The 111,704-nt window shown below is 59.4% G+C and carries 121 protein-coding genes (2 of these 121 running past the window's edge); 33 read left to right on the forward strand and 88 right to left on the reverse strand.

Translation table 11 applies throughout. The annotated features are described in order from the left end of the window. From ccmA to ACFWW2_RS04045, 6 genes are all read right to left on the reverse strand, one after another. Positions 1-484: the 5' portion of a heme ABC exporter ATP-binding protein CcmA gene (gene ccmA / locus ACFWW2_RS04020; protein ID WP_393926404.1), read on the reverse strand. The gene continues 137 nt to the left of window position 1, outside the view; only the first 484 of its 621 coding nucleotides appear in the window; it begins with the start codon at positions 482-484; the stop codon falls past the left edge of the window. Position 485: 1 nt separating this feature from the next. Continuing rightward, positions 486-839, reverse strand: coding sequence for an Mth938-like domain-containing protein (locus ACFWW2_RS04025; RefSeq protein ID WP_393926575.1), 354 nt, complete (start codon positions 837-839; stop codon positions 486-488). 13 nt (positions 840-852) lie between these two features. Then, positions 853-1,953 (reverse strand): protein translocase subunit SecF, encoded by a 1,101-nt coding sequence (secF, locus tag ACFWW2_RS04030; protein ID WP_393926576.1) that lies wholly within the window; start codon positions 1,951-1,953, stop codon positions 853-855. Between the two features lie 82 nt (positions 1,954-2,035). Continuing rightward, on the reverse strand, positions 2,036-3,697 hold the full coding sequence (gene secD, locus ACFWW2_RS04035) for a protein translocase subunit SecD (protein WP_393926406.1): 1,662 nt from the start codon (positions 3,695-3,697) through the stop codon (positions 2,036-2,038). Positions 3,698-3,701: 4 nt separating this feature from the next. Then, entirely contained in the window at positions 3,702-3,983 is a 282-nt protein-coding gene (gene yajC, locus ACFWW2_RS04040; protein WP_393926408.1) for a preprotein translocase subunit YajC, read from the reverse strand. 290 nt (positions 3,984-4,273) lie between these two features. After that, positions 4,274-4,993, reverse strand: a complete 720-nt coding sequence (locus ACFWW2_RS04045; protein ID WP_393926410.1) for an SDR family oxidoreductase — start codon at positions 4,991-4,993, stop codon at positions 4,274-4,276. Between the two features lie 255 nt (positions 4,994-5,248). Between ACFWW2_RS04045 and serS the strand changes: the two genes are divergently transcribed. Then, the gene (gene serS, locus ACFWW2_RS04050; RefSeq protein ID WP_393926412.1) at positions 5,249-6,541 is read left to right on the forward strand and encodes a serine--tRNA ligase; all 1,293 of its coding nucleotides are present in this window, start codon (positions 5,249-5,251) and stop codon (positions 6,539-6,541) included. On the opposite strand, the gene ACFWW2_RS04055 is transcribed toward serS, so the two are convergent. Beyond that, positions 6,538-7,821 carry a DUF2235 domain-containing protein gene (locus ACFWW2_RS04055; RefSeq protein ID WP_393926414.1) on the reverse strand — a complete coding sequence of 428 codons (1,284 nt, stop codon included), beginning with the start codon at positions 7,819-7,821 and terminating at the stop codon, positions 6,538-6,540. The two genes, serS and ACFWW2_RS04055, sit on opposite strands and share 4 nt — an antisense overlap. A 128-nt stretch (positions 7,822-7,949) precedes the next feature. Between ACFWW2_RS04055 and ACFWW2_RS04060 the strand changes: the two genes are divergently transcribed. Continuing rightward, a complete protein-coding gene (locus tag ACFWW2_RS04060) occupies positions 7,950-8,669 on the forward strand; it encodes a hypothetical protein (RefSeq protein ID WP_393926416.1) in 720 nt (239 codons plus the stop codon). Here ACFWW2_RS04060 and der read toward each other — a convergent pair. The 3 genes from der to ACFWW2_RS04075 are packed head-to-tail and all read right to left on the reverse strand — an operon-like array spanning position 8,644 to position 12,132. After that, the gene (gene der, locus ACFWW2_RS04065) at positions 8,644-10,101 is read right to left on the reverse strand and encodes a ribosome biogenesis GTPase Der (RefSeq protein WP_393926418.1); all 1,458 of its coding nucleotides are present in this window, start codon (positions 10,099-10,101) and stop codon (positions 8,644-8,646) included. The genes ACFWW2_RS04060 and der overlap by 26 nt on opposite strands. 51 nt (positions 10,102-10,152) lie before the next feature. Continuing rightward, positions 10,153-11,448: a PQQ-like beta-propeller repeat protein gene (locus ACFWW2_RS04070; protein ID WP_393926420.1), complete on the reverse strand. Its 1,296-nt coding sequence runs from the start codon at positions 11,446-11,448 to the stop codon at positions 10,153-10,155. Between the two features lie 15 nt (positions 11,449-11,463). Beyond that, positions 11,464-12,132, reverse strand: a complete 669-nt coding sequence (locus tag ACFWW2_RS04075) for a tetratricopeptide repeat protein (RefSeq protein WP_393926422.1) — start codon at positions 12,130-12,132, stop codon at positions 11,464-11,466. A 256-nt stretch (positions 12,133-12,388) separates the two neighbouring features. On the opposite strand from ACFWW2_RS04075, the gene ACFWW2_RS04080 reads away from it, so the two are divergent. Then, a complete protein-coding gene (locus ACFWW2_RS04080) occupies positions 12,389-13,636 on the forward strand; it encodes an efflux RND transporter periplasmic adaptor subunit (protein ID WP_393926424.1) in 1,248 nt (415 codons plus the stop codon). Then, positions 13,633-17,319 (forward strand): efflux RND transporter permease subunit, encoded by a 3,687-nt coding sequence (locus tag ACFWW2_RS04085; protein ID WP_393926426.1) that lies wholly within the window; start codon positions 13,633-13,635, stop codon positions 17,317-17,319. The genes ACFWW2_RS04080 and ACFWW2_RS04085 overlap by 4 nt, the downstream gene beginning before the upstream one ends. 1 nt (position 17,320) lies before the next feature. Here ACFWW2_RS04085 and ACFWW2_RS04090 read toward each other — a convergent pair whose 3' ends face one another. From ACFWW2_RS04090 to ACFWW2_RS04105, 4 genes are all read right to left on the reverse strand, one after another. Further along, entirely contained in the window at positions 17,321-18,517 is a 1,197-nt protein-coding gene (locus ACFWW2_RS04090; protein WP_393926577.1) for a multidrug effflux MFS transporter, read from the reverse strand. 73 nt (positions 18,518-18,590) lie between these two features. After that, entirely contained in the window at positions 18,591-19,190 is a 600-nt protein-coding gene (locus ACFWW2_RS04095) for an exopolysaccharide biosynthesis protein (RefSeq protein WP_393926427.1), read from the reverse strand. Between the two features lie 7 nt (positions 19,191-19,197). Further along, positions 19,198-21,018: an ABCB family ABC transporter ATP-binding protein/permease gene (locus tag ACFWW2_RS04100; RefSeq protein ID WP_393926429.1), complete on the reverse strand. Its 1,821-nt coding sequence runs from the start codon at positions 21,016-21,018 to the stop codon at positions 19,198-19,200. 67 nt (positions 21,019-21,085) lie between these two features. Continuing rightward, positions 21,086-22,267 carry a LysM peptidoglycan-binding domain-containing protein gene (locus ACFWW2_RS04105; protein WP_393926431.1) on the reverse strand — a complete coding sequence of 394 codons (1,182 nt, stop codon included), beginning with the start codon at positions 22,265-22,267 and terminating at the stop codon, positions 21,086-21,088. Positions 22,268-22,381: 114 nt separating this feature from the next. Between ACFWW2_RS04105 and ACFWW2_RS04110 the strand changes: the two genes are divergently transcribed. Further along, positions 22,382-22,927, forward strand: coding sequence for a TIGR00730 family Rossman fold protein (locus tag ACFWW2_RS04110; protein WP_393926432.1), 546 nt, complete (start codon positions 22,382-22,384; stop codon positions 22,925-22,927). Here the strand turns inward: ACFWW2_RS04110 and ACFWW2_RS04115 are convergent. The 4 genes from ACFWW2_RS04115 to ACFWW2_RS04130 all read right to left on the reverse strand — a co-directional run bounded on the left by ACFWW2_RS04115 (position 22,922) and on the right by ACFWW2_RS04130 (position 25,315). Then, positions 22,922-23,893, reverse strand: a complete 972-nt coding sequence (locus ACFWW2_RS04115) for a threonine/serine dehydratase (protein ID WP_393926434.1) — start codon at positions 23,891-23,893, stop codon at positions 22,922-22,924. The two genes, ACFWW2_RS04110 and ACFWW2_RS04115, sit on opposite strands and share 6 nt — an antisense overlap. Before the next feature lie 69 nt (positions 23,894-23,962). Continuing rightward, the gene (locus tag ACFWW2_RS04120; protein ID WP_393926436.1) at positions 23,963-24,412 is read right to left on the reverse strand and encodes a host attachment family protein; all 450 of its coding nucleotides are present in this window, start codon (positions 24,410-24,412) and stop codon (positions 23,963-23,965) included. Continuing rightward, entirely contained in the window at positions 24,405-24,623 is a 219-nt protein-coding gene (locus ACFWW2_RS04125) for a hypothetical protein (RefSeq protein WP_393926437.1), read from the reverse strand. Before ACFWW2_RS04125 ends, ACFWW2_RS04120 begins: the two co-directional genes overlap by 8 nt. 92 nt (positions 24,624-24,715) lie before the next feature. Continuing rightward, positions 24,716-25,315: a superoxide dismutase gene (locus tag ACFWW2_RS04130; protein ID WP_393926438.1), complete on the reverse strand. Its 600-nt coding sequence runs from the start codon at positions 25,313-25,315 to the stop codon at positions 24,716-24,718. 87 nt (positions 25,316-25,402) lie between these two features. Here ACFWW2_RS04130 and ACFWW2_RS04135 point away from each other — a divergent pair, with 87 nt between their 5' ends. Then, the gene (locus ACFWW2_RS04135) at positions 25,403-25,780 is read left to right on the forward strand and encodes a nuclear transport factor 2 family protein (RefSeq protein WP_393926440.1); all 378 of its coding nucleotides are present in this window, start codon (positions 25,403-25,405) and stop codon (positions 25,778-25,780) included. Between the two features lie 4 nt (positions 25,781-25,784). Here ACFWW2_RS04135 and ACFWW2_RS04140 read toward each other — a convergent pair whose 3' ends face one another. The 4 genes from ACFWW2_RS04140 to ACFWW2_RS04155 all read right to left on the reverse strand — a co-directional run bounded on the left by ACFWW2_RS04140 (position 25,785) and on the right by ACFWW2_RS04155 (position 29,993). Further along, positions 25,785-26,357, reverse strand: coding sequence for a sarcosine oxidase subunit gamma (locus ACFWW2_RS04140; protein WP_393926441.1), 573 nt, complete (start codon positions 26,355-26,357; stop codon positions 25,785-25,787). Beyond that, a complete protein-coding gene (locus ACFWW2_RS04145) occupies positions 26,350-29,361 on the reverse strand; it encodes a sarcosine oxidase subunit alpha family protein (RefSeq protein WP_393926443.1) in 3,012 nt (1,003 codons plus the stop codon). Before ACFWW2_RS04145 ends, ACFWW2_RS04140 begins: the two co-directional genes overlap by 8 nt. Next, complete coding sequence (locus ACFWW2_RS04150) at positions 29,358-29,687, reverse strand: sarcosine oxidase subunit delta (RefSeq protein ID WP_393926445.1); 330 nt, start codon at positions 29,685-29,687, stop codon at positions 29,358-29,360. The genes ACFWW2_RS04145 and ACFWW2_RS04150 overlap by 4 nt, the downstream gene beginning before the upstream one ends. A gap of 93 nt (positions 29,688-29,780) precedes the next feature. Further along, entirely contained in the window at positions 29,781-29,993 is a 213-nt protein-coding gene (locus tag ACFWW2_RS04155) for a hypothetical protein (protein ID WP_393926447.1), read from the reverse strand. A 167-nt stretch (positions 29,994-30,160) separates the two neighbouring features. Here ACFWW2_RS04155 and ACFWW2_RS04160 point away from each other — a divergent pair, with 167 nt between their 5' ends. Continuing rightward, positions 30,161-30,319 carry a hypothetical protein gene (locus tag ACFWW2_RS04160; protein ID WP_393926449.1) on the forward strand — a complete coding sequence of 53 codons (159 nt, stop codon included), beginning with the start codon at positions 30,161-30,163 and terminating at the stop codon, positions 30,317-30,319. 56 nt (positions 30,320-30,375) lie between these two features. Here ACFWW2_RS04160 and ACFWW2_RS04165 read toward each other — a convergent pair whose 3' ends face one another. Beyond that, the gene (locus ACFWW2_RS04165) at positions 30,376-31,620 is read right to left on the reverse strand and encodes a sarcosine oxidase subunit beta family protein (RefSeq protein ID WP_393926451.1); all 1,245 of its coding nucleotides are present in this window, start codon (positions 31,618-31,620) and stop codon (positions 30,376-30,378) included. A gap of 192 nt (positions 31,621-31,812) precedes the next feature. On the opposite strand from ACFWW2_RS04165, the gene ccmI reads away from it, so the two are divergent. The 4 genes from ccmI (at position 31,813) to ACFWW2_RS04185 (ending at position 34,620) form a co-directional block, all read left to right on the forward strand. Beyond that, a complete protein-coding gene (gene ccmI, locus ACFWW2_RS04170; RefSeq protein WP_393926453.1) occupies positions 31,813-33,063 on the forward strand; it encodes a c-type cytochrome biogenesis protein CcmI in 1,251 nt (416 codons plus the stop codon). Next, the gene (ruvX, locus tag ACFWW2_RS04175) at positions 33,060-33,536 is read left to right on the forward strand and encodes a Holliday junction resolvase RuvX (RefSeq protein WP_393926455.1); all 477 of its coding nucleotides are present in this window, start codon (positions 33,060-33,062) and stop codon (positions 33,534-33,536) included. Before ccmI ends, ruvX begins: the two co-directional genes overlap by 4 nt. Further along, positions 33,533-33,775 carry a DUF1289 domain-containing protein gene (locus ACFWW2_RS04180; protein WP_393926456.1) on the forward strand — a complete coding sequence of 81 codons (243 nt, stop codon included), beginning with the start codon at positions 33,533-33,535 and terminating at the stop codon, positions 33,773-33,775. Before ruvX ends, ACFWW2_RS04180 begins: the two co-directional genes overlap by 4 nt. 146 nt (positions 33,776-33,921) lie before the next feature. Continuing rightward, positions 33,922-34,620: a hypothetical protein gene (locus ACFWW2_RS04185; RefSeq protein ID WP_393926457.1), complete on the forward strand. Its 699-nt coding sequence runs from the start codon at positions 33,922-33,924 to the stop codon at positions 34,618-34,620. A 6-nt stretch (positions 34,621-34,626) separates the two neighbouring features. On the opposite strand, the gene ACFWW2_RS04190 is transcribed toward ACFWW2_RS04185, so the two are convergent. The 3 genes from ACFWW2_RS04190 to ACFWW2_RS04200 all read right to left on the reverse strand — a co-directional run bounded on the left by ACFWW2_RS04190 (position 34,627) and on the right by ACFWW2_RS04200 (position 37,667). Beyond that, positions 34,627-35,697: an ABC transporter ATP-binding protein gene (locus ACFWW2_RS04190; protein WP_393926459.1), complete on the reverse strand. Its 1,071-nt coding sequence runs from the start codon at positions 35,695-35,697 to the stop codon at positions 34,627-34,629. Positions 35,698-35,769: 72 nt separating this feature from the next. Then, the gene (locus ACFWW2_RS04195; protein ID WP_393926461.1) at positions 35,770-36,888 is read right to left on the reverse strand and encodes a DNA alkylation repair protein; all 1,119 of its coding nucleotides are present in this window, start codon (positions 36,886-36,888) and stop codon (positions 35,770-35,772) included. Further along, a complete protein-coding gene (locus ACFWW2_RS04200) occupies positions 36,888-37,667 on the reverse strand; it encodes an SDR family oxidoreductase (protein ID WP_393926578.1) in 780 nt (259 codons plus the stop codon). The genes ACFWW2_RS04195 and ACFWW2_RS04200 overlap by 1 nt, the downstream gene beginning before the upstream one ends. Positions 37,668-37,802: 135 nt before the next feature. Between ACFWW2_RS04200 and ACFWW2_RS04205 the strand changes: the two genes are divergently transcribed. Then, positions 37,803-38,762, forward strand: coding sequence for a Hint domain-containing protein (locus ACFWW2_RS04205; protein WP_393926463.1), 960 nt, complete (start codon positions 37,803-37,805; stop codon positions 38,760-38,762). On the opposite strand, the gene ACFWW2_RS04210 is transcribed toward ACFWW2_RS04205, so the two are convergent. Together ACFWW2_RS04210 and ACFWW2_RS04215 are read right to left on the reverse strand one after the other, a co-directional pair. Continuing rightward, positions 38,657-39,235 carry a hypothetical protein gene (locus ACFWW2_RS04210; protein WP_393926465.1) on the reverse strand — a complete coding sequence of 193 codons (579 nt, stop codon included), beginning with the start codon at positions 39,233-39,235 and terminating at the stop codon, positions 38,657-38,659. The two genes, ACFWW2_RS04205 and ACFWW2_RS04210, sit on opposite strands and share 106 nt — an antisense overlap. 27 nt (positions 39,236-39,262) lie before the next feature. Next, positions 39,263-39,883, reverse strand: coding sequence for a hypothetical protein (locus ACFWW2_RS04215; protein ID WP_393926466.1), 621 nt, complete (start codon positions 39,881-39,883; stop codon positions 39,263-39,265). A gap of 111 nt (positions 39,884-39,994) precedes the next feature. Between ACFWW2_RS04215 and ACFWW2_RS04220 the strand changes: the two genes are divergently transcribed. From ACFWW2_RS04220 to ACFWW2_RS04245, 6 genes are all read left to right on the forward strand, one after another. Then, positions 39,995-41,590 (forward strand): peptide chain release factor 3, encoded by a 1,596-nt coding sequence (locus ACFWW2_RS04220; protein ID WP_393926468.1) that lies wholly within the window; start codon positions 39,995-39,997, stop codon positions 41,588-41,590. Between the two features lie 34 nt (positions 41,591-41,624). Continuing rightward, positions 41,625-42,098 carry a hypothetical protein gene (locus ACFWW2_RS04225; RefSeq protein WP_393926470.1) on the forward strand — a complete coding sequence of 158 codons (474 nt, stop codon included), beginning with the start codon at positions 41,625-41,627 and terminating at the stop codon, positions 42,096-42,098. A 98-nt stretch (positions 42,099-42,196) separates the two neighbouring features. Next, positions 42,197-42,754: a hypothetical protein gene (locus ACFWW2_RS04230; protein ID WP_393926472.1), complete on the forward strand. Its 558-nt coding sequence runs from the start codon at positions 42,197-42,199 to the stop codon at positions 42,752-42,754. 50 nt (positions 42,755-42,804) lie between these two features. After that, positions 42,805-43,422: a hypothetical protein gene (locus ACFWW2_RS04235; RefSeq protein WP_393926473.1), complete on the forward strand. Its 618-nt coding sequence runs from the start codon at positions 42,805-42,807 to the stop codon at positions 43,420-43,422. Positions 43,423-43,472: 50 nt separating this feature from the next. Further along, positions 43,473-44,216, forward strand: coding sequence for a hypothetical protein (locus ACFWW2_RS04240; protein WP_393926475.1), 744 nt, complete (start codon positions 43,473-43,475; stop codon positions 44,214-44,216). A gap of 148 nt (positions 44,217-44,364) precedes the next feature. Further along, positions 44,365-45,801: a DEAD/DEAH box helicase gene (locus ACFWW2_RS04245; protein ID WP_393926477.1), complete on the forward strand. Its 1,437-nt coding sequence runs from the start codon at positions 44,365-44,367 to the stop codon at positions 45,799-45,801. A 223-nt stretch (positions 45,802-46,024) separates the two neighbouring features. On the opposite strand, the gene ACFWW2_RS04250 is transcribed toward ACFWW2_RS04245, so the two are convergent. The 37 genes from ACFWW2_RS04250 to ACFWW2_RS04430 form a co-directional block, all read right to left on the reverse strand. Beyond that, complete coding sequence (locus ACFWW2_RS04250) at positions 46,025-46,525, reverse strand: hypothetical protein (protein ID WP_393926479.1); 501 nt, start codon at positions 46,523-46,525, stop codon at positions 46,025-46,027. A 47-nt stretch (positions 46,526-46,572) separates the two neighbouring features. Then, on the reverse strand, positions 46,573-48,237 hold the full coding sequence (locus ACFWW2_RS04255; RefSeq protein WP_393926481.1) for a ribonuclease J: 1,665 nt from the start codon (positions 48,235-48,237) through the stop codon (positions 46,573-46,575). Beyond that, positions 48,234-49,007, reverse strand: a complete 774-nt coding sequence (locus ACFWW2_RS04260) for a type III pantothenate kinase (protein WP_393926483.1) — start codon at positions 49,005-49,007, stop codon at positions 48,234-48,236. Before ACFWW2_RS04260 ends, ACFWW2_RS04255 begins: the two co-directional genes overlap by 4 nt. 13 nt (positions 49,008-49,020) lie before the next feature. Then, the gene (locus ACFWW2_RS04265) at positions 49,021-49,782 is read right to left on the reverse strand and encodes a biotin--[acetyl-CoA-carboxylase] ligase (RefSeq protein WP_393926485.1); all 762 of its coding nucleotides are present in this window, start codon (positions 49,780-49,782) and stop codon (positions 49,021-49,023) included. Beyond that, positions 49,772-51,208, reverse strand: a complete 1,437-nt coding sequence (gene nuoN, locus ACFWW2_RS04270) for an NADH-quinone oxidoreductase subunit NuoN (RefSeq protein WP_393926486.1) — start codon at positions 51,206-51,208, stop codon at positions 49,772-49,774. Before nuoN ends, ACFWW2_RS04265 begins: the two co-directional genes overlap by 11 nt. A gap of 11 nt (positions 51,209-51,219) precedes the next feature. Then, positions 51,220-52,761, reverse strand: a complete 1,542-nt coding sequence (locus tag ACFWW2_RS04275; protein WP_393926488.1) for an NADH-quinone oxidoreductase subunit M — start codon at positions 52,759-52,761, stop codon at positions 51,220-51,222. After that, positions 52,761-54,875: an NADH-quinone oxidoreductase subunit L gene (nuoL, locus tag ACFWW2_RS04280; protein WP_393926490.1), complete on the reverse strand. Its 2,115-nt coding sequence runs from the start codon at positions 54,873-54,875 to the stop codon at positions 52,761-52,763. The genes ACFWW2_RS04275 and nuoL overlap by 1 nt, the downstream gene beginning before the upstream one ends. Before the next feature lie 25 nt (positions 54,876-54,900). Next, positions 54,901-55,443, reverse strand: coding sequence for a hypothetical protein (locus ACFWW2_RS04285; protein WP_393926492.1), 543 nt, complete (start codon positions 55,441-55,443; stop codon positions 54,901-54,903). Between the two features lie 3 nt (positions 55,444-55,446). After that, the gene (nuoK, locus tag ACFWW2_RS04290; protein ID WP_008235370.1) at positions 55,447-55,752 is read right to left on the reverse strand and encodes an NADH-quinone oxidoreductase subunit NuoK; all 306 of its coding nucleotides are present in this window, start codon (positions 55,750-55,752) and stop codon (positions 55,447-55,449) included. Beyond that, positions 55,749-56,183 carry a hypothetical protein gene (locus ACFWW2_RS04295; RefSeq protein ID WP_393926495.1) on the reverse strand — a complete coding sequence of 145 codons (435 nt, stop codon included), beginning with the start codon at positions 56,181-56,183 and terminating at the stop codon, positions 55,749-55,751. The genes nuoK and ACFWW2_RS04295 overlap by 4 nt, the downstream gene beginning before the upstream one ends. 84 nt (positions 56,184-56,267) lie before the next feature. Beyond that, the gene (locus tag ACFWW2_RS04300; RefSeq protein ID WP_393926496.1) at positions 56,268-56,873 is read right to left on the reverse strand and encodes an NADH-quinone oxidoreductase subunit J; all 606 of its coding nucleotides are present in this window, start codon (positions 56,871-56,873) and stop codon (positions 56,268-56,270) included. Continuing rightward, on the reverse strand, positions 56,870-57,268 hold the full coding sequence (locus tag ACFWW2_RS04305) for a carboxymuconolactone decarboxylase family protein (RefSeq protein WP_393926498.1): 399 nt from the start codon (positions 57,266-57,268) through the stop codon (positions 56,870-56,872). The genes ACFWW2_RS04300 and ACFWW2_RS04305 overlap by 4 nt, the downstream gene beginning before the upstream one ends. Next, positions 57,265-57,684 (reverse strand): DUF4259 domain-containing protein, encoded by a 420-nt coding sequence (locus ACFWW2_RS04310; protein ID WP_393926500.1) that lies wholly within the window; start codon positions 57,682-57,684, stop codon positions 57,265-57,267. The genes ACFWW2_RS04305 and ACFWW2_RS04310 overlap by 4 nt, the downstream gene beginning before the upstream one ends. A 12-nt stretch (positions 57,685-57,696) precedes the next feature. Continuing rightward, complete coding sequence (gene nuoI / locus ACFWW2_RS04315; protein ID WP_393926502.1) at positions 57,697-58,191, reverse strand: NADH-quinone oxidoreductase subunit NuoI; 495 nt, start codon at positions 58,189-58,191, stop codon at positions 57,697-57,699. Beyond that, positions 58,192-58,800 (reverse strand): hypothetical protein, encoded by a 609-nt coding sequence (locus ACFWW2_RS04320; protein WP_393926504.1) that lies wholly within the window; start codon positions 58,798-58,800, stop codon positions 58,192-58,194. 1 nt (position 58,801) lies between these two features. Beyond that, positions 58,802-59,842: an NADH-quinone oxidoreductase subunit NuoH gene (gene nuoH, locus ACFWW2_RS04325; protein ID WP_393926506.1), complete on the reverse strand. Its 1,041-nt coding sequence runs from the start codon at positions 59,840-59,842 to the stop codon at positions 58,802-58,804. A gap of 11 nt (positions 59,843-59,853) precedes the next feature. Beyond that, the gene (gene nuoG / locus ACFWW2_RS04330; protein ID WP_393926508.1) at positions 59,854-61,869 is read right to left on the reverse strand and encodes an NADH-quinone oxidoreductase subunit NuoG; all 2,016 of its coding nucleotides are present in this window, start codon (positions 61,867-61,869) and stop codon (positions 59,854-59,856) included. Positions 61,870-62,007: 138 nt separating this feature from the next. Continuing rightward, positions 62,008-62,415, reverse strand: a complete 408-nt coding sequence (locus tag ACFWW2_RS04335) for a DUF5333 domain-containing protein (RefSeq protein WP_393926509.1) — start codon at positions 62,413-62,415, stop codon at positions 62,008-62,010. An 88-nt stretch (positions 62,416-62,503) separates the two neighbouring features. Beyond that, on the reverse strand, positions 62,504-62,986 hold the full coding sequence (locus ACFWW2_RS04340; protein ID WP_393926510.1) for a DUF3291 domain-containing protein: 483 nt from the start codon (positions 62,984-62,986) through the stop codon (positions 62,504-62,506). Next, the gene (locus ACFWW2_RS04345; RefSeq protein ID WP_393926511.1) at positions 62,983-63,435 is read right to left on the reverse strand and encodes a DUF3291 domain-containing protein; all 453 of its coding nucleotides are present in this window, start codon (positions 63,433-63,435) and stop codon (positions 62,983-62,985) included. The genes ACFWW2_RS04340 and ACFWW2_RS04345 overlap by 4 nt, the downstream gene beginning before the upstream one ends. A gap of 41 nt (positions 63,436-63,476) precedes the next feature. After that, positions 63,477-63,710, reverse strand: a complete 234-nt coding sequence (locus ACFWW2_RS04350; RefSeq protein WP_393926512.1) for a hypothetical protein — start codon at positions 63,708-63,710, stop codon at positions 63,477-63,479. A 5-nt stretch (positions 63,711-63,715) separates the two neighbouring features. Beyond that, entirely contained in the window at positions 63,716-64,126 is a 411-nt protein-coding gene (locus ACFWW2_RS04355) for a hypothetical protein (RefSeq protein ID WP_393926513.1), read from the reverse strand. Positions 64,127-64,128: 2 nt separating this feature from the next. Further along, entirely contained in the window at positions 64,129-65,415 is a 1,287-nt protein-coding gene (gene nuoF / locus ACFWW2_RS04360; protein WP_393926514.1) for an NADH-quinone oxidoreductase subunit NuoF, read from the reverse strand. Then, positions 65,415-65,645: a DUF5337 domain-containing protein gene (locus ACFWW2_RS04365; protein WP_393926515.1), complete on the reverse strand. Its 231-nt coding sequence runs from the start codon at positions 65,643-65,645 to the stop codon at positions 65,415-65,417. Before ACFWW2_RS04365 ends, nuoF begins: the two co-directional genes overlap by 1 nt. Before the next feature lie 12 nt (positions 65,646-65,657). Beyond that, positions 65,658-66,425, reverse strand: a complete 768-nt coding sequence (locus tag ACFWW2_RS04370; protein ID WP_393926516.1) for an NADH:ubiquinone oxidoreductase — start codon at positions 66,423-66,425, stop codon at positions 65,658-65,660. A 186-nt stretch (positions 66,426-66,611) separates the two neighbouring features. Beyond that, positions 66,612-67,721, reverse strand: coding sequence for an NADH-quinone oxidoreductase subunit E (locus ACFWW2_RS04375; protein WP_393926517.1), 1,110 nt, complete (start codon positions 67,719-67,721; stop codon positions 66,612-66,614). A 402-nt stretch (positions 67,722-68,123) separates the two neighbouring features. Next, positions 68,124-68,447 (reverse strand): hypothetical protein, encoded by a 324-nt coding sequence (locus tag ACFWW2_RS04380; RefSeq protein ID WP_393926518.1) that lies wholly within the window; start codon positions 68,445-68,447, stop codon positions 68,124-68,126. 209 nt (positions 68,448-68,656) lie between these two features. Further along, entirely contained in the window at positions 68,657-68,812 is a 156-nt protein-coding gene (locus ACFWW2_RS04385) for a hypothetical protein (RefSeq protein WP_393926519.1), read from the reverse strand. Between the two features lie 9 nt (positions 68,813-68,821). After that, positions 68,822-69,187, reverse strand: coding sequence for a hypothetical protein (locus ACFWW2_RS04390; protein ID WP_393926520.1), 366 nt, complete (start codon positions 69,185-69,187; stop codon positions 68,822-68,824). After that, positions 69,187-70,425, reverse strand: a complete 1,239-nt coding sequence (locus tag ACFWW2_RS04395; RefSeq protein WP_393926521.1) for an NADH-quinone oxidoreductase subunit D — start codon at positions 70,423-70,425, stop codon at positions 69,187-69,189. Before ACFWW2_RS04395 ends, ACFWW2_RS04390 begins: the two co-directional genes overlap by 1 nt. After that, positions 70,422-71,321, reverse strand: a complete 900-nt coding sequence (locus tag ACFWW2_RS04400; RefSeq protein ID WP_393926522.1) for a sulfotransferase — start codon at positions 71,319-71,321, stop codon at positions 70,422-70,424. The genes ACFWW2_RS04395 and ACFWW2_RS04400 overlap by 4 nt, the downstream gene beginning before the upstream one ends. 110 nt (positions 71,322-71,431) lie before the next feature. After that, positions 71,432-71,866 carry a GFA family protein gene (locus tag ACFWW2_RS04405; RefSeq protein WP_393926523.1) on the reverse strand — a complete coding sequence of 145 codons (435 nt, stop codon included), beginning with the start codon at positions 71,864-71,866 and terminating at the stop codon, positions 71,432-71,434. Positions 71,867-71,880: 14 nt separating this feature from the next. Continuing rightward, positions 71,881-72,309, reverse strand: a complete 429-nt coding sequence (locus ACFWW2_RS04410; protein WP_393926524.1) for a GFA family protein — start codon at positions 72,307-72,309, stop codon at positions 71,881-71,883. Beyond that, positions 72,309-72,920: an NADH-quinone oxidoreductase subunit C gene (locus ACFWW2_RS04415; RefSeq protein WP_393926525.1), complete on the reverse strand. Its 612-nt coding sequence runs from the start codon at positions 72,918-72,920 to the stop codon at positions 72,309-72,311. Before ACFWW2_RS04415 ends, ACFWW2_RS04410 begins: the two co-directional genes overlap by 1 nt. Beyond that, entirely contained in the window at positions 72,917-73,447 is a 531-nt protein-coding gene (locus ACFWW2_RS04420; protein ID WP_393926579.1) for a NuoB/complex I 20 kDa subunit family protein, read from the reverse strand. The genes ACFWW2_RS04415 and ACFWW2_RS04420 overlap by 4 nt, the downstream gene beginning before the upstream one ends. A 93-nt stretch (positions 73,448-73,540) precedes the next feature. After that, entirely contained in the window at positions 73,541-73,828 is a 288-nt protein-coding gene (locus tag ACFWW2_RS04425; RefSeq protein WP_393926526.1) for a DUF6958 family protein, read from the reverse strand. Further along, on the reverse strand, positions 73,821-74,363 hold the full coding sequence (locus ACFWW2_RS04430) for a GFA family protein (protein WP_393926527.1): 543 nt from the start codon (positions 74,361-74,363) through the stop codon (positions 73,821-73,823). Before ACFWW2_RS04430 ends, ACFWW2_RS04425 begins: the two co-directional genes overlap by 8 nt. Before the next feature lie 72 nt (positions 74,364-74,435). Between ACFWW2_RS04430 and ACFWW2_RS04435 the strand changes: the two genes are divergently transcribed. After that, positions 74,436-75,068 carry a TetR/AcrR family transcriptional regulator gene (locus ACFWW2_RS04435; protein WP_393926528.1) on the forward strand — a complete coding sequence of 211 codons (633 nt, stop codon included), beginning with the start codon at positions 74,436-74,438 and terminating at the stop codon, positions 75,066-75,068. A gap of 4 nt (positions 75,069-75,072) precedes the next feature. On the opposite strand, the gene ACFWW2_RS04440 is transcribed toward ACFWW2_RS04435, so the two are convergent. The 10 genes from ACFWW2_RS04440 to ACFWW2_RS04485 form a co-directional block, all read right to left on the reverse strand. Then, positions 75,073-75,438, reverse strand: a complete 366-nt coding sequence (locus ACFWW2_RS04440; protein ID WP_393926529.1) for an NADH-quinone oxidoreductase subunit A — start codon at positions 75,436-75,438, stop codon at positions 75,073-75,075. A gap of 122 nt (positions 75,439-75,560) precedes the next feature. After that, the gene (locus ACFWW2_RS04445; RefSeq protein WP_393926530.1) at positions 75,561-76,502 is read right to left on the reverse strand and encodes a hypothetical protein; all 942 of its coding nucleotides are present in this window, start codon (positions 76,500-76,502) and stop codon (positions 75,561-75,563) included. Between the two features lie 72 nt (positions 76,503-76,574). Next, entirely contained in the window at positions 76,575-77,354 is a 780-nt protein-coding gene (locus ACFWW2_RS04450) for a crotonase/enoyl-CoA hydratase family protein (protein WP_393926531.1), read from the reverse strand. Next, the gene (locus ACFWW2_RS04455) at positions 77,351-78,211 is read right to left on the reverse strand and encodes a hydroxymethylglutaryl-CoA lyase (RefSeq protein WP_393926532.1); all 861 of its coding nucleotides are present in this window, start codon (positions 78,209-78,211) and stop codon (positions 77,351-77,353) included. Before ACFWW2_RS04455 ends, ACFWW2_RS04450 begins: the two co-directional genes overlap by 4 nt. A gap of 84 nt (positions 78,212-78,295) precedes the next feature. Continuing rightward, entirely contained in the window at positions 78,296-78,946 is a 651-nt protein-coding gene (locus ACFWW2_RS04460) for a glutathione S-transferase family protein (RefSeq protein ID WP_393926533.1), read from the reverse strand. Next, the gene (locus tag ACFWW2_RS04465; protein ID WP_393926534.1) at positions 78,943-80,853 is read right to left on the reverse strand and encodes a biotin carboxylase N-terminal domain-containing protein; all 1,911 of its coding nucleotides are present in this window, start codon (positions 80,851-80,853) and stop codon (positions 78,943-78,945) included. The genes ACFWW2_RS04460 and ACFWW2_RS04465 overlap by 4 nt, the downstream gene beginning before the upstream one ends. 167 nt (positions 80,854-81,020) lie before the next feature. Further along, a complete protein-coding gene (locus ACFWW2_RS04470; protein WP_393926535.1) occupies positions 81,021-82,592 on the reverse strand; it encodes a carboxyl transferase domain-containing protein in 1,572 nt (523 codons plus the stop codon). 5 nt (positions 82,593-82,597) lie between these two features. Next, a complete protein-coding gene (locus tag ACFWW2_RS04475) occupies positions 82,598-83,044 on the reverse strand; it encodes a lysozyme inhibitor LprI family protein (protein ID WP_393926536.1) in 447 nt (148 codons plus the stop codon). Further along, positions 83,041-83,751, reverse strand: coding sequence for a flavodoxin family protein (locus ACFWW2_RS04480; protein ID WP_393926537.1), 711 nt, complete (start codon positions 83,749-83,751; stop codon positions 83,041-83,043). Before ACFWW2_RS04480 ends, ACFWW2_RS04475 begins: the two co-directional genes overlap by 4 nt. Further along, on the reverse strand, positions 83,748-84,035 hold the full coding sequence (locus ACFWW2_RS04485) for a hypothetical protein (protein ID WP_393926538.1): 288 nt from the start codon (positions 84,033-84,035) through the stop codon (positions 83,748-83,750). Before ACFWW2_RS04485 ends, ACFWW2_RS04480 begins: the two co-directional genes overlap by 4 nt. Positions 84,036-84,232: 197 nt before the next feature. Here ACFWW2_RS04485 and ACFWW2_RS04490 point away from each other — a divergent pair, with 197 nt between their 5' ends. Further along, positions 84,233-84,646, forward strand: coding sequence for a hypothetical protein (locus tag ACFWW2_RS04490; RefSeq protein WP_393926539.1), 414 nt, complete (start codon positions 84,233-84,235; stop codon positions 84,644-84,646). Positions 84,647-84,765: 119 nt separating this feature from the next. Here the strand turns inward: ACFWW2_RS04490 and ACFWW2_RS04495 are convergent, their stop codons facing one another. Both ACFWW2_RS04495 and ACFWW2_RS04500 read right to left on the reverse strand, forming a co-directional pair. Further along, on the reverse strand, positions 84,766-85,200 hold the full coding sequence (locus ACFWW2_RS04495) for a hypothetical protein (protein ID WP_393926540.1): 435 nt from the start codon (positions 85,198-85,200) through the stop codon (positions 84,766-84,768). Between the two features lie 83 nt (positions 85,201-85,283). Further along, positions 85,284-86,447, reverse strand: coding sequence for an isovaleryl-CoA dehydrogenase (locus tag ACFWW2_RS04500; protein ID WP_393926541.1), 1,164 nt, complete (start codon positions 86,445-86,447; stop codon positions 85,284-85,286). Positions 86,448-86,573: 126 nt separating this feature from the next. Here ACFWW2_RS04500 and ACFWW2_RS04505 point away from each other — a divergent pair, with 126 nt between their 5' ends. Beyond that, entirely contained in the window at positions 86,574-87,029 is a 456-nt protein-coding gene (locus ACFWW2_RS04505) for a CreA family protein (RefSeq protein WP_393926542.1), read from the forward strand. Here the strand turns inward: ACFWW2_RS04505 and ACFWW2_RS04510 are convergent, their stop codons facing one another. Then, positions 87,030-88,235 carry a DegT/DnrJ/EryC1/StrS family aminotransferase gene (locus ACFWW2_RS04510; protein WP_393926543.1) on the reverse strand — a complete coding sequence of 402 codons (1,206 nt, stop codon included), beginning with the start codon at positions 88,233-88,235 and terminating at the stop codon, positions 87,030-87,032. Positions 88,236-88,325: 90 nt separating this feature from the next. After that, positions 88,326-88,988 carry an HAD-IA family hydrolase gene (locus ACFWW2_RS04515; protein ID WP_393926544.1) on the reverse strand — a complete coding sequence of 221 codons (663 nt, stop codon included), beginning with the start codon at positions 88,986-88,988 and terminating at the stop codon, positions 88,326-88,328. A gap of 119 nt (positions 88,989-89,107) precedes the next feature. Here ACFWW2_RS04515 and glmU point away from each other — a divergent pair, with 119 nt between their 5' ends. The 3 genes from glmU to ACFWW2_RS04530 are packed head-to-tail and all read left to right on the forward strand — an operon-like array spanning position 89,108 to position 92,965. Then, on the forward strand, positions 89,108-90,451 hold the full coding sequence (gene glmU, locus ACFWW2_RS04520; RefSeq protein WP_393926545.1) for a bifunctional UDP-N-acetylglucosamine diphosphorylase/glucosamine-1-phosphate N-acetyltransferase GlmU: 1,344 nt from the start codon (positions 89,108-89,110) through the stop codon (positions 90,449-90,451). A 1-nt stretch (position 90,452) separates the two neighbouring features. After that, positions 90,453-92,276: a glutamine--fructose-6-phosphate transaminase (isomerizing) gene (glmS, locus tag ACFWW2_RS04525; RefSeq protein ID WP_393926546.1), complete on the forward strand. Its 1,824-nt coding sequence runs from the start codon at positions 90,453-90,455 to the stop codon at positions 92,274-92,276. Beyond that, entirely contained in the window at positions 92,273-92,965 is a 693-nt protein-coding gene (locus tag ACFWW2_RS04530; protein WP_393926547.1) for a DNA alkylation repair protein, read from the forward strand. The genes glmS and ACFWW2_RS04530 overlap by 4 nt, the downstream gene beginning before the upstream one ends. Positions 92,966-92,971: 6 nt before the next feature. Here the strand turns inward: ACFWW2_RS04530 and ACFWW2_RS04535 are convergent, their stop codons facing one another. Beyond that, positions 92,972-93,454 (reverse strand): D-galactarate dehydratase, encoded by a 483-nt coding sequence (locus ACFWW2_RS04535; protein WP_393926548.1) that lies wholly within the window; start codon positions 93,452-93,454, stop codon positions 92,972-92,974. An 86-nt stretch (positions 93,455-93,540) separates the two neighbouring features. Between ACFWW2_RS04535 and moaA the strand changes: the two genes are divergently transcribed. Next, positions 93,541-94,545 carry a GTP 3',8-cyclase MoaA gene (gene moaA, locus ACFWW2_RS04540; protein ID WP_393926549.1) on the forward strand — a complete coding sequence of 335 codons (1,005 nt, stop codon included), beginning with the start codon at positions 93,541-93,543 and terminating at the stop codon, positions 94,543-94,545. 11 nt (positions 94,546-94,556) lie between these two features. Here the strand turns inward: moaA and ACFWW2_RS04545 are convergent, their stop codons facing one another. The 4 genes from ACFWW2_RS04545 to argE all read right to left on the reverse strand — a co-directional run bounded on the left by ACFWW2_RS04545 (position 94,557) and on the right by argE (position 99,516). Next, the gene (locus tag ACFWW2_RS04545) at positions 94,557-95,687 is read right to left on the reverse strand and encodes a hypothetical protein (protein WP_393926550.1); all 1,131 of its coding nucleotides are present in this window, start codon (positions 95,685-95,687) and stop codon (positions 94,557-94,559) included. Between the two features lie 107 nt (positions 95,688-95,794). Further along, positions 95,795-96,961, reverse strand: a complete 1,167-nt coding sequence (locus ACFWW2_RS04550) for a M20 aminoacylase family protein (protein ID WP_393926551.1) — start codon at positions 96,959-96,961, stop codon at positions 95,795-95,797. 57 nt (positions 96,962-97,018) lie between these two features. Continuing rightward, entirely contained in the window at positions 97,019-98,359 is a 1,341-nt protein-coding gene (locus ACFWW2_RS04555) for an NAD(P)/FAD-dependent oxidoreductase (RefSeq protein ID WP_393926552.1), read from the reverse strand. Then, on the reverse strand, positions 98,356-99,516 hold the full coding sequence (gene argE, locus ACFWW2_RS04560; protein ID WP_393926553.1) for an acetylornithine deacetylase: 1,161 nt from the start codon (positions 99,514-99,516) through the stop codon (positions 98,356-98,358). Before argE ends, ACFWW2_RS04555 begins: the two co-directional genes overlap by 4 nt. Positions 99,517-99,726: 210 nt before the next feature. Here argE and ACFWW2_RS04565 point away from each other — a divergent pair, with 210 nt between their 5' ends. The 6 genes from ACFWW2_RS04565 to ACFWW2_RS04590 all read left to right on the forward strand — a co-directional run bounded on the left by ACFWW2_RS04565 (position 99,727) and on the right by ACFWW2_RS04590 (position 107,010). After that, a complete protein-coding gene (locus ACFWW2_RS04565) occupies positions 99,727-100,731 on the forward strand; it encodes an ABC transporter ATP-binding protein (RefSeq protein ID WP_393926554.1) in 1,005 nt (334 codons plus the stop codon). Next, positions 100,724-101,731, forward strand: coding sequence for an ABC transporter ATP-binding protein (locus tag ACFWW2_RS04570; protein ID WP_393926555.1), 1,008 nt, complete (start codon positions 100,724-100,726; stop codon positions 101,729-101,731). Before ACFWW2_RS04565 ends, ACFWW2_RS04570 begins: the two co-directional genes overlap by 8 nt. 60 nt (positions 101,732-101,791) lie before the next feature. Next, positions 101,792-103,519, forward strand: coding sequence for a peptide ABC transporter substrate-binding protein (locus ACFWW2_RS04575; protein WP_393926556.1), 1,728 nt, complete (start codon positions 101,792-101,794; stop codon positions 103,517-103,519). A gap of 76 nt (positions 103,520-103,595) precedes the next feature. Beyond that, the gene (locus tag ACFWW2_RS04580; protein ID WP_393926557.1) at positions 103,596-104,603 is read left to right on the forward strand and encodes an ABC transporter permease; all 1,008 of its coding nucleotides are present in this window, start codon (positions 103,596-103,598) and stop codon (positions 104,601-104,603) included. Then, entirely contained in the window at positions 104,596-105,594 is a 999-nt protein-coding gene (locus tag ACFWW2_RS04585; RefSeq protein WP_393926558.1) for an ABC transporter permease, read from the forward strand. The genes ACFWW2_RS04580 and ACFWW2_RS04585 overlap by 8 nt, the downstream gene beginning before the upstream one ends. A 51-nt stretch (positions 105,595-105,645) precedes the next feature. Continuing rightward, the gene (locus ACFWW2_RS04590; RefSeq protein WP_393926559.1) at positions 105,646-107,010 is read left to right on the forward strand and encodes an MATE family efflux transporter; all 1,365 of its coding nucleotides are present in this window, start codon (positions 105,646-105,648) and stop codon (positions 107,008-107,010) included. Between the two features lie 9 nt (positions 107,011-107,019). Here ACFWW2_RS04590 and ACFWW2_RS04595 read toward each other — a convergent pair whose 3' ends face one another. From ACFWW2_RS04595 to ACFWW2_RS04605, 3 genes are all read right to left on the reverse strand, one after another. Continuing rightward, positions 107,020-107,793, reverse strand: a complete 774-nt coding sequence (locus ACFWW2_RS04595) for a hypothetical protein (RefSeq protein WP_393926560.1) — start codon at positions 107,791-107,793, stop codon at positions 107,020-107,022. 127 nt (positions 107,794-107,920) lie between these two features. Beyond that, positions 107,921-109,198: a DUF3422 family protein gene (locus tag ACFWW2_RS04600; protein ID WP_393926561.1), complete on the reverse strand. Its 1,278-nt coding sequence runs from the start codon at positions 109,196-109,198 to the stop codon at positions 107,921-107,923. A gap of 124 nt (positions 109,199-109,322) precedes the next feature. After that, complete coding sequence (locus ACFWW2_RS04605; RefSeq protein WP_393926562.1) at positions 109,323-110,501, reverse strand: type III PLP-dependent enzyme; 1,179 nt, start codon at positions 110,499-110,501, stop codon at positions 109,323-109,325. Positions 110,502-110,741: 240 nt separating this feature from the next. On the opposite strand from ACFWW2_RS04605, the gene ACFWW2_RS04610 reads away from it, so the two are divergent. Together ACFWW2_RS04610 and ACFWW2_RS04615 are read left to right on the forward strand one after the other, a co-directional pair. After that, positions 110,742-111,284 carry a pseudouridine synthase gene (locus tag ACFWW2_RS04610; protein WP_393926563.1) on the forward strand — a complete coding sequence of 181 codons (543 nt, stop codon included), beginning with the start codon at positions 110,742-110,744 and terminating at the stop codon, positions 111,282-111,284. Between the two features lie 93 nt (positions 111,285-111,377). After that, positions 111,378-111,623 carry a DUF1289 domain-containing protein gene (locus ACFWW2_RS04615; protein ID WP_393926564.1) on the forward strand — a complete coding sequence of 82 codons (246 nt, stop codon included), beginning with the start codon at positions 111,378-111,380 and terminating at the stop codon, positions 111,621-111,623. A gap of 2 nt (positions 111,624-111,625) precedes the next feature. Here the strand turns inward: ACFWW2_RS04615 and ACFWW2_RS04620 are convergent, their stop codons facing one another. Next, positions 111,626-111,704, reverse strand: the end of a protein-coding gene (locus ACFWW2_RS04620) for a Dps family protein (protein WP_393926565.1). 392 nt of this gene lie beyond the right edge of the window; only the last 79 of its 471 coding nucleotides appear in the window; its start codon lies beyond the right edge, outside the window; its stop codon occupies positions 111,626-111,628.

A 111,704-nucleotide genomic window follows, 5' to 3' on the forward strand; every position in this document is an offset into this window, starting at 1 on the left:
TTTGCAGCCAGTCGGCGAACAGCCTAACCGAAGCACCATCCAGCGACACGGTCGGTTCGTCCAGAAACAGCACCCTGCGCCCGATCACCGCCAGCCGGGCCAGACCAAGGCGGCGCTTTTGCCCGGCAGACAGGGTGCCCCCCATCCGGTCGCGCAAATCGGTCAGGTCGAATGTCTGAAGAACCTCGGCAAGCGACACGTCCCGCTGCCCATACACATCCGCCCAGAATGTCAGGTTCTCGGTCACACTCAGCGCGGCCTTGATCCCGTCAGCATGGCTGGCATAGGCCCCCTGCTCCTCTGGATATTCAACGGTCCCGTCCTGTTCAGGCTGCAACCCCACCAACGTCCGCAGCAATGTCGTCTTGCCAACGCCATTGGGCCCGCGCAGGATCAGGACCTGCCCAGCTGCCACATCAAAGCTGACGCCGGTCAGCACCGGCATACCGCCTCGGGCGCAAGTCAGGCCCGCGACGTGCAGCATGTCAGACAGGGATCAGGGCAACGGCCACGCGGCGCCCTTCGGACAAAAGCACATTGTAGGTGCGGCAGGCGGCGGGGGATGCCATTGGCTCAACCCCGATCCCGGCATCCTCAAGCACCTTGCGAAAGGCGGCGGGGGGATGGGCGATTTCGGCACCGGTCCCCACAAAGATCACGTCCACGACCTTAGCCAGTTTTACCAGCGTTTCGGTGTCGTCAAACTGACCCCAGCTGGCGACCCCTGCCGGTGACACAACAACCGCACCTTCAACAACCTTGCCCCCGATCCGGAAAAACCCGGGGCCGTAGCCGTCAATCGGAACGCTGTCGTTATAGTCGATCTCGTTCAGGCGCATGCCCTGCCCCTTTTTACGTGTCGATATGGCCATAACGTGTTCCTGCGGCGGGGTCTTTCTTGGACCAGTCACGTTTGACCCCCAGTACCAATAGCAGGGCAGAGGCGACAAAGATCGAAGAATAAGTCCCGATCAGTACACCCCAGATCATGGCAAAAACGAAGCCGCGGATCACGTCGCCACCCAGCACGAACAGCGAAATTAGCGCCAGCAGCGTGGTGACAGATGTCATGATCGTCCGCGACAGGGTTTCGTTGATCGACAGGTTCAGAACTTCCTTGAGGTCCTTTTTCTTGTATTTGCGCAGGTTCTCGCGGACGCGGTCGAACACGATCACCGTATCGTTGATTGAATAGCCGACGATGGTCAGCAAGGCTGCGATAATCGCCAGATCAAACTTGATCTGAAGCTCTGAAAAGATGCCGATGGTCAGGATCACATCGTGGGTCAGCGCCAGCACCGCACCCACAGCAAACTGCCATTCAAAACGCAGCCAGATGTAGCCAAGGATCGCCAGAACCGCGAGAGCGACCGCAATGATGGCCGTATTGATCAGCTCGCCAGACACTTTGGGGCCGACAGATTCAACCGATGGAAAGCTGATATTGTCAAACGATCGCTGGGTCGATTGAACCGTCGCTGCGTTGGTCACGGCATCTTCCACCGCGTCGACCTGTTCAAGACTAGTGCCAAACGGTAATGCCAGCGTCACGTCACTATTCGTGTCAAGCTGCGTGATCGTCGGCAAAGTGCGCTGCGCTGCTGCAATCACTGCGTCAGGTGCTGCCCCTTGCAAATCCACATCAATAATCGTCTGGCTCTCCAGCATGGCGGCAAGCGCAAACTGTATCGCTTGAATCGTCTCGGTCGCGATCCGTTCGTCACCTTCCTGCGCCTGAATACGAACCATGGCGACGTTCTGGTCTTCATCAAAATTGACGTCGAACACCTCGGTGATCGACACATCGCCCAGTTCCAACGGCTCAAGGGCTGCGCGATAGGCTGCCACGTCGACCTCCTGCGCGCTTTCGGTACGGATGCTTGTGCCCCCCTGAAAATCGATCCCGAAATTCAGGCCCTGAATGATGAACGACCCGAAGGCAACGACCATCATCACCAGCGATATCCCCAGCCACAGCCGGGCCCGGTTGAAGAAATCGAAATTTGTATTTTGGCGAACCAGCTTCAGACGCATCCTACACCTCGATTGTCTTGGGGCGCATACGTGCGAACCAGATCGAAATGATCGACCGGGTCACGAAAATCGCGGTGAATACGGATGTGACGATACCAAAACCCAAGGTCACGGCAAAACCGCTGACTGGGCCGGACCCCATCGTGAACAGGATCACGGCGGTCATGAAGGTGGTGAAGTTGGCGTCGATGATCGACGACAGCGCCTTTTCATAGCCCAGCTCAATCGCGCGGGCCGGGCCCTTGGCCGTTTTCAACTCTTCCCTGATCCGTTCAAACACGATCACATTGGCGTCCACCGCCATACCTATGGTCAGCACGATGCCTGCAATACCCGGCAATGTCAGGGTCGCCCCCACGATGCTGAGAAGGCCAAAAACCAGCCCCACATTGATGATCAACGCGATATTGGCGAAGATCCCGAACAGCCCGTAACTCAGCGCCATATAGATCAGAATGGCGAGGCCCGCGACGATACAGGCGATCTGCCCCGCCTCGATACTGTCCTGCCCCAGTTCTGGGCCAATGGTCCGTTCCTCAAGGAAAGTCAGTTCGGCAGGCAAGGCCCCTGATCGCAGCAGAACCGCCAGATCGGTCGCCTCTTCCACGGTGAAGTTGCCGGTGATAATGCCCGATCCACCCGGAATATGGCTTTGGATCGTAGGGGCAGAGATCACGTTACCATCCAGAACAATCGCGAAAGGCGATCCGATATTTTCCAGCGTGTAGTCGCCAAATGTCCGCGCGGCGGAGGTGTTGAACCGGAACGCCACGGCCGGTCGCCCGTTTTGATCAAAATCCAGTTGCGCGTTTTCCAGATCTTCGCCCGTAACTACCGGACGGCGTTCAAGAATATAGAACGCGCCGGGTTCATCGGAAGATGGCAACAGGATGTTCCCACTGCCGGGCGACTGATCAGGATCACCTGACCGGCCCACAACCGGGTTGAATGTCAGCTGGGCGGTTGTGCCCAAAAGCCGGATAATCTCATCCGCCGATCCCACACCGGGGACCTGTACCAGAATTCGCTCTGCCCCTTGCCGCTGGATCGTCGGCTCACGCGTGCCGGCCAGATCGACACGGCGGCGGATAATCTCCAACGACTGGGCCATGGTGCGGTCATCCATGGCCAGGATTTCTGCCTCGCTCAGGGTGATGGTCAGGATCGGGCCATCAATACGCACATCAATGTTGGACGACACGCCGCCCGTAAATGTGTTGACCGGGCGGCCCAGACCACGGACCAGTTCCAGCGCGCGGGCTGCACCGCTGGCCTGCGAAATGCGCACGCGCAACTCGGTCTCAGGCCCCTCTTCGCGGGTGACAAAGCCGACCACGTCACGCTCTGCCGCCAGTACATCGCGGACCTCCGGCCAGAACCCTTCAAGAAAAGACGCGTGGACATCTTCGACCTGTACTTCGACCAGCAAATGGGCACCGCCGCGCAGGTCCAGACCCAGATTGACCAGACCGGACGGCAAGAATGACGGCCAAAGGGCTGCATCCGCCTCAAGCGAGGCACTGGTTTGTCCTGCCTCGATCAGCGCGACGGCATCATTATGCGTCTCAACCCGGTTATAGAACGCATTGGGCATCGCAAAGGTCAGGCCAACGACAACCGTCAGCCAGATCATCACTTGCTTGGCGAATGAGATCTGCAGCATTGGGTTAGTTTTTCGCCGGTTCGGTCTTGTTCACCACCGAGGCGATTGTCGATTTGATCACACGGACATTAACGCCTGATGCGATCTCAACCTCAACTTCATTACTGTCATCCTTGACCTTGGTCACCTTGCCCATAATGCCGCCCTGGGTCACAACCTGATCCCCCCGGCGCAGCGCGGACAGCATCGCCTGATGCTCTTTGAGCTTTTTCTGCTGCGGGCGGATCAGCAGGAAATACATGATCCCGAAGATCACGAGCAGAAGCATCAGGTCAGCAGGTCTCATAGTCGATCCTTTGTTGGTAGGGCCCGTCGTCAAGGTCGCGGAACGTTAAAGGCGAGATAAGCGATTGGCAACCAGATGCAAGTGCGGATGTGCGCCCGACAATCCCAAAGCAAGCCCATACAAGGGATACCTGCACCAATCGGCATATTTAGCCCACTTTGGGTATGCGGGAAGAGTACATTGATCATGCGAGAGTGCCTTGCCGTTTCAAGACCAAAACGACACCCACTGAGATAAAGCCAATACCGATAACGTAGTGATGTGCCAGAAAGGCCGCCGTTCGGCAGGCCTTAGCGGGCCACAGAAAGGTGGCGACCGCCATCCACCGGAATAACGGCACCGGTGACAACAGCCGTTTGCATGAGCAAGACGACGAATCGACCGAACTCAATGGGCTCTACAATGCGTCCGATCATTGTCCTTTCGCTTTCGGCCGCCCGAAGCTGCGCGCGATCATCATCGGTCATGTCGGCCCAAAGATCCGAATCTATAAAACCAGGGCGGATGACATTGCATCTGATTGGCGCAAGTGACACGGCTGCAACCTGTGCCATCGCTTCCATTGCCCTAAACGCGGTGTGAACATGCCCCGCTTTGTCGTCGATAATCTGAGAGTATCCGCCAGTGATCAGCGTGATCGAACCGTCTTGGTCCATGTGTTCTCTGGCGTGCCAGATACATCGGTGTGTGCCCCACACCTTGCCTTGCATGAACCGGTCAGCTTCGTCCGGAGGCGTCTGGCTAAAGCTCGACCGCCCGACCGCTCCTGCGGTTATCATCAGATGCGAAAACCGGCCAATCCGATCAAAAAAACCTGAAACACTGTCGTTATCGTCAATATCTATCGCCTCGCCCCGGCACCCGATCTGTGCCGCGACTTCATTGGCCTTGTCCTGGGACCGCGACGTTATGACAACATCAGCGCCAAGCTCTAAAGCCGCTTGAGCAACGCCACGCCCCATACCGCCCGCGCCACCGATACAAACAACCGTTTTACCGCTGATCGTCATGTGAAATCCCCATATTTGCAAAACACCTTAAGGGAGTCCCGTTTGGCAAGTAAGGTCCCAATGGCGCGGTACACGCCGATGATCGGAAATTTCTGACGGGTCAATTTACGAATAAATCCCTACCGGGCCTTCACGGTGGGGTCCGACGTTTTGCCGACGCAAATCCGACGCGATGCCGACAGCCGATTTTCGGTTCACTTGGTCCCCGCAATCAGGCATATGACGCGCACCGAAACACCAGCAAGGACCGATGCCATGCACGACATTCGCGCCATCCGTGACAACCCCGCCGCCTTTGATGCGGCTCTGTCTCGTCGTGGGATCGCGCCGATGTCATCTGAAGTTTTGGCATTGGACGAAGCGCGCCGCGCCAGCATCCTGGCCGCCGAAACCGCGCAGGCCGACGCCAACAAGGCGGCCAAGGAAGTTGGTGCTGCCAAAGGGCGCGGTGATGAGGTTGAGTTTGAACGTTTGCGCGCCTTAGTCGCTGAAAAGAAATCGGAAATCGCGGCGCTGAATGATCAGGCCAAGACCCAGGATGCTGCCCTGACCGACCTTCTTATGGGCATTCCAAACCTTCCCATGGACGAAGTTCCAGAGGGCGAAGATGAGGATGACAATGTCGAAATCCACCGTTTCGGCAACGTCCCCAACTTTGCCTTCGATCCGCTGGAACATTACGAAATCCCCGCCATCCGCCCCGGTATGGATTTCGAAACGGCGGCGAAACTTTCTGGTAGCCGTTTCGTGCTACTGTCGGGCTCTGTCGCCCGTCTGCACCGCGCGCTGGCGCAGTTCATGCTGGATGTTCACACCGAAGAACACGGGTTAACAGAAACCAACACGCCCGTACTGGTGCGTGAAGAAATGATGTACGGCACCGGCCAGCTGCCGAAATTCGGCGAAGACAGCTATCAGACGACCAATGGCTGGTGGCTGATCCCGACGGCGGAAGTTACATTAACAAATATCGTTAATAGCTTGACTATAGACGAAAATTACCTTCCCCGCCGCTATGTCGCTCACACCCAGTGTTTCCGGTCAGAGGCCGGATCGGCAGGCCGGGACACATCGGGCATGCTGCGTCAGCATCAGTTCGAAAAGGTCGAAATGGTCAGCATTACCAAGCCTGAGGACAGCGCGGCAGAACATCAGCGCATGACCAAATGCGCCGAGGCGATTTTGGAAAAGCTGGAGCTTCCTTACCGTACCGTGATCCTCTGCACCGGCGATCTGGGTGCGGGCATGCGCAAGACCCACGATATCGAGGTGTGGTTGCCCGGCCAGAACACCTATCGCGAAATTGCGTCGGTCTCCACCGCTGGCGATTATCAGGCGCGCCGCATGAACGCCCGTTACAAACCGGCCGGCGGCGGAAAACCTGAATTCGTTCATACACTTAACGGCTCAGGCCTGGCCGTTGGCCGCACCCTGATTGCCGTGGTTGAAAACGGCCAACAACAAGACGGATCCGTAATTCTGCCCGCAGCACTGCACCCCTATCTGCGCGGCAAGACACGGATCACAGCAGACGGGCAGTTGGTCTAGGCAACCTTGTCCATCAGGTCAGATGGCAACACAGCGTCGCGCGCGGGTTCCCACCTGCGCGGGCGCAATTTGCTGTCAGTCTCATGCGTCGGGCCGCCATCGCGCGCGACCAGCCAGTCGCGCAGCGCGTCGATCGCGGTTTCCGGCCTGCCCCGCAGATCGTCCAGCACAAAGTTCAAGGTTTGCGGGCAATAGCCCCAGTCCAGATGCACCCGGTCAAGTGCGGCAACCGACAGATTTTCCAACTCCTTCGGGCCATCCCGGTGCGTCTTGAAAAAGTTCATAAGCAGCCCGGCAAATCCCGCCGGTCCGAATTTGTTATTCAACCGGTCCTTGACCGGCGCATAGCGGGTCGCGCATTCGTCGAACGCAGCCCAATCAACCTTCAGATTGGCCCGCGTCGCGCCTTGCGCGATCCAGTGCAACGCAACCGACGACAACCCGGTGACGCTGCCACCGCCACCAACAGACCCATGATTGCCGGGAAACCATTGCTGCAGATATCGCGGCTGTTCGGGGTTGCCCGCACGCGCGTTCAGCTCATCCAGATTGCGCCAGGGCGATGACGGAAAGGTGCGCCGCCGTTCATCAATGGCAATCGCATGACGCGCCGAACAAACCGAGGATGACAGGTCCGTATCATGGAATTTATACTGCCTGTTAAAGCGCTTGGCGGTCGGAATGAATGTCGGCAAACCAAGCGCCTTGACTGTATCCCAGATGCCCAGATAGGCCAGCTTCAACTGGATCGGATTGGTGTTTCGATGTTTACGCCGCCAGACCAATTCGCCTTGGCTGGTCGCCACATCCGGCGAAAACGCCTCGCGAAAGGCAAAGCTTTCCTCGGTCTCGGGATGGGTTTTGGGGTCACGGTCGATGTAACGCGCCATCGCTTTGGGGATATCGGCCAGATGCGCCCGAGGCGGGATGCCGCAGCACCGGATCAGACCGGCCAGCGACCGCGCCGCATAACCGCCCCGCGAAAACCCAAAGATGTAAATCTGATCGCCCGGCTCATAGGCAAAGATCAGGTTGCGATACGCCTCCTCAATAATATCTGTCAGGCCCCAGCCCAGCGCACCACCCAAAAGCCGATCCAGCCGCCGGTTTAGCCGGTTGTTGCCGCGCCCCGATCCCACGCCAGGGGAATAGATCACCTGCTGCGGGTTTCCGGCCGCGTCATATGGCGCGATGCTACGCGCCATGCGGACAACATTGGTGGGGTTTTCGGCGTCTGGTCTGTTCCAGGTTCCGTCAATCAGAATGGCAATACGTTTCATCACAAATCACACCCTACAAAATACAAACGTCATTAAATGCTGACATTTTGGCCTCTTTGGGCGGATTTTGGCAAGTCTGCTATTCCTGACCCATTGGAACGATCTTGCTTCGCCTTAGTTAGAGGGCAATGAAATACATACCCGCACTCCTGACCCTTGTCGTGACGATGACGTTCGTCATATCTCCTGCGCTCACCGATCCGTTCAGCGGGTTCCGCGCGGATCAACTGCCCAATCCGCAGATCAACCCGCCGATCCAGCCTGCTGGCTATGCCTTTGCGATTTGGGGCCTGATCTATGGCTGGTTGGTGGTTTCAGCGGTTTTCGGCATCTGGAAACGCGCCGAAGATCCCGATTGGAACCGTGCGCGCTGGCCGCTGACCGTCAGCCTTGCCGTCGGCACGCCATGGCTGGCTGTCGCCAATGCAAGTGCGGTCTGGGCGACCGTGCTGATCTTTGTAATGGCAGCAGGTGCGATCCTCGCGCTGCTCTGGGCTCCCGCCCGCGACCGCTGGTGGCTGCAGGTTCCTGTTGGTATCTATGCTGGCTGGCTGACGGCAGCATCGTTTGTATCACTGGGCAGCACGGCGGCGGGCTATGGTCTGCTGACCGAGGCGCTCGGCTGGGCCTATATCGGTATTATCGCGGCCTTGTGCGTAGCTGCTATCGTGCTGTGGCAGCGCCGTACGCCATCCTATGGGCTGACCATTATCTGGGCGCTCGTCGGCATCATAATCGCCAACGGCACAGCCGAATGGACAGTGACCGTACTGGCAGGGGTTGGTATTCTCGCCATTGTGGGCATGCTGACCGTTATCACTGCTACCGGTCAGAAGGTCCCTTCTTGAGGTGCTTTGACAGGCGTGACGGTTGCGAGGATTTCTTGTCCTTGTAGGGGTTCTTGTCGCCCTGATCGCGCAGATACAGCCGGATCGGCGTGCCGGGCATGTCGAAATCAACCCGCAATCCGTTGATCAGATAGCGTTTATAGCTTTCAGGCACCAAATCGGGATGTGATGTCATCACGACGAATGCAGGTGGGCGTGTCTTGACCTGAGTGGCATAGCGCATCTTGATCCGCTTGCCCCCCGGCGCTGGCGGCGGGTGCTGTTCCAGCATGCCGGTCAGCCAGCGGTTCAGCCCAGCCGTGGTCACCCGCCGGTTCCAGACCTCATGCGCACGCATGATCGCCTGTTGCAGGCGGTCCAGCCCCTTGCCGGTCTTGGCCGACACAGTAACCAGTGGCGCGCCCTTCAACTGTGGCAACAGCCGTTCGAAGGACTGGCGCAGCTCTTTCAGCTTGTCCTGTTTGTCGGCCTCGGTGTCCCATTTGTTGACCGCGACGACAACGGCCCGCCCTTCGCGTTCGGCCAGATCGGCGATGCGCAGATCCTGCTGTTCAAAGGGGATTTCAACATCTAGCAGGACAACCACGACCTCGGCAAACTTCACCGCCCGCAAACCATCGGACACTGAAAGTTTTTCCAGCTTTTCCTGCACCTTGGCCTTCTTGCGCATGCCCGCTGTATCAAAGATGCGCATGGGCACGCCGCCCCACTCCTGCTGGACGGAAATCGCGTCGCGGGTGATCCCGGCCTCTGGCCCGGTCAGCAGCCGTTCTTCGCCGATGATCTTATTAATTAAGGTGGATTTGCCAGCATTGGGGCGCCCGACCACGGCGATCTGCAGCGGCTTGGCGCGGGTCGGCACGCGCGCCACGTCGTCGTCATCATCGCCAACATCCACATCCATTTCAGGCGCATCGGCTGCTGCGCGTTCTTCATGCGCATCTGCGATGGGACGCAACACATCCAGCAACTCGCCCATGCCTTCGCCGTGTTCGGCGGACATGCGGATCGGCTCGCCGAGGCCCAACGCATAAGCCTCAAGGATAGAGGCATCGGCGGCTTTTCCTTCGCCCTTGTTGGCGGCGAGGATCACATTGGCATTTTTCTTGCGCAGGATATCGGCAAACACTTCGTCCGCTGGCAGCACCCCGGCCCGCGCATCGATCATGAACAGGCAGACATCGGCCATTTCCACCGCGCGTTCGGTCAGGCGGCGCATCCGGCCTTGCAGGCTGTCATCTGTCGCCTCTTCCAGACCGGCACTGTCGATCACGGTAAAGCGCAGATCGGCCAACCGCCCCTCGCCTTCGCGCAGGTCGCGGGTGACCCCTGGCTGGTCGTCGACCAAGGCCAGTTTCTTGCCCACCAGACGGTTGAACAGCGTGGATTTGCCCACGTTCGGGCGGCCCACAATGGCAAGGGTAAAGCTCATCTTTTGCGGCTCCTGACGCTGTTCAAGCTGCGCCGATACACCAAATGTGGATCAACGGAAAGCGTGCAATTGCCCGGTTTTGCTGACCACGTAAAGCGTCTGACCCGCCACAACAGGATGCGACGCAGCACCTCCATCAATCTCGACCGTACCAACCAGCGTGCCAGAGGCCGGATCGAACTGCCGGATCAGCCCGTCAGAGGATGCCACAATCAGGCGCCCGCCCGCCAGAACCGGCCCGTAATGCCCGACGACACGTTTCTGCCGCGCGCTGCGTTCCTCGGTCAGGGCCGGCAGTGCGATGCGCCAGACGGGGTTACCGCTGGCTGCATCCAGCCGCATCAGCTGGTTGAGGTCATTGATCAGGAAAACCGCATTTCCCACAGGCCAGACCGGGCTGATTGCCCCTTCGCTGGCCGTCCAGAGCCGGTCACCGTTGAAAATGTCAAAGGCCGCAAGCCGACCGCCGAAATTGCCCACATAAACGCGGTTGCCATCAATCACCGGATCACTGGCGATGTCCGTCACAAGGGCTGCTGCCCGCCCCAGCCGGTCACCGCTGACCACACTGGACCAACGCCGCAAGCCGCCTTCGGGGAATGTTGCGATCACTTCACCGGACGGAAACGGGAAAATGGCTATATCATTATTGACCGCCGGGGCTGCCCCGCTGCCGAAATTCGCGGTTGAGGGGTTGCTGTTGACCTGCCAGCGAATGCGTCCGGTGGATGTCTCCAGCGCCCATGCGGTGCTGTCGCGGGCCACAACATACACCAGATTACCACGGATCGTCGGCGGTGACATGGCAGGCGCGTCAAGGTCCTGTACCCAGTTCACCCGGCCCGTGGCGGTATCAAGCGCGGATATCTCGCCAAAGCCGGTTGTCACATAGACCTGACCGCCAGATACCGACACACCGCCACCAGATGCATCGGTCGGATTATCGCGGCCAGGTGTCAGGTTGCGGGTCCAGATCGTCTGCCCAGCGGTCGATGTAGCCGTGACGGTTGCCCGTGCATCGAGCGTGTAAACGACGCCGCCCGCGACCACGGGGTCAGCGGTGATCCGAGCGCGTCGGCTGTCGCCCTCGCCAATTGGCGACACGAACACCGGGGCCAAAGTGCTGCCAAGGGCGGGATGTGTGATCAGGTGATCCGGCCCGCCATTGCGATGGGTCCAGTCCGCGTTTGCGCGGGCTGCAGGGATACTGACAGGCAACGACTGGTTCACAAAAGCAGGGCTTTCCCGCAGATCAAAGCGCTCGCCCGGCAGGATGATGTCTTCTTCGCCGCAGGCCGCAAGCAGGGCAAGGGCCAGACCGGCGCAGATGAGGTTCTTCGCTGTCACGTTCTGTCCTATCGCTTACTCTGTCTCGGGTTCTGGGATCGGCTCGCCCAGCGCCACCATCAGCGTTTGCGCCCGCTCTCGCAAGCCCCGCGTCACGGCCGCATCTTCGACAATGCTGCGCAAGTCGGCGATTGCAGCATCGGTTTCACCCTGTTCCAGCTTGGCATTGGCCATCTGTTCCAGCGCCAGCAGGCGGAAGGGTTGCCCCGGCTGCGCCAGTTGTTCCAGCGTGATCATCCGTGCGGCAGGATCGTCCGAGGGCAGCATCGCAGCCTTGAACGCGGCAAGATCACGGTACATTTCGGGGATGTCGCCATTTGTGATCAACCCTGCCAGTGTCTCGGCCGCTGCATCGATATCACCGGCCTCTTCCTGCGTTGCAGCCGTCAGCAAGGCGGCAACAGCAACAGCGGGCCCCTGTGCATCAACAGCCGCAATGGCATCAGCCCGCGCCGCGAAATCATCCTGGTTGAGCGCATCCAACAACGCATCGCCCGTCGCCTCAGCCGCGGCCCTTGTCTGCGCCTTGCGGTATTCGTTCCAGGCAGCGCCACCGACGATCAGCAAAACAGCCAGCACAGCGATCCAGCCGTAGCGGCGCAGATATCCGTACAGTTTGTCGCGCTGAACTTCTTCTGCGACTTCGTCTAGAAAACTGTCCGAGTTGCTCAATGCGGCCCCCATTCATCGCCATGCGCGAAATGCTGTTTGCGCGTTCATATCGTGAAGCCTGCGGGATGAACAAGACCTGTCTGGGTGCCGCAAGGTCACGTTCTTGCGGCGATGCAGAAATCCAGTCTTGCAGGAAAGTATTTCAATCGCTAAAGTGAACTGAATGGTTTAGTTCGATTTGTGATCCAAAAACGTGGTTGCATCGTATGAAACAACATCTATGTAAAAACCCATCACATTGGGATGCGGTCATCCAAGGGGCTACGTCATGAAGATCATTTCGATCATCACCGCCATTATCGTTTGCGGCGTTTTGTATCTGTTTGTTTTCGAGCGTGACCGCCTCACTGACTTTGCGCAGGCCTCGCCACTTGCAGGAGATGAAGCCCCCATCGAAACGGCAGAAGTTGCTGAAGAAGAAACACCTGCTGAGACAGTGTCAGGTGGTGTGGGCGTGGTCGCAATTCGTTCGGTTGCGCAAACGATCGACAGCGCCGTTATTCTGCGTGGCCGGACCGAAGCGGCGCGTCAGGTCACTGTTGCCGCGGAAACATCTGGTCTGGTCGTGTCTGAACCATTGCGCAAAGGCACCTTTGTGGAGCAGGGCGATGAACTATGCCGTCTTGACCCCGGCGCGCGGCAGGCATCACTGGCCGAAGCCCGCGCCCGCCTGACAGAAGCCGAAGGGCGCGTGCCAGAGGCGCAGGCGTCGGTCGCCGAGGCGAATGCCCGTGTCCGCGAGGCTGAAATCAACCTTAACGCTGCCCAGCAACTATCGCAGGATGGCTTTGCCTCTGAAACCCGCCTTGTGAGCGCGCAGGCCGCGATGGACGGTGCCAGGGCCGGTGTGCAACGCGCCAATTCCGGCGTGAAATCGGCCGAAGCCGGGATCGAGGCGGCCGAGGCGGCAGTGGAATCCGCCGAGCGCGAAATCGACCGCCTGACGATCCGTGCGCCATTCGCGGGGCTGCTCGAAACCGATACGGCTGAATTGGGGTCGCTGATGCAGCCCGGCGCGCTCTGCGCGACTGTGATCCAGCTCAACCCGATCAAGCTTGTGGGCTTTGTCCCCGAGGCGGATGTGTCCAAGATCAGCGTTGGCGCGTTGGCTGGTGCCCGCCTTGTATCGGGGGCCGAGGTGCAGGGGCGGGTGACATTCCTGTCCCGTAGCGCCGATGAAACGACCCGCACCTTCCAAGTGGAAGTTGAGGTCGCCAATGATGATATGACGATCAGCGATGGTCAAACTGCTGAAATTTTGGTCGCCTCCGAAGGGCGCACCGCCCATTTGTTGGCGCAATCCACCCTGACATTGGACGATGACGGGGTTTTGGGTGTACGCACTATCAATGCAGATAACATCGCGACCTTCATGCCGGTCACGCTGCTGCGCGACACCGCCGAAGGTGTCTGGGTGACAGACCTGCCGGACGAGGTCGATGTCATCACGGTCGGTCAGGAGTTCGTCACGGACGGTGTGCTTGTGGCGCCGACATTTGCGGAGGCAAAAGGATGACTGGACTCGTCGATTGGGCCGCATCACGCGCCCGTATGGTTCTGGCGTTTATCGCCCTGTCGCTCTTGGCGGGCGGGTTTGCCTATGTCGGCCTGCCGAAAGAGGGCGAGCCTGACATTGAAATTCCGGCGATCTTTGTTTCTGTCCCTTTCCCCGGCATTTCGGCGGAAGACAGCGAGACCTTGCTGGTCAAGCCGATGGAGACCGAGCTGTCCGATCTGGACGGGCTGAAAACAATGTCCGCCACCGCCGCCGAAGGTTATGCAGGCGTTGCGCTGGAATTCGAATTCGGCTGGGACAAAACCAAGATATTGGCCGATATCCGCTCTGCCATGAACAACGCAGAGGCGCAGTTTCCCGCCGGAGCCGACCAGTATTCAATTAACGAGATCAACTTTTCGGAATTCCCGATCATCATCGTGAACCTGACCGGTCAGGTGCCTGAACGTACGCTGATCCGCATCGCCAAAGACCTGCAGGAACGGATCGAAGGGCTTGATGCGGTGCTAGAAGCGGGTCTTGCAGGGACGCGGGATGAAATGCTTGAGGTCGTCATCGACCCGCTGCGGCTGGAAGCCTATGACGTTACCGCCGGTGAATTGATCAATGTTGTAACAAACAACAACCTGCTGATTGCGGCAGGCGAGGTCGAAACCGATCAGGGTACATTTGCCGTCAAGATCCCGTCATCCTTTGACGAGGCTCAGGATATCTACAACCTGCCTGTCAAAACCAATGGTGACAGGGTCATCACACTTGGCGATTTGGCCACCATCCGGCTGACGTTTGAAGACCGCGCTGGCACAGCCCGCTTTAACGGCGTCAATACGGTGGCGCTACAAGTGGTCAAGCGCAAGGGGTTCAACCTGATCGACACGACCGCGCTGGTGAAAGAGGTGGTTGACGCGGAGCGCGCCAACTGGTCGCCTGAATTGCAGGCGGCTGTCGAGGTCGGCACATCAAATGACCAATCACGCAACGTGGCCTCCATGGTCAGCCAATTGGAGGGGTCAGTTCTGACGGCCATCGCATTGGTGATGATCGTCGTTCTGGCGGCACTCGGGACCCGCCCTGCCCTATTGGTGGGTTTTGCCATTCCGACATCGTTCCTGTTGTGCTTTGCCTTGCTGGCAGTGATGGGCATTACGATCTCGAACATCGTGATGTTCGGGCTGATCCTCGCTGTGGGTATGCTGGTTGATGGCGCTATCGTCGTCGTCGAATACGCCGATAAACGCATTCGCGAAGGCACCGGGCCCATGCACGCCTATGTCGAAGCCGCCAAGCGGATGTTCTGGCCGATCATTTCATCTACGGCCACAACGCTTTGTGCGTTCCTGCCTATGCTGTTCTGGCCCGGCGTGCCCGGGCAGTTCATGGGCATGCTTCCTGTCACTCTCATCTTCGTGCTGTGTGCTTCGCTGGTCGTAGCCCTAATCTATCTGCCCGTGATGGGTGGCGTTACTGGCCGGATGAGCCGGCTGTTCGGCAACGCATCCGACGCGCTGCGTGATCGGCTACCCTGGTTTGTCTGCGCGCTTCTGGTGATCCCCGCGATCATGATCGTTTTCACCGGCGCGATGCTGACCCTGAACCCCGGCTATTTGTCAGGCCGCGCCGTGCAGACCGATAGCCTCTGGTCATCGCTGCCGGGTATGGCCTTGTTCCTGGCCGGTGCCATCATCTTGTCGATTACTGTCGGTGCCGCCCGGTTGGAGCGTAAGGCGACCAAAATCAAGGCGGGCTATCGCCGGTCGATTTTCGGCACGTTCATGCATGCGATTGTCGGCAACCCGGTCATGCCGCTGGTTGCGGCGGGCGGCGTGGTTTTCACCGTCTTTTCGATCTTTGGCTACTATGGCGCCAACAATAACGGTGTTGAGTTCTTCGTGGAATCAGAGCCCGAGCAGGCCATCGTTTATGTCCGGGCGCGCGGCAACCTGTCATTGACCGAAAAGGATGAACTGGTCCGCCAGGCTGAAGAGATCGTACTGGCCCATCCCGGCGTGATCACCGCGTTTTCCTTTGCCGGTGATGGCGGACTGAACACAGATGCCAGCGGCGCCAGCACGCCCGTTGACACGATCGGTCAGGTGCAACTGGAAACGATACCATGGGAAGACCGCGCCGGGATCGCCGAACTGGACGGCGATGTTGTGCTTGAAGAAATTCAGACCGCGTTGAACACGATACCCGGAATTGAGACTGAAATCCTCGCGCAAGCGCGTGGTCCTGCTTCGGGCAAACCTGTTCACCTGCGCCTGAAAAGCGACAACTGGGAAGAGCTGCTTGCAGCCACCACCACCGCGCGTGCCCGGTTTGAAACGACCCCTGGTCTGATCACGATTGAGGATTCGCTGCCTCTGCCCGGTATCGACTGGCAGATTGATGTGGACGTGGAAAAAGCGGGCCGGTTTGGTGCCGATGTCGCCTCGGTCGGGGCGATGGTGCAGCTTGTAACGCGCGGCATCCTGCTGGACACGATGCGCGTGGATAGCTCTGACGAAGAGATCGAAATTCGCGTGCGTCTGCCGGAACAGGACCGGGTCCTGTCGACGCTGGACAGCCTGCGGGTGCGCACGAACTCCGGGCTAATCCCCTTGTCGAACTTCACCACCCGGACGCCAGTTGAAAAGCTCGCCCAGATCGACCGTGTGGACCAGAAACGTTATTTCGATGTGAAGGCCGATGTTGGCAGCAATATGTTCAAACTTGTTGCGAACGATGAAACACTTGCCGTGGTGCGGCTGGTGGATGATCTGGCGACCGGTATGGATCGGTACGAAATCGTCAACCTGGAGGGCGAAACCACTGAAGCCGCGTTGGAGGCTTTGGTCGCCGATGGGTCCACATCAGAGGTGCCTGTCAACGCCAACGAACGGATAGAGGCCCTGACGGAGTGGCTGCAAACCAACCCGCTGCCTGGCTCAATTGAATGGGAATGGACCGGCGACCAAGAGGACCAAGCCGAGTCGGGCGCTTTCCTGCAAACCGCCTTTGCGGGGGCGCTGGGTCTGATGTTCATCATCCTGCTGGCACAGTTCAACAGCTTCTATAACTCCGTTCTGGTGCTGCTGGCGGTCGTGATGTCCACCGCCGGGTCGTTGGTGGGCATGCTGGTGATGGGGCAGCCATTTTCGATCATCATGACCGGCACAGGTATCGTGGCGCTGGCCGGGATCGTGGTGAACAACAACATCATCCTGATCGACACCTATCAGGAATACAGCCAATACATGCCAAGGACCGAGGCGATTACACGGACCGCGGAGGATCGTATCCGCCCTGTGCTGCTCACAACCATCACCACGATGGCCGGTCTGGCCCCGATGATGTTCGGCCTCTCGCTCGACTTCATGAATGGGGGTTACTCCATCGACAGCCCGACAGCGCTCTGGTGGAAACAGCTGGCGACTGCCGTTGTCTTTGGCCTTGGCATCGCCACGGTTCTGACGCTGGTCTTCACGCCATCCATGCTGGCGGTGCGTGTCTGGGTCGTGACCTATGCGCAGTGGTTCGCACAGCTGCTGGCCAAACTGTCCATGGGCCGCAGCAGCCGCGCCGCCCGTGACTGGGCCCTGTCCAAGCAGGCAAGCCGAGTGAAGATGCCGGAGTTCATCTGGAACGAGGATGAACAATTGCCGCCGCTGAAACTGACCACACCTTTGCAAGCGGCAGAATAACCTAGGTCTGGACCGCGCCTTCACCGGCGCGGTTCATGATCGCCAGCGTGCGCAGCGCAAGGACAAGCGCCAGCACCGCACAAAGGGCAATCGCCCCGATCATCGGCACCGCTGTCCCGTCAAAGAACAGCCCGGTGATCACCACCATCATCCCGCCAGTGACCATCTGCAACGTCCCGCCCAGCGACGATGCAAGCCCTGCAATATCGCCATGCGGATCAAGCGCCATAACCATGGTCGTGGGAATGATCAGGCCAAGGCAGGCATTCGCCATGAACAGCCCCGCGACGATGACGGGCAGACTGGCAAACCCTGCCAGACCGATCATCAGCAGGCCGAGCGAAAACCCGGCGAAGCCGATCACAGCCCAGCGAATAACCGGCAGAATGCCGAGCTTTTCACCCAGCGGCCCCGCCATTTGCGAGGCGGCAAAAAACCCGATGGCATTGATCGCAAAGGCGATGCTGAAACCCGTCGGGCTGAGCCCGAATTGCCCGGTATAAACGAAAGACGCGCTGGCGATAAACACCATGAAACTGGCAAATCCAAAGCCACCGATAAATGTCAGCCCCATAAAAACCGGGTCGCGCATCAGCACCTTGGTGCCGCGCCAAAGATTGGCGATGTTCACCGGGATGCGATTTGACGCATCCAGAGTCTCGGGAAGTGCAAAAGCGGTCAAAAGCAGGCTGAGCCCTGCGGCCAGACACAAGATCCAGAAGATCAGCCGCCAGTCGCCAATAGCGATCAGTCCGCTGCCTGCCAGCGGCGCCAGCATTGGCGAGACGGAGATGACAAGCATCACCATCGCCATCAGCTTGGTTGCGGCGGTACCCGTATGCATATCCCGGATCACCGCACGCGGCACCACCATCAGAACCGCGCCACCAATGCCCTGCAGTGCCCGAAAGCCGATCAGCGCACCAATCGTCGGCGCCATGGCGCAGCCAATCGACGCCACCACAAAGATCGCGAGGCCGACATAAAGCGGCCGCTTGCGCCCCACCTGATCGGCCCACGGCCCATAGACCAGTTGCGCGATCCCGAAAGCCACAAAATACGAGATCAGCGTCAGTTGAACTGCGGCGACATCCGCCTGCAGGCCGGCCGCAATTGCAGGCATGGCCGGTAGATACATATCAATCGCAAAGGGACCAACAGCAGAGAGTAGCCCCAGAATAAGGGCAGCGCGCAGCATAGACATATCTGAAACCTCGGGAGTTATATGCGTGGAACTTATCGCCGGTTATCAGCGATGACAATTGGTGAGTTTACCCAAGGGCACCGGCCAAGCGAGATACCACCAGCCACGGCAGAATTGCCGCCAATCCCAGAAAGCAAAGGCCCAGTACCGCAAAAACACCGTCGCGCGCCAAAATTCCGATAGCAATCAGCAACACGCCGGCCCCTATGGTGGTTGATGACATGGGCACGAGTTCCAGCGCGGGAATCAAGGCGGCACCGGCTGCACAGATCAGATAAAGTAGTTGGGTCATCGGACGTCTGACAAGAAATGATAGACGTTGCCGCGTCGCCCAATCCAGCCAACCCGCCAATCGCCGCAGAACGGCCACCGCCCTGCTGATCCGCTCTGCCGCCACGGTCCTGTCCTGCAAAAAGCCGGGCAACCACGGATGTGATCGGCCAAAAGCGCCCTGAATTGCGATCAGAAAGATGGCAAGCCCGCAAAAGGACGAAAACAAAGGGATCGCACTTAGCGGTGATACGATCAGCAGCGCCGGGACGGCCAGTGTCGGCGCAAGCGCCGCATGGCCAAATGCCGCCATCAGGTCGCGCGCGGCAACCGGCCCGTCCGCGACGGCGGTCTCAATCGTGTCCACAATGGCGGTGACGGGCTGATCCTGTGGCATGGCTGACTCAGGCGGCTTCCTCGTCCGACTGCCGGTTCCACAGATTGGCATAGCGCCCTTCCTGTGCCAGCAGATCATCATGTTTGCCCTCTTCGACGATCACGCCGTTTTCCAGCACGACGATCCGGTCAGCATCGGCGATGGTCGAAAGTCGGTGGGCGATGGTGATCACGGTCCGCCCCTCGCCCATCGCCTTCAACTCGGCCTGAATTTCCATCTCGGTCTCTGTGTCCAGCGCGCTTGTCGCCTCGTCCAGCAGCAGGATCGGCGGATTTTTCAGCAAGGTACGGGCAATACCGACCCGCTGCTTTTCACCACCCGACAGTTTCAGCCCGCGTTCACCGACCGTGGTCTGATAACCGTCCGGCAGGCTGATGATGAAATCATGGATTTTCGCGGCCTTCGCCGCCGCGACAATATCGTCCTCTGACCCGCCCGGCCGGCCATAGGCGATGTTGTAATGCACCGTATCATTGAACAGGACCGTGTCCTGCGGGACCACCCCGATCTGGGCATGCAGGCTGTCTTGCGTCACATCGCGCACATCCTGCCCGTCAATCAGCAAGGCACCGCCATTGACGTCATAGAACCGGAACAACAGCCGCCCGATGGTCGATTTGCCGGACCCCGACGAACCCACAATGGCAACCGTCTGGCCCGGCGTGACCTCCAGATTGATGCCTTTCAGGATCGGACGCGCCGCATCATAGCCAAACGACACATCACGCAACACAACCCGCCCGCCATTCACCTGCAGTGGCTTGGCGTCCGGCTTGTCCTCCACCTCTGCCGGTTGGCCCAACAGGTCGAACATATCGCCCATATCGATCAGCGCCTGTCGGATTTCGCGGTAGACGGTCCCGAGGAAATTCAGCGGCATCGTGATCTGAATCATGTAGGCGTTGACCATCACGAAATCGCCCACAGTCAGATCGCCGCGCTGCACCCCCATCGCCGCCATGACCATGACTGCGACAAGGCCCCCGGTGATCAGCAGTGATTGCCCGAAATTCAGGAATGCCAGCGAATAATTGGTGCGGATCGCGGCGTTTTCATATTGCGCCATGGCGGCGTCGTAACGATCCGCCTCCCACCGTTCAGCCCCGAAGTACTTGACCGTTTCGAAATTCAGCAGGCTGTCGATGGCCTTCTGGTTGGCGTCGGTGTCCTGATCATTCATTTCCTTGCGGATTTTGACCCGCCATTCGGTGACGCGAAAGGTAAACCAGACATACAAGGCAATGGTCAGAACAACGACCGCCAAGTACCAGACATCAAACAGGAAAAACAAAACAGCCGAGATCATCAGCAGTTCCAGCACCAGCGGCCCCATGCTGAAGAGCAGGAACCGCAACAGGAAATCGACCCCCTTCACCCCTCGCTCGATCACCCGGCTCAATCCGCCAGTTTTGCGCGTGATGTGATAGCGCATGGACAGGCGGTGAATATGTGTGAACGTTTCAAGCGCCAGCATCCGCAACGCACGTTGGCCAACCCGTGTGAACACCACATCGCGTAGCTGCTGAAAACCCACGGTCATCAGCCGCGCCAACCCATAGGCCAGGGTCAGACCCACCGCGCCAAGGCCCAGGATGGTGGCGGCATCGGCGCCTTCGGGCGCAAGCGCATCAACCGCCTGCTTGTAAAAAATCGGCGTGCCCACCGCGATGACCTTGGACAACAAAAGCACCATCAATGCCAGTATGACCCGGCGCTTGACCCATCCCTGCCCGTCCGGCCACAGATACGGCACAACGCGCCGGATGACTGCCCAGCCCTGCACCTTGGCATTGTCGAGATTTGTGGCGGTTTTGGGAAGGCGACGCATCAGGTACTCCGGGGTAACAGCCCTTTTACCTAGGGTGCCGCCCGGCAGATGACCAGCCCTTGCACCGCTATTGCGTCATTTCCGGAATGCGAAATATCTGGCCAGGATAAATCAGGTCAGGATCCTTGATCAGATCGCTGTTGGCCTCGAACACCTCGACATAGAATATGCCCGCACCCAGATTTTCCTCGGCAATGGCCCAAAGGGTCGAACCGGGCTGTACTGTCCGAACGGCCACATCAAACCCGTCGCGCGAAGTCTCTTCGGCAAGCACGGCAGCGACCTCTTCAGCCTCTTCACGCTTGAACGGGGTTTCGATGCGCGACACGACCTCGCCCTCGCTGTCTACTTCGTCGATCCGCAGGGTATAAACGCCGGTATCCACATCTGGCAGGCCGATCTGCCAGTCGCCACCTTCGGTAACGGGTGATGCGGTAACCGGCTGATTATCCAGATAGACCTGCACGGCCCCATCGCCGATTGCCCGACCTGACAATTGCACCTCGCCTGATGGGTCATAGGTGATGGCGTCCAGTGCCACATTGGACTGCACCACCGGGGCGGCAGCGCTTGGGGCGGCCTGCACCACCTTGATGCCGTCTGCATCAGCTTGCAGTACAGTTGGCGGTAATGCTGCGGCGGTTGTGACCCGATCAGCAACCGTTGCCTCAAGCGATCCCGGCTCTGGCGTGCCATTCACCGCGTCATCCTCTACGGCGGCGATTGTGGCGGATGTTTCGGTCCCGGGTGCCTCTGGTGCAGTCGGCGCATCGGCAACCAGTACCTCGGGCCCGGCGATGGGGGCCACGATATAGCTGGTTTCGGAGCTGATGGCGGCACCATCAGGATCAGCCAGCAAGGTCAGGGTTCGCGGCTGATCGGATGGGCCGGCTTGGGGCAACGCGACAAAACTGCCAGAGGCATCGGCTGTGACCCGTTCAATCGCCTCGCCTGACAGCATGATATCGACCACCTGCCCCGGCTCAGCCCGACCCGCGACGACCATGCTGCCGTCAGGTTCGACCCGAAAGGTGTCGAACATCGGCGCGGGCGGCGGCGGTGCAGACGCCTCGGCCGTTTCAGTCGCATCCGATGGCGCGATGTCGACCGCGGGTTCGGGAGCAGCCTGTGTCACGCCCTCCCCGGGCTGCTCTTGCGGCAGAAAAACCAATACGGCAACAGCGATCACGACCGCCGCCAATGCCCCCAGGGCGATACGCCCCGCAGTTGATTTCGTTTGCTCAGCCAAGGCCCGCCCCCTTCAATAAACCGCGATGCTTCGATGCCCAACACATCCGGTTGAGGCAGCATAGCAACCCCGCTATGACCGGTCAAAGCTAAGCGCGTCGTGAAGGGTGCCCCGATGATCAAATCTGTATGTGTTTACTGTGGCTCGCGCGATGGCAATAAAAACAGTTATGCCGCCGCCGCAGAGGCGACGGGCCATATGCTGGCCCGTAACAATTGGCGTCTCGTCTATGGGGCTGGCGATGTCGGCCTGATGGGCCGCGTCGCCAATGCGGTGCAGGCCAAGGGTGGCGCAACCTTTGGTGTCATCCCCACCCATCTGCTTGATTGGGAAGTGGGCAAACGCGATCTGGACAGTTTTGTGGTGACCGAGACGATGCATGAACGCAAGAAGGTCATGTTCATGAACGCCGATGCGGTTGTGGTGCTGCCCGGCGGGGCCGGATCACTGGATGAGTTTTTCGAGGCGCTGACATGGCGGCAATTGGGGCTGCATGCCAAGCCCATTATTTTGCTGAATATCGATGGGTTCTGGGACCCGCTGAAGAACTTGTTGGATCACGTGGTGCGCAGCGGTTTTGCCGGTGATGACATTCTGTCTTTCGTGACAACCGTGCCCGATGTCGTGGCGCTCGAGGCAAAACTGACAGAGGTTCTATGACGCTTCCATCAACGCCGCATAGCGCGCGAGCGAAATGTTCGAACCACATGCAATAATCCCAACATGCCGCCCGGCCAGCTCATCCCGCAGCGGGCCAAGGATCGCCGCCAAAGACGCGGCACAGGCCGGTTCCGCGGTGATCCGTAGATTGGTCTGATAATGCGCCATGGCATGCAGCATCTCGCCATCGTCAATACGCACCACGCGATCCACATGCGCCTGTGCGATCCCAAAGCTCATCGGCATGGCCAAGGGCGAGCCCAGACTGTCGGCAATCGTATCGACCTGCTCCAACCGTAACGGCATGCCCGCCTCAAGGCTGCGATACATACTGTCCGCGCCAAACGGCTCCACGCCGATCACCTGTGCGATGGGGTTCGTTTGCTTGATGGCACAAGCCATGCCGCTGATCAGCCCGCCACCGCCAACGGGGATAACGAACGTATCAATATCCGGTGCTTGTGATTGATATTCCTGACCACAAGTTGCCGCCCCCAGGATCATATGCGCGGCCTCAAACGGGTGCATCATGACCCGGCCACCCTCCGCCGCTGTGTTCATCGCTGTAAAGGCACCAGCCATATCATCGTAAAGCTGCACTGTTGCGCCCAGCGCCTCGCATCCTGCAATCCGTTCCGGGTCGGTCGCGCGGGGCATGGTGATCAGCGCGTCGACTCCAGCCTGTCGCGCCGCCCATGCGACGGCCAACGCATGGTTCCCGCCACTCGCCGCAACAACACCTGCAGCGCGCTGATCGGCGGTCAGGTTGCGGATACCCAGCAACGCACCCCGCGCTTTGAATGACCCGGTTTGCTGGAACAACTCCAGTTTCAGCGTGACACTGGCGCAATCAGGCAAAATCCGTTCCCACCGACTGGCAGACAACGGCAGGACGGGTGTTCGGATAATGGCATCCTCGAGTGCTGCGGCAGCGGCAGAGATTTCCGTCAGTGTCGGCCCGACCATATCCATTCTCCACAACAAAAGGCCCGCGAGATGTCCCACGGGCCAATCGCTTTGTCCACCACGGATGAATCAGGTCAGGCTGGCCTTCACGATCTTCTCGATCTCGTCCAGCGGATGGTTGGTCAGCGTTTTAGGTATTTCAGCAGTCACCTTATCGCTGACTTCCTGATGCATCTGATCGCGCAATTCGCCCAGAACCGATGGTGATGCCACAAGAATGATGTCCTCGAAGTTGCCCTTGTGGGCATGACCATAAAGCAGATCGGCTAAATCCGACGCAAACCGATCCTTGGCCAATTCGTGCCAATCGGTGTCATCGAGGGCGGATTTATGGCCGGGTCCGCCATCATTCATGCGGCCGGGGCGATTGGCGGATTGTTCATAATCCGATGGATTGTCCTGCTCTTTTTTGCGCACAACAGTCAGATGAGGATTTTCGTGGTCTGTTTCGTTTTCGAGGAAAAGCGCCTTCTCGCCGTCGGCGACCAACACCCAGGTCTTTGCCTTCAGCTTAGTCATCGTCAGTGCCTTCGGTCGGCGCGATATCTTTATGATCGCCCCGTACCATGCTGGCACCAGTGGCACCATTATGGAAGTCCGCGCCCTTGCCGTGCGCACCCGGCACACGTGTGTTGCCGCCTTCGGCGTCGATCACTTGTTCGGTTTCCTTGCTGGCATCCTTGGAACGTTCGCGGTCTGTCATCGGGTCGCCCTCCATTTTGTTTTTCATTCAAGATATGAACCTGCAAACCGGCGTTCCGTTCCCAATAAAAAAGGCCCGCCGCACCCTGCGACGGACCTTATCACACATTGGCGTCTAGGTCACATGCGGGATGCGACGTTTTCCCAGTTCACCAGATTATCAAGGAAGTTGGTCAGGTATGCTGGCCGCTTGTTGCGGAAATCGATGTAATAGGAATGTTCCCACACATCGCAGCCCAGCAGGGCGGTCTGGCCAAAGCAGACCGGGTTCACGCCGTTTTCGGTCTTGGTGACCTTCAGGCTGCCATCGCTGTCCTTGACCAGCCAGGCCCAGCCGGACCCGAACTGCCCGGCACCGGCGGCGCTGAAATCATCCTTGAACTTGTCGACCGAACCAAAGCTTTCGGTGATCGCTTTTTCCAGTTCACCAGGCATACCGTAATCGCCGGGGCCCATCATTTCCCAGAACTGGTTATGGTTCCACAACTGGCTGATATTGTTGAAGATACCGCTCTGGGCAACAGCGTTCTTGTCATAGGTGCCGACGATAATCTCTTCAAGGGATTTGCCCTCCCACTCGGTGCCTTCAATCGCCTTGTTGCCATTGGTCACATAGGCGTTGTGGTGCAGATCATGGTGATATTCGAGCGTTTCCTTGGACATGCCTTTGCTGGCAAGCGCGTCATGGGCATAGGGAAGATCGGGAAGTTCAAAAGCCATTTCTCATATCTTTCTGAGTTAAGGACGGGGTGAAGTGATACATGTCACAATGCGACCCAAGGTCAAGGCCAGCAAGGAGCTAAACAGATGACTCCAAAAGACGTTGTCAGCGCATTCTGGGATGCTATGGCAACAAATGATTTTGCGGCGGCAAGTCTGTGGCTGGCCCCGGATTTCCAAGGTTTCTGGCCGCAATCGAAAGAACAAATCAAAGGTCGAAATGACTTTGCCGCCATCAACACCGCCTACCCGGCGGCCGCGCGCTGGCAGTTTGATGTACAGGCCATCGTGGCCGAAGGTGACACCGTGGTCACTGACGTGGCGATCACTGATGGCGCCATCAACACCCGGGCGATCACGTTTCACACGGTAAAGGACGGATTGATCACCCATCAGCGCGAATACTGGCCAGACGATTATCCGGCCCCCGCGTGGCGCGCACAGTGGGTCACGGTGTCAGATTAGGTCATCAACCTTCGACAAAGTGTCCGACTGCCCCCGCCTTGGCACTTTCCGCGAGCAGATCAAACGCATACTCCGCCACCGACCGGAAACAGATCACCGCGAACGTATCCTCGTCCCGCATCCAGAAGGCGGCAGCCACCTGCCCCAGCCGCGTGCGCCGGAAATCACCCGGCCCGAACGTGCCAGGGTGCAGATCGGCCGGCGCCAGCTTGGCCATCACCTCGCGGGCGAATGCGCCTTCGACATGGATCAGGGCGCGCGCATCCGATACGTTTTCCGCCAGATAGTGTTTGCTTTTCAGCGCCTTCTCGATCGCCGCCAGCGCATCGCCAACCTCTCCATAAGGCATAAGCAACAGCACCTCGTCCGGTGACATCCAGCACAGACCCTTTTCGCCATCGACATTGGCCTTGCCTTGTTCAGGAAAAGGCACCCCGGTCAGGGATTTGCAGACCGACCGCAGCCCCTTGTCGGACAGATCACCGCGCAAGGTGATCATGCCACGCAACCCGGCCTCGCGGATCGTCACCTCTCCCGGGGCCAGTTTGCCCTGCAATGCGCTGACAGCATCAGACATTCTGCTTCTCCCCGTCCTTGTCGTAAAACACCGGATCAACGATCTTGGCGGCGACGGTTGTGCCATCGACCTTGTTGAACGCGATCACCTCGCCCAAGCGATCCGGGCCATTGCGGACCAGCCCCATGGCGATACCGCGGTCGAGGTTGGCTGAATAATAGGTCGAGGTCACGCGCCCTTGCGTGTTCTTTTGCCCGTTCTCATTGGTGCCATCAGCAATCGCATAGGCCCCGTCAGGCAGGACAGAGCCATCCACCGTCTCAAGCCCCACCAATTTCCAGCGGTTCGGGTCGGCCATATGGCTGCGTTCATGGGCGCGCTTGCCCAGATAATCCTCTTTCTTCTTCGACAGCGCCCATTGCAGGTTCAGGTCCTGCGGGATAACCGTCCCGTCGGTTTCATCACCGATCATAATGAAACCCTTCTCGGCCCGCAGGATATGCAGGCATTCGGTGCCATAGGGCATCACGCCAAACTCCTCTCCCGCGGCTATCAGCGCGTCCCAGAACGCCTGCCCCTGCCCGGCAGGCACGGCGATCTCATAACTCAGCTCGCCCGAGAACGAGATGCGGAAGACCCGCGCGTCGAAATCCCCGATCTTGCCTTCGGCCCACTGCATGAACGGCAGCGCCTCGGCCGATACATCCACCCCGCCCAGCTTGCGCAGCACCTTGCGGGCATTCGGGCCCACAACCGCAATTTGCGCGTGTTGCTCGGTCACATTGGCGACATAGACCTTCCAGTCCCACCATTCGCATTGCAGCCAGTCTTCCATATGGGCGTGGATACGCTCTGCCCCGCCGGTGGTGGTGTGGCAAAGCCACGTATCCTCGGACATGCGCACCACAACGCCATCATCCATCAGGAACCCGTTTTCGGAACACATCAGACCATAGCGGCATTTGCCAACGGGCAGCGTGGACATCATGTTGGTGTACATCATGTCCAGGAACTTGCCCGCATCCGGTCCTTTGACGATCAGTTTGCCAAGGGTCGATGCATCCAACAGGCCCAAGTTTTCGCGGGTGTTCTTCACCTCGCGATTGACCGCGTCATGCACGGTTTCGCCGGGACGAACATAGGCATAGGGCCTGCGCCACTGACCGACCGGTTCATTGTCCGCCCCATTGGTATTGTGCCAATCCGACATCGGCGTCTTGCGCACCGGCTGAAAGATCGGACCACGTGCGGCACCAGCAATCGCCCCCATCGAAATAGGGGTGTAGGGCGGGCGGAACGTCGTCGTACCCACATCCGGAATATCAGCGTTCAGCGACTTGGAAAGCACCGCCAGCCCGTTGATATTGCTCAACTTCCCCTGATCGGTTGCCATGCCCAGCGTTGTATAACGCTTGGCATGTTCGACGCTTTCGAACCCCTCCTGCGCGGCCAGCTGAACGTCCGACACCTTCACATCGTTCTGAAAATCCAGCCAAGCCTTGGCCCGCAGCGCCTGACCAGCCCCTTGCGGCATCAGCCAGACTGGCGAAATCGGCCCTTCTTCCAGATCATGACCCAGCGGGGCCTGTCCGCCCTTTTTCATATGTCCCGCCGCCTTGGCCGCGGCCCGCCCGGCGGCCCAGCCATCACCCACAACCTCGGCCGTGAACAGATGCCCGTTGGCAATACCGGCGGTCGCAACAAAGGGCTGGCCCTTGTCACCGGTCGGCGCGCGTTCGGGATCAGGGCGGAACATCACCTGATCTGCGTCCCAGATCAGCTTGCCCCCGCAATGGGACCACAGATGCACCACCGGCGACCAGCCACCGGACATCGCGACGCAATCGCACGCAATCTCTTCCAGCACAGCACCTTCACCGGCCTGGGTACAGATGCCCACACCAGTCACGCGCTTGCCACCCTTGACCGACGCAATGCCCTTGCCCAATTCCACACGAATACCCAATTCGCGGGCCTGATCGATCAGCGGGCCAGCTGCTTGCGCGCGGGCATCAACGATAGCGGGCACATCCAGCCCCGCCTGTTTGAGCATGATCGCCGTGCGATAGGCATCATCATTATTGGTGACAACCACGGTCCGGTCACCAATCGACACCCCGTAATTCACCACGTAATCGCGCACGGCAGAGGCCAGAAGAACACCGGGGATATCGTTACCGGCAAAGGACAACGGGCGCTCAATCGCCCCCGTCGCGGTCACGATCTGTTTCGCCCGGATGCGCCACAACCGGTGGCGCGGGCCATCCATTTCGGGGGCATGATCGGTCAGCCGCTCATAGGCCAGTGCATAACCATGGTCATACACCCCTGCCCCCATGCAATGGGCGCGGATCGTAACATTCCCCATGTCTTCAATGGCTTGCACGGTGGAATTTATCCATTCCGCGGCGGGCTGGCCATCAATCTCGGGGCTGTCCACAGCGGCCCGGCCACCCCAATGGGCGGTCTGTTCCACCAAAAGAACACGGGCACCACGTTCGCCTGCTGCCTGCGCTGCGGCAAGCCCGGCAATACCGCCGCCCACCACCAGAACATCAACATGCACGTTGAAATGCTCATAGGTATCCGCATCGCGGTCTTTTGGGGCCTTGCCCAGCCCGGCAGACTGGCGAATGAACGGCTCGTAGACATGTTTCCAGAACGGGCGCGGATACATGAACATCTTGTAATAGAACCCCGCCGGCAGGAACCGGGACAGGGCCGCATTGATCGCGCCCACATCGAATTCCAGACTGGGCCAATGGTTTTGCGACGTAGCGGTTAGCCCCTCGAACAGTTCAGTCGTTGTGATGCGTTGGTTCGGCTCGAACGTGCCGCCCTTGCCCATGTTGACCAGACCGTTGGGTTCTTCGGCCCCGCTGGCCACAACGCCGCGGGGGCGATGATACTTGAACGACCGGCCAACCAGCATCTGGTCATTGGCCAGCAAGGCCGAGGCAAGGCTATCACCTTCGAACCCCTGAAGGTGCTTGCCATTAAATGTAAACGATACGGCGTTGTTTTTGTTCACCAAACGGCCCTGATTTGCCAGACGGGTGCTCATGAAAAGTTCCCCCAGGTCCAACCGGGCCGCTTGGCGCTGATGGCATCCTTGATATCCTGCGGCGGTTCGGTGGTCTGGGCGCTATAGGTGCCGAACACCTCAAGCGTGCTGGTACACCGGGCCGCCAAGAACCACTTGCCGCAGCCGTAAACATGCCGCCAGCGTTCGAAATGCACACCCTTGGGGTTTTCGCGCATGAACAGATAATCCTCGAACTGCTCATCCGATGATCCGGGGCCGTGGCGCTTCAGATGCGCTTCGCCTCCGGCGTGCAGATCGGTTTCATCCGCGTCGACGCCGCAATAGGGGCAATGCAGGATCAGCATGAGCAGACCTTTATTCTGGAGATATTGCCGACACCCATGACAAAGGCGGACGCATTGCTGCGCCCGCCTTCTGAGTGGCCAAAGTGAGTGGCTTTATTCTGTGCCGGGAACGGCAGGTGCAACCGGTGCAGCTTCTTCAAGCACAGGTGCTGTCTCACTTGCGCCAACGGCAGCCGGATCGGTTGTCGTTTCGACCGAACCGCCCGCAAAAAGCGCATAAAGCAGGACCAGCACGACAATGACTGCGGCAACGATGAAACCGATGCCGCCTGTGCTGCTGGTCTTCGATTGTGTGTAGTCAACCATGGTGGATCCTCCATTTCTGGTGATCCCATAAAGACACATATGCCAAAAATAGAAACATGGGCGGAATTCCCCCGTTCATTTCGGCCATTCATGGCCAAATCCGCCGATTGCCATGGGCTAACCTTTGCCGGGGTCGATTTCATAAAATGCATTGTTATTTTGAGGCCATGGAATTGTTGTTGATCATCGCAGGGGGTATCCTGTCGACCGCCATCATCTTCATGATGATCGAATGGGCGCGTGGTGATGTTATGAGTGACGATGAATTCGATCACTTTGACCATCCCCGCTATGACGATCCCATGGGTCGCGACGCAAAGGACTGAGGTCCATTCAGGCCGCCAAGGCGCCAAACCAGAAATCACTGACGATTGGGGTGCCATCAATGCGCCACCCCGGCGGCAACGCTTTCGTCGATAAATTTGCCCTCGCGGAATCGGAACATGCTGAATTCATCCGTCAGCGGCGACTGGCCTTTCGCCATCAGTTCGGCCATCGCCCAGCCTGACCCGGGGATCGCCTTGAACCCGCCGGTACCCCAACCGCAATTCACGAACACACCCTCAACCGGGGTTTTTGACAGGATCGGTGACCGGTCGCCGGTCACATCCACGATCCCACCCCATTGCCGCAGCATCTTGAGCCGGGAAATCATCGGGAACGTCTCGACCAGAGCACGCACAGTTTCCTCGATATGATGAAACGACCCGCGCTGGGTATAGTTGTTATAGCCGTCCGTGCCGCCACCGATCACCATCTCGCCCTTGTCGGATTGGGACATGTAGCCATGTACGGTGTTGGCCATCACGACAACATCCATGCAAGGCTTGATCGGCTCTGACACCAACGCCTGCAAGGCCACGCTTTCGATCGGCAGCCGGAAACCGGCCATCTTGGCCAGAACACCGGAATGGCCCGCCACCACCATACCCAGCTTGTCACAATCAATCGGCCCTTTGGAGGTGTCCACGCCCACGACCTTGCCGCCCTCCTGCCGGACGGCAGTCACCTCACACTGTTGGATCACATCCATGCCCATATCAGAACAGGCACGGGCATAACCCCAAGCCACCGCATCATGGCGGGCGGTCCCGCCCCGTTCCTGCCAAAGCCCGCCAAGGACCGGATAGCGCGGCCCGTCGATATTCATGATCGGGCACAATTCCTTGACGCGGTCCGGACCGATCCATTCGGTCCGGACCCCCTGCAGCGCGTTGGCTTGCGCGGTCCGCTGGTAGCCGCGCACCTCGTGCTGGGTCTGGGCCAGCATGATCACCCCGCGCGGGCTGAACATGATGTTGTAATTCAGGTCCTGGCTGAGGGTCTCGTACAGGCTACGGGACTTCTCATAGATCGCTGCCGACGGGTCCTGCAGATAGTTGGAGCGGATGATGGTCGTGTTCCGGCCGGTATTTCCTCCGCCAAGCCAACCCTTTTCAAGGATCGCCACATTGGTGATCCCGAAATTCTTGCCCAGATAATAGGCCGTCGCCAACCCATGCCCGCCAGCACCGACGATGATCACATCGTATTTCTTTTTCGGTTCGCGCTTGGCCCAGGCCCGTTCCCACCCGGTGTGATGGCGCAGCGCCTCGCGAGCGATGGCAAAGGCAGAATAACGTTTCATCGGTTCCAAGAATCCCTGACTGGCCTGTGGCTGCGCCTAGCATCTTATCTGGACCCTTCGGATCGCCAAGAGGATACTGCCAGCGGCGTCTGGGTCACATTTTACGACATGGGCGGGCGGATGGAATTGGCACCGTGTCGCAGGGGGTTTTCAGTGGTTGCCAGCCCGGGTAAGCCATAGACGACCGGCAAAATGGTGGTGAATGACTTGCGCAGCTTCTTAAACTTTCTGATTGAAAATCAGGAATACGCTTTCTGGCCGATTTGTGCGTTGCTTAGTTTTGTTGTGGCGGCCATCATTCTGCGCCCATTGCTACGCTCTGCGGCCGCGCCTGAAGAAAACCCGGACATCGCCGTTTACCGGGCGCAATTGGCCGAAATCGACAGCGACCTCGAACGCGAATTGCTGGACCCGGATGAAGCAGAGCGCGCCCGCACCGAAGTGGCCCGCCGGTTGCTGGCCGCCAACAAGGCGGCGGTCGCCCCTACCGGCAAGGCCCGTCCTGCCCGTGCGCTTTCTCTGATTTTGGCCGTGATCGTCGCAGGCCTGAGCTTTGGGATTTATCTGCAACTGGGCGCTCCCGGTTACGGGGATTTGCCTTTGCGGGCCCGGCTGGAGGCAAGTGCAGAAATGCGGGCTAACCGCCCCGCGCAGGCGGCGTTAGAGGCTGCTGCCCCCGCCCCGCCCCCGGTGGACGCGCCAGAGGATTATCTGACGGCCATCGAACAACTTCGCGTTATTGCCCCAACCCGCCCCGATGACCTGCAAGCCTGGGAGTTGCTGGCGTTTCACGAGGCGGAATTGCGCAACTACGCGGACGCGGCGGTCGCACAGCGCAAGGTGATTGAGTTGAAGGGCGCGGATGCCACACTCGATGACAGCCGCCGTTTGCTGGACCTGATGGTTGTCGCTGCCGGTGGGTTTGTGTCGCCAGAGGCCGAGGTGCTGATCCGCGATATGCTGGGCCGCGATGAAGGCAATATCGCGGCCCGCTATTATCTTGGCGCGCTTTACAACCAGACGGACCGCCCTGATTTCGCTTACCGTATCTGGCGCGAGATCGTGGAGAACGGCGATGCCCGGCAGTTTCACGTGGCCTCTGCCCGCGCGCAAATCGAGGATGCAGCGTTTCGCGCAGGCGTCGAATATGCGCTGCCAGAGGAACGGGGTCCGTCCTTTGAAGATATGGATGCCGCATCCGAGATGTCACCCGAAGACCGTGCGGCCATGATCGGCGGCATGGTGGCTGGCCTTGCCAACAGGCTGGCGACCGAGGGCGGCCCGGCAGAGGATTGGGCACGGTTGATCCGTGCCTATGGCGTGCTGGGCGATCAGGACGCCGCACGCACGGTGTGGAACGAAGCCCAGCAGGTGTTTGTCAGCAGTATGCGCGGCATGGAAATCCTGACCAATGCCGCGCGCGATGCGGGCGTGCTGGAATGATCTGCGACACGGCCGAGGATTTTGCGGCACAGCTTCCGGATTTCGGGGCGATCGCAGGGCTCGATCTGGGGACCGTCACCATCGGCGTGGCCGTGTCTGACAGCATGCGGTCGATTGCAACGCCGCTGACCACCATCAAACGCAAGAAATTTGGGCTGGATGCGGCTGCCCTGCTAGAATTGACGACGGCGCGGTTGATCAAGGGGTTGGTACTGGGATTGCCGATGAATATGGACGGGTCCGAAGGGCCGCGCTGCCAGGCAACCCGCGCATTCGCACGCAATCTGGAGAAACTGACGCCGCTGCCAATCATCTTTTGGGATGAACGTTTGTCGACCGTGGCCGCCGAACGCGCCCTGCTTGAGGCGGATACGTCGCGAAAACGTCGCGGAGAGGTTATTGATCATGTGGCGGCAGGGTATATCCTGCAAGGCATGCTGGACCGTCTGGCGCATATGAAGGGCACATTGTGACAAAACCTGAAAACACAGATCACATCTGGGCACGCGCCGAGATTGAAAGCCCTTGCATCAAGGTTTGCGTGGTCCATCCGGAAAGCCGACTATGCACGGGCTGTCTGCGCAGCATTGATGAAATCGGCGCATGGTCACGGATGACGCCGGAGGCGCGACAGGCGGTCATGGCCGAACTGCCGGGCCGGGCGGGCAAGATCACCAAGCGGCGCGGTGGACGGGCCGCACGGCTGAAATAGTCGCGGGTCGCACCGACACGCATCACCAACTCAGTTTCAACGGCGCTTTCGGCCATCCATAGGCAATGCAGCGCTCAGCGCTTATTGATCGTCTGGGAAAGACCACCGCAAGTCGTCATGATGATGACAGATATCGCGGAGGTTGAATGATGACATCTGCAGCGACTACCGATTTTGGTCACTTTGACCGGCGGACGCTTATCGTCTTTTTGAGTATTGATCTGGCCTTGATCGCCGTCAGCATCAGTTTCGGGCTGATGATTGTGATGGACCGCGTGACAGTCTGGCCTGATCTGTTCAACGTCGCCCGCGATTGGAGCCTGGGTGAGATGTTCAACTACCTCAAATGGCTGCTGCTGATCGTCATATTGTTCCGATCCTATCTGCAGGACAGATTGCTGTTGCTGTTGATGATGTGCCTGTTTTTGTTGCTGGTGCTCGGTGACGACATGCTGCTGCTGCACGAGCGCGGTGGGCCAATCTTGGTCGTATGGACAAGCCTGCACAAAACGATTGGCCCAATGGCGTTTCAGATTGGTGAACTGGCAATCTGGGCACTGTTGGGGGCCGTGGGCGCCGTGTTTCTTTACATCGGTTGGCGGGCTGCTGACCAGAGCTTGCGGCGCAAGGTCAAGCCGATGGCGTGGCTTTTTGGTGGGGTGATTTTCTGCGCTGTTGTGCTGGATGTCGTACATGGGCTGATGCCGGACAACACCGTGCTTGGCGGGGTTTTCCTGATCCTCGAGGATGGGGGCGAGATGCTGTTTATCAGCGCCATGCTTAGCTATGCGGTCGGGACGTTTGGCAAGGTGGCAAGTCACCGGCCAGCCTACCGCAACGCCTGAAACTCTTTACGTTTTTGGGAACACAAAACACCGGTCCCGCCGGAACATGATCCACAGCGGCGTGCCCGGTGTCGGCAGAAAAACGGTCGGCACCGTGGCGCGCAGGATCGACCCATCAAAATCCATCTTGAACTCGACGAGGCTGAGCGCGCCCATGAACCGCGATCGCTGGACGATGCCGCGTGCGGGCGTGCCATCTTGCGGTGTGGGGTTTGGCCCACGCCCCTGCCGGTCAAAGTCGATTTTCAAATGTTGGGGACGGATCACGATATCAACCTCGGTCCCATCCGGCACGCCGGGAGCAAGGAACTGACCAAAGGGCGTATCGGTCAAAGCGCCTTCAACTTTACCGTTGATTACATTGATATCGCTAAAGAAAGCAGCCGACTTCAGATCTTTTGGTGCATTATAGATATTGTACGGCGCGCCGCGCTGCACGATCCGGCCATCGCGCATCAGCGCGATTTCATCGGCCATGCGCATCGCCTCGCCCGGCTCATGGGTCACCAGCAGAACCGCCGTACCTTCGCTCTTGAGGATCTCCAGCGTTTCGTCGCGGATATCATCACGCAGCCGGTCATCAAGGCCGGAAAACGGCTCATCCATCAGCATGATACGCGGCTTGGGGGCGAGCGCCCGCGCCAATGCCACCCGCTGCTGTTCACCCCCTGACAATTCATGCGGATATTCATCGATGAACCGGGCCATCCCCACCTTGTCCAGCAAGGACTTGACCCGCGCCGCACTGTCACGCTTCTTCAGCCCGAACGCCACGTTCTGCCCCACCGTCAGATGTGGAAACAAGGCAAAATCCTGAAACATCAACCCGATCGACCGCCCCTCTGGCGGGACCCTGTAGATCGTGTCGCAGACCAGTTCACCATCCACATGGATGGTGCCGGTATTCTGCATCTCGACCCCGGCGATGATCCGCAATGTTGTGGACTTGCCGCAACCCGATGGTCCCAAAAGGCAAGTGACCTGACCGGGCATCACCGTCAGGCTCACATCATCCACGACCCGGCGCCCGCCGAAATCCTTGACGATATTCCTGATTTCGAGGCGGGGGGTTTGCATGAAGGGGAAACGATGCCTGACTGAAACAATTGGGTATAGCGCACCTAACAACTGCGGCGCTTATGGGCAAGGTCAGGTCAGATGAAAAGGCGCATCCGCCACGATCCGGCCATTGACCTGCAGATGCAGATGGTGAGCACCGGGATGCAGGGTAAAGGTGGTCGCGTCATCCTTGAACCGATGGATCTTGCGCAGGGTAACAGACTTGTCGGCTTTGGCCTCCAACACCTTCATCTTGAATACTTTTGGCGCAGTCTTGCCATTCGATTTCACGAAATCAACGATGTAATCGACGATCATAGGGGCATCCTGCCGCGTGGTCAGCGTGACGCTGATCTCAGCGGTTTCGCCCCGCACAACCGTGTTCGGCGTGATGCTGAACTGCGACACATCAACCGCGATATCGGGACGATACCCCAGATGCATCATAGCCCCACTATGTCCGGCTTTGATTAGGCCGCGCAGGGCGTGGCGGCGCATCCAGTCCAGTTCCTTGCCTGCCTGCTTCCCGGTCTTTTGCCATGCCGACAGGCGGGCGATTACGGCATCAGGATCAAACTTTGTGATATCATTCAGATGGTTAGCGACCGACCGGGTCACGAACCGGGTTGGATCAGCATAGAGGCTGTCCAGCAGCGGCAGCGTATCCGCAGGTGTCAGCCCCACATTCTGCCCCCATGGCAACCGTGGCCTGGTGCCTTCGCTGACCAGCCGCCGCACATGGTAGTGATCATGGGTGATCCAATCCTGCATCCGTTCCAGCGTCGCCGCCTGATGATGGTTGAGGAAGGCCCGGATCGAGAACTCCATTGAAAACCGCTGCGTAATCTCTTCCAGCAGATCAAAGCTGCGGTCCAGATGGCCATGCAACCCATGGTTTTCAACATAAACACCCAGCGGCGCATAGATGAAATGGCCGAAATCATCGTCGCGCAGCGTCGGGTCGAGCGGTGGCGGCAGTGCACTCTGGATCGCGTCTGCGGCAGCGTCGAAATCCCCCGGCAGATAGCGCGCCAACACATCCGCAATCAGGTTGATCCGTGCCTTCAACTCCAACGACGGCATGTCAGCCATGACATCGGCCACGAAAGGGGCGGCCTTGAACACGCCAGCATCCTCGAAATGCTGGCCAAGCCGCCCTACCGTATCTGCGTTGAACAGATCATCCTTGAGGCTGAATTTCTCGGCCATCAGATCGTGGCGTTGATGGCACCACCATCCAGCACGATGTTCTGCCCCACGATGAACCCGGCATGCTGCGAACACAAGAATGCGCACATCGCCCCGAATTCCTCCGGCGTGCCATAGCGGCGGGCGGGGATCGTCGCCTCGCGCTGTGCTTTCGCGGCGGCCATATCAATGTCCTGTGCCTTGGCCACACCAGCATCCAAACTATCGGCCCGATCAGTGGCGTGAATGCCGGGCAGCATGTTGTTGATGATCACCCCATGCTGGGCGACCTGGCGCGATGTGCCGGCCACAAAACCGGTCAGGCCTGCGCGGGCGGAATTGGAAAGCCCCAGCTGCGGAACGGGCGCCTTGACCGAGCCAGAGGTGATGTTGATCACCCTGCCCCAGCCACGATCAATCATGCCCGGCATCAAGGCCGTCATCAGCGCGATCGGGGCCAGCATGTTGGCGTCCAGGGCTGCGATGTAATCATCGCGGTCCCAGTCCGACCACACACCAGGGGGCGGCCCGCCTGCGTTATTGACCAGGATATCAACACCTTCTGCAGCGGCCAGCAATTCGGTCCGCCCTGCATCGGTTGCGACATCTGCCGCAACGGTCACCACATCAACGCCATGTGTGGACCGTATCTGATCGGCGGTCGCATTCAGCGCCTCGGCTCCGCGGGCATTCAAAACAAGATTGACCCCAGCCTCGGCCAATGCTTCGGCGCAGCCCCGCCCCAGCCCTTTTGACGATGCACAAACCAGTGCGCGTTTTCCCTTGATGCCCAGATCCATGGCACAGCCTCCCCTTTTGGTCATAATTTCACCTAACATCGCTGACATGCTGCAGCAATGCGCGATAAGGGTGCAAAAGGCCGCTATGTGTCTGGTTAGCTCGGTATTTATGTTTTGACGGTACACTCACATATCATGTCTGCTCACGCTCAGAAAACGGACCTGTTCCGCGCCAATAGTTTCCGCGTCGTTGATGGCGTGGCGACAGGTGATGCTCTGGCCCTGCCGGATGCTCTGTTTCTGGATGACATCTACAGGCTGGATCACGGGGCAATGGCGACGACCATGCTTGCCGACACCGGTCGTTTTGTCGTCGCGGCGTGCGGCACAGCGCTACAGGCTCAGGCCTGTTTGCGCTTCCTGTGCGCCGATGGCTGGGCCAGCGATGCGCTGCTTTTGACCGACAATCATGGTCGGGGCCATCTGTGCCCCCTTGATCCCATCAGGCCCGGCGTGGCCTACCGCCTGATCCATATCGACCAAGGCAATCCGACGCGCAGATTCGCGCAGGCGACCGCGGCGTCATTTGTCGCGGGCACCCTGATCACCATGGCTGACGGATCGACACAGCCCGTGGAAATGCTGCAGGCCGGGGACAGGATCAAGACCCGCGATCACGGCCCACAAAGCGTCAGCTGGGTCGGACAACGTACATTGCGCGCACATGCGGCCAATGCACCAGTGACAATCAAGCGGCCGGGTCATGCTTTGTCAGCCCATCCGGCGCAAGGCCTGTTCCTGCAACCGACAAACAGCCCCGTTCAAGCCGCCGCCTTGATCGGCAATGCAGGCGCGTCGCAGCAAACCGGTGGGTTTGTCGATTATGTGCAACTGCAATTCGAAAAATCGTGCGTGATCAAAGTGCAAGATGTCTGGGCCGAATCCTGTTTGATGGATCTGCGTCCAGTGGCAGAGCAGCGCGTGACCGACCCGGCATTGATGCATGTTGGACGCCTGGTAGAAATGGCCAGAGCAGATGCCCGCTTCACTCAGGGGCTGACTGCCGCGAACGTGCCGTCAAATCGGTCCAGCTCTGACCCGTCAGAGATTGTGCCAAAGGCCACGCCGGCCACCGCATCAGCCGTTCGACCATAGAAATCGCCGGCAACATCACCACTCAGATCGTACTCAGTCGGGCCATCTGAAAGACGCCCGGTCAGCTTCGCCGCGAATTGGTAATCATCGTCCGGGTCTGCACCGGGATTGAGTGATCCGTCATAGATCTCCAACTCTCCCGACAACGCCCCTTGCGGCCCTGCAAACGCGCCGATCGTCCCGGATAGCGGCGGCAAGCTATCATCGAAATGCACCGTGGCCTGCAGGCGACCAAGATAGGGCGTGACGGCACCCGATGGGCCCAGTGGCAATCCCAGCCGCATATCCCCGACATAGCTGATACTGCCCTCTGTCGGCAGTTGATTGACAGGTGTTACGCCCGCTGCCGTGATATCGGCAAATGCATCATCGAACGCAGCAAGCCGCGCTGCTGCGCTTGTGCTGCTATCATCGCCGCTACCGCAGGCCGCCAGAAATGTGACTATGAAAAGCGTCCGCACCATACGGTCCATGCTGCCGGCGATATGCTTAACAGGAGGTTAAGGCGCGGACAGGCTTCCCTCACCAACCACCGTCACTACTGCGTCAGTGATCGTCCCATTGTAATTCACCTGCGCTTCAAGCGCGGATCCTGCAATGGCCGTAACCGGGTTGCCCAGGAAATCGCCGGTCACCGTCCCGTCGAGGATGAATGACTGCCCAGTCGCGATCAGCGCCCCTGAATAATCAAGCGACCATTCATTGCCGGGGCCGATGCTGCCATCGCTGATGGTCGCACTTCCACTATAGTCCCGCAGCACACCATCAGGGCCGGTGCCAAAAAAATTGCCAAAGGTCCCGGTGACCGGTTCGGCCCCGTCAAAATCCATGGTGATTGTCGCGTCGCCCGCCAAGACAGATGTGGCCGGGCTCGTCTCGGCCCGGATCGTGACCGATCCGGTGAAATCGGCGGTGCCGGTCGTGGGGATATTCCCCGCCTCGGTCATGGGCATGCCCATGACCCCCGCGCCCGGGTCACCCAGCACGCGCAAGCGTTGGGATTCGTAGATATCAATGCGCGACAGGCGCGGATCAATCCCGCTGCCGCCGCTATCACCACCGCCACCGCCGCCGCCGCAGCCCGTCAGCGCAAGCAGGGCGGCCATTACCATCACCCGCATCACTGCCCCTTGGTTTCAGACCTGTGCCCTCGTGCTATCAGCAAAACCCAAAGCTTCGGTTAAGCGCGCCCCGCATTGCCCTTTGCCTGCCAACCGCATAAAGCGTGCCACATGACAAATCGCCCCGCACTGCCCCCCGAAATCGCCCGCCGCCGGACCTTCGCGATCATCTCGCACCCGGACGCGGGCAAGACGACCCTGACCGAGAAATTCCTGCTCTATGGCGGCGCCATTCAGATGGCCGGACAGGTACGCGCCAAGGGTGAGGCGCGGCGCACGCGGTCGGATTTCATGCAGATGGAAAAGGACCGGGGAATCTCGGTCAGCGCCTCCGCCATGTCGTTTGATTTCGAGAAATACCGGTTCAATCTGGTTGACACACCCGGCCACTCTGACTTTTCCGAAGATACCTACCGCACGCTGACCGCTGTCGATGCCGCCGTGATGGTGATCGACGGGGCAAAGGGGGTCGAAAGCCAGACGCAAAAGCTGTTCGAGGTCTGTCGCCTGCGCGACCTGCCTATCCTGACCTTCTGCAACAAGATGGACCGCGAAAGCCGCGATACGTTTGAGATCATTGACGAAATTCAGGAAAATCTGGCGATTGACGTGACCCCTGCCGCCTGGCCCATCGGTGTCGGGCGCGATTTCATCGGCACCTACGACATTCTGCGCGACCGGCTGGAACTGATGGACCGGGCTGACCGCAACAAGATCGCCGAAAGCATTGAGATCAATGGGTTGGACGATCCGAAACTGGCCGAACATGTGCCCGCTCATCTGCTGGAGAAATTCCTCGATGAGATCGAGATGGCCAAGGAACTCCTGCCATCGTTGGACCATGAGGCGGTGCTGAACGGGTCGATGACACCGATCTGGTTCGGCTCGGCCATCAACTCTTTCGGGGTCAAGGAATTGATGGACGGAATAGGCACCTACGGGCCGGAACCACAGGTGCAAACGGCACAGCCGCGCAATGTGGCCCCCGAAGAACCCAAAGTAGCCGGTTTCGTGTTCAAAGTGCAGGCCAATATGGACCCGAAACACCGGGACAGAGTGGCCTTTCTGCGCCTCGCCTCGGGCCATTTCGAACGTGGTATGAAGCTGACCCATGTGCGGTCGAAAAAACAAATGGCGATCACCAATCCGGTGCTGTTTCTGGCTGCAGACCGGGAATTGGCCGAGGAAGCCTGGGCCGGCGATATCATCGGCATCCCCAATCACGGGCAATTGCGCATCGGTGACACGCTGACCGAGGGCGAGGCGATCCGGGTGACCGGCATTCCCTCCTTCGCACCGGAACTGCTGCAAACCTGCCGCGCGGGCGACCCGATGAAGGCCAAGCATCTGGAAAAGGCCCTGATGCAATTTGCCGAGGAAGGGGCGGCCAAAGTATTCAAACCCACCTTCGGGTCCGGCTTTATCGTCGGCGTCGTCGGCGCGCTGCAATTCGAGGTTCTGGCGTCCCGGATCGAGATGGAATACGGGCTGCCGGTGCGGTTCGAGCCGTCGCAATTCACCTCTGCCCGCTGGGTATCCGGCAGCAAGGACGCAGTCGAGAAATTCGCCGCCGCCAACAAACAGCATATCGCCACGGATAATGACGGCGACACCGTGTACCTGACACGCCTGCAATGGGATATCGACAGGGTCGCGCGCGACTATCCCGATGTGGCTTTGACAGCCACAAAAGAGATGATGGTGTAAGGGTTCATTAACCAATCGCCCACCAGTCTATGGCATGCGGTTTCTTGCCCTTTCTCTGCTTGTCTGCCTTGCGGGCTGCACACCCGGTGCGGATGTCATCAGCCGGTACGACGACCGGACCGGCTTCAATGAATTCTACACGCCCGAACACGAGATTTTTCGTGATCGCAAGGCGATCATGGTGGTTCGCCCTGTCATGATCGAGCGCAGCGGCACGCGTGCCTACGGCGTGCTGACAAATATCCGTCGCCGCGTCCCCAATGGCCCGATTGTCGAGACGATGTATTCAGGCAATGTTCAACTGCAATATCAACGACATGACCGGTTGCTGACCCATTGTATCGATGGCTGCCAGAGGGCCGAGGTGGGGGTGATCCACCTGACCGAGGCCGCATTTCGCACCGCCGCCCGTACCGGCCTGCCTCTGCGGGTTCAGGGACGGCGCGGCCGCTATGAAGGCATCGTGCCCGGTATCCTGTTCCGGCAGGTGCTGGATAGGCTAAGGTAGGCGCGAGCGGCAAATATCGCACCCTGTCAACGCCCCTCTTGTATTGCCCCCTCACCTTCGCCAACATGAGGTGGGTATATTTACGGGGGTAAATTGACATGAATACTGTATTGAAACTGATTTTAGTCGGAGCGTCAGGTGCTGTTTTGTCAGCGTGTGGAGGATCGGGGGGTGGCGATACTCTCGAACTTGTCGATCCGATGACGCTGCCAACCATGGGTGACGCAACTTATACCGGCTCCGTCAACTTTGCTCTCGATGAAGGATCTGGGCCAGTGACATTCAGTGGCGATGTCGAAGTTAGAGCAGATTTTATGAATAATGCGGTGGCAGGCGATCTGGAAAACTTCACGGATTCAAACAGTGACACCTACACTGGTGGTTTCACACTGATTAACGGAGACATTGATAGATCGGTCAATCCAAGCTTAGATTTTACAATCTTTGCTGATCTCGAGGGCAGCATTGAGAACGACCGTACGGCTGAAGTATACGAGGCTGAATTTGGAGATGCGGAACTTCTCGGCGACTTCTATGACGACGGAAACGCAACTATTCCAAGCACCGTTCGCGGCGAATTGGACGGCGGCCTCCAGAAAGTTGGTGGTAATTTTATCCAATTCGAGAACGGGTCGTCTTTCAACGCGACGCGTTAGGTTGGCAGAAATGCCGACTTATGACGTTTGATCTTAGTGATGGTGCATAGATGCCCCTCCAAAACCGCGTCCTGCCAACGGGCGAGATTGTCTCAGATCCCGCCCGCGGCACGCTGACCGGTAACCGCGGGATCATCCATCGCGATGACCGCACCCTCGGCACCGCGCGCTGGTCGCATCACGCCTGGATCTGCTGCACGCTGGACTGGCAGGGGCGCACGCGGCAGGTGATGACAGGCCGCAAATGGACGGAGCTGTTCTTTCTGGACGAGGCTGTGGCCTTTGCCGCCGGACACCGCCCTTGTGGCTATTGTCGGCGCGACGCCTATAACCGCTTTGCCGATGCCTGGGCCGCCCATACCGGAACCCGCCCCAAGGCCCCGCAGATGGACAAGGTGCTCCATGCCGCACGCGTGATACCCCGAAGCCGGACACAGCGGGTGCATCAGGCACCCATGGCTGACCTGCCAACCGGGGCGATAATCGACCATGCCGGGCGTGCCCATCTAGTCTCTGACCAACATCTGCATCCCTACACGCCAGCGGGCTATGACCTTGCCATCGACAGACCGGGCACGGGCATGGCCACGGTCCTGACACCCGCCCCGACGCTCGCCGTTCTGGCGCAAGCCTATCGCCCCATGATCCACCCCACGGCGGGCTTGTAAGGGATGGCGCGGCCCCCGATACTGGATCCAATCACCGGCAGATGGGCCAGATGACCAAGAATGATGAAACCTTTCCCGGCGGGATCCGCACCCTTCTGCCGCAATACCAGAAGCGGCGGTCACTCCTGACCCATGACGCGGGCGAAGATCTGGCCCCGATAGACGTCGATTTCAAGGCGCTCGCCAGCCAGCCATTGCCCCCACAAATCAACCCGCGCCCCGACGGGCTCAGCCGGGTCGCGAAGAAACGGCATATGCTGCTGGGGGAACTGGCGGGGCACACGGAACTGGCCCTGTTGCATGGGTTGCTGATTTCGCATCTGCGCAAGCACACCTATCCCGATCACGGCCCTGCCCTGTTCCTGCGGCTCTGGGCCGAGGAAGAGGATTGGCTGCTCGACAATCTGCCCACCCGCTGGTTGATCTCGGCGATCATCACCTTCGCCGATCACGGGCTGGAAGAGGCGGACCGCAAGCTCGCCCAATCCTTCAACATCCTGTTTTCGCTGATGAAAATTTACGAGGCGGAGCGGGCCTTTTCCGGCCTGCCCCCGCAGGAGCCTTTCAGGATCAAGGACCGCAACAAAGCCCCCCTGCCCATGGGGATGCGGGATTTTTCCATCCTCAACGGCGATCTGGAGGCGCATCTGCTGGCCCCCCTATGGCGCGACGCGAAACATGCACCCGCCACGGGGCAGTTGGCGCGGCACCTGCTGACGGCGCTGAACAACGACGACGGCACCGTCTTTCGTCGCTTTGCCCATATGCGCCGCGCGGCGGAAAAGGCCAGATGATACGGGACGTTACGGGGGCAGCCGCCTTGACGCAGCGCAGCAATTCCGCTATCCGCAGCCACGGCCAATCCGGCCCTTGATGCCCGGGACGCGCGGAACTTTGCGTCCTTCTCACCTTTGCGGACCGACCCGCAGAAACAGGACGTATATGACCAAATTCTCTGACATGAACCTTGATCCCAAGGTTCTCAAGGCCGTCGCCGAAACCGGCTACGACACCCCCACCCCGATCCAGGATGGCGCCATCCCGCCCGCGCTCGAAGGGCGCGATGTGCTGGGAATTGCCCAGACCGGAACCGGCAAGACCGCCGCCTTCACCCTGCCGATGATAACCCTCTTGGGCCGTGGCCGAGCCCGCGCGCGGATGCCCCGTTCGCTGGTGCTGGCGCCCACACGGGAACTGGCCGCGCAGGTGGCCGAGAATTTCGACACCTACGCCAAATACACCAAGCTTTCCAAGGCCTTGCTGATCGGCGGCACCAGTTTCAAGGATCAGGACAAGATCATCGACAAGGGCGTTGATGTGCTGATCGCGACCCCCGGTCGCCTGCTGGATCACCTCGAACGCGGCAAGCTGATCCTGACCGACGTGAAGGTCATGGTGGTGGATGAGGCTGACCGGATGCTCGACATGGGCTTCATCCCGGATATCGAGGAAATCTTCAAACGCACACCGTTTACGCGCCAGACACTGTTCTTCAGCGCGACCATGGCGCCCGAGATTGAGCGGATCACCAACACGTTCCTGTCCAATCCGGCCAAGATCGAGGTGGCGCGCGCGGCGACGACGAATGTGAACATCAAACAAGGCGTTGTGATGTTCAAAGGGTCAGCGAAACCCAAGGAACCATCGGAAAAACGCGCCCTGCTGCGTGCCCTGATCGATGCCGAAGGTGACGCCTGCACAAACGCGATCATCTTCTGCAACCGCAAGTCGGATGTGGATATCGTTGCGAAATCGCTGAACAAATACGGCTATGACGCCGCCGCGATCCACGGCGATCTTGACCAATCGCACCGGACACGCACGCTGGACAAGTTCCGCGATAATGAGCTGCGGTTCCTTGTGGCCTCAGACGTGGCCGCCCGCGGCCTCGACATTCCCGCCGTAACTCATGTATTCAACTTCGACGTGCCCAGCCATGCCGAAGACTACGTGCACCGGATCGGGCGCACAGGTCGCGCGGGCCGGACAGGCACCGCAATCATGATCTGCATCCCACGGGACGAGAAAAACCTTGATGACGTCGAATGGCTGGTCAAGGAAAGCATTCCGCGCCTAGAAAACCCGATGAAGGGCGCACCGGCCGGGGAAGAGACCAAGACCGAAGAAAAACCAAAGCGGACGCGTAATCGCCGGAAAAAAGATGATGAGGGTGAAGCACCCGAAGCGAAACCGGTCGAAAAGCCCGCGCAGGACGAAAGACCGCAGCGGGATGACAGACCAAAGCGCGAAGACAAGCCGCGTCAGGAACGTGCGCGAGGCGGACGCGGACGCGGCCGGAACGAGCCTGATGTGGTGGGCATGGGCGAGGATACGCCCGCGTTCATCGCGATGAGCTTTGAGGAACGGGCGAAAGTATGACAACGGTCGGGGCAAGCCCCGACCTACAATGCCTCGCAATTCATTTGCACCGACACCGCCCGGCAAAGCCGGGCATCGCCCGACCTCACCCCGGAGGGCGATTTTGCGGCGTTGCAAAAAAGCGCGACGTCGCGTGTTTTGGCAATGCAGCGCCGTTCATTGATGTCACAACGCCCTCCAGGTCGGGCGATGTCCTACTGTCTGATTGAGCATCTCGCCAAACTTACTTTCGGCTTTTTTCCAGTTTTGCCAGCACCCGCGTTAGCCTTCTTGTCTGACTGTCCACGCGGTGCCAGTTCCAAGCATTAACTGGGCCAAGTGCTGGCAAGGTTAGCTCCAATGCTTGAGCGCGTTTGAATGAGTTTGCATTGAATACGGCTTCCAAAACTCCGTCTTCAACTGCTTCGACATGAAAAGTGATCATTCCCCAACCAGAACACCTGTGTCGAAAGGAGGCTTTCGGAAACTTTTCCGGATTAAGTTCGATGCGTTCTGTTTCTACGTCGGCTCCGAAGTCGTCATAACGAATACCGAGAAACGAATAGTGCCGTGGTTCCGTGAGGTCGGAAAACAGCTTGTAAAGCACCATCTCCGCATCATCATACTTTTGAATCGTACAATTATTCTCAGAATAGACGTCAAAAACACGAACCGCGCCGCCATTAAAAATCGCTGTCGCCACCTTTTCCAGTTGATCGCTTGTTATCAGTTTCTTTGCCGGCAAGCCTGACTATCCCTTTATGAGACCCTTTCGTTCAGGGGCGAAAAAGCCTACCCCAACCTACTCACAATCACCGTCACCTCTGGCTTCTTGCCGATCTCGCCTTGCGCTGACTTCCGCGCGATACTCCGCAGCTCTTTCTCCAGCTTGTCATCATCCCGCAGCGTCTTGGCGTTGGCACGGTTCAGGAACTGGCTCAAGTCTTCCTCAACCACTTCGACCAGCGCCGCATTGTTGCGCCCCATCTCAGGCAGGCCGGAAATCTCAACCCAAGGCTCACCCAGCGGTTCATCGTTTTCATCAATGATCAGCGTCACGATCAGATGCCCGTTCAGCGCCATGCGGATGCGGTTGCGCACCACACCGTCCAGCGCGCCGATCTGTACCGTCCCGTCCAGATAGGTCCGGCCGGTGTCGATATATTCGGCCACCGTGGGCTGATTGCCTGACAGGTCGATCATCATGCCGTTGACCGCGACGATCCCGGTCAGCCCGCCTGCATTCCCGACCTTCACATGCTCGCGCAGGTGCCGGTGTTCGCCATGCATCGGGATCAGGATTTGCGGTTTCACAATTTTGTGCAGCCGCTCAAGATCAGGCCGATTGGCATGGCCGGACACATGGTATTTGCCGCCCGCATCGTCGATCACGTCGACGCCCAGTTCGGACAATTGGTTCATGATCCGGATCACGCCGCGTTCATTACCGGGGATGGTTTTGGAGGAGAACAGGAACGTGTCCCCTTCCTTCAATGACAACCCCAAATACTTGCCCTGCGCCAGTTGAGCGGACGCGGCACGCCGTTCACCCTGTGAGCCAGTGACCAGCAGCATTAGGTTTTCGCGGGGAATGCCCAGCGCATCCTCCGGGCTGACCGTGCCGGGGAAACCGTCCAATATGCCCTCTTCGGTCGCCGCCTCGACCATCCTGCGCATGGCGCGGCCCAGCAGGCACACGGATCGCCCAGCGGCCTTCGCTGCCACGGCCAGCGTTTTCAACCGCGCGATGTTGGATGCAAACGTGGTCGCAACGACCATGCCCGTCGCGTCCTGCATCAATTCGGTAATCGTCGGCCCGATAGAGGCTTCTGACCGCCCCGGCGCGTCCGAGAAGACATTGGTGCTGTCACAGACCAACGCCTTGACCCCGTCTTTTGAGACCTCTTCCCACAGCGCCTGATCCCACGGGTCGCCGACTACTGGGGTCTCGTCGATCTTGAAATCACCCGAATGCAGCACCCGTCCATCCGGGCTGTCGATCAGAAGACCCGCGCTTTCAGGGATCGAGTGGCTGATGGGCAGATAAGACACCTTGAACGGTCCGCAGCTGATCATATGAGGGTAAGGTTCAACCACCTTCACCACGCTTTCAGGATGGCCATGTTCGTCCAGCTTGCGCCGCGCGATATTCGCAGTAAAGCGACGGGCATAGACAGGTGCGCCGAGACGTTCCCAATAGTGACCGATGGCCCCCACATGATCCTCGTGCGCGTGGGTGATGAAGATGCCGTCGATCTGCCCCTTGCGCGCCTCCAGCCACGCGATATCAGGCAGGATCAGGTCCACCCCCGGCGTGCCGTCCATATCCGGGAAAGTCACACCCAGATCGACCACGATCAGCCGTTCCTTGCCTTGCGGCCCATAGCCATAGACATAGGCGTTCATGCCGATCTCGCCGGCGCCCCCGAGGGGCAGATAGATCAGGCGGTCAGTCATGCATTGTCCTTGTTGTACTTATGGATCACGGTTAGGCCGTGGATCGTCAGATCGTCCTCGAACGCATCGAAAAGCGCTTCGCTTTGCTGAAACAGGGGGGCCAGCCCACCGGTTGAGATCACTTGCATCGGCACGCCCCGTTCGGCCTTGATCCGCGCGCATATCTCACGCACCAGCCCGATGTAACCCCAAAAGACACCCGACTGCATGCATTCGACCGTATTGGTGCCGATCACCTTTTGCGGCTTGGTGATGTCCACATGCGGCAAGGCGGCGGCGGCATTGTGCAACGCCTCCAGCGACAGGTTCACACCGGGTGCAATCACCCCGCCAACATAGGCGCCGTCACTCGCCACCACATCAAAGGTCGTAGCGGTGCCAAAATCCACGACGATCAGGTCGCCGCCATGCCGGGCATACGCACCGGCGGCATTAACCAGACGGTCCGGCCCCACCTGTGTGCCTTCATCGACGCGCGGGTTCTGGGGCAGCAAGCAATCAGGCTTGCCCACCACCAGAGGCCTGCAATTGTAGTAGCGGTCCGCAAAGACCCGCAGATTGAACACGACGCGGGGCACGGTCGAGCTAATGATGATCTCATCAATATGGACATCCAGGTTCTGGAACCGCATCAGCGTGGAGAGCCAGACATAATACTGATCCGCCGTGCGCTGCCATTCGGTGCTGGCCCGCCATGTCGCGATGAACTGTTCACCGTCCCAGATGGAAAACACGGTGTTGGTGTTGCCGCAATCAATAGCCAGAAGCATGAGCCCGCCTCCCTTAGAAAAACACATCCGCCGCCGGGATCGCGCGCGGGCCGGTGCCGGTAATCAGCACCAGATTGCCATCCTGATCGATACTGTCGAAGATCCCTGTGACGTCCTCGCGCCCGGTGCGGGCGGTGATCACCTCGCCCAGACGTGCGGCATTTGCCAGCCAGTCGTCACGGATGCGGGTGAACCCGAAATAGCGCAGCTTGTCTTCCTGCGTCGCATAGGCGTCTGCCAGCGTAGCCAGGAAATCCTCCGCGTCTACTTCCCATCCACCTGCCGCCATCAGGCTGGTCGGGGGAAAACTGGCGTCGGTCACACCCTCGGGTGTATGTTTGAGGTTCACCCCGATCCCAATAGAAAGCCAATCGATAAAGGGCCCCTGCCCGCTGCTTTCCAACAGAATTCCGGCGACCTTGCCGCCGGCCAGTAACACATCATTGGGCCATTTCAGGCTAAGCTTTTCGGCAGGTACGTAGATCGCCAGCGCCTGATACAGCGCATTGGCGGCAAGAAAGGATCGCTTGGCCGCCTCTGCAGCTGTACAGCCGGGGTTGAAGATCAATGTCGCGCTCAGGTTTCCGGGGGGCACGACCCACGGGCGCCCGCGCCGTCCTCGTGCCGCCGTCTGTGTGCGCGCCATGATCCATGTGGGCTTGATGATGTCGCCCGCGCGCCGCGCAGCCTCGGCCATGGTACTGTCAACAGAGCCAAGCACCACCCGCCCATAGCCTTCGGGCCAATGCCCATGGGCGTTGGCGTTAGTTGACAAGCGTCGCCGCCGCCGCTGCGGCCATGGGTTCGATCCCGAACAGGTTCACGACCCCGACGACCATGATGAGGGCCGAGGCCATCAGGAATGTCCAAAGCACCGGGTTCATCTTGCCGTCCAGCGCCTCGCCCTCTTCGCCAAAATACATGTAGTAAACGATGCGCAGATAATAGAAGGCCCCGATGACCGACGCGATCACACCGGCGACAGCAAGCCAGGCCAACCCGCCTTCATAGGCGGCGCGCAGCACATAAAACTTGCCAAAGAACCCGACCATCGGCGGCACACCCGCAAGGCTGAACAGCAGCACCAGCATCGCCAGCGCACGCAAGGGCTGACGCTTTGAATACATCCGCAAACTGTCAATGTTGGTCACAGGCCGCCCGTCCCGCTCCATCCCAAGGATAAAGGCGAAGGTGCCGACATTCATCGTCACATAGATCGCCATGTAGATCAGCATCGCCTGCACACCGAATGCAGTGCCAGCGGCGAGGCCCATCAGCGCGAACCCCATATGGGCGATGGATGAATAGGCCATCAGGCGCTTGATGTCAGTCTGGCCAATGGCGGCGACAGCGCCCAGAAACATAGAGACAACAGACAGGAACGCCACGATCTGCTGCCAGTCCCCGACAATCCCGCCAAAGGCGTCATGCACCACACGGGCAAACAGCGCCATGGCCGCAACTTTGGGAGCCGTAGCGAAAAAGGCTGTCACAGGTGTGGGCGAGCCTTCATACACGTCAGGCGTCCACATGTGGAACGGTGCGGCAGAGACCTTGAACGCAAAGCCTGCCAGCAGGAACACCAGACCAAACAACAGCCCGAGTGAGGGTTCGTCAGCTGTTGCTTCAATGATGCCTGAGAAGAGCGTCGTGCCAGCAAAGCCGTAGGTCAGCGACGCACCATAAAGCAGCAGACCCGACGACAGCGCACCAAGGACGAAATACTTCAGCCCCGCCTCGGTCGATTTCACGCTATCCCGGCGCAATGCGGCCACGACATACAGCGACAGCGATTGCAGTTCGAGGCCCATATAAAGCGCCATCAGATCGCCCGCACTGACCATCACCATCATGCCAACAACCGCCAACGCGACCAGCAGCGGATATTCGAACCTGAGCAGGCCGCGGCGCTGCATATATGCCTCTGACATCAGCAAGACGGCAGCGGCGGACAGAAGGATTGTGATCTTCGCAAACCGGGCAAACCCGTCATCGACGAACATACCGCCAAAGGCGATACTCGTCCCCTGCCCGTTAATTCCGATCCACACAGCCAGCAGCACAAACAGCCCCGATGTGGCCCATGTCAGCAACGGGGCCATACCGTCCTTGGTCGTGTAGACAGCCCCGATCAGGGCAGCCATGGCATAAACCGCCAGCACGATTTCAGGCATCAGGATTTGGATATCGGCAGAGATCATATGCCTGTTCCTTAATTCGAAGCAAACTGGGTGGCGGCCTCAAAAGTCGCCAACGCCGTTTCATAATTGCCGACCAGCGCATTCACGCTCGGGCCAATGATGTCGAGGACCAGCGCAGGGTAGACACCCAGCAGCAGCGTCATGGCAACCAGCGGGGCAAAAATCACCCGCTCGCGCTTAGTCATGTCGGTGATGGTCTTCAGGCTTTCCTTGATCAGATCGCCCATCACCACCCGGCGATAAAGCCACAGCGCGTAAGCCGCCGACAGGATCACACCGGATGTGGCGACCACGGCGACCCAGGTATTGACCTGGAAGATCCCGACCAGCGTCAGGAATTCACCGATAAACCCGGACGTCCCCGGCAGGCCCACATTGGCCATCGTGAAGAACATAAAGATCAGGGCATAGGCCGGCATCCGATTGACCAGACCGCCATAGGCGTCAATCTCGCGGGTGTGCATCCGGTCATAGATCACGCCCACGCAAAGGAACAGCGCGCCGGAAATAAAGCCGTGGCTGATCATCTGGAAAATCGCACCGTCGATCCCCTGCTGATTGACCGCGAAAATCCCCATCGTCACGTAACCCATATGGGCGACCGACGAATAGGCAATCAGCTTTTTCATGTCTTCCTGCACCAGTGCCACCAGCGAGGTATAGACAATCGCAATCGCAGACAGCCACAGCACCAGCGGGCCCATCACTTCTGACCCAACTGGGAACATCGGCAGACTGAAGCGCAGGAAGCCATAGCCCCCCATCTTCAACAGGATCGCGGCCAGAACCACGGACCCGGCGGTCGGGGCCTGTACGTGCGCATCCGGCAACCATGTATGAACCGGCCACATCGGCATCTTGACCGCAAAGCTGGCAAAGAACGCCAACCACAGCAGCGTCTGCATCCCACCCACGATCTGCACACCCAGAATACTGAAATTCTCGGTGCCGAAAGTATGGGTCATCAGCGTCGGAATATCCGTGGTGCCCGCATCGGCGAACATCGCCACCATGGCGACCAGCATCAGGACAGAACCTAGGAAGGTATAAAGGAAGAATTTGAAGCTGGCATAGATGCGGTTCTTCCCGCCCCAGATACCGATGATCAGGAACATCGGGATCAGACCGGCCTCGAAGAACAGATAGAACAGCACCAGATCAAGCGCCAGGAACACACCCAGCATCAATGTCTCGAGGATCAGGAAGGCGATCATGTATTCCTTGACGCGGGTGTTCACGTCCCAACAGGCGGCGATCACCAGCGGCATCAGGAAAGTGGTCAGCATCACAAACAGGATCGAAATACCATCGACACCCATCTTGTACTGCAGACCCAGCAGCCATTCCCGCTCTTCCACCATCTGGAAACCGGTATTATCCGGATCGAAATTCCAGATGATGAACATCGATGCGATAAATGTCGTTACCGTGGTGAGCAGTGCAACCCATTTGGCATTGCGCTGTGCGGCAGCGTCGTCACCGCGCAGAAACAACGCCAGAATGATCGCCCCCAGCAGTGGCAAAAACGTTGTGAGGGAAAGGATGTTACCCATCAGTTTGCCCCCCCGGTCAGTGTGACCCAGGTCAGCAACACCGCGATTCCCAATACCATGGCAAAGGCGTATGTGAAGACGTAGCCAGACTGCGCCCGGCCCGCGAGCCGTGTGAAGAATGGAATGATCCCCATGGCTAGCCCGTTAATGCCCCCGTCAATCGTGTTGGTATCGCCCTGTTTCCACAGGATCCGGCCCAGGGCCACGGCAGGTCTGACAAAGATGAAATCGTAGATCTCGTCAAAGTACCATTTGTTCAGCAAGAAGTTGTAAAGCGGCGCCTGCTGCTCGGCCAGTTTGCCGGGCAGATCGGGACGGCGGATATACATCTGATAGGCCAGCGCCAGACCGGTGAGCATCGCCACGAACGGGGCCAGCTTGACCCAGATCGGCACCTCATGCGCCTCGTTTAAAACATGGTTGTCAGGGCTGTTATGAATGGCCCCCTCACCCGGTGCGCCGACCAGATTGTAATGGTGCTTTTCTTCCTTGGCGTCCTCACCATGGGCTGCGTCATCACCATGCGCCGCCTCTTCGCCATGCTCGGACGCTTCGGCATAAGGCACGCCAAAGAATTTGCCGACCTTGTCGTTGGATCCAAAGAACGACCCGTACCAGACCATCCCGCTGAACACCGCGCCAATCGCCAGCACATAAAGCGGCACCAGCATCGAATTCGGGGCTTCATGCGCGTGTTCATGTGTATGGGCATCACCGCGCGGTGTACCGTAAAAGGTCAGGAACATCAGACGCCAGCTATAGAAACTGGTCATCAGGGCGGCAACCACCAGCATCCAGAAGGCATAACCACCCGCCGTCCCTGCATAGGCACTTTCGATGATCGCATCCTTGGACACGAACCCGGCAAACCCAATCGGGAACCCGATATAAAGCAGCGGGATACCAACCCCAGTAATCGCCAGCGTCCCGATCATCATCATCCAGAACGTCTTGGGGATCTTGTGGCGCAACCCGCCATAGTTCCGCATGTCCTGCTCATGATGCATCGCATGAATGACAGACCCGGCACCAAGGAATAGCATCGCCTTGAAAAACGCGTGTGTCAGCAGATGGAACATCGCCACCGAATACACGCCCAGACCAGCAGCGACGAACATGTAACCCAGTTGCGAACAGGTCGAATAGGCGATGACACGCTTGATATCGTTCTGCACCAGACCCACGGTCGCGGCAAAGAACGCAGTTGTGGCCCCGAGGAACACGATGAAGTCGGTCGCGGCCGGGGCATATTCCATCAGCGGCGACATGCGGCAGACAAGGAACACACCCGCGGTCACCATGGTCGCCGCATGGATCAGGGCCGACACCGGGGTCGGGCCTTCCATCGCGTCAGGCAGCCATGTGTGCAGGAACAACTGCGCCGATTTCCCCATCGCACCGATAAACAGCAGAACCGCAATCAGGTTCAGCGTGTCCCACTCCGCCCACAGGAACGTGATGGTCTGGCCTTGCAGGTTCGGGATCTCGGCAAAGATATCCTCGAACCGGATGCTGTCTGTCACCATATACAGGGCGAAAATGCCCAAGGCGAAACCAAAGTCACCGACACGGTTGACCACAAACGCCTTGATCGCGGCCGCATTGGCCGTCGGCTTGCGGTAATAGAACCCGATCAGCAGATATGACGCGACACCAACCCCTTCCCAGCCAAAGAACATCTGGACCAGGTTATCGGCGGTCACCAGCATCAGCATCGCAAAGGTAAAGAACGACAGATAGGCAAAAAAGCGGGGGCGATAGCTTTCGCCCTCGCGGAAATTGTCATCATGGGCCATGTAGCCGAACGAATAGAGGTGGACGAGCGCCGAGACGGTCGTGATCACGATCAACATGACCGCGGTCAGCCGATCCATCCGGATCGCCCAATCGGTCGCCAGCGTCCCGCTTTCGATCCAGCGCAGGATCGGCACGGTATAGCCACCATTGGGGTGGGCGCTCGCATCAAAGGTCAGAAACACCACCCAGGACAGGATCGCTGCCAGAAACAACAGACTGGTCGACACCCACTGGGCCGCCGTTTCACCAATCAGCTTCCAGCCAAACCCGCAAAGGATGGCACCGACCAGCGGGGCGAATAGGATGATGGTTTCCATGGCTTAATCGTACTCCCTGCTCATCCTAAGCATTTCTTTCCGGTGCTGGTTCTTTGTCGCCCAGCAATCGAGGATAGAAGGCGGCACATCCGCAGTCTTCATTTTCGTTTGTCTGCTCTCTGACAACGATCCCAAGTTCTTCCGCCTTCGCTGCTATTTCGGACAGGCTTTCAAAATTGCCAGCATTCAGATAGGCGAGCAACTGATCACCTGCATCGCCAGACTCAACCCGAGGTCTTATCGCCACAGGCGACGTATCAGTCTGTCCACCGTCTGTACCCCTGTTAGATTCGAAGATGTCCTCCAACACGAAGGTTTTTTCTTCACCAGTTCGACAGTCGATAACGGAGTAATTGGAAAAACTCAGGAATGTCCGATTGTTCCCGTAGGAGCCACTGCTTGTGTTCAGAACGAGTTCATTTCCTAAATCCTTCGGTACGCCCTTGCCGAAATGATTGTCGCTCACAGCACATTGTTCCGGAGCGACGCCACAAGCCGAAACGAGGCCGATGAAGCCCAAAGTGGCACTCCCTCGCGGAAGTCCAGAAATATGTCTGGAGATCTGCATTCTTTAACCCTTCATCACGTTGACGTCTTCAACGTCGATGGTCCCGCGGTTGCGGAAGAAACAGACAAGAATGGCGAGACCAATCGCGGCCTCGGCAGCAGCAACCGTCAGCACGAACAAGGTAAACACCTGCCCCACCAGATCACCCAGATAGCTGGAGAAGGCGACAAGGTTGATATTCACCGCCAGCAGCATCAATTCGATGCTCATCAGCAGGATGATGACGTTCTTGCGGTTCAGGAACAGACCGAAGATGCCAATGACAAACAGGGCCGCCGCCACCGTCAGATAATGTTCAAGTCCGATCATTGCGCGCATCCTTCTTGAGACGTGCTGTGGCACAGGCTCGAACAATCAAGAAACCCGTCACCCCATGTGTGCGCATCCGCTACCCAACCTGTGCTTAAGATCGCCTGCGTGACCTGCTCCAGGCCCGCATTGTCACTAATGGCAAGAATTTGATCTCTTAGGTCGTCAACCCTGTGTTGGACATCCTCAGAGTAATAACCGCCGAATTGGACTTCGACACGATCTCCTGATCCGCATTCGCGAACAGACCATGTTGCACCACCGCACTCGTTTATCAGCATTAAGTCGGTCAATGCCAAGCTCAGTCGCCGCTCGAAGTTTTGATCATATCCAATGCATGAACCAGTCTGCAGATCATCGGCTGCAAGAGATGATGAAGACGCGACGATCACTACCGCAGCCACCGTCAGATAATGTTCAAGTCCGATCATTGGCACTTCCTTCAGCCTTCATCACGAAGAAATTTTGCAAAATTTCTTCAGTCCGGAAGATTTTTCGTAACGAAAAATCTTCCATCACAACCCCTGCCCCGGCTTCACGTCGCGCAACTCCATCGCCTTGGCCGGATCGCGGTACATCTGCTCCAGCACGTTCTGGCGCTTGATATCGACTCGGTGGCGCAGCGTCAGCACAATGGCTCCGATCATTGCCACCAGCAGGATCAGACCAGCCAGCTGGAACAGCAGGATATACTTGTCATAGATCAGCAGGCCCAAGGCGGCGGTATTATCCAGATCACCGGCAGGGGCGGCGATGCGCCCCTCAACCCCATCCGAAAAGCCCCATGCGCCGAACGCGATGGCCAGTTGCATGATGATCACCACACCGATCAGCAGCGCCAGCGGCAGGTATTTGGTCATTTCGGCCTTCAGTTCAGCGAAATCCACGTCCAGCATCATGACCACAAACAAAAACAGTACCGCGACCGCGCCCACATAGACGATGACCAGCAGCATCGCGACAAACTCGGCGCCCAGGGTCACGAACAACCCGGCCGATGACAGAAACGCCAGGATCAGCCACAGAACCGAATGCACCGGGTTGCGGCTAACGACCGTAAACAGCCCGCCCACCACGGTGGTGATCGCAAACAGATAGAAGGTGAACGCGAAAACTGTCATTCCGTCTCGTCCTTTTCCAGCACTTCGGTGGCCAGTTCCATGGCCTTGGTCATGGCAGGCACCCCGCCGAACATGCCCATCTGGGCAATCGTCTCGGCGATTTCCTGTTTCGTGGCCCCGGCCTCCACCAGATGGCGCACCGTCAACCTGATCTGCGCCTCAGCCTGCGCACCCAGTACCGTCAGCCCGGCAAGGGTCAGCAGCAAGCGCGTCTTGGCATCAAGCCCTTCCGGGTTCAACCCCTTGCCCATAAAGGTTTCCATCAGGTCCTTGGGCATGGTCGGGAAAAGCGCCTCGAACCCTTTTGGGGTAAAGGATTCCAGCGCCGGGTTCATCGCCTTGGCCCAGTCCTGACCCATTTTCATCATGGCTTCAAAGGGGTTCTGGTCCGTCATGCGGCCTCCAATCGGGCGCGCAATTCGCGCACCTGTGCCGCCCAGGCGTCGAATTCGCCCGACTCTTCCCACAGATCATACAGTTCTGACGTCTCGGCATCGGACAAGACGGCGTCCAACGCCTTAGTGGTGCGCAGCTTCAGATCATCAATCGCCAGCAGGTCGGCCTTGTGGCGGGCAAGAGCCTCGCCAATCTGGTCATTCAGCGCCGGATTGGGCTTGCCCCGCGACGCCGCCAGCAATTCAGCCAACACAACAACACCGCTGCCAACATCGGAATCGATATAGCCATCAGCCAGACTTTCATCGGTCGCAGCCAAAACCTCAACCGCCGCTGCGGCCCCCATATCGCCAAAATCAGCCAGCCAATCCAGGCTGCCGTCATTATCCAGTGATCCTACGCCCCAGGCACCCATTCTTCGCGTCCCTTACCGATACGGCGCGTCGAGTTCGAGATTGCGCGCAATCTCGGTCTCCCAACGGTCGCCGTTTTCAAGCAGTTTCGCCTTGTCGTAATACAGCTCTTCCCGCGTCTCGGTGCTGAATTCGAAATTCGGACCTTCGACAATGGCATCAACCGGGCAGGCCTCCTGACAGAAACCGCAATAGATGCATTTGGTCATGTCGATGTCATAGCGGGTGGTGCGGCGGCTGCCATCATCGCGCGGTTCCGCGTCAATGGTAATGGCCTGCGCTGGACAGATCGCCTCGCAAAGCTTGCACGCGATACAGCGCTCTTCGCCATTGGGATAACGACGCAGCGCATGCTCGCCTCGGAAACGGGGGCTTAGCGGGCCCTTCTCATGGGGATAGTTCAGTGTCGCCTTGGGCGAAAAAAAGTATTTCATCGTCAGCCGGAAGGCAGACCAGAAATCCTGCAAAAGAAAGTACTTGGTGGCGCGGGTGTAGTCGATTTGGGTCATTTAGCTGGACTCCTCGCAACTCTGAATCGTTCGTTCACCAAGAGCTATCCACGAAACAACATAGTCGTCTTGGGTCATGGTCGCGACAGGGGTCGCGAGAGTTTCATTCGAAAACGCGAACCATTTTTTGCAAATCACATCTTTGGTGACCAGGTGGGCAAGCAGTGCGATACCCTCTTCCTCGGACGTCGAAAACCGATCACCCAATGGCATCAAACAGGTCGCTAAATCAGTTGCTGCCCTGGCTCTTTCAAGCGTTGCTACATCAATCGCAACGCCATCCGCGAAAAACTCCCTAATGGCTGCTTCATACTGCAAAACAGAAATCACCTGTGCCGCCTGCACCATCACATAGGCCACAATTTGCTTGTTTTCGGCCGACATGGGCCAGCCTTCACCATCACGGGGAAGCTCGATGCGACCGCTCTCAATAATGTCACTCTTGAAAACCCCCGGGAAAGCCGCCTCGTAAGCAAATGCCTCGGAACCGCAAACGTCTTCGACCTGCCCCCAGAGCGCGTCAGCCACAGCGGCATGCGTCACCTCCTCCGCGGCCACGGCAGCGTTCGCCATGAAGGCGAAAGCGGGTATGGCGATCCGACCGATCACATCACGCCCCCATCGTCCAGCGGGCCCAGAACCCGCCAAGCACTTCGTATTTCGCCAGGAACGCCACGATCACCACCCAGGCCAGCGACAGCGGCAGGAACACTTTCCAGCCGATCCGCATCAGCTGGTCATAGCGGTAGCGGGGTGTGATCGCCTTGACCATAGCGAACATGAAGAAACACATCGCCATCTTCAGGATCATCCAGAAAATCCCGTCGGGCAGGAACGGCACCGGCGATAGCCAGCCACCCAAGAACAGCAGCGACACTAGGGCGCACATCAGCACCACGGCCATCAATTCGCCGATCATGAACAGCAGGAACGGGGTCGATGAATATTCCACCTGATAGCCCGCCACCAGTTCCGATTCCGCCTCTGGCAGATCAAACGGGGGCCGGTTGGTTTCCGCCAAGGCGCTGATAAAGAACAGGAACAGCATCGGGAAATGCGCAACCCAGTACCAGCTGAACAACCCGCCACCTCCGTCCTGCGCCCTGACGATATCGCTCAGGTTCATGGACCCGGTCGAAATGATAACGCCGATGATGATCAACCCGATCGACACCTCATAGGAAATCATCTGCGCCGCAGATCGCAGCGAGCCGAGGAACGGATATTTGGAGTTCGAGGCCCAGCCGCCCATGATCACGCCGTAAACCTCAAGCGATCCAATAGCGAAGATATACAGGATGGCCACGTTGATATCGGCCAGCACCCAGCCTTCGTTGAACGGGATCACCGCCCATGAAATCACCGCCAGCACAAAGGCGATCATCGGGGCAAGGAAGAACACGAACTTGTCGGCCCCCGCAGGCACGACAATCTCTTTCACGATGTATTTGAGAAAATCGGCAAAGCTTTGCAGCAGACCAAAGGCACCAACAACATTCGGCCCCTTGCGGATCTGAACAGCAGCCCAGACTTTACGGTCCGCATACATCAGGAATGCGAGTGCCACCAAAAGCGGGATCAACACCAGCAGACACTGGCCCAGAATGACAAGCACAATGCCAAGGTTGGTATTGGTAAAGAATTCAACCATCTATTCGCCCCTTATTCGGCTGCCATAGGGGCATTGGCCCGCGCTTTTGCATTCGCGCTAAGCTCTGCCATCAGGCTGGAGGCGCGCGCAATCGGGTTGGTCAGGTAAAAGTCGCTGATCGCATTGCGGAAGTTAGCCTTGCCCGGTTTCTTGACCGGGATTGGCTGCCATTCGTTTTCGGCCACTTCGTCAATCTTGCCCAGATGCGGGTGTGCCTTAACCAGCGCCTGACGCAGCTGCGCCATGCTGTCGAATGGCAGTGTCGCGTCCAGTTCGGCAGAGAGCGCCCGCAGGATCGCCCAGTTTTCCTTGGCCTCACCGGGCGGAAAACTGGCGCGCAGGGCCAGTTGCGGACGGCCTTCGGTATTCACGAACAGACCGTTTTCTTCCGTGTAGGCGGCAGACGGCAGGATGATATCGGCGCGATGCGCGCCGCGATCACCATGGCTGCCCTGATAGATCACAAACGGACCGGGGGCGATATCCACCTCATCCGCGCCAAGGTTATAGATCACCTCTGCATCCTTGACCGCGTCCATGCCACCCTCGGCCACCGCACCCACATCCATTGCGCCAACGCGACCGGCGGCGGTATGCAGGATCATCAGTTTCGATTGCGCGGCCTCTGCGGCCTTCATCGCCAGGCTCAGCACCGCTTCGCCATCGGCCTCGTTCAACGCACCTTGCCCCACGATCATCACACCGCGTACGCCATGCTTGTCGGAATGATCCTGATTTGCCAGGTTTTCGAGCGCTGCGCGATCCGTACCAATGTCGATAACATCATAGGTCAGATCAACGAGTTCGCCGATCCGGGCCACCTTTGCCCCCTTCAGCCATGCCTTGCGAATACGAGCGTTCAGCACCGGTGCCTCATCACGCGGGTTGGTGCCGATCAGCATGATCATCTGGGCGTCGTCGATATCTTCGATGGTGGCGTTACCGACATAGGCAGACCGGTTGCCAGCGGGCAGCTTGGCACCATCAGTGCGGCATTCAACAACACCGCCCTGCCCTTCGATCAGTTGTTTCAGGGCAAAGGCAGCCTCCACCGGGGCCAGATCACCGACCAGACCGGCCAGTTTCTTGCCTTTCATCGCAGCAGCAGCAGCGTTCAACGCTTCGGGCCAGCTTGCTTTACGCAGCTTGCCGTTCTCGCGGATATAGGGTGTGTCCAGACGCTGCTTGCGCAAGCCATCCCAGACGAAACGTGTCTTGTCGGAAATCCATTCCTCGTTCACGCCATCATGGTTACGGGGCAGAAAACGCATGACTTCGCGGCCTTTGGTATCGACGCGGATGTTTGACCCAAGGGCATCCATCACATCAATGGATTCGGTCTTGGTCAGCTCCCACGGACGGGCGGTAAAGGCGTAAGGTTTTGAGACCAGTGCACCCACGGGGCACAGATCAATGATATTGCCCTGCAAATTGCTGTCCAGCGTCTCGCCCAGATAAGATGTAATCTCGGCATCCTCACCCCGACCGGTCTGGCCCATCTGGTGAATGCCTGCCACCTCGGTCGTGAAGCGTACGCAACGGGTGCAGGAAATGCAGCGGGTCATATGGGTTTCAACCAGCGGACCCAGATCCAGATCCTCGGTCGCGCGCTTGGGTTCGCGGAAGCGGGAAAAATCAACGCCGTATGCCATCGCCTGATCCTGCAGATCGCATTCGCCACCCTGATCGCAGATCGGGCAATCCAGCGGGTGATTGATGAGCAGAAATTCCATGACGCCCTCGCGGGCCTTCTTGACCATGGGGCTGTTGGTCTTGACGACCGGCGGCTGGCCTTCGGGACCGGGGCGCAGATCGCGGACCTGCATGGCACAGGACGCGGCAGGCTTGGGCGGACCGCCCACAACCTCAACCAGACACATCCGGCAGTTGCCGGCAATGGAAAGCCGCTCATGATAGCAGAAACGGGGGATTTCGATGCCCGCTTCCTCGCAGGCCTGAATAAGGGTCATAGCCCCGTCAACTTCGACCTCATTCCCATCAATGATGACTTTGCGCAGATCAGACATGGCGTGCCTTATTTGTTCCCTATCGCGCAGTGCCCCGCGTTGCGGTGGCTGCGCGTTGCCGCGTTCTAACGCGACATGGGGGGCGATGCCAGTCTGATCGGCAAAAAAGAGGTTAAATTTCAGCCTACACGCAGCGACTTATCGCAGCAGCCAGCCAACGCGCGTGTTGCGTTCAATCTGATCACGGCCCACCGCGCAATAGCTGGCCTCATCACCTTCAACGACACCAAGGCGAGCGAGCTGCGAACGGGCGATCCCGATCAGACGACGTTCTTCCTCTTTGTCTTTCACATAGGCCTCTACCTCGGCCTCTGAATACCCCTGCTCCAGGGCGTAATTCTTCAACTCCTGCAGAAAACTGATGCCGCGAAAGGTGCGGGCGCGGATACTGCTGCATTTCTCGGAAATCTCGTAGGCCATACCGACATGAACAATCCCGTCCCGCACGCGGATCTCATCCTTGAGCGCCGTTTGCGCAGACAGGTTGCCTGCAAGTGCCACTGTTGCGACGGCAAGTGCCGCGATAAAGGCTGGGGTCTTGGTCATCGTCATTCTCCTGTCGGCCACTTGGGCGGGCCCTTTGCGTTGGCATGACATCGGGCCTGATGCCGCGCTATTCAATATCAGCGGCGCGTTATCCGGTTTTTTGGCCCGTTTCCGCCAGCGCGGCGCGCTGCAACCCCTTGCCGCCAAAGATTTCGTAGGTATCGCCTGCCTGCATCAGATGCCGCCAGCGTGCCATACCTTCAGCCACGTCAGGGCGATGGTCCGCTGGCACCCACCAGCAGACCAGAAAACCGCTGTCACCGGGCACAAACCACTGCGCGCGGCCCGCCATGATACGGGCATGCAAGGTTCTGGTCACAAACCGGTATAGCGGCGCGGCCCCGGTCCAGACCGACAATGTCGATGCGGTATTGGGCCGGTCCGCCAGCGGTCCATCCGGGTTCGTCTGCGCCGCATCCATGGCGTCATCCGGCATACGCCAGATAAACCCGGGACTACGGGCGGCGATGGCATTGACCTGATCCAGTGCGGCCTCAAACCCCGCGATACGCGGATCACCCCAGGGATAACGCAAGGTGCCAAAGTTGAACTCGACCAGATGGCGGGTCATTGCGCGGCCTGGGCGCGCAACCAGTCCCAGCCAAAGGCGTCGGCCGTATCGCCGTGTTTTTCGCGATGGGCGAGTTTTGCCATCGCCTCGTCCAATGTGGGGCGCGTGCCTTCCGGCACCCACCACATCACGAAATGCATCTGCACCAGATCTTCGAACCATTCATTGCCGCGACGCATGAACTTGTCATGCAACGTATTGAAAACAAAGGTCTCCAACTGCTGCGGGGTCTCCCAGACCGACAGGTTCGCCACAAATTGCGGATCGCCGTCAATGCAGGCATCGGTATTGCCCCGGCCAGGCTCGCCCGATGCTTCCATCATCCACACGAAACCGGGCATCCGCTTGCCCAGCCCGTTGATCCGTTCAAGGTTGTCCATGAATTCGGCGACCTTCGGATCATCCGTGGGCGCAATCAATCGTCCGATATTCAGTTCAGCCAGATGCATGGTCAATCCTCATACGGGGATGGGCCAAAACCCATCCTGCATCACCGGCGCCGTTGGCGTGTCGGGGCAACGCCCGCCATGGCCTTGCGGCCAAAGGCCAGCGTCAGAATAATACCGATCGCCGCCAGCACACCCGCCGCACCATAGGCCCAGACCGGGGCAATATCGGCCCGCACCGCCTGCACCGTAAACCAGGCCGGCACACCGCAGACCCCAATCGTGACAAGGGCCGCACCAATACTTGCGGCCCCGTCCAGAATATTGCGAAACGCCATCGGTGCTAGTTGACCGGCACCAGAACCGCCGCCATCGCGCTGTTTTCGGCATATTCGGCATCTGCCGCCGGGCAAAGATCGTCGCCGCCGGCGATATCAACACCGTGCTTGGCGTTGAAACTGCGCTGGCTGACATCGGTTTCCAGATCGATCTGGTTGCGCAGCCCAAGCGCGGACAGCGACCCGCGGCCAACCTCGTTGCGGCGCTCGTTGACCTCCAGATCAAGGGCGCTGTCATAGCGATAGCGCGCGCAATTCTGCGCAACCTGATTGGCGATCTTCAGTGTGGCATAATACTGCGGCGTGGGCAGGTTATACAGTTTCTGTACCGCCGGATCATCAAATGACCGGGCACCGCCCGTGCCAGCCCCACATGCGGCCAGTGTCAGAACCGCCCCGATTGTCAATGCACGCATCATCATTCTGCTGCCATCCCTGCTAGTCGTTTATCCTTGATCCGGTCCTCAATCTCGTCCCGGAAATTCTTGATCAGGCCCTGGATCGGCCATGCGGCGGCATCGCCCAAGGCGCAGATCGTGTGGCCCTCAACCTGTTTGGTCACATCCAGAAGCATATCGATCTCTTCAACGGATGCATCCCCTTTCACCAAACGCGCCATGACGCGCATCATCCAGCCGGTGCCTTCGCGACATGGCGTGCACTGACCGCAGCTTTCGTGCTTGTAGAATTTGGACAGCCGCCAGATCGCCTTGACCATATCGGTGGAGTTATCCATCACGATCACCGCAGCCGTGCCCAGCGATGACCCTTTTTCCTTGAGCGCATCGAAATCCATGATCGCATCACGCATGTTCTCGCCCCGGACACACGGCACCGAAGAGCCACCCGGAATGACCGCCTTTAGATTGTCCCAGCCACCGCGAATCCCACCGCAGTGCTTTTCGATCAGCTCCTCGAACGGGATCGACATCTCTTCCTCGACAACGCAGGGGTTGTTCACATGACCCGAAATGGCAAACAGCTTGGTGCCCGCATTATTCGGGCGTCCCATCCCGGCAAACCAGTCGCCACCGCGGCGCAGGATCGTCGGCACCACGGCAATCGATTCAACATTGTTCACGGTGGTCGGACAGCCATAAAGCCCCGCACCAGCCGGGAATGGCGGCTTCATCCGCGGCATGCCCTTCTTGCCCTCAAGGCTTTCCAGCAGCGCGGTTTCCTCACCACAGATATAGGCGCCAGCGCCATGGGTCAGGTAAATGTCGAAATCCCACCCGGATTTGGCGGCATTCTTGCCGACCAGACCAGCCTCGTAGGCCTCATCAATCGCCGCCTGCAGTGCCTCTTTCTCGCGGATATATTCGCCCCGGATGTAGATGTAACAGGCATGGGCATTCATCGCGAAACTGGCAATGAGGCAGCCCTCGACCAGCGTGTGCGGGTCGTGGCGCATGATCTCGCGATCCTTGCAGGTGCCCGGCTCGGATTCGTCAGCATTCACAACCAGATAGGCCGGGCGACCATCACTTTCCTTGGGCATGAACGACCATTTCAGCCCTGTCGGAAAACCAGCACCGCCGCGACCACGCAGACCGGACGCCTTCATCTCATTGACGATCCAGTCCCGGCCCTTCTTGATGATGTCCGCCGTGCCATCCCAATGGCCACGCTCCTGCGCGCCACGAAGGGTACGGTCATGCATCCCGTAAAGGTTGGTAAAAATCCGGTCTTGGTCTTTGAGCATCAGTTCCCGCCCTTTTCATCCTGGCGCGCACGCCAGAGCCTAAATGTCTGCCATAGCGCAAACCCGAAACCGGCGAGCGCTGCAAGGTCAAAAAACGCGCGGGTCCGGTTGGACCAGCCATATTCTGCCCCGATCAGCGTCACCAATATCCAGAAAACACCAACACTGGCCAGGATCAACGCGACCCGTTGTCCTGCCTTGGCCTGTCTGGTGTTACCGTGTTGCGCCATGGGTCAATGACGTCAGTAGACGTCACCCTTTTTCACTTTGCTGGAAAACTCGGTCGTACCGCCTGCGGCCAGTGTCTTGGCCTGTTCAACCCATTTGTCACGGGTGGCACGGCCTTTAAAGCCCTTCAGGTTATCATCCATCCAGGACTGCTCCGCCGGACCCCATTCCGCGATCTGGTCAAAATGATAGATCCCCATCTCGTGCAAAGTTTCTTCCAGCTTCTTGCCGACACCCTTGATCTGCTTAAGGTCATCGGGGCCGCCTTCACGCGCCTCGCTCAGAAAGGCCGGTTTGCCAGCGGCAGCCGGTTCTGCTGCTGCCTTTGTTGCAGCCGGGGCCTCATCCTTGGGGGCTTCGTATTTCCATTCGCCTTTCTTGGCGTCCAACTCATCCTCGCCAGCCAGCGGCGCGGATGGTTTCACCTTGGGCTCATCGCTGGCGGCAGGCGCTGCGGCGGCGGGCTCTGGCGCGGCGGCCGGTTCCGGCGCGGCGACCGGCTCTGGTGCGGCGACCGTTTCAGGCGCAGCAGCAGGTTCTGGCGCAGCGGCCGATGCGGTGGGTGCGGCTGCTGTCGGCGCGGTGACTGTTTCGGCGCGCGGTGCCGGTTCACGCCAACCCAACATCAAAACAATTGCCGTAATCGCGGCGACGATGCCGCCAATGAATATGGCGCCGATAAACTGATAGTCATAAAGAACAAAGGCAACGCCCGCCGCGATGATCCCGAACAGGGCCGCAACGGCAATGATACCCAAACCTTTTGGTGCTGTATCTTTCATCTTGTCTTTTCTCCCTCAGGTGGCCGTGAGCGCGGCCTTCTTGACGTCAGCGTCACCACCCACAGACAGCAGCGCACCGAGGTCCCATATCACCTCTACCCGAAACCATGCCAAACCGTAAAGATTTTGTGTGATCCGGGGCAGTTAGGCGGAAGATGCGGGAAAAACTGTCACGGTTTTGGGCGGTCAGCCCTTCTTGGCCAGTTCTGCAGCCTGCGCCATCCAGTTGTCGCGGGCGATCCGGCCCTTGAACTTCAGACGGCTATCAACCCATGCGATTTCTTCTGGGGTCCATTTGGCGATCTGATCGAAATGCCAGAACCCCAGCTCGTTCAGCACACCTTCGAGCTTGGGGCCCACACCGCTGATCTTTTTCAGATCATCAGCACCACCATCGCGCGGCGCACTCAGCGTTTCGGGCTGTTTTTCGATCGTCGGATCAGGATGGGATTTGGACACCGGCTTTGCCGCAGATTTCGCTTTCGCCTGCTGCTTTGTCACGCCGGTTTCGTCAGTAGGCTTGTTCGCCGCGGGCTTGGGCTCTTTCGCCTTGGCCGGTTTCGCCTTTGGCTTTGTCTTGATCGTGCCGTCATCAATCCAAGGGGTCAGCAGCGGCACCTCTGTGCCATCAATCCGCTTGACCGTATCGCCGATTTCCACGGCGGCCTGAACGCTGGCGTTATATTGGGTCTTGCCGCTTTCATGACCGCGCAGGCTGGTCAGGCCTTTCAGCGGCTCAGCCGCAAATCGGCCATTCTGCGGGCCGGGCACGGGCACCTTGCCAGCCGCCAGTTCATCAATGATCTCACCCAGACGAGCGGCGGTCAGATCCTCATAATAATCCTTGCCGATCTGGGCCATGGGGGCATTGGCACAGGACCCGAGGCATTCGACCTCTTCCCATGAAAACTTGCCATCGGCTGACAAGGTGTGCGGCTTGTCGGCAATCTTGTCCTGACAGACCCCAATCAATTCCTCTGCCCCGCAGATCATGCAGGACAACGTGCCGCATACCTGAATATGGGCGACCGACCCAACAGGTTGCAGTTGGAACATGAAGTAAAACGATGCGACCTCGAATGCGCGGATATAGGCCAGATCCAGCATATTCGCCACGTATTCAATCGCCGGACGGCTCAGCCAGCCTTCCTGCTCCTGCGCCCGCCACAAAAGCGGAATAATGGCCGAGGCCTGGCGACCCTCGGGGAATTTCTTCATCTGCGCTTCGGCCCATTTGAGGTTATCAGGGGTGAACGCAAAGCTGTCAGGCTGATCAGGATGAAGACGACGCAGCATAGGGACCTCAGTTAGCAAACATGGGCAGACGAGCCGGGACCAGCCCCGGGTACACCTTTGGCCACCCGACTACACAGTACAGCCGCGTTTGACAACGGCATCGGCGCAGTGTTTTCGTGCCAAACCAACACGCCAAAGGCGAAAGCTGCAGCCAGCAAATCGCTCAAGGTGTCAAAACGAAACCGAAACCGCCATAGACCAGCCAGCCGAACATCCAGTTGGTCGGGTTTGGCCCGATCAGAAGCAGTGATATTGTGCTGATCAAGTCAGACAGATCAAACATTCGTCAATTTAGTCCTGTCATCATCACCGCCGCCGTCGTCACCCCGAAAACAGCCATCGGCAACGCATTCGTCGCCACACCGCTCAGCAGGATCATGGCAGGCCAGATGCCCAATATCATCAGGCGCAGGCCCCGGCAGTCACCGCAATCCCCCTGCCCGGAATCACTTCGGCACCACCTTCGTTGCGAAGATCCTGCACCACCCGGCCCAGATCGTCCTTGGACAAGGTCGCGCTGGCCATAATCGCTGATGAGGTCTGGGCGTTCACCTCACATCCGTTTTCGGCAGCCGCACGCAGGAACCTTTCCTTGGCAGAGAGCGGAATAACCGCGGTAGGCGGCTCGGGCTCCGGAGGAGGTACAAAAACCGGCACGCCGCGATAATCCGGCACCGCGCAAGCAGCAAGGCCGACAAAGGCAAGAATGGGAAGCTTACGGATCATGACGGTCACCTCATTGAACAACGGCTTTGCGCCGACCTTACGACCCGGCCCCATGGATATCCAGCAGCGAAAACGAAACGCGAGGATTTGTGCCGATCAAAGCGAAATCTCAAAAATCTGAATCAGATTTTTGATTTCAAGACAGATGCGCACGCTGCTCCTGTCTTGTCACCGCGAAAATCTGCGTTGCAGATTTTCCGGACGACGCCCTAAAGAAGACCGCGCAGCAGGCTTGCAAGAAACACAATGACCGCGCCAATCACGGTGCCCTTGATCAGCCGGTTACTGCCCTTGGCCAGCAACACAGCTCCAGCGCCAGCAAGTGCGCCATACAGCAATAGCCAAAGATCAAGATAAACGCTCATGGCAGCTCGTCAGCAATCCTTGACAGTCACCTGAACGCCGTCAGCGTCCTGGCTTATGGTCAGATCACCGCGCTGTACCGCATCGTCCAAAAGATCTTCGATGCGGTTGTTCAGGTCATCGAACAACCCAGCACGGTCGGCAGCGGGCACGTCGACCATATCAAAAACCGTATCCATGACATCCTGCTGCATGCGATCGTCAATCTCGCGCGACATCCGCGCCACACAGTCGGTGCCTTCATTCTTCAGCCAATCAGTGGCCACGCTCACCAACTGCGCATCAGTCAACCCGTCCAGACGGGCCTGTGCAGCAGATTCATCCGCCACAACAGGGCTTGCGGCCATCAGGGTAAGGGCGGCAACAATCCAGCGCATCACCGGTCAATCTCGCCAAACACAACGTCCATCGTGCCGATAATCGCGGCCACATCGGCCAACTGATGGCCGGTGGTCACATGATCCATCGCCTGCAGATGCAGATAACCCGGTGCACGCAGCTTGGCGCGGTAGGGCTGGTTGGTGCCGTCAGCGACAAGGAACACGCCGAATTCGCCCTTCGGGGCCTCCACGGCGGCATAAACCTCGCCTGCAGGCACGTGGAACCCTTCAGTATATAGCTTGAAGTGATGGATCAGCGCCTCCATCGAGGTCTTCATCTCGCCCCGCGTCGGCGGGGTCAGCTTGCCCCGCGCCATCACATCACCCTTTTCATGGCGCAGCTTTTCACAGGCCTGACGGATGATATGGGTGGATTGGCGCATCTCCTCCATCCGGCACAGATAGCGATCATAGCAATCGCCGTTCTTGCCGACCGGCACCTGAAACTCGAACTCGTCATAGCATTCGTAAGGCTGCGCCCGGCGCAAATCCCAGGCAAAACCGGACCCGCGGACCATCACACCTGAAAAGCCCCAGTTCTGGATATCCTCTTCGGTGACGATGCCAATATTGGCATTGCGCTGCTTGAATATACGGTTCTCATTCAGCAGGCTCGCAATATCGTCAAGTATCTTGGGGAACTCCACCGCCCACTGATCGATATCCTCGACCAGTTGATCCGGCAGATCCTGATGCACCCCACCGGGGCGGAAATAGGCGGCGTGCAGGCGGGCACCACAGGCACGCTCATAGAACACCATCAGCTTCTCACGCTCTTCAAAACCCCATGACAAGGGCGTCATCGCGCCCACATCCATGGCCTGCGTGGTCACGTTCAGCAGGTGATTCAGCACGCGACCAATCTCGGAATACAGCACGCGGATCAGGCTGGCGCGGCGTGGCACCTCTGTCCCGGTCAGCTTTTCAATCGCCAGACACCAGGCATGTTCCTGGTTCATCGGGGCGACGTAATCCAGCCGGTCGAAATAGGGCAGGTTCTGCAGATAGGTCCGCGATTCCATCAGCTTCTCGGTGCCACGGTGCAGCAGGCCGATATGCGGATCACAGCGTTCGACAATCTCGCCGTCCAGCTCAAGCACCAGCCGCAAAACACCATGCGCCGCAGGGTGTTGCGGGCCAAAGTTGATGTTAAAATTGCGAATCTGCTGTTCGCCGGTCAGCGCATCGGTCGACCCGTCATCGTAAGTGTTGACCCTGATATCACCGTCCATCATGCTGTCATCCTCGCACGGTTGTCTTGCCAGTTCTGCGGCAAGGGGCCCACATTGCGGGCCACCCATTCGTAGTGTTCATTCAATAGTTTCAACGCCCTGGGGCGCAGTTTGTCCAGCATCACAACCTCCGGCCCCTGATGAACCGGCTGCGTGATCGCTGGCGTTAGGGCCTCAATACCAAGGAAGCTGCAAAGTTGCGAGAGGCCTTCTTGTCTCATCATGTTTTCCGTGAACAGGATCAACAAACGCTCCTCCGGCACCACCCGGCGCAGCTTGCGGATGATCCCCGGATAGTCGCCGCGTTCCAGAATATGGGTCTCCTGCCCCCGGTTAAGAATACGGTACAGGATATTGTTCGCCTTCTTTTCATAAACCTCGTGGCTTTGCCGCTGCCGCCGCGCCTGCATCCGGATATGCGACCACAACCGGTCCAGCGGATCGCGGATCAGAAACACGAATTTCGTGGCAGGCGACAGGGCCACCATCCGCGCCAGCGTCTCATCCGGCAGCGTGGCGTAATTCGGGGTCATATCCGCATAAACCTGCGCCGACCCACGATTCCCCGTCAGCCATTCCAGATAGGGCCTGTCCCCCGCCCGGTCCCCCTCAACCGCCGCGATCAACCCGGTCATATCGGCCATCCGGCGCTCCACATTATCCACCTGCCAGCCCTTGCCCGACGCCGCAGCCTCCGCTCGCAACGCCCGCAACTCCTCCAGGCGCAACACAAACGCATCCACCTGCCGGCCACGGACATCGGCATCAAATGTATCCCAATAATGCGCCTCCTTCACAGCAGGCAGCGCACAGTCGGGATGATCATGCAGATAACGATAAAGCCAGGTCGTCCCGGCCTTGGTGGCACCAACACAAAACAGGATATCGGGATCAGGCATCGTGGGCTTCGTCAAAGCAAGACTTTACCATCCGGTCACCTGGAATAGATGGCAATGAATACGAACAATTGCGCAATGAACAAGACAATCTTGATCGCCTGATAATTCATCTAGGACGGATCCGCATCCGGCGCGAACATCGCAAACACCTCGGCCTCTGTCATCGTCTTCGTCTCGCCCGCCAGCGCATAGTTCCGCGGCTTCTTGTCGATAAACACCTGCACGCCAATCTCGAACTGACCGGGATCGTCAAACGCCTGAATGGACACATGCTGGTTCTGCCCGTCCTGTGTCTGCCACAACAGCGATGACCCGCATTCGCGGCAAAACAACCGCTCGCCCCATTCGGACCCTTTATAGGACCCAACCGGCGCGCCCTCATCGAATTTCACCGACGACCCGCAATCCACCGACAGATACATGCCCCCCGACCATTTGCGGCACATCCCGCAATGGCAGGCCCCTGCGCCCAGCCCGCCAACAGTCGGCGTAGCAGTGAACTTACATGCACCACACATGCAGGTGCCTTTCAAAGCTTCCGCCATTATCCGATCCCCCTCTAGCCCGTATCCGGCGCAAACATCGCGATACACTCTGCCTCTGTCAAACAGCGCGTGTCATTGACCAAGGCATAATTGTCCGGCTTCTTGTCGATGAACCACTGGTTTTTCAGGGCAAACTGCGCCGGATCGTCAAAAGCATGCATCGACACACCCTGCCCGGTGCCGTCCTGCATCTGCCAGACAAGCGAAGACCCACAGACCGTGCAAAACAGGCGCTCACCCCATTCGCTGCCTTTATAGGACCCCAGCGCATCCGTATCCGCAAACCGGACCGAACTGCCGCAATCGACAGCCATATACATGCCACCGGTCCAGCGGCGGCACATGGCACAATGACAGACATTCGCAAAAGGGCCGACAGGTGTGGCGGTAAACCGGCAGGCACCGCAAAGGCAGCTCCCGGACAGGGGGCTGCCGGGCGTCATCAGCCCGCTTTCTCGTCGTTCTTCTCATCTCCCGGCAGGATGTATTCCGCACCCTCCCATGGCGACATGAAGTCGAACTGGCGGTATTCCTGCACCAGATTCACCGGCTCATAAACGACGCGCTTCTGCACCTCGTCATAGCGGACCTCGGTATAGCCAGTGGTCGGGAAATCCTTGCGCAGCGGATGACCGCGGAACCCGTAATCGGTCAGGATACGGCGCAAATCGGGATGGCCGGAAAACAGAATGCCAAACATGTCGAACACTTCACGCTCGAACCAATTGGCCGACGGATGTATCCCGATGATCGACGGCAGCATATCCTCTTCGCGGATCTGCACGCGCAGGCGGATCCGATGGTTCTGATACATGCTCAGGAAATGATAAACGACATCGAAACGCTTAGCGCGGCTGGGATAATCCACCGCCGTGATATCAACCAGGGTCGAAAACTGGCACGCCTGATCGTTCCTGAGGAATTCGACAAAACTGACCAGCGATGACGGGGCCACGTTGACCGTCAGCTCACCATGGGCGACCTCCCATGACAGCACACAATCCGTCCGCTTCATCTCCAGATGGGTGCCAAGTTCTTGCAGGGCTTCGGTCATCTTACAATCGTCCCCGTCCGGCGGATTTTCCGTTGCAGCTGCAGGATACCATAAAGCAGCGCCTCAGCCGTGGGCGGGCAGCCCGGCACATAGACATCCACCGGCACGATGCGGTCACAACCGCGCACCACCGAATAGCTGTAGTGGTAATAGCCGCCGCCATTCGCACAGGATCCCATGGAGATCACGTAACGCGGCTCAGGCATTTGGTCGTAAACCTTGCGCAACGCGGGCGCCATCTTGTTGGTCAGCGTGCCTGCGACAATCATCAAGTCCGACTGACGTGGGGAGGCACGGGGCGCTGTCCCAAACCGTTCCAGATCATAACGCGGCATGGAGGTGTGCATCATCTCGACCGCGCAACAGGCCAGCCCAAATGTCATCCAGTGCAGCGACCCGGTGCGCGCCCAGTTGATGATGTCAGCGGTCGACGTGACAAGAAAACCCTTGTCCTGCAATTCCGAATTGATCAGCTGCGCGCCGTGTTCCTTGTCGGCGCCGACGGCGGTTCCGGTCATGACACCCATGGTGGCTCCTTCTTCTGGCAGGATGGCTGCCTTTGGCTTGGATGACATGTAGCCGCCCTACCAAGGGGCGTCAACGCGACAGAACCGCCAAAATCAGCCGCGATAGATGCGGACAGGGCTGCCCTTGGCGCGCTTGATCAAACCGCGCGCCTCATGGTCCAGCTGCACTGCCTTGATCCACCAGCCCGCCTTTTCACCTCCGGGGAATAATACCGGGTCCAGCCCTGGCAAAAGTGCGGCTTTGGCATCCGCCACGGTAACACCCGGCGGCTCTTGTGGCAGGACAGCCAGCAGGCTGGCGCGCATCGCTTCAAACTTGGCGCGATTGACCCGCCAGGGTTTGCCCTCTCGGGTCAGGACCTCCATCGTTTCCTCAGCCATGCAGGGTCATCTCCTTTTGCCCGGCGGTGATCTTGGGATTGCGAAAACCCATCGCGACCCAGGCCCCCAGCAGCCGGAACATGAAAGAGGCCGTGTGCGATTTGGGATTGGGCATGTCATCCGGCAAAGGATCACCGCTGATACGGTCCTTGGTCATTGTGCGCAGATCCATGGCGGGCCGCTCACCATCCGGCCAGCGTGCCGCATACAGCGACAGCCAATGCCCGGCGGAAAACTCCAGAAACATCGGCGTATTGCAGCACGTGGCGATGACCCGGCGGGTCGTTGCATTTGGCGTCAGACGAAAGCAGCGCAGCCTGTCTTGATCATCCGCAAATGTCACCCGATCCTTGCGCTGCAGCACAAACTGCGTCCCGCCTGTCGGCACACGTTCCGGCACGGCATCGGGCAGCGCCTCCATCATCCCGGCAGCCGTCCGGCAACTGGTACAATGACATTCCGCCGCGATAATCGGTCGCCCCGCTGCCACCATCGCGGTTTGCCCACACCGGCATGTCAAACGAATCTCTTCCATGGCGCCTCGCTTCCTATAATCAGACTGGACCGTCCAGTTTGATTGTCAAGATCAAACACGCTATCAAACCGCATGACCACCCAAACCCAGCTCCCTCCCCGCGTCCAAAAAACACGCGCCAAGATCATCGCTGCCGCAATCGATCTGTTCCTCAGCAAAGGATTTGTTGAGACGCGGATGGATGAGGTCGCCGCGCGGGCCAATGTCTCAAAACAAACGCTTTACGCACATGCAGGCACGAAAGAGGCGCTGTTCATGGAAATGGCCGAAACCATGATCGCAAACGCCGTCGCCGCCCAGCGCAAGGCGGCTCCGGACCCCGAGGTTAGCGATGATCCGCAGGACTTCCTGCTCACCCACGCACGCGCGCAACTCCGCACAGCCCATGACGCCAAACTGATGCAAATCAGGCGAGTGGCAATTGCAGAGGCCGGGCGCTTTCCGGCATTCGGCAAAGCTATCTTCGACCTAGGTCCCGGCAGTTCCATCAGACGGTTGGAACGGGCGTTTTCAAAATGGCACAAGGCAGGCGCACTCAACACCCCAAACCCGCGTCAAGCAGCCGAAACCTTCAATTGGCTGATCATGGGCGGGCCCACAAGCGAGGTCATGTTGACCGGGCGTTCAACAACCATGGACGGCGGAAAAGCCGACGCGCATGTGCAGGAATGTGTCAGGGTCTTCTGGGCGGCCTACGGGGTGTGACGCATCACTCCCACTCCAGCGCGCCTTTTTTCCACTCATAGGCAAAGCCGATGGTCAGAACGGCCAGAAACACCATCATCGACCAGAACGCCACCATGCTGATATCGGCGAAAGCCACGGCCCAGGGGAACAGAAACGCCACCTCAAGATCAAAGATGATGAACAGGATCGAAACGAGGTAAAACCGCACATCGAACTTCATCCGCGCATCGTCAAATGCGTTGAACCCGCATTCATAGGCCGACACTTTTTCAGGGTCTGGATTGCGCACGGCGACAATAGCTGCAGCGAGGATCAGGATCAGGCCCAGCCCGATGGCAAGCCCCAGAAAAATCATGATCGGCAGATATTCAGACAGCATTTCCTGCACGGGGTGATCCTTTTCGGCGCGGCACGCCAAAAGGCGCGACTAAATTTGGCTGGGGCTTGCATACCCTTGCCCCCCGGAAGGGTCAACCAATCGCAATATCGCAGAACCCGGAAAAAACGGACTTAGTCGGCACCATCCACAACAGGCGGACGGGGTGACAAAACCGCATTGGCCACGGATAGAAACGAAACGCCATGGGCCAGACCATTGGCACGGCTGGGTTGGCCGGTGATCATATCGGCCGTCTCAGTCAGGTTGTCCATCTGCTGATCTGTCAGCCAGAACATCAGATGCATGCCAAGGGTGAAATCACCGGGCAACTCTGAAATCTGCACAGTGCAACCGTTTTCGGTGGGAACAAAGGTCTCTGATGTCACCGTGACGCCGCCGCCGGGTACAACCAGCATGGTCTGCTGCTCGGTTTCGGTCAGGGCGAGCGTCTTGGCGGCGACATGGGCGACCATGGGCTGCGTCGGGTTTTCCGGATCGGCCACCTGCGGGGCGACAATCGCCACATCAAAAAACCCGTTATCGTCAGGCTTGCCGGTCATGATCCGGCCCCGGCGCGTGCCGGGCTGCAATGCAAACTGATTGCGGGCGACAGAGGCCGAACAGGGTACGTCGATCGCGGCACGCAGGCGCAGGCGGATCGACGGGCCAACCGACATCAGCACATCAAACACAAACTGCAGCACCGCCATCAGGAAACCCGCCAAAAGCATCGACAAGGCCACCAGTATAACAAGGGCGGCGCTGGCATGCTCAACCGGTGCCAGCAGGCTCAGCGCCTTGATCCATGGGGCCGCAACCGCTAACCCGGTGACCACCAGCGACAGGCTGATCGTTTCAACAGGGGCGTTGGGAAATAGCACAACATGGCCACCCACCAGCAGCGCCACGGCAATCGACGCCAATGTCGCCCGGTCCGGTGCCATGAATGACGGATCAATCAGCGATCCAATCAGGAAAACACAAACGGGAATTGCCACGGCAAACGCCACAAGGCGGCGCAAACGGGTAATGCGATAGATCATCTGGTCTGGTGTCGGCCAATCAAACTGCATGTCTGTCCCCTTTCCTGGGTCCAGACAAACCGCCAAATCAGTCAGAAGTGAGACGGAAATCTGACGATTGTCTTATGACGCTGTGTTCCATGCGGGTTTGCGCTTCTCAAAAAACGCCGCAATCCCTTCCGCGGCCTCATCACCGTTCCACTGCGCAATCAGCGCTTCAACCGACCGGTCCACGGTGCCTTGATCAATCACGGGCCCCAGCGACCGGGCAAACGCCTTCGCCGCGGCCACCGCACCCGGCGCGCAAGCCAGATAAGGTGCAACCTCAGCCTCCACTGCCGCATCGAGATCATCCGCAGGCACGGCTTTGGCGACCACACCCAGCGTCACCGCCTCGGCCGCATCGAACACGCGCGATGACATGAACACGCGGCGCGCATGCGCCTCGCCCAGACGGGCCAGCACATAGGGGCCAATGGTCGCCGGGATCAGACCCAGCTTCGTCTCGGTCAGCCCGAACTTTATATGATCCGCCGCAATCGCGATATCGCAGACGCAGGCCATCCCGACCCCGCCTCCAAAGGCATTGCCATGGACCCGGCCAATCACCGGCTGCGGCAACGTGTTGATCGCGCCCAGCATCCCCGCGATGGATTGCGCCGCAGCGCGTTTCATCTCCGCATCACCCGCCATCTGGTCACGCATCCAGCCCAGATCACCGCCTGCACAAAACGACGGCCCCTGCCCGGCCAGCACCACGACACGAATATCGCGGTCAGCTGCGATGCGGGCCGCCGCATCGCGCAGATCATCGATCAGCGCCTGCGACAGCGCATTGTGTTTTTCGGGCCGGGCCAGCGCCAATGTGGCCACACCCCGGTCATCCACGCTCAGATCAATCATCGCATCCCCCGCGCCAGTGTCGCCGCCTTGGCAATCACATCGCCATCAACCCCGGTCTCAAAGCCCAAGGCATGCACCCGCTCCAACACCGCTTCAGTCGCCACATTCCCCGGCGCGCCGGGGGCATAAGGACAGCCGCCCAGCCCGCCAACCGCACTGTCGAAATCACGCAACCCCATCTCCAGCGCTGTTTCGACATTGGCCAGCGCCTGCCCGCCGGTATCATGAAAATGGCCCGCCAGCCCTGTCGCCGGGGCCACATCCAACACGGCCTCCAGCATCCGGGCCACCGTCTCTGATGTGCCCTTGCCGATAGTATCACCCAGCGACACCTGCATCGGGGCCACGGCCAGCAGCATTTCGGTCGCGCGCGCCACGGCGGCAGGGGCCACAGGGCCCGCAAACGGGCAATCGGTCACGCAGGACACATAGCCGCGCACCGGCACGCCCGCATCTTCGGCAGCACGCACAACCGGCGTCAACCGCTCCACCGATTCCGCAATCGAACAATTCAGATTGCTCTGCGAAAACCCTTCAGAGGCGGAAATGAACACCGCCACTTCATACATCACCCCCGGCACGCGGGCGGCCACGAACCCCTCCCAGCCACGCATATTCGGCACCAGAACCGCATAGCGGACGCCCTCTACAGGGGTCATCGCGGCCAGAACGCGATCCGTATCGGCCATCTGCGGCACCCATTTGGGGCTGACAAAACTGCCCACCTCGATATCGCGCAGCCCCGAAGCGCTCAGCAAATCGATCAGGGCAACCTTATCGGCTACCGGAATGACAGCCTTTTCATTCTGCAACCCGTCACGCGGGCCAACTTCGTGAATACGCACCTGCTCAGCCACCGGCCCACCCTTCTTCCGAGTTCAAATATCCCGGGGGAGCGCCGCAAGGCGCGGGGGCAGCGCCCCCTCCCACGCCGCACCGTCTCACGACGGGATCTCCCATGGCGGATAAAACGTCTTGGCATAAAGCCCCGGACCATCTGGCAACGCCTTCCGATACGCCTCGCGCACCTGCAACCGGTCAAACCATGCCGACAGCTTGGGAAACTGATCAATCTCGACAAAATGCCCGGCCATGTAAACCGCCTGCCCCACGCCAATATCAGCCGCCGAAAAGGACGACAGCAGATAATCCCCCGTCAATCCGGCCTCAACCGTGCGCAGGGTCTTGGCCAGTCGCTTGGCCTCCAATTGCATGATAATGGGCGAGCGCATGTGATCTTCATAAAGCGCCACATGCTGCTGAGTCAGAGCGGCCGTATGCTGACTGATCGTCTCAGCGAAATGGATCCAGTTCAGCCAGGCCGCGCGTTCCTCGTGGCCTGGGTCTCGACCCAGGGCCGCGTCAGGGAAACGCTCGCACAGATATTCCGCAATCGCCCCGCTTTCGGTCAATACCGCGCCATCAATCTCCAGCGTCGGCACCCGGCCCGTCGGGTTCAGCGACCGGTAAGGTTCCTCGCGCAACGTCTTGTCAAACGGATAGACCTGCAATTCAAAATCAACGCCGATCTCATACAGTAGCCACAGGCTGCGCATCGACCGGGTCTGATGACAATGATGCAACCGGATCATTCCACATCCTCCAGCGCGACCATCAAGGCACCGGCGGTCACCTGGTCCCCCGCCGCAACAGCGACCGATGCAACAACGCCATCTCTGGGCGCGCGCAGCACATGTTCCATCTTCATCGCCTCTAAGACAATCATCCGGTCGCCCTCTGCCACCGTCTGCCCGGTGGCGACGGCAACATCCCGCACCAGCCCCGGCATCGGGGCCAGCACCGTATCACCACCCAGACCGGCCCCGGCCCGATCCAGCGGATCGACAATATCGAATGTCAGCGTCTCCGTCCCGAACACAGTTACCCGGCTGCCATGCCGGATCGCGGGCAGACCCCAGTGATCACCATGGCGGACCAGCGTGATATCATCCTCCGCCACCGCCACGGCCACCCGATCAGGGCCAGTGATCGTCAACCACGCCGTCAGCGGCGCACCGGCATGGGCCAGCGCAATCTCGCGGCTCAGCGGCTGCCACAGGGTAAAGCCCGTCAGCGGCCCACCCCCGATATCAGCCGCCGTCACCGCCGCCACCGCAATATCCCGCAGAGCGGGATCCGGGGCCGCACAAAGCACGGCCTCCTCCCGCGCAATCAACCCGGTATCGACATCACCGGCGACAAAGCCCGGATCGCGCGACAACCGCCGCAGGAACCCCAGATTGGTCACCGTGCCCGCCACCTGCGTGGCATCCAAAGCTGACGACAATGACCGCAGCGCGGTCGCCCGATCCGGGCCATGCACGGTCACCTTGGCGATCATCGGATCATACCATGGCGAAATCTCCGACCCGGCCTCGACACCGCTGTCAATGCGGGCCACATCAGGAAACACCAGATGATCAATCGTGCCGGTCGCTGGCAAAAACCCCGCAGGCACATCCTCGGCATAAAGCCGGGCCTCAAAGGCGTGCCCGTTGACCCGCAGATCCTCCTGCCGGGTGGGCAATGGCTCTCCTGCCGCGACACGCAACTGCCATTCCACCAGATCAACGCCGGTGATCGCCTCGGTGACGGGATGTTCCACCTGCAACCGCGTGTTCATCTCCATGAACCAGAAACCATCCGTGCGCAGGCCGTCCGACCCATCCACAATAAACTCGATGGTCCCGGCCCCGGCATAGCCAATAGCCCTGGCCGCCGTCACCGCCGCATCGCCCATCGCCTGACGCACAGCATCGGTCATCCCCGGCGCAGGCGCCTCCTCGATCACTTTCTGATGACGGCGTTGCAGCGAACAATCCCGTTCGAACAAATGCACCGCATCGGTGCCATCCCCAAACACCTGCACCTCGATATGACGGGGCGAGGTGATGTATTTCTCGATCAGCACATCGGCATTGCCAAAGGCGGTGCGCGCCTCGGCCTGTGCCGACGCCAGCGCCTCGGCAAACCCTTTCGCGTCCTCGACCAGACGCATGCCCTTGCCGCCACCACCGGCGACAGCCTTGATCAGCACCGGATACCCGATCTGATCCGCCTCACCGGCCAGAAAATCCGGGTTCTGGTTTTCGCCATGATAGCCCGGCACAACCGGCACCCCGGCCTCATGCATCAGCGCCTTGGCGGCATCCTTCAGACCCATCGCGCGAATGGCCTTGGCGGACGGGCCGATAAACACCAGCCCCGCCGCCTCCACCGCCTCCACAAACTCAGGATTCTCCGACAGAAACCCGTAACCCGGATGGACCGCCTGCGCCCCGGTATCCAGGGCCGCCTGCACGATCAGATCGCCCCGCAAATAACTCTCCGCCACCGGCGCAGGACCCAGGCGCACCGCCTCATCCGCCTGCCGGACATGCAAGGCACCCGCATCAGCATCCGAATAAACCGCCACCGTGCGCACACCCATCGCACGTGCCGTCTGGATCACGCGGCAAGCAATCTCGCCCCGGTTGGCGATCAGGATTTTAGTGAACATTGCTTACCACCATGACCTTGCTTGATTGTGCGGCCCGGGCCCCGCGCCATCCCTGATCGTCGCGCCCCATCATATGAACAAATCCTTAACTGCCGGCCCCTTGGGGTCCGACGCTTTGCCGACGCAAATCCGACGCAACGCCGACAGCCATTTTCGCCCCGAAACCATCACATCCGGAACACGCCGAAACGTGTCTCCTCGATTGGGGCATTCAGCGCGGCAGAGAGTGACAGCGCCAGCACCTCGCGCGATTTGCGCGGGTCGATCACCCCGTCATCCCACAGCCGGGCAGACGCATAAAGCGGGTGCGACTGTTCAGCGAACATATCAATCGTGGGCTGTTTGAACGCCGCCTCTTCCTCGGCCGACCATTCGCCACCGCCACGCTCGATCGCGTCGCGTTTGACCGTCGCCAGCACGCCCGCCGCCTGTTCGCCGCCCATGACGCTGATCCGGGACGTCGGCCACGACCACATGAACTCCGGGCTATAAGCTCTTCCAGACATGCCATAATTCCCGGCACCAAACGACCCTCCGACAACCATCGTGATCTTGGGCACCTTCGTTGTGGCGACCGCGGTCACCATCTTGGCCCCGTGCCGCGCGATCCCTTCATTCTCGTATTTCTGCCCCACCATGAACCCGGTGATGTTCTGCAGGAAAACCAAAGGGATACGGCGCTGACTGCACAGCTCCACAAAATGCGCACCCTTCTGGGCACTCTCGGAAAACAGCACGCCGTTATTGGCGACAATCCCGCAGGGCCAGCCATCAATATGGGCAAATCCACAGACCAGCGTCTCACCAAACCGGGCCTTGAATTCATCAAAGCGCGAGCCATCCACGACCCTGCGGATCACCTCGCGAATGTCATAAGGTGTGCGCAGATCGGCGGGGACCACATCGAACAAACTGTCCGGATCAAGCGCCGGAGGTTCCGGCGTCAACCGCTTGATTTCCAAAACCTTCTGCCGCGAACATGACGCAACTGCCTGCCGGGCCAACGCCAGCGCATGGGCATCATCCTCGGCCAGGTAATCGGCCACGCCGGACAGGCGCGTATGCACATCTCCGCCGCCCAGATCCTCGGCTGAAACCACCTCACCCGTTGCCGCCTTCACCAGCGGCGGCCCCGCCAGAAAGATCGTGCCCTGTTCCTTGACGATAATCGACACGTCGGCCATCGCAGGCACATAGGCCCCGCCCGCCGTACAGGACCCCATAACCACAGCAATCTGGGGAATACCCTTGGCCGACATCTGCGCCTGATTATAGAAAATCCGGCCAAAGTGATCGCGGTCCGGAAACACCTCATCCTGATTGGGCAGGTTGGCCCCCCCGCTATCGACCAGATAGACACACGGCAGATGACAGGCCTCTGCAATCTCCTGCGCGCGCAGATGCTTCTTGACGGTCATCGGATAATAGGTGCCACCTTTCACCGTGGCATCGTTGCAAACGACCATGACCTCAACGCCATTCACCCGGCCCACGCCAGCAATCACACCAGCACAGGGGGCAGCGCCATCATACATGCCATGGGCGGCGGTCGCGCCCACCTCCAGAAACGGCGAACCGGGGTCGAGCAAGCCCGCCACCCTGTCACGGGGCAGCATCTTGCCGCGGCTGACATGGCGCGCGCGGGATTTTTCGCCCCCGCCCGCTGCGGCAAGGGCGGCGGCATTCTGCACATCCGCCAAGGCGGACAGATGCTGATCTCGGGCAGACTGGATGTTCATTTCGTTCAAAGTCCACGCTCCAGGAAAATGGTTTGTTCAGCCGTGGTCCGCATGAGGCATTCGGCAAATGCTGGTGATCGGCCGGTTCCCTCGCCCCACGCCGCGAATACAGCGTCACAGCGCGCATCACGATAGCCAATCCAAGCTCGCTGCAGCCTGAGCAACGCGCCGGCCAGCGCCGGGTCACTCTCCTGCGCCGCGCTCATCTGTTCTTGGTAGACAGCGTTCAGCCGTGCGTCCCAGAAAACGCCTTCTTCACTGTAGCAAATGGATTCAACATACGATCCGCCCCCGTCAGCCATGCACGATCTGGCGGATGCCCCGATGCAATCCTGTCTCTCGCCGATCACGACAGCTTCCTGCAAGCAGCTTTCCGTCGCTAGATCGCTATATGATGGACCTTCAGCCGCCACCGGCCCGGCCATAAGCAGAAAGAAAATCACATTTTTCATCCCCGATACTCCGGGTTCTCAAAATCAAACCGAGTGCCCGCCTTCCAGGCCTCGCGGTCGTTGCCCTTATTGGGGATACCGCCTTCCAGCATCTTGGCCAGATGCATCAGGTTCCATGTCATGATGGTCGTGTTGCGCTGGGTGAACTCATTGTCGAAGCCAACCCGTTTGCCATCCACCTCGTCACCATAAGACGGCCCCGGACCGGCCTCGCCGATCCAGCCGCAATCAGCCTGCGGCGGGATGGTATAGCCCAGATGCGACAGGGCATAGCCAATGGTCATCGCCGCATGTTTGATCCCGTCTTCATTGCCGGTGATCACGCAACCGCCAACCTTGCCGTAATAGACCGACTGACCCTTGTCGTTCAGCACGCCGGACATGCCATAAAGCCGCTCAATCAGCACCCGGCAGACGCTGCTTTCCTCGCCCAGCCAAAGGGGCGTGCCGACGACCAGTATATTAGCCGCCTTGACCTTCTCCCACAGCGTGGGCCAGTCGTCGCCGTCCCAGCCATGTTCCGTCATATCGGGGTAGATACCGGGCGGGATATCGTGGGACAGCATATGCACATGCTCCACCTGCACCCCGTTCTTTGCCATGATATTCGCACTGGCATTGAGCAGCAGCTTGGTATGGCTCTCATCGGGCTTCTTCTTCAGCGATGTGTTGATGAACAACGCCTTCAGGCTTGAAAAATCACTCATGTGGCAGGCTCCTCCGTCCGCGCAAATGGGATGGACTCACCACGCGGGCCGACCAGATAGGTTGTGATAATTCCATTAGGATGGGTACAGTTGATCACCATGCGGACCGCCTCATCAGGATGGATCGTGGCGGCGCAATCGGTCGGCTTCGCCCCGTCACCAGCGTTGGCGACATAAGCGGCGGCATAACGATTGATGATCTCGGTTTCGGTCGGAACATCGCCAGCCCGAAGACCCAGATAGGCTGCAAAGACGACCAGCGCGCCCAGTGGCAGAAAAAGCATACTCCGCTTCACGCTGCCACCTTTGCGATTGATCCGAATCGCATTGTTGAACTAACGACGCAGCCACCGAAAAATCGATCTGTGAGGGTGTCATGTTTATGAGACCGCCAAATCCCAAGCGACCCTATACCGCAACGCAGTGAGCTTTGCGGGGCGCTGCCCCTCACCCTTTTCCCATCTGAACGAAAGGCCCGCGCATGCCGTGGGTTGGATCGATGTATATCCGCTTTATCTCGCCTCATTGGGCGGCCGAAGCTCGGACTTATTCCGGCTTCTTTGGCCCGGCCTACGCTTGTCGGTGGTCCCGGAAGACGCCTGACTGGATCGCCGACGAATTGTCGCGCGAATTGTCGTGGTTTTCCGACCGGCTGAACGTGCCCGAACGACTGTACAAAGCCACCGGGCGCGGCACCCGAAACGGCGTCTGCTGGTTTCGCGATACCGCCGCCGAGCATATCAGCCGGGCGCGCTACGTCTGCTGGTTGCTGGGTGAGGCTGGCGTGCGCATGGCCGAATTGCGTTCGCGGCGCCCTGGCACTGTGCTGTGGCGCGACGATCACCAAATCGTTGCCCTTGCCGAACGTGACGCGCGGCATCAGGTACGCGCCTGAACACATGGCGCAGCGGGTCATCTCTCTGCGTCCAACCAAGGCAGGCCATGCCGGCGAGAACGAATATCTCCCGTCCATCGCCAGAAATCTATCGGTGCAGACTGATGGCCTTTGGCGGATCATTGGGCCACTCGTTGCTTGAGGTCGTACATCCTGATCGTGCTCCGCGCCGTTTCGCGCAGCAGACACAGCGTGTTTGCCAGCTCGGTCTTTCCTGCGCTGTTTTCCGGTAGACTTTCGAAATCACACTGGCGGTCCATTTCAACCGTTGCAGCGCTGTTCATCTGGTCCAATTGGTCAAGACACGCATCCAAAGAAGGCTCACATGGGTCATCGGTCGACATGGACGCACGGATCGCGCCGGCGACTGCGGCCGTTTCTTCGCGCAGCAATTCGCGCCATGCCGAAACTTCGGCGGTCGCGCAGGGCAGGACGCTTTCATCAGGGGACAATTCGGTTTGACCTATACAGGTCTGCGTGATGGTACCCATGCAACCATATTTTTCCTCACGTGAAATGGCGCCCTTATAACAGGCGCGCAGATCGGATCGCACATCAGACGAAAGACCTTGCGCCACAGCCGGTTGCATCGAAAACAAGCCTGAAGCGGCCAGAATTATGGCCAGATGGCGCAACCTCACCCCATCGCCCCCATCAGCTCCCGGCCTACCAGCATCCGGCGGATTTCCGATGTCCCCGCCCCGATTTCCATCAGCTTGGCGTCGCGGAAGATGCGTGCCACTGGCGCGTCATTCAGGAATCCGGCACCGCCCATTGCCTGCACCGCCTGATGCGCCTGTTTCATGGCTTCTTCGGACGCATAGAGACAACAAGCTGCCGCATCCTGCCGCGTCACCGTGCCTCGGTCACAGGCGCGCGCGACCTCGTAGACGTAAGCCCGCGCCGAGTTCATCGCCGTATACATATCGGCGATCTTGCCTTGCATCAGCTGGAAGTTTCCGATCGGTTCACCGAACTGTTTGCGGCTGGAAATATACGGCATCACCTCGTCCAGACAGGCGGCCATGATACCCAGACCAATGCCCGCCAGCACCACACGCTCATAGTCCAGACCGGACATCAGGACGCGGACCCCCCTGCCTTCCTCACCCAGCACGTTGTCGAACGGGACCTGCACATCGTCAAAGACCAGCTCTGCCGTATTTGACCCGCGCATGCCCAGCTTGTCGAAATGGGGGGACGTGCTGAAACCCGTCATCTCCTTTTCGATCAGAAACGCTGTGATCCCCTTGGACCCCGCATCAGGGTCAGTCTTGGCATAAACCACCAGCGTATCGGCATCCGGTCCGTTGGTGATCCAGTATTTGTTGCCGTTCAGTCGGTAATGATCGTTGCGCTTTTCGGCCCGCAAGGACATCGACACCACGTCAGACCCGGCACCGGCCTCTGACATGGCCAGGGCGCCCACATGTTCACCAGAAATCAGCCGGGGCAGATATTTCGCCTTTTGTTCATCATTTCCGTTCAGCTTGATCTGGTTCACACAAAGATTGGAATGAGCCCCGTAAGATAATGAGACAGAGGCGCTTGCGCGCGCGATTTCTTCGATGGCGACTGTATGCGCGAGGTAAGACATGCCTGCCCCGCCGTATTCTTCGTCCACGGTGACGCCCAGCAGACCCAGTTCGCCCATTTCGGGCCACAGTTCTGGCGGGAAGGTGTTAGAGCGATCAATCTCGGCAGCCATCGGCTTGACCCGCTCCTGTGCCCAGGCATGCACCATATCGCGCAGGGCGTTCACATCCTCACCCAGATCAAAGGTCATTGAGGCGTGAAACATGGGCTCGCTCCGGTTTTAATTGAACGCTTGTTCATTTATAGATGGATTTTTTCCACCCTGTCGAGTCATTTATGCCGACGCTTTCGTCGCGAGGGAACGGAAACCTGATTGCTGCGTTATCGCGTTATGAAGCAGTTTATACTCTCCGCCATCATCACCCTCCTTCCTGCCGCCGCCATCGCCGATAAGGTGGGTCGCGTTGGTGTTGACTGGGTCGGCAACGACATCATCATCGAAGCCATCAACGACCCCGATGTCGAAGGTGTCACCTGCCACATCGCCTATTTCGAACGGTCCTTTTTTGATCGGATCTCCAACGGCAACTGGTTCGAAGACCCGTCAAATGCCTCCATCGACTGTCGTCAGACCGGACCGATCCGGATCGGCAATATCGACCGCAGCCGCAATGGCGAAAACGTGTTCCGCGAACGGCAGTCGATCATCCTGAAATCCTTGCGCGTGAAACGGATTTTTGACGAGGAAAACGACGTTCTGATCTATCTGGCCCATGCAAGTGAATTGACCCAAGGGTCGGCCAAGATGTCGATTTCGACAATCCCGCTGTACACGCCGGGCGGCTGATCATTCAGCCGCAGCCAGGCCCTGATAGACCGCGCCAACCTCTGCGCGAATGATGCGGGCGATCAATGCACAATCGTCCAGAGTAAGGGTCAGCGGCAGCCGCATATCGACAATTCCTGCCAGCACCCGGTCAGACGCGGGCATCGGCTCTGACGGGGCATAGCGCCAGCTGTCATAGCGTGATGTGAACCCGCTGGGTTCGGCCCCGCCGAACCATTTCAGCTCAACCCCCCGCGCCTTGCAGCGCCCGATCACATCGGCCACGGCATCCGCCGACCAATCCAGCAGCAGAAACTGGAAAGACGACGCCACGAACTGTTCCTTCGCGGGCCGATCAATCAACCGCAGCCCCGGCACATCGCGCAACCCATCCTCGACCACGCGGTAACGCGCATTCCACGCCGCACACTGATCCCTCAACCGGCGCAACTGCGGGCGCAGGATGGCCGCCCGCAGATTATCCATCCGGCCCGAGATGTTGGGTGTTTCGTATTTGATCTGCGCGAATACCTCTGGCCGCGGCGCGGCGCGGTGTTTGTCAAACAGCATGTAACTGCCCGACAGCATAATCGCCCGCGCCATGCTTTCGGCATCGTCAGTGACCAGAAAACCGCCCTCGCCCGAATTCATATGCTTGTAGGTCTGGGTGGAATAGCAGCCAAACCGCCCCCAGCGGCCACTGGGCACATTATCCCAGGCCGCCCCCATCGTATGCGCGCAATCCTCAATCACCATCACACCTGCGGCATCGCAAAGCGCCATCAGCCGTTCCATATCGCAGATATGGCCGCGCATATGGCTCAAGAGCAGCACCTTGGCCTGATCCAGCTTGACCGCCAGATCATCCAGATCAATCACCAGATCCTCGGTCACGCCAACGAACACCGGCACACCGCCCACGGCCGCAATCGCCCCCGGCACCGGGGCCAGCGTAAAGGCATTGGTCAGCACCCTGTCGCCATGTTTGACACCGGCGGCGCGCAACGCGGTCGTCATGGCATAACCGCCAGACGCGACGGCAAGGCAATACTTTGCCCCAACCTCTGCTGCAAATTCCTCTTCCAACAGCGCCGCCTCTGCGATCTCGGCACCGGCCGTATTATACCGGTGCAATCGCCCATGCTGCATCACAGCCAGGGCCGCCGCGATCCCATCCTCGGGAATCGGTTCCTGCTGGGTGAAACTGCCTTTGAAAACCTCTGTCATACCGCGATTGTGTGGGGCTGATGCCCCCGCGTCAATGGGACGATGCACAGCGTTTGATTTCGCCAAAACATCCGTTCAGCGAAGCTGCTGTCAGCCGATCAGGCGCGCCACCACATCATGCAGTTCGCCATAGCTGTCGATGGTCGCGTCCGACTCCAGCGCCAGCACATCCTCGCGGCCCGGACCAAACGTCACCAGCACCGAAGGCACACCGGCATTGCGGGACGTATCGCGGTCCGTCGCCGTATCCCCAACCAGCAGCGACCGGCGCGGATCACCCCCGGCGCGGCGCACCGCCTCGAAATGGTGTTCGGGGTCCGGTTTGCGCACCGGCAAGGTATCGGCCCCGATCAGCGAGGCGAAATCGGTGCGCACCCCAAGGCTGCGCATCAGCATCTCGGCCAGCCCTTCGGGTTTGTTGGTGGCAATCCCCACCGCATACCCGTCACGTTTCAGCCGGGCGACAGCCTCCATCGCACCGGGATACAGCGTGGTATGCGTGTCGATATCATCAGCATAGGCGGCCAGCAGGATCGGATATTGGCGATCCACCTCGTCCGCGCCAAAACCATCGACCCGCGAAAACCCCAGCTTCAGCATTGCCCGCCCGCCGCGCAACGCTGTCGCGGCATCACGCACCGGATCCAGCAGATCCCCCAGTCCCAACCCCCGAAAACAGGTATTGGCCGCCGCAATCAGATCGCCACTGGTATCGGCCAAAGTGCCATCAAGATCGAAAATCACCGTACGCATGCCTGTCCCCTCATGGCTCCCCCTTTCTGTAACGATGCGTAAACTGATGTGAACCCCCAACTCTTGTGATAATCAAAAAGCCCGGTAGAAGCGGGTCAACAAAAGCATAAGGCGCAGTAATGGCAGTGGCATTGATTATTCTGGGTGCGGGCATGGGAACACGGATGAATTCCGACATGCCCAAGGTGCTGCACCCGATCGCAGGCGCGCCGATGCTGGTCCATGCGATGGCCTCTGGCGCGGCGCTTGATCCGGACCGGACTGTCGTAGTTGCAGGCCATGGCGCGGCAGCCGTGGAAAAGGCCGCCAAATCCTATGATCCAGACGCCATCGTGACCGTCCAGACCGAACAGCTGGGCACTGCCCACGCCGTGGCACAGGCCCGCGATGCGCTGGCGGATTTCGATGGCGATGCCATCGTTCTGTACGGCGACACCCCTTTCATCCAACCCGAAACGCTGGCCGCAATGACAGCCGCAAGGCTGACCCACGATATCGTCGTTCTGGGGTTCAACGCCGACGATCCGGGCCACTACGGGCGGCTGATCCTGCAGGCGGATCAGCTTGACCGGATCGTCGAATTCAAGGATGCAACAGATGACGAACGCGCCGTAACCCTTTGCAACAGCGGCGTAATCGCGGCCAATGCAGCAACCCTCTTCGACCTTATTGATGCAGTCGGCAACAACAATGCGGCTGGCGAATACTACCTAACCGACATCATCGGCATCGCCCGCGCCCGCGGCCTGACCGCCACAGTCGTGCGCTGTGCAGAGGCTGAGACGATGGGCATCAACTCCCGCGCTGAACTGGCCATCGCCGAAGCCACGTTTCAGGACCGCGCGCGCAAGGCCGCGATGGGTGACGGCGTCACCCTCACTGCCCCTGACACCGTGCATTTCGCCTATGACACCGTGGTCGGGCGCGACACGATCATCGAACCCAACGTGGTCTTTGGCCCGGGCGTCACCATCGAATCCGGCGCCACGATACGGGCCTTCTCGCATCTCGAAGGCTGCCATGTGTCGCGCGGCGCGGTGGTCGGCCCTTATGCCCGTCTGCGCCCCGGCGCCGAACTGGCGGAAGACGTCAAGGTCGGCAATTTCGTCGAAATCAAGAATGCGCAGATCGCCGAAGGGGCCAAGGTCAACCACCTGTCCTATATCGGCGACGCCGATGTCGGCGCGCGCAGCAATATCGGCGCGGGGACCATCACCTGCAACTATGACGGCGTCTTCAAACACAAGACGATCATCGGCGCGGATACCTTCATCGGGTCCAACACCATGCTGGTGGCACCCGTCACCGTGGGTGACGCCGCCATGACCGGCAGCGGATCGGTCATCACCCGCGACGTACCCCCCGGCGATCTGGCCGTGGCACGGGCGCGGCAGGACAACAAGGCAGGCTTTGCCACGCGCCTGTTCGACAAACTAAGAGCCAAGAAAGCAAAAGGATCCTGATATGTGCGGTATTGTTGGCGTTCTGGGCAATCACGAAGCCGCCCCCATTCTGGTCGAGGCGCTAAAACGGCTCGAATATCGCGGCTATGACAGCGCCGGGATCGCAACCATCAACAACCTCCGGCTCGACCGGCGGCGGGCGGTCGGCAAACTGGTCAATCTCAGCGATTTGCTCGTGCACGACCCCCTGCCCGGCAAGGCCGGGATCGGCCACACCCGCTGGGCCACCCATGGCGCGCCCAATGTGGGCAACGCTCACCCCCACCGGGCGGGCGGCGTGGCCGTCGTCCATAACGGGATCATCGAAAACTTCCGCGAACTCCGCGCGTTTCTGGCGGAAAAGGGGATCGGCTTCGAGACCGACACCGACACCGAAACCGTCGCCCTGCTGGCGCAGTACTACATCGATCAGGGGCTCGGCCCACGCGATGCGGCAGCGCAGACCATAGCGCGGCTCGAAGGGGCCTATGCGCTCTGCTTTCTCTTCGACGGCGAAGACGATCTGCTGATCGCCGCCCGCAAAGGCTCCCCCCTCGCCATCGGCCATGGCGACGGTGAAATGTTCGTGGGCTCCGACGCCATCGCCTTAGCCCCGATGACCGACCGGATCACCTATCTCGAAGAAGGCGACTGGGCCGTCGTCACCCGCACATCTGTCGAAATCCGCGACCGCGAAGGCAACATCGCCAACCGCGCGCTTAAGGTGATCCAGATCGACACCGCCCAGGTCGACAAGGCGGGCTACAAACACTTCATGGCCAAGGAAATCGCCGAACAGCCGACCGTGCTGCAAGGCGCGCTGGCCCATTACATCAACGCCGACGGCACCGCCGTCACCCTGCCCGACCCCGGCCTTGATTTCACGAAAATCGAACGGCTGACCATGGTCGCCTGCGGCACCGCGTTCTATGCATGCCTTGTTGCGAAATACTGGTTCGAACAGATCGCCGGTATTCCGGTCGAGGTCGATGTCGCATCAGAATTCCGCTACCGCGAACCGCCCGTCACATCCGGCACAGTCGCCCTTTTCGTCAGCCAGTCGGGAGAGACCGCCGACACGCTCGCCGCCCTGCGCTACATGGATGGCAAGGCCGACAAAATCGTGTCGGTCGTCAACGTCCCCGAAAGCTCCATCGCGCGCGAAAGCGACCTGCCCTTGGCGATCCTCGCAGGCACCGAAATCGGCGTCGCCTCGACCAAGGCCTTCACCTGCCAGCTGACCACGCTCGCCATTCTGGTCCTGCACGCGGCGCATGTGCGCGGTCGGATCAGCGACACCGAATTGGCCGACAAGCTCTCCGCCCTGCGCGCGATGCCGGGCATTCTGAACCTCGCCTTGGGGATTGAAGAGAAGTCCAGCAGCGTCTCGCGCAAACTGGCCGAAGCACGCGACATCCTGTTCCTGGGGCGCGGCGCGATGTACCCGCTTGCTCTCGAAGGGGCGCTAAAACTCAAAGAAATCAGCTATATACATGCCGAAGCTTACGCATCCGGCGAGCTCAAACACGGGCCCATCGCGCTGGTCGACAAACACGTGCCCGTCATCGTTATGGCCCCCCGCGACGCGCTGTTCGACAAGACAGTGTCGAACATGCAAGAGGTCATGGCACGCGGCGGCAAGGTCCTCCTCATCACCGACCGGCAAGGCGCGAAAGAAGCCGGCGACGGCGTCTGGGACACGATCTTGATGCCCGAAATCGACCCCTTCCTCGCCCCGATCCTCTATGCGGTCCCAGCCCAGTTACTGGCCTACCACACGGCCATCGCCAAAGGCACGGACGTGGACCAGCCCCGCAACCTCGCCAAATCGGTAACGGTCGAGTGACGCCAAAACAGGCCACCGCCCTGCTCCGCGCTGCGGGCGACCCGGCGAAAGCGGCCGAAATGCATCGCTACCACAAGGTCGACCGCCCTTATCTGGGCGTCGCCAATCCGCAGATCGACGCCTTCGTTAAGGAATGGCGGGCGGCGACCGACCTCGACACGCGGCTCGCACTCGCGCGTGGCCTCTGGAAAGGCAACACCCATGAAGGGCGCATCGCTGCGGCCAAACTGCTGACGCAAGCCCGCATTCGCCCGGATGATCAGGGCGCATGGGATCTGATCACCTCATGGGTCCCCGATTTCGACGCATGGGCCATCGCCGATCACGCCAGCATCGCCGGGCAGAAACGGCTGGTCGCCGACCCCACGCGTCTCGACATGGTCGAGACATGGACAACATCAGACCACATGTGGACCCGGCGGGCCGCGCTTGTCATGACGCTCCCCTGGACCAAACAGAATCACCCCAAACCAGATGAACTGGCCATCCGCGACCGCATCCTCGGCTGGGCGGCCAGCTATGTCACCGACCACGACTGGTTCATCCAGAAAGCCATCGCCTGGTGGCTGCGCGAACTCTCAAAGCACGACCCGGCACGGGTGCGCACCTTTCTGGACACCCATGCAGACGCAATGAAACCCTTCGCCGCAAAAGAGGCGGGACGGAAACTCCCGTTAGATGGGTCTTGACCCATCCTACCTTGCGAAAACAGAAATCTCCGGCAGACCCGTCAGCGGCGCATCCAGCAACCGCATCGCCGCCAGACTGATCTGGCTCCCCGATCCGGTAGCACCGCCAGACGGGCGCAACTCGATATTGATCGACTTGCCCTGATACTCCACGCGGCCCTCGGTCAGCGTCGTGACCAACGGTGTCTTCAGCCAAATCCCCGGCTCGGTGGGCGGACCCAGCGACGCGATCGTTGTGCCCAAACTCTGCTCGGCACTTGATACTTCCACCGCCGTAGCCTCGGCCCGGTCCTCGTCTGTCGTGGTGTCAAACTGTTCCACCGTTGTGGCATTGGTTGGCGGTGGCGGTGGCGGCGTAGGGTCCAGCGTCGGGGCCGGAACTGCAGCTTCGACAGGGCTACCCCCAGAGGTGCCAAACAGGCCTTGCATGGATGGCGACGCGCAACCAGCAAGCGCAAAAAGCGGAAGGATCAAAAGGGCGTGTTTCATAAACCAGACGTTATGTGCGACCGCTCTGTCATTCAATAGCAGGCTTGCCGCTTGCGCAGCCGCGCGCCCATCCTTAACGTGGCCGCATGACTGCCCCATTGATTGATCCTTTCGCCCGCGCCATCGAATATCTGCGCGTCTCGGTCACAGACCGCTGCGATTTCCGCTGCGTCTATTGTATGTCCGAAAACATGACGTTCCTGCCGAAAAAGGAACTGCTGACGCTGGAAGAGCTGGACCGCATGTGTTCCGCCTTCATCCGGCTTGGGGTGAAAAAGCTGCGGATCACCGGGGGCGAACCGCTGGTGCGGCGTGATATCATGACATTCTTCCGCGCCATGTCGCGACATCTGGACAGCGGCGCGCTGCGCGAACTGACGCTCACCACCAATGGCAGCCAACTTGAAAAATTCGCCGACGATCTTTTTTCGGCAGGCGTGCGGCGCATCAACGTCTCGCTTGATACATTGAATGAGGCAAAATTCGCCCAGATCACCCGCTGGGGCCGCCTGCCCCAGGTCCTGCGCGGGATCGACGCGGCACAAAAGGCCGGGCTGCGGGTCAAGATCAACACCGTCGCCCTACAAGGCTTCAACGAAGACGAACTGTTCGATCTGACCGACTGGTGCGCCTCACGCGACATCGACCTGACATTCATCGAGGTCATGCCAATGGGCGACCTCGGCAATGAGGATCGGCTGGGCCAGTACTGGTCGCTCAAGGACCTGCGCGCACGCCTGGAAACCCGGTCCCCCCTCACCGATCTGCCGGAAAACACCGGCGGCCCGGCCCGCTATGTGCGCATGGATAGTACCGGGCAGAAAATCGGCTTCATCACCCCGCTGTCCCATAATTTCTGCGAAAGCTGCAACCGGGTGCGGATCACCTGCACCGGCGAAATCTACACCTGTCTGGGTCAGGAAGGCCATTCCGACCTGCGCGACCCCCTACGCGCGTCAGAGGCCGACGCCGAACTCGAAACCGCCATCCGCGCCGCCATCGCGCTCAAACCCAAAGGCCACGATTTCGACTATTCGCGCCAGCAGGTCGACGGACAAGTCAGCCGGCATATGTCGCATACAGGCGGCTAGCCCCGCAAAGCCTACTCCACGGGGATAGGCAAAACATAAGCGGATCCAGCCCGAGGACCCTGACGATCATCCATGCTGATCGCAATTGCCAGTTTATTAGATGCAAGGGCAGTCGACACGTCGTAAGGCGACCCCTCCGCCGCTTGATTGATGAGGGTATGGCGCTCCACAAGTTCGCCGGTGTCGAGTTTGAACATCAGCACCTCGGCCTTGAAAGGGCCACTGCCCTGCCCGCCACCGAAATAGGCGCTGACAACGGCATGATCACGGCTCAGGCTGATCCCTTCTCCAAAGCAGGTAAAACCCTCTGCCTCCTCAGGATGAACAAAGACCCCACGCTGCTCACCCGTCTGGACATCAAACAGATAGGCCGCGCCACCAGGATGGTCATCATCACCACAGGCACCGATCAGCAGGTTCTCACCTGCTAGCGCGATTTCTTCCCCGAAATTGTCATAACCGGCTGGTGTCGGGTTGGGGATCGTCCGCAACAAATCACCCGACGCGGTATCAAAGACAAAGACAGCACCAACCTGTCCGTCCAAACTGGCCGAGACGACAGCCAGTCTATCGGCGACAGCAACCGCATCGCCAAAACCTGCATCGCTTGAATCATCGGGCATCTCAAAAGTCTGCAAATGTGCTCCGCTTTCAACATCAAACAAAAACGCCTGACCTGCCGCGCCGGATTTTGGCGCGCCAATTAATGCGTATCTTTCCGAAAGAGCGACGGCATTGCCAAAATTTGTCGATCCGTCATCCACCGGGTTGGTGAACTTGTGCAGCCTGTCGCCAGTCGCATTGTCGAAAACATATGCCGCCCCGGCGAAGCTTTCGAATACGCCAGCCGGATCATCGCCATAACCACCAACAAGGCTCAACCCATTGGCGGCAGCGACCGAAAAACCGATCAACCCGATAGGACCCGGCGCTTCACCTTCAAGGACGTGAACCAAATCACCGGTTGCACCATCGAACAGATAGGCAAGGCCCGTTTCAACGCGTTCTTCATCACGCGCAAGCGGGGCACCTACAAGAACCTGATCGCCTGCAATGGCCACAGACCGGCCAAATTCACCACCACCGCGTTCATCAAAGAACGGGTTGTCGATCATCAGCATTTCGTCGGATTGACCCAACACCGGGCCACTCAATATCAGGCAAGCTGCGCTCGCCAAAACCGTCAATCGACATAGCGACATCATGTATACTTCTCTTTGAAACATAAAATTGCAGGGATGCATCTGCCCTAGTTTGCCGCAGGCATCCGCTGCTCCACAATCTCGGCCCACCAGGAACATCCCGCCGGGATTGCCTCATCATTGAAATCATATTCCGGGTGATGCACTGACGCCGTGTCACCGTTGCCGACCAGAATATAGGCCCCCGGACGCTCTTCCAGCATAAAGGCGAAATCCTCGCCGCCCATCACCAGCGGCGCATATTCACAATCGCCAGACACCGACTTTGCGACATCTGCAGCAAAGGCCGTCTGGTCCTCATGGTTCACCATGCAGGGATAGCCGCGATAATAGGTCACCTCTGCAGTCGCCCCAAAACTGGCAGCAACCCCGGTGCAAATGGCCTTCAGACGGTCCTCGGCCAGATCGCGCATCTCTGGTGACATGGTACGCACTGTGCCTTTCATATCGACCCGTTGGGCAATCACGTTGAACGCCTTTGATGACGATTCAATCGACGTGACCGACACCACAATCTGATCTACAGGGTCAGCATTGCGGCTGGCAATAGATTGCAGCGCAGTGATCACATGGGCTGCAACTAGGGTCGAATCCACCGTCTCATGCGGCTTGGCGGCATGGCCCCCCTTGCCCTCAATCGTGATGTCGAACTGATCGGTCGCGGCAAAGAACGCACCGGGACGGATCGCGAATGTGCCAGCCGGGCGCCCTGGCCAGTTATGCATGCCGTACACTTCCTGAATGCCAAACCGCTCCATCATGCCGTCTTCGCACATCTCGCGGCCACCACCGCCGCCCTCTTCGGCCGGTTGAAAGATCACCACCACCTTGCCATCGAAATTCCGGGTCTCTGACAGGTATTTCGCAGCCCCCAGCAACATTGCGGTGTGGCCGTCATGGCCGCAGGCATGCATAGCGCCATCCACCTTGGATTTGTAATCCAGACCGGTCTGTTCATGGATCGGCAGGGCATCCATATCCGCGCGCAGGCCAATCACCTTGCCCGAACTGTCCGACTTGCCATTGATCACCCCCACAACACCGGTGCGGCCAATGCCGGTGACAATCTCGTCACATCCAAACTCCTTCAGCTTGTCGGCCACCATGGCCGAGGTGCGGTGCGTCTCGAACAGGATCTCGGGATTTTCATGCAGGTCACGTCGCCATGCGGTGATTTCGGGCAGCAGTTCAGCAAAGCGGTTTTTGACGGGCATGGCATCCTCTGGGGTTTGATCGGTCTAAGCCCAACATAGACCAGTTTGCGCGCGTTGCTAGAGGCTGGGTCCTGACACCAGCCGACTACCATCCGAAAAGCGCGACAACCGAAACCGGGTCAGGTCATGGCCCGGGTCCTGCCCTGTGGCCAGCCGGGCTGCGATGCGCCCCATGGCAGGCCCGATGCCAAAGCCATGCCCGCTCATCCCCGTGCAGATCGTCAGACCCGGCAGCGCATCGCTGCGATCCACCACGGGCACCACATCAGGCATGGTATCGATCATCCCCGCCCAGGCGGTCCTGATCGTCGTCGGGCCCAGATCGGGAAAGGTGGCGCTGAACCCACGCGCCAGTTCCGCAACCTTGGCCGCGCGCGGGGTCGGGTTCAGGATGCGCATCCGCTCAAACGGGCTGACGGCATCGCCCGACCATCGCCGTGGCGTCCCCCACGCATCGGGATAGCCTTGCGGCGCGGCAGGCAGAATGCGGGTACCCAACGGATCCCGGATCAGTTGCGGAACGAACCTGCGAAACGCACGCAAGGCATCGGGGCCCACGAACAATTCATGATAATCCGCCGCCGCCAGCGTATAGCCGCCATCGCTGCGGCGTCGCCAAGCCAGCGTGCGGTCCACGGCACCGCCAGCATAGATATCCGGCATTGGGTCGGTCTGCGCCACCGTCGCCCTGACCGAAAGCTGCGGAATGCTGACACCATGACGACGCAGCAACAGCGATGACCATGCCCCACCTGCCAGCACCACAGCCCCGGCGCGGATCCGGCCTTTTTCGGTGATCACACCTGTCACCCGCCCGGCCTCGATATCCAGCAGGCGCACCGCGCAATCCTCCACGATCACGGCCCCTGCCCGTTCCGCCGCCCTGGCGCAGGCGGGGACAGTCACCCAAGGCTCGGCGCGCATATCGGTGGATGTATATAAAGCACCGGCCCAGCGGGCCGCGGCGGCGGGCATCATCGCGGCGATCTCGGACGCCGACACAATTCGACTGGTCAGCTGATAAGCCGCGGCATCGTCAAGCCACCGCTGATACCCGGCCAGATCGTCCTGGCTGTTCGCCAGATACAGCGTGCCGGTCTGCTTCAGCCCGATATCACCAGCGGTCTCTGCAATGGCGGGCCACATCCGCAGCGCCTCAAGAACAATGGGCAATTCAGCCAGATCGCGGCCTTGCGCGCGAATCCAACCCCAATTGCGCGACGATTGTTCGCCCGCGATCCGGCCTTTTTCCAGCAACACCACACGGCTGCCTGATCGGGCCAGTTCCCAGGCGGTCATCACACCGATGATACCGCCACCAATCACAACAACATCGGTCGATGCAGGCAGGTCGGGCGTGAAGGCCGCCGGTTGCCCGGCATGGATCGGGAACATCACTCTGCCAGCATGTCCACCAGTCTGCCAATAAACGCCTCGCCCTGCCGGAATTGATCTACGGTGATGAATTCATTGGGCTGATGGGCCTGCGCAATATCACCGGGGCCACAAATGACAGCGGAATAGCCGCGTTCCTGAAACTGCCCGGCCTCGGTGCCGTAACTGACGACATGGCTGGCATTGTCACCAGTCAGACGGCGGATCATGGCCTCGGCCTGGCCATCATCTTCAGGGCGTAGGCCGGGGACGCTGAAATACTGTTCCGCGGTAATACCCGCCTCTGGCCGAACGGCTTTCATCTCGGTTTCGATCTCGGCCACTTTTTCCATGAAACGGGCCTGCCATGCGCCAATATCCTCACCGGGTACGATGCGGAAATCGAAACCGAAATAGCAATCCTTGGCGGTGATGTTGTGGGCGGTGCCCCCGCTGATCGTGCCAATGTGCAACGTCGTATAAGGGGGCACAAAATCCGCAGCCAGATCAGACGGGGTCTTGGCTGCGTTTTCGGCATTCACCTCATTGGCCCAGTTGATCAGCTTGGCGGCCATCATGATCGCGCTGACACCCTGCGGGGCAAGGGACGAATGCACCTCGAACCCGCGAAAATGCATCTTGTAGCCGATGCCACCCTTATGGCCGGTCACCACCTTCATCATCGACGGCTCACCCACCAGCACGGTGTCGGCGCGGGGCAAGCCGTGGCTGACCATGTGGTCAATCATGGGGGGCGCACCGACACAACCAACTTCTTCATCATAGCTCAGCGCGATTTGCAGCGGGCGCTTGATGCCACGTTCCAAGGCCAGCGGCACCGCCGACAGGGCCAGCGCATCAAAACCTTTCATGTCACAAGTGCCGCGCCCGTACAGTTTGCCCTGACGTTCAGTCACCGTGAACGGGTCGGTGTCCCAGGCCTGCCCGTCGACGGGAACCACATCGGTATGGCCCGAAAGAACAACACCGCCATCCACCTCCGGCCCGATATGGGCATAAAGGGCAGCCTTCGTGCCATCCTCATTCGGAACCCGGGTCGATGCGACGCCAAAGCCGGACAAATAATCCTCAACAAAATCAATCAGATCAAGATTGCTGTCCCGACTGACGGTCGGAAACCCCACCAGACGATCCATCAGGTCACGGGCAGTCAGCGTCATTATGTTCCCTTTCGTGCTATAAATGCAGCCAAACGCCACATGCGGCTGCGTAACAGTCCCGCATCGACAGTCTTGCGGCTAACCGCACCGATCGTAAACAGGAATCGGGTTGCGGGTTCCGAAATTGATGCTACCGTTCGCCCAATTGCTGCGCAAAAGCATAAAGCTGCAGCTAACAACAAGAAACGTGAACCACTTGGGAGGTTCTATATGCCCGATGGGGCGCTGCCTGTTCTGGATGTCCGGGACCTCAAAACTGTGTTCAAAACGCGCGCGGGCGAAGTGCACGCGGTTAATGATGTCAGCTTTGATTTGAAACCGGGTGAGTTGCTTGGCGTTGTCGGCGAAAGCGGCTCTGGCAAATCTGTCACCATGATGTCGCTCTTGGGCCTGCTGCCCTCACCACCCGCCGATATCCGGGGCGGCACCGTCAGCTTTGACGGCAAGGACCTGTTGAAAGTCGACGCTGAAACCCTGCGGTCTGTGCGGGGCGGCAAGATCGGTTTCGTGTTTCAGGACCCGATGACATCGCTGAACCCGGTTTACAACGTTGGTCTGCAGATCATGGAGCCCCTGCGCAAGCATATGGGGCTCAACAAGCGTGACGCCGCCAATCGCGCGCAGGAACTGCTTGAACTGGTCGGTATCCCAGACGCCAAGCGCCGCCTGCAGGACTACCCGCACCAGTTTTCCGGCGGGATGCGCCAGCGCGTCATGATCGCCATCGCACTGGCCTGCGACCCGCAGGTGCTGATCGCGGATGAGCCCACAACAGCGCTCGACGTGACCATTCAGGCGCAAATCCTTGAATTGATGAAGGAATTGCGCAGCAAACTTGGAATGGCCGTGATCTGGATCACACATGATCTGGGGGTGATCGCAGGCATCGCTGACCGTGTGATGGTTATGTATGGCGGACAGGTCGTCGAACACGCCCCGGTCAAGGAACTCTTCGGCAATCCGCAGCACCCCTATACCCGCGCCCTGCTCAAGACGATCCCCACAATCCATGGCGAACGGGCCGCCCGTCTGACCGTGATCGAAGGGCAACCACCCCTGATGGTTGGCCCACCCTACGCCTGTCCGTTCCGCGAACGCTGCGATGTGGCGTTCGGCCGGTGCGAGCGTGAAAACCCGCCACGTTACGATGTGGGCCACGGGCATGATGCGGCCTGCTTCTTTGACGCACGCACGGGGGCGCCACGCGATGCTTGACCAGACCACCAAACCATTGGTTAGCGTGCGCGACCTGAAAATGCATTTCCCGATCTACGCGGGCCTGTTCCGCCGGCGCGTGGGCGAGGTGAAGGCCGTCGATGGCGTCAGCTTCGACGTCATGGAAGGCGAAACGCTGGGGCTAGTCGGTGAATCCGGCTGCGGCAAATCCACTTGCGGGCGGGCCGTACTGCGGCTTTACGATATCACCTCCGGGTCGATCACCATAGATAACCGCGAGATCGGCAGCACGCCGCAGCCGCAATTGCGCAGCATGCGCCCCACCATGCAGATGGTGTTTCAGGATCCACAGGCATCGCTCAATCCACGCATGACGGTCGAGGCAATCATCAAGGAACCGCTCGACGAACATACCAAGCTGACCGAGGCGGAAAAGCGTGAAAAGGTCGGCGAACTGATGGATGCGGTCGGGCTGAACCGCAAATTCGCCAAACGCTACCCACACGCCTTTTCCGGCGGGCAGCGGCAGCGGATCGGGATCGCCCGCGCGCTGGCGCTCAACCCGAAATTCATCGTCTGCGATGAACCGATTGCGGCACTGGACGTGTCCATCCAGGCGCAGGTCGTCAACCTGCTCGAAGACCTGCAGGAACAGTTCGGTCTGACCTATCTCTTTATCAGCCATGACCTGTCCATGGTGCGCCACATCGCCACCCGCGTGGCGGTCATGTATCTGGGCAAGGTGGTCGAACTCGCCCCGCGCGAGGCGCTGTATGCCGAGCCGCTGCACCCTTACACAAAGGCGCTGCTGTCAGCGGTCCCCGAACCCGACCCCAGCCTCGCCGCCACGACCGAGCGCATCATACTGCAAGGCGACGTGCCCTCCCCTTCCAACCCGCCGCAAGGCTGCAATTTCTGCACCCGCTGCCCGTCGGTGATGGATATCTGCAAACAGATCGACCCCGAATACCGGGAGGTGCGACCGGGCCGTTTCACGGCCTGCCACCTCTTCAACGAAGAAAACGACACTGCGGGCTGAACCGCAGGTCCCGAGGCCAAGAGCACACACAACGTGAAGACCAACAAGGAGAGAAACAAAATGAAACTCAAAACAGCCCTGATGGGTGCTGCGGCCTGTGTCGCCCTTGCGCCGATGGCTTTTGCCGACGCGCATGAAGGCGAACGCGCCCGCGACGGCGAACTCAAGATTATCTATTGGCAGGCGCCATCCATTCTGAACCCCTACCTGTCTGGCGGGACCAAGGAAATCGAGGCGGCTAGCCTCGTGATCGAACCGTTGGGTCGCTATAACGAAACCGGCGCACCGGTTCCCTTCCTGGCGCAGGAAATCCCGACCGTCGCCAATGGCGGGGTCAGCGAGGATCTGACCCAGATCACCTGGAAGCTGAAAGAAGGCCTGGTCTGGTCCGATGGCACGCCCGTCACCTCGGCTGATGTGAAATTCACTGCCGATTACTGCATGGATCCCGAAGGCGGCTGCGCGCAGCTGGCCAAATTCGACGGCGTCGAAAATGTCGAGGTTGTCGATGACCTGACGGTCACCGTCACCTTCGACAAGCCGACCCCGAACCCCTATGGCCCATTCATGGGTGGTCAGTCACCCATCATTCAGGCAGCCCAGTTTGCCGAATGCACAGGCGCGCGTGCGCCCGAATGCACCGATGCCAACTTCATGCCAATCGGGACCGGCCCTTTCGTTGTGACCGAATTCCGGACCAATGACGTCTGGACCGGCGTGGCGAATGAAAACTACCGCGATCCAAACAAACCCGCCTTTGCGTCACTGACCTTCAAAGGTGGCGGCGATGCAACAGCAGCCGGTCGTTCGGTTCTGGAAACCGGTGAATTTGATTACGCCTGGAACCTGCAACTGGCTCCCGATGTGATCGCCTCTATGGCAGAGGCTGGCGTCGGCACACCTGTATCGGCCTTTGGTACACTGGTTGAGCGTCTGGAAATGAACCTGACCAACCCGTCACCCGACCTGGCCGAAGGCGAACGCTCCACGGTTGCACACCCGCATCCGTTCCTGAGCGATGAAGCGGTGCGTCGTGCTTTGTCCATGGCCATCGACCGCGAATTGCTGGTCGAAGTGGGTTATGGTCAGGCAGGCCGCCCAACCTGTAACCTGGTGCCGGGGCCGGAGATCTATGCCTCCGACAACACTGGCTGCCTGACGCAGGATATCGACGGTGCCAAGGCGCTGCTCGACGAAGCAGGCTGGGTCGACAGCAACGGTGACGGCATCCGCGAAAAGGATGGCGTGGAACTGCGTATCCTCTACCAGACCTCGACCAACGCGGTGCGTCAGGACTTCCAGGCCCTGATCAAGGAATGGTGGAGCGAGATCGGTGTTGAAACCGAGCTGCGCAATATCGACGCCTCTGTGTTCTTCGGGGGTGACCCAGGCTCGCCTGACACGTTCCAGAAGTTCTATGCAGATGTCGAAATGTACGCCAACAACTTCGACGGCACCGATCCACAGCCTTATCTGGCCATGTATCGCTGCGGCAACGAACCCAAGCCTGACAGCCAGTGGCAGGGCGAAAACATCAACCGGTTCTGCGATCCGGCATATGACGCCCTGATTGATGAACTGGCCCAGACCGCTGACATCGCACAGCGCGCCGAACTGGCCAAACAGATGAATGACATGCTGACCAAAGACAGCATGACAATCGTCCCGCTGGTCGATCGTGGCCGTGTGTCGGCACATGCCAACAGCCTGGGCGGTGTGATCCTGAACACCTGGGATTCCGAGCTTTGGAATGTCTCCGATTGGTATCGCATCGGCGATAACCGCTAAGCAAGAAACACCCGTCCCGGGCATCGCCCCGGGACGGGCACCTTTCAACCGCAAAGCTATTAACCAAGGCGTCGCAATGCTGACCTATACCCTTCGCAGATTGCTCGTGTCGATCCCGACGCTTTTGTTCATTGCTTTTGTCATCTTCATGCTGCTCGAACTGGCCCCCGGCGATCCGATGGCCAGCATGCCCCTGACAATCCCGCCTGACGTGCGGCAACAAATGCGTGAAGCACTTGGGCTGGGCGAGCCGTGGTACATCCGCTTTCCACTCTGGCTGAACCAGTTTTTCATCGTCGAACCACAATACTGGATCGACAACGCCTTTGGCACCAATTTCGCCGATGGGGCGCAGCGGATCATCAGCTTCCAGTCCCGCAGCCCGGTTTTTGACACCATCGCCGAACGCCTGCCCCAGACCTTGTGGGTCGTGGGCATGTCCTATGTGGTGGGGGTGCTGATCGCCCTGCCCATCGGGATCATCAGCGCCTACCGGCAATATTCGGTCTTTGATCAGGCGGGGACGTTCATCAGCATGATCGGCTTTTCGGTCCCGCCCTTCTTTTCCGGCGTTCTGCTCATCGTGATCTTTTCAGTGCAACTCAAATGGCTGCCCTCGATCTACGACACGACCCATGTAGTCGAAGACTGGGCCAGTTTCAAAATCCAGCTGCAGCAGATGGTCATGCCGGTCATGGTACTGGCTCTGCAGACGACAGCACAGGTCAGCCGGTACATGCGGGCCTCCATGCTGGACAATCTGGGGCAGGATTACGTGCGCACCGCGCGGGCCAAGGGCATGTCGGAAAGCGTCGTCGTGCTGAAACATGTGCTGCGCAATTCCATGATCCCGGTTGTCACGGTCATCGCTCTTGGCATTCCGTCCATCTTCGGTGGGGCGATCATCACCGAACAGATCTTCAAAGTGAACGGGCTGGGGCAACTTCTGATCATCGCGCTGCAAGGGTCCGACATCCCGATGGTGATGACGATCACCTTCCTGCTCGCGATCCTGATCGTGCTGATGAACCTGATTGCCGATATCCTCTACGGCATTCTGGACCCGAGGATCCGCTATGACTGATCGCGCGCCCCAAGCCTCTGCTGACAACCTGCTGCCGTCCGGCGATCCGGTTGCCCCCCCCAAACTCAAGGTCGACAAGCCGCGCAACCAATGGCTCGATGTCTGGGATCAGTTCAAAACCCACAAAGGGGCCGTCTTCGGACTGGTCTTTCTGACCTTCATCACGCTTTTCGTCACCGTGGGCCCGCTGATCTGGGATGTGGACCCGGGCAAGCTGGATATCCGTAACAAGGATGTACGGCCGATCTATATGGGCCTCTTCGACAGCAGCGCCAAGGTCAGCTGGGGCAACCCCATGGGCACCGACAATCTGGGCCGGGATATCATGGCCAATATCATGCAAGGCGGTCGGATTTCGCTCGCCGTCGGTTGGACGGCAATGGTCCTGGCCTTGCTGCTAGGCACCACCATCGGCGTGCTGGCAGGGTATTTCCGCAGGCTCGACGGGCTTCTGATGCGCTTCACCGATCTGGTGCTGGCGCTGCCGCTGCTGCCATTGCTGCTGGTCATGATGCTCTTGTTCCGCGATCCGCTGCGGGCGGCGTTCGGGCCGGAGAACGGGATCTTCATCCTGATCGTGACAGGCATCGGGATCACATCCTGGATGCAAACCGCCCGCATCGTGCGCGGCGACGTGATGGCGCTGAAGGAACGGGAGTTCGTGCTCGCAGCGCGCTCCATCGGCACACCAGCGCGACGGATGATCACACGGCACCTGCTGCCCAACGTACTGTCACCCATCATGGTGTCAGCCACATTGGGGCTGGCCACCGCCATCATCACCGAAAGCGCGCTGTCCTTCCTCGGGCTCGGCTTTCCGTCCGATTTCCCCACATGGGGGAAAATCCTGTTCGACAGCGTTGACCGGATGACGGCCTTCCCCGAACGGGTCATCTGGCCGGGGCTGGCGATCTCGCTGACGGTGCTGTCGGTCAACTATATCGGTGATGGGCTGCGCGACGCGCTTGATCCGCGCATTCGGGGGCTATGACGGAACCATATCGTCGCTCATGCTTTAGTGTCCCACGGCAAAGGGGACCCCATGGCGGAAAATACTCGTGATCTGACCAAGGGCCCGGTGTGGCAAGCGCTGGCGCTGATGTCAGCCCCCATGGTCATCGGCATCCTTGCTGTGCTCAGCGTCGGGTTGGCTGACGCATATTTCCTTGGGCAATTGGGCGGCGCACCACTGGCTGCGGTTGGGTTCATCTACCCGGTCACGGCTGCCGTGACATCCCTGTCGATCGGGCTGTCGGCGGGGGCCAACGCACTGGTCAGTCAGGCCATTGGCGCAGGCGATGATGATGCCAAGGCGGCGCGTCTGGCCTTCCATGCCGTCAGCATCGCGGTCGTCTTGTCCCTGATTGGCGCTGCCGCCTTCTTTTTCACCTTCCCACCGCTCTTCAAACTGCTCGGGGCAAACGAAGCCGTCATGGCCGAGATTGCGCTGTTCATGCCATGGTGGTGCGCGTCATTCCCCTTTCTGGTGCTCATGATGCTGGTCAATGCGATTTTCCGGTCGCATGGCGACAGCAACGTGTCCGCCACACTCATGGTCATCTCTGCGGTGATCAATGTAGGGCTAGACCCGATACTGATCTTCGGTTTCGGCCCGATCCCGCAAATGGGGACCGAGGGGGCAGCACTGGCGACCTTCATCGCACGGGCCTCCATCGCCGGTGTCGCACTTGCCTATGCGCTGCATCAGAGCATGCTCTATCTGTGTGCAAACCCGCTCAAGGGGTTGGGGCAATCCGCGTGGCGACTTGCCAAAATCGGCGGGCCAGCGGCCTTTTCCAACGCGATCAACCCCGCCGGTATGGCTGCGGTCACCGCAGCCGTCGCCACAGTGGGCGAAGCGGCCGTGGGCGGTTTTGGCGCCGCAACGCGCGTGCAGCAAATCGCATTGGTGCCAATGCTGGCGCTGTCGTCGGGGATTGGACCGGTGATCGGACAAAACTGGGGCGCAGAACAGAAAGACCGGGCCGCACAGGCCCTGCAAGCGGCCTTTGCCTTTTGTCTGGGGTACGGCGTTGTCGTGGGGCTGTTATTGGCCGTTTTCGCCCAACAGATCGCGTCACTATTGGCGTCAGATCCCGATGCGGCAGGCTATGCCGCGACCTATATGCGGATCGTCGGCTGGTCGCTCTTCGGCTACGGATTTGTGGTCGTGGCAAACGCGGCCATGAACGCGCGGGACAAGGCCTTCTGGTCCATGAGCCTCAGCCTTGGCCGGATATTCTTGATCTACCTGCCCGGCGCTTGGCTGGGTGTCACGCTGCTTGGCTTCACTGGCATAACCTTTGCGGCTTTTGCAGCCAACGTGGTGGCTGCTGTCGCCGCAGTGGGTGCTGCCTATTACACAGGATTGCTCCGCCCCAACGCACTGCGGCAGACCTTTAGCTGACGGGGCACATCAGTAGTCCACAGCACCAAAGGTGCCAACCAACGCTGTCGTGCCAGTGGTCAGCCGGAATGTGCCAGCAGCCTGGTCTCCGCTCGCACCATAGATAGCACCCGTCAGGACGCCGCCCGTTGCGTCCGCACCGGTGATATCACCTGACAATTGACCGGCGGCTTCTGACCCGTCCACAACAGCATAGCTGGCAGCCGGGTTGGATGCGTTGATGCCACTCAGCGTTGCATCAAATGAGTTCGCTGCAAAGTCGGCCTCCAGCGTGATAGATCCCGTCGCTCCCTGCTCTGCCGCGTTGATGGCGAATGCCGCACCGTTATATGTGGCCGAACCCGTCGGCAGGTTTGCCGTGGCGGTCTCAAAGCCGTCCACAAAGATGCCCAGCCGCGCGCCGCCAAGCGCTGGTGGCGGCAAGTCGACGGTAAAGACATAAAGAACATCGCGCGTAATCGGTCCCCCGGTCAGACGGGTACCAATCAACCCCGTTTGCCCAAGCGGACCTTCAAACCTGCCATCGCTACCGGCCAGCAACGCAGTTGTTTCACCATCCACGACCATCGTGGCGGCCAATGCTGAATCAATACGCACAGTGCCCGTCGCCTCGGACACGGCACCAAAACGCATGGACACACCTTCGCCGCCCGACGCGCGACCAACAAGTGAACTTTGCGTAAAGTTGCTGTCAGTCACAGTGATGCCAGTGGTGGGTCCGGATTCGCCGGACATGCAAGCACTGGTCAGGCCAAATGCCAGAACCCCGATCATTCTTTTCATATCAAATATCCCCAAAAAGTTGACGTTCATTTGATGCACAACCATGACCAGATTGCGACAGGCAGGCGTCAACTTTTGGAAGTGATCAATGTCCATGCCATCGACCCGGACATAGCGCTACGTCATGTCATTCCATGCTTTTGCGAATGCGGTTGACCATGAACCAAACCAATAGCAAGACAAGGGGCGTGACACCCGCTGCCAGCAATGCCTTGCTCACCCCCAGCTTTTCAACCGGCCCAACAACATACAGCACCAGATTGACGGCATAATAGCTGATCGCCACAACCGACAACCCTTCCACCGTGCGCTGCAACCGCAGTTGCAGATCTGCGCGCTTGTCCATGCTGGTCAAAAGTTCCTGATTTTGCGCCGACCGTTCCACATCGACCCGCGTTCGCAGCAGATCACCAGCGCGCAGCGCGCGTTCCGACATGGCCTGCAACCGGCGCTCGGTCGATTTGACGGTACGCATCGCCGGATCAAACCGGCGCATCATGAACTCGCCAAAGGTCTGCCTGCCGCCAAAACGTTCTTCGCGCAGTACAGCAATGCGCTGGTTCACAATCGTCTCATAAGCCCCTGTCGCGCCAAAACGAAAGGATGATTGCGCCACGGTATTTTCCAACTCTGCCGACACCTCCAACAGGCTTTGCAGCACGTCCGCCGGGTTCGCCAGGGGCCCGCACATATCGCCCAGCAGCTTGCTCAGCGTGGTGTCCACCTTGGCCATCTGCGGGCCAAGCGACCGCGCGCGCGACAAGCCCAGCATCGACATCGCCTTATAGGTCTCGATCTCGCACAGGCGCTGCACAACCCGGCCGACACGGCGCTCGCCCACATGCGGGCGGGCGAACACGGCAAAACGCATATGGCCTGCGTGATCAATCCGGAAATCACCGGCAACCACCAGATCATCCTCCAGCACCCGGCTGATGGCGAGGCTTTCGGGCACCATCCAGTCCTTGACCTTATCGGCAATCCCTTCATCGCCATCTGCCACCTCAACCCGGATCAGGGCAGAGGTCACGCGGGTGCCTGGCGCGGTGGCAAGCCAATCCTCGGGGAATATGGCAAAGGTTGCGGCATCAAAGGGCCGGTCGGCCACCCCTTCGCCAAAAATCGTATAGGTCACAAATTCCGTATGGCTTTCCCATTTCAGCGTGTGCTTGCCGATCTCGCCGAAATAATGGGTCGCATCGGGCGCGGGATGCTTTGCCCCGAACCGGTCCAGCAGATCAATCAGGTGTGCACGATCCGCCGCCCGGTCGCGACCGGCGGCGTTGCTGGCTGGCTTTATTGCCAGATAGGCGGCCCGGCTTGGTGCCGGGACCGATGGAAAGGGCCGCGCATGCAGCTCATTGGCCATGGCATAACGCAGCGGATGGTCGGCAATCGGGGGCATTTGGGGCGCCTTTGCAACTGTCTTTGATTGCAACCTAGCGGGGTTTCGCGCCCTGTAAACAAAAAACTGTGTATTTATAAAGCGTTAGCGGCGCACAACAGTATACCGTGCGCCGCAAAAAGCCTTAGATGACAACCACATCCAGTGGCGGAAAGCCGTTGAAACACACGGTCGAATAGGTCGATGTGTAAGCGCCCGTGTTGCGGATCAGCACCCGGTCACCCGATTTCAGCGTCTGCGGCAGCAGCACGGGGCGCTTTTCATACAGCACATCAACACTGTCACAGCTCGGGCCGGCCAGAATGCACGGTCCCATCGGGTCGCCATCACGGGCGGTCTCGAACTGATAGCGGATCGCCTCGCCCTCGGTTTCGGCCAGTCCGGAAAAGCGACCGATGTCCAGATAAACCCAGCGGTGCATATCACGATCCGACTTGCGGCTGACCAGCATTACCTCCGCCACGATCACACCGGCCTCAGCCACCATGCCGCGGCCGGGCTCTGCCATGATGGTCGGCACATTGGGGAACCGGGCTTCGACCATAGCAATCACTTCAGCGGCATAAGCCGTCGGCGCATCGATATCCTCGCCATAAAAGGCCGGGAAACCACCACCGATATTCAACAGGCTCAACGCATGACCCGCGTCAATCGCCGCAGCCCAGATGCCTGCCATCTCATCCAGCGTCGGCGCCCACATGGCCGCATGGCGGGTCTGGCTACCCACATGGAACGAGAAACCAACCGGGTTCAGACCCAGTGCCTTGGCATAATCCAGCAGACGCAGCGCAGTGTCGCGGTCGCACCCAAACTTGCGGGTCAGCGGCCAGTCACCGGGCGATACCTCGACAATCAGGCGGATATAAACGGACGCACCAGGCGCGTTGTCAGCGATCTTTTCCAGTTCTTCCTCGGCGTCGGCGGCAAACAGGGTGATCCCCTGATCCCACGCCCAGGCAATGTCAGAGGCACGCTTGATCGTGTTGCCAAATGACACTTCGGATGGGTCCGCACCCTCTTCCAGGCACAGCGCGATTTCCGCCTTGGATGCGGCATCAAAATGCGACCCCAGATCAACCAGACGGGCAATCACCTGACGGGCCGGGTTCGCCTTGACGGCGTAATGGATGTCAGCGCGACCCAGACCGGCGCGCAGCGCACGGTACTGTGCCTCAACCAGATCAAGGTCCATGACCAATGTGGGCTTGTCAAAGCTGCGATTGGCAACAAAACCGTCCAGACGGGATGGGCGTGCGACAGGGAATGACGGCGCGTCGGCCGCGAAATGTACAGTCATGGTCATCTCCAGTAGACCCGGCCATGACGGATTCACACCGCCCCAGACCGCTCAGTTCCAAAAGAGACGTTACCGTCGCTACGTAAACACGTGTGCGTTGACTGCTACTCGGCCAGAGGCGCGTGCGTTGGCGTCTATACCCGCGCATTTGGGGCAAGTTGGGATTCGGATCAAGGGGGAAAATGCATCGCATTGAAAATTCATAACTGCATGGACGATAACGCATAACTCGGGCTAGTCAGGCCCATGGCCCTCGTGATCCTGTTCAACAAACCTTTCGGCGTCCTGTCGCAGTTCACAGACGCGCGCAGCCCGTCACCGCGGCCCACCCTGTCGGCCTATATCGACGTGCCTGGCGTCTACCCCGCAGGCCGATTGGACCGGGATAGCGAGGGGCTTCTGGTCCTGACCGATGACGGTAAATTGCAGGCCAAGATCGCAGACCCCAAACACAAGCTGACCAAAACCTACCTTGTGCAAGTCGAAGGGGCGCCAACCGGTGCCGACCTGCAGCCACTCCGCGACGGGGTAACGCTAAAAGACGGCCCGACACGCCCCGCCAAGGTCCGGCTAATCGACCCACCTACCCTTTGGGAGCGTGACCCACCCGTCCGCTTCCGCAAATCCGTCCCTGATACCTGGATCGAGGTCACAATCAGCGAAGGCCGCAACCGTCAGGTCCGCCGGATGACCGCCCATATCGGCTTTCCCACATTGCGGCTGGTGCGCTGGCGGATCGGATCATGGACATTGGACGGCTTGCAGCACGGCACATGGCGCGATGCATAGCTGCGCCAGATTGTCCTTTTGACATTTCTGACTAAAATAATCAGATAAAGCGCATCAAAGCCCTACCGCGCTTCGATCAAGACACAGGACACCATGGCCAAAACACCCAACCCCTGCATCGATGTCTGCAAATACAAGCGGCAGGGCCATTGCATGGGGTGCGGCATGACCAAGGCGCAGAAGTCACTTTACAAATCGCTCAAGAAATCCGGGCACAAGGCCGCGTTCGTGAACATGCTGATTAAGCAGCAGGATGCGCTCGGCAAATATGGCCACTGGCGCAAGGCCTATGCGAAAAAATGCGCCAAGAAAGGCGCATCCCTTCCAACGGGGCTCTGATGCTACGCCAGATGTGACCGCAGCATCCAGGCGAATTTCTCGTGCGTTTGCCCGCGCGCAATGCACAGATCCTCGGTCAGC

The sequence above is a fragment of the Yoonia sp. R2-816 genome (assembly GCF_046762905.1).
Lineage (GTDB): Bacteria > Pseudomonadota > Alphaproteobacteria > Rhodobacterales > Rhodobacteraceae > Yoonia.

What these genes read in the sequence shown, in the direction of transcription:
- ACFWW2_RS04415 (WP_393926525.1), bottom strand. Translation starts at nt 72,920, where the DNA reads ATGACCGAAGCCCTGCAAGAACTTGGCACCCATCTGGAGATGAAGCGG.
- ACFWW2_RS04605 (WP_393926562.1), bottom strand. Translation starts at nt 110,501, where the DNA reads ATGACCATGACTGTACATTTCGCGGCCGACGCGCCGTCATTCCCTGTC.
- ACFWW2_RS04400 (WP_393926522.1), bottom strand. Translation starts at nt 71,321, where the DNA reads ATGCCTGATCCCGATATCCTGTTTTGTGTTGGTGCCACCAAGGCCGGG.
- ACFWW2_RS04155 (WP_393926447.1), bottom strand. Translation starts at nt 29,993, where the DNA reads ATGGTTGACTACACACAATCGAAGACCAGCAGCACAGGCGGCATCGGT.
- ACFWW2_RS04300 (WP_393926496.1), bottom strand. Translation starts at nt 56,873, where the DNA reads ATGACAGTTTTCGCGTTCACCTTCTATCTGTTTGCGATCACCACCGTG.
- ACFWW2_RS04025 (WP_393926575.1), bottom strand. Translation starts at nt 839, where the DNA reads ATGCGCCTGAACGAGATCGACTATAACGACAGCGTTCCGATTGACGGC.
- ACFWW2_RS04615 (WP_393926564.1), top strand. Translation starts at nt 111,378, where the DNA reads ATGGCCAAAACACCCAACCCCTGCATCGATGTCTGCAAATACAAGCGG.
- ACFWW2_RS04500 (WP_393926541.1), bottom strand. Translation starts at nt 86,447, where the DNA reads ATGTTTCACGCCTCAATGACCTTTGATCTGGGTGAGGATGTGAACGCC.
- nuoF (WP_393926514.1), bottom strand. Translation starts at nt 65,415, where the DNA reads ATGCTCAAAGACCAAGACCGGATTTTTACCAACCTTTACGGGATGCAT.
- ACFWW2_RS04575 (WP_393926556.1), top strand. Translation starts at nt 101,792, where the DNA reads ATGAAACTCAAAACAGCCCTGATGGGTGCTGCGGCCTGTGTCGCCCTT.
- ACFWW2_RS04110 (WP_393926432.1), top strand. Translation starts at nt 22,382, where the DNA reads ATGATCAAATCTGTATGTGTTTACTGTGGCTCGCGCGATGGCAATAAA.
- ACFWW2_RS04340 (WP_393926510.1), bottom strand. Translation starts at nt 62,986, where the DNA reads ATGACCCGCCATCTGGTCGAGTTCAACTTTGGCACCTTGCGTTATCCC.
- ACFWW2_RS04235 (WP_393926473.1), top strand. Translation starts at nt 42,805, where the DNA reads ATGCCCCTCCAAAACCGCGTCCTGCCAACGGGCGAGATTGTCTCAGAT.
- ACFWW2_RS04130 (WP_393926438.1), bottom strand. Translation starts at nt 25,315, where the DNA reads ATGGCTTTTGAACTTCCCGATCTTCCCTATGCCCATGACGCGCTTGCC.
- ACFWW2_RS04570 (WP_393926555.1), top strand. Translation starts at nt 100,724, where the DNA reads ATGCTTGACCAGACCACCAAACCATTGGTTAGCGTGCGCGACCTGAAA.
- ACFWW2_RS04240 (WP_393926475.1), top strand. Translation starts at nt 43,473, where the DNA reads ATGACCAAGAATGATGAAACCTTTCCCGGCGGGATCCGCACCCTTCTG.
- ACFWW2_RS04590 (WP_393926559.1), top strand. Translation starts at nt 105,646, where the DNA reads ATGGCGGAAAATACTCGTGATCTGACCAAGGGCCCGGTGTGGCAAGCG.
- ACFWW2_RS04305 (WP_393926498.1), bottom strand. Translation starts at nt 57,268, where the DNA reads ATGACGGACCAGAACCCCTTTGAAGCCATGATGAAAATGGGTCAGGAC.
- ACFWW2_RS04060 (WP_393926416.1), top strand. Translation starts at nt 7,950, where the DNA reads ATGAAATACATACCCGCACTCCTGACCCTTGTCGTGACGATGACGTTC.
- ACFWW2_RS04345 (WP_393926511.1), bottom strand. Translation starts at nt 63,435, where the DNA reads ATGCATCTGGCTGAACTGAATATCGGACGATTGATTGCGCCCACGGAT.
- ACFWW2_RS04100 (WP_393926429.1), bottom strand. Translation starts at nt 21,018, where the DNA reads ATGCGTCGCCTTCCCAAAACCGCCACAAATCTCGACAATGCCAAGGTG.
- ACFWW2_RS04115 (WP_393926434.1), bottom strand. Translation starts at nt 23,893, where the DNA reads ATGGTCGGGCCGACACTGACGGAAATCTCTGCCGCTGCCGCAGCACTC.
- ACFWW2_RS04375 (WP_393926517.1), bottom strand. Translation starts at nt 67,721, where the DNA reads ATGCTGCGTCGTCTTCATCCTGATCAGCCTGACAGCTTTGCGTTCACC.
- ACFWW2_RS04145 (WP_393926443.1), bottom strand. Translation starts at nt 29,361, where the DNA reads ATGAGCACCCGTCTGGCAAATCAGGGCCGTTTGGTGAACAAAAACAAC.
- ACFWW2_RS04430 (WP_393926527.1), bottom strand. Translation starts at nt 74,363, where the DNA reads ATGGAAGAGATTCGTTTGACATGCCGGTGTGGGCAAACCGCGATGGTG.
- secD (WP_393926406.1), bottom strand. Translation starts at nt 3,697, where the DNA reads ATGCTGCAGATCTCATTCGCCAAGCAAGTGATGATCTGGCTGACGGTT.
- ACFWW2_RS04490 (WP_393926539.1), top strand. Translation starts at nt 84,233, where the DNA reads ATGCCGTGGGTTGGATCGATGTATATCCGCTTTATCTCGCCTCATTGG.
- ACFWW2_RS04395 (WP_393926521.1), bottom strand. Translation starts at nt 70,425, where the DNA reads ATGATGGACGGTGATATCAGGGTCAACACTTACGATGACGGGTCGACC.
- ACFWW2_RS04075 (WP_393926422.1), bottom strand. Translation starts at nt 12,132, where the DNA reads ATGGGGGCCGCATTGAGCAACTCGGACAGTTTTCTAGACGAAGTCGCA.
- ACFWW2_RS04190 (WP_393926459.1), bottom strand. Translation starts at nt 35,697, where the DNA reads ATGCAAACCCCCCGCCTCGAAATCAGGAATATCGTCAAGGATTTCGGC.
- ACFWW2_RS04355 (WP_393926513.1), bottom strand. Translation starts at nt 64,126, where the DNA reads ATGCGTGCATTGACAATCGGGGCGGTTCTGACACTGGCCGCATGTGGG.
- ACFWW2_RS04350 (WP_393926512.1), bottom strand. Translation starts at nt 63,710, where the DNA reads ATGGCGTTTCGCAATATTCTGGACGGGGCCGCAAGTATTGGTGCGGCC.
- ACFWW2_RS04425 (WP_393926526.1), bottom strand. Translation starts at nt 73,828, where the DNA reads ATGGCTGAGGAAACGATGGAGGTCCTGACCCGAGAGGGCAAACCCTGG.
- glmS (WP_393926546.1), top strand. Translation starts at nt 90,453, where the DNA reads ATGTGCGGTATTGTTGGCGTTCTGGGCAATCACGAAGCCGCCCCCATT.
- ACFWW2_RS04435 (WP_393926528.1), top strand. Translation starts at nt 74,436, where the DNA reads ATGACCACCCAAACCCAGCTCCCTCCCCGCGTCCAAAAAACACGCGCC.
- ACFWW2_RS04405 (WP_393926523.1), bottom strand. Translation starts at nt 71,866, where the DNA reads ATGGCGGAAGCTTTGAAAGGCACCTGCATGTGTGGTGCATGTAAGTTC.
- ACFWW2_RS04460 (WP_393926533.1), bottom strand. Translation starts at nt 78,946, where the DNA reads ATGATCCGGTTGCATCATTGTCATCAGACCCGGTCGATGCGCAGCCTG.
- ACFWW2_RS04090 (WP_393926577.1), bottom strand. Translation starts at nt 18,517, where the DNA reads ATGCTGCGCGCTGCCCTTATTCTGGGGCTACTCTCTGCTGTTGGTCCC.
- ACFWW2_RS04565 (WP_393926554.1), top strand. Translation starts at nt 99,727, where the DNA reads ATGCCCGATGGGGCGCTGCCTGTTCTGGATGTCCGGGACCTCAAAACT.
- ACFWW2_RS04255 (WP_393926481.1), bottom strand. Translation starts at nt 48,237, where the DNA reads ATGACTGACCGCCTGATCTATCTGCCCCTCGGGGGCGCCGGCGAGATC.
- ACFWW2_RS04150 (WP_393926445.1), bottom strand. Translation starts at nt 29,687, where the DNA reads ATGCTGATCCTGCATTGCCCCTATTGCGGCGTCGACGCGGATGAAACC.
- ACFWW2_RS04310 (WP_393926500.1), bottom strand. Translation starts at nt 57,684, where the DNA reads ATGGGTGCCTGGGGCGTAGGATCACTGGATAATGACGGCAGCCTGGAT.
- ACFWW2_RS04600 (WP_393926561.1), bottom strand. Translation starts at nt 109,198, where the DNA reads ATGCCCCCGATTGCCGACCATCCGCTGCGTTATGCCATGGCCAATGAG.
- yajC (WP_393926408.1), bottom strand. Translation starts at nt 3,983, where the DNA reads ATGAGACCTGCTGACCTGATGCTTCTGCTCGTGATCTTCGGGATCATG.
- ACFWW2_RS04285 (WP_393926492.1), bottom strand. Translation starts at nt 55,443, where the DNA reads ATGCAGATCTCCAGACATATTTCTGGACTTCCGCGAGGGAGTGCCACT.
- argE (WP_393926553.1), bottom strand. Translation starts at nt 99,516, where the DNA reads ATGACGCTGACTGCCCGTGACCTGATGGATCGTCTGGTGGGGTTTCCG.
- ACFWW2_RS04185 (WP_393926457.1), top strand. Translation starts at nt 33,922, where the DNA reads ATGATGACATCTGCAGCGACTACCGATTTTGGTCACTTTGACCGGCGG.
- nuoI (WP_393926502.1), bottom strand. Translation starts at nt 58,191, where the DNA reads ATGACCCAAATCGACTACACCCGCGCCACCAAGTACTTTCTTTTGCAG.
- ACFWW2_RS04335 (WP_393926509.1), bottom strand. Translation starts at nt 62,415, where the DNA reads ATGACCAAGACCCCAGCCTTTATCGCGGCACTTGCCGTCGCAACAGTG.
- ACFWW2_RS04295 (WP_393926495.1), bottom strand. Translation starts at nt 56,183, where the DNA reads ATGATCGGACTTGAACATTATCTGACGGTGGCTGCGGTAGTGATCGTC.
- ACFWW2_RS04260 (WP_393926483.1), bottom strand. Translation starts at nt 49,007, where the DNA reads ATGCTTCTGGCTATTGATTGCGGCAACACCAACACCGTGTTTTCCATC.
- serS (WP_393926412.1), top strand. Translation starts at nt 5,249, where the DNA reads ATGCACGACATTCGCGCCATCCGTGACAACCCCGCCGCCTTTGATGCG.
- nuoL (WP_393926490.1), bottom strand. Translation starts at nt 54,875, where the DNA reads ATGGAAACCATCATCCTATTCGCCCCGCTGGTCGGTGCCATCCTTTGC.
- ACFWW2_RS04200 (WP_393926578.1), bottom strand. Translation starts at nt 37,667, where the DNA reads ATGGATCTGGGCATCAAGGGAAAACGCGCACTGGTTTGTGCATCGTCA.
- ruvX (WP_393926455.1), top strand. Translation starts at nt 33,060, where the DNA reads ATGATCTGCGACACGGCCGAGGATTTTGCGGCACAGCTTCCGGATTTC.
- secF (WP_393926576.1), bottom strand. Translation starts at nt 1,953, where the DNA reads ATGATGGTCGTTGCCTTCGGGTCGTTCATCATTCAGGGCCTGAATTTC.
- ACFWW2_RS04420 (WP_393926579.1), bottom strand. Translation starts at nt 73,447, where the DNA reads ATGGGTGTCATGACCGGAACCGCCGTCGGCGCCGACAAGGAACACGGC.
- ACFWW2_RS04445 (WP_393926530.1), bottom strand. Translation starts at nt 76,502, where the DNA reads ATGCAGTTTGATTGGCCGACACCAGACCAGATGATCTATCGCATTACC.
- ACFWW2_RS04095 (WP_393926427.1), bottom strand. Translation starts at nt 19,190, where the DNA reads ATGCCACAGGATCAGCCCGTCACCGCCATTGTGGACACGATTGAGACC.
- ACFWW2_RS04450 (WP_393926531.1), bottom strand. Translation starts at nt 77,354, where the DNA reads ATGATTGATCTGAGCGTGGATGACCGGGGTGTGGCCACATTGGCGCTG.
- ACFWW2_RS04515 (WP_393926544.1), bottom strand. Translation starts at nt 88,988, where the DNA reads ATGCGTACGGTGATTTTCGATCTTGATGGCACTTTGGCCGATACCAGT.
- nuoG (WP_393926508.1), bottom strand. Translation starts at nt 61,869, where the DNA reads ATGTCTGATCTGCGCAAAGTCATCATTGATGGGAATGAGGTCGAAGTT.
- ACFWW2_RS04195 (WP_393926461.1), bottom strand. Translation starts at nt 36,888, where the DNA reads ATGGCCGAGAAATTCAGCCTCAAGGATGATCTGTTCAACGCAGATACG.
- nuoH (WP_393926506.1), bottom strand. Translation starts at nt 59,842, where the DNA reads ATGGTTGAATTCTTTACCAATACCAACCTTGGCATTGTGCTTGTCATT.
- ACFWW2_RS04140 (WP_393926441.1), bottom strand. Translation starts at nt 26,357, where the DNA reads ATGTCTGATGCTGTCAGCGCATTGCAGGGCAAACTGGCCCCGGGAGAG.
- ACFWW2_RS04480 (WP_393926537.1), bottom strand. Translation starts at nt 83,751, where the DNA reads ATGAGTGATTTTTCAAGCCTGAAGGCGTTGTTCATCAACACATCGCTG.
- ACFWW2_RS04225 (WP_393926470.1), top strand. Translation starts at nt 41,625, where the DNA reads ATGCGGTTTCTTGCCCTTTCTCTGCTTGTCTGCCTTGCGGGCTGCACA.
- ACFWW2_RS04470 (WP_393926535.1), bottom strand. Translation starts at nt 82,592, where the DNA reads ATGAACATCCAGTCTGCCCGAGATCAGCATCTGTCCGCCTTGGCGGAT.
- ACFWW2_RS04585 (WP_393926558.1), top strand. Translation starts at nt 104,596, where the DNA reads ATGACTGATCGCGCGCCCCAAGCCTCTGCTGACAACCTGCTGCCGTCC.
- ACFWW2_RS04365 (WP_393926515.1), bottom strand. Translation starts at nt 65,645, where the DNA reads ATGGCGCAACACGGTAACACCAGACAGGCCAAGGCAGGACAACGGGTC.
- ACFWW2_RS04220 (WP_393926468.1), top strand. Translation starts at nt 39,995, where the DNA reads ATGACAAATCGCCCCGCACTGCCCCCCGAAATCGCCCGCCGCCGGACC.
- ACFWW2_RS04275 (WP_393926488.1), bottom strand. Translation starts at nt 52,761, where the DNA reads ATGGGTAACATCCTTTCCCTCACAACGTTTTTGCCACTGCTGGGGGCG.
- ACFWW2_RS04550 (WP_393926551.1), bottom strand. Translation starts at nt 96,961, where the DNA reads ATGCCCGTCAAAAACCGCTTTGCTGAACTGCTGCCCGAAATCACCGCA.
- ACFWW2_RS04390 (WP_393926520.1), bottom strand. Translation starts at nt 69,187, where the DNA reads ATGCGCTGGATTGTTGCCGCCCTTACCCTGATGGCCGCAAGCCCTGTT.
- ACFWW2_RS04410 (WP_393926524.1), bottom strand. Translation starts at nt 72,309, where the DNA reads ATGACGCCCGGCAGCCCCCTGTCCGGGAGCTGCCTTTGCGGTGCCTGC.
- ACFWW2_RS04370 (WP_393926516.1), bottom strand. Translation starts at nt 66,425, where the DNA reads ATGAAAGATACAGCACCAAAAGGTTTGGGTATCATTGCCGTTGCGGCC.
- ACFWW2_RS04465 (WP_393926534.1), bottom strand. Translation starts at nt 80,853, where the DNA reads ATGTTCACTAAAATCCTGATCGCCAACCGGGGCGAGATTGCTTGCCGC.
- ACFWW2_RS04160 (WP_393926449.1), top strand. Translation starts at nt 30,161, where the DNA reads ATGGAATTGTTGTTGATCATCGCAGGGGGTATCCTGTCGACCGCCATC.
- ACFWW2_RS04080 (WP_393926424.1), top strand. Translation starts at nt 12,389, where the DNA reads ATGAAGATCATTTCGATCATCACCGCCATTATCGTTTGCGGCGTTTTG.
- ACFWW2_RS04085 (WP_393926426.1), top strand. Translation starts at nt 13,633, where the DNA reads ATGACTGGACTCGTCGATTGGGCCGCATCACGCGCCCGTATGGTTCTG.
- nuoK (WP_008235370.1), bottom strand. Translation starts at nt 55,752, where the DNA reads ATGATCGGACTTGAACATTATCTGACGGTGGCGGCGGCCCTGTTTGTC.
- ACFWW2_RS04055 (WP_393926414.1), bottom strand. Translation starts at nt 7,821, where the DNA reads ATGAAACGTATTGCCATTCTGATTGACGGAACCTGGAACAGACCAGAC.
- ACFWW2_RS04595 (WP_393926560.1), bottom strand. Translation starts at nt 107,793, where the DNA reads ATGAAAAGAATGATCGGGGTTCTGGCATTTGGCCTGACCAGTGCTTGC.
- glmU (WP_393926545.1), top strand. Translation starts at nt 89,108, where the DNA reads ATGGCAGTGGCATTGATTATTCTGGGTGCGGGCATGGGAACACGGATG.
- der (WP_393926418.1), bottom strand. Translation starts at nt 10,101, where the DNA reads ATGAGCTTTACCCTTGCCATTGTGGGCCGCCCGAACGTGGGCAAATCC.
- ACFWW2_RS04205 (WP_393926463.1), top strand. Translation starts at nt 37,803, where the DNA reads ATGTCTGCTCACGCTCAGAAAACGGACCTGTTCCGCGCCAATAGTTTC.
- ACFWW2_RS04385 (WP_393926519.1), bottom strand. Translation starts at nt 68,812, where the DNA reads ATGAGCGTTTATCTTGATCTTTGGCTATTGCTGTATGGCGCACTTGCT.
- ACFWW2_RS04165 (WP_393926451.1), bottom strand. Translation starts at nt 31,620, where the DNA reads ATGAAACGTTATTCTGCCTTTGCCATCGCTCGCGAGGCGCTGCGCCAT.
- ACFWW2_RS04120 (WP_393926436.1), bottom strand. Translation starts at nt 24,412, where the DNA reads ATGACTAAGCTGAAGGCAAAGACCTGGGTGTTGGTCGCCGACGGCGAG.
- ACFWW2_RS04380 (WP_393926518.1), bottom strand. Translation starts at nt 68,447, where the DNA reads ATGATCCGTAAGCTTCCCATTCTTGCCTTTGTCGGCCTTGCTGCTTGC.
- ACFWW2_RS04215 (WP_393926466.1), bottom strand. Translation starts at nt 39,883, where the DNA reads ATGCGGGTGATGGTAATGGCCGCCCTGCTTGCGCTGACGGGCTGCGGC.
- ACFWW2_RS04135 (WP_393926440.1), top strand. Translation starts at nt 25,403, where the DNA reads ATGACTCCAAAAGACGTTGTCAGCGCATTCTGGGATGCTATGGCAACA.
- ACFWW2_RS04505 (WP_393926542.1), top strand. Translation starts at nt 86,574, where the DNA reads ATGAAGCAGTTTATACTCTCCGCCATCATCACCCTCCTTCCTGCCGCC.
- ACFWW2_RS04610 (WP_393926563.1), top strand. Translation starts at nt 110,742, where the DNA reads ATGGCCCTCGTGATCCTGTTCAACAAACCTTTCGGCGTCCTGTCGCAG.
- ccmI (WP_393926453.1), top strand. Translation starts at nt 31,813, where the DNA reads ATGGTGGTGAATGACTTGCGCAGCTTCTTAAACTTTCTGATTGAAAAT.
- moaA (WP_393926549.1), top strand. Translation starts at nt 93,541, where the DNA reads ATGACTGCCCCATTGATTGATCCTTTCGCCCGCGCCATCGAATATCTG.
- ACFWW2_RS04245 (WP_393926477.1), top strand. Translation starts at nt 44,365, where the DNA reads ATGACCAAATTCTCTGACATGAACCTTGATCCCAAGGTTCTCAAGGCC.
- nuoN (WP_393926486.1), bottom strand. Translation starts at nt 51,208, where the DNA reads ATGATCTCTGCCGATATCCAAATCCTGATGCCTGAAATCGTGCTGGCG.
- ACFWW2_RS04485 (WP_393926538.1), bottom strand. Translation starts at nt 84,035, where the DNA reads ATGCTTTTTCTGCCACTGGGCGCGCTGGTCGTCTTTGCAGCCTATCTG.
- ACFWW2_RS04535 (WP_393926548.1), bottom strand. Translation starts at nt 93,454, where the DNA reads ATGAAACACGCCCTTTTGATCCTTCCGCTTTTTGCGCTTGCTGGTTGC.
- ACFWW2_RS04045 (WP_393926410.1), bottom strand. Translation starts at nt 4,993, where the DNA reads ATGACGATCAGCGGTAAAACGGTTGTTTGTATCGGTGGCGCGGGCGGT.
- ACFWW2_RS04475 (WP_393926536.1), bottom strand. Translation starts at nt 83,044, where the DNA reads ATGAAAAATGTGATTTTCTTTCTGCTTATGGCCGGGCCGGTGGCGGCT.
- ACFWW2_RS04210 (WP_393926465.1), bottom strand. Translation starts at nt 39,235, where the DNA reads ATGGACCGTATGGTGCGGACGCTTTTCATAGTCACATTTCTGGCGGCC.
- ACFWW2_RS04510 (WP_393926543.1), bottom strand. Translation starts at nt 88,235, where the DNA reads ATGACAGAGGTTTTCAAAGGCAGTTTCACCCAGCAGGAACCGATTCCC.
- ACFWW2_RS04230 (WP_393926472.1), top strand. Translation starts at nt 42,197, where the DNA reads ATGAATACTGTATTGAAACTGATTTTAGTCGGAGCGTCAGGTGCTGTT.
- ACFWW2_RS04580 (WP_393926557.1), top strand. Translation starts at nt 103,596, where the DNA reads ATGCTGACCTATACCCTTCGCAGATTGCTCGTGTCGATCCCGACGCTT.
- ACFWW2_RS04125 (WP_393926437.1), bottom strand. Translation starts at nt 24,623, where the DNA reads ATGAAAAACAAAATGGAGGGCGACCCGATGACAGACCGCGAACGTTCC.